General features: G+C 70.6%; 99 protein-coding genes, 2 tRNA genes and 3 pseudogenes. 58 read left to right on the top strand and 46 right to left on the bottom strand.

What is annotated here, in order from left to right; translation table 11 throughout:
• Positions 1–46 precede the first annotated feature (46 nt).
• Positions 47–544: a phosphoribosyltransferase gene (locus ACFVYR_RS24850; RefSeq protein WP_384252180.1), complete on the bottom strand. Its 498-nt coding sequence runs from the start codon at positions 542–544 to the stop codon at positions 47–49.
• A gap of 8 nt (positions 545–552) precedes the next feature.
• Positions 553–1,128: a dCTP deaminase gene (dcd, locus tag ACFVYR_RS24845; protein WP_125514051.1), complete on the bottom strand. Its 576-nt coding sequence runs from the start codon at positions 1,126–1,128 to the stop codon at positions 553–555.
• Positions 1,129–1,684: 556 nt separating this feature from the next.
• Here dcd and ACFVYR_RS24840 point away from each other — a divergent pair.
• The 3 genes and pseudogenes from ACFVYR_RS24840 (at position 1,685) to ACFVYR_RS24830 (ending at position 2,834) form a co-directional block, all read left to right on the top strand.
• Positions 1,685–1,758, top strand: a tRNA-Gly gene (locus ACFVYR_RS24840).
• Between the two features lie 137 nt (positions 1,759–1,895).
• Positions 1,896–2,243 (top strand): transcriptional regulator, encoded by a 348-nt coding sequence (locus tag ACFVYR_RS24835; protein WP_384252182.1) that lies wholly within the window; start codon positions 1,896–1,898, stop codon positions 2,241–2,243.
• Positions 2,240–2,834: pseudogene (locus tag ACFVYR_RS24830) on the top strand (hypothetical protein). The gene ACFVYR_RS24835 and the pseudogene ACFVYR_RS24830 overlap by 4 nt, the downstream one beginning before the upstream one ends.
• A 43-nt stretch (positions 2,835–2,877) precedes the next feature.
• Here the strand turns inward: ACFVYR_RS24830 and ACFVYR_RS24825 are convergent.
• Positions 2,878–3,573 carry a hypothetical protein gene (locus ACFVYR_RS24825; protein ID WP_384252185.1) on the bottom strand — a complete coding sequence of 232 codons (696 nt, stop codon included), beginning with the start codon at positions 3,571–3,573 and terminating at the stop codon, positions 2,878–2,880.
• A gap of 255 nt (positions 3,574–3,828) precedes the next feature.
• Between ACFVYR_RS24825 and ACFVYR_RS24820 the strand changes: the two genes are divergently transcribed.
• The 4 genes from ACFVYR_RS24820 to ACFVYR_RS24805 all read left to right on the top strand — a co-directional run bounded on the left by ACFVYR_RS24820 (position 3,829) and on the right by ACFVYR_RS24805 (position 8,881).
• Positions 3,829–4,929, top strand: coding sequence for a helix-turn-helix domain-containing protein (locus ACFVYR_RS24820; protein WP_384252188.1), 1,101 nt, complete (start codon positions 3,829–3,831; stop codon positions 4,927–4,929).
• 444 nt (positions 4,930–5,373) lie between these two features.
• Entirely contained in the window at positions 5,374–6,762 is a 1,389-nt protein-coding gene (gene phoA / locus ACFVYR_RS24815; protein WP_384252191.1) for an alkaline phosphatase, read from the top strand.
• Between the two features lie 231 nt (positions 6,763–6,993).
• Positions 6,994–7,860, top strand: coding sequence for an aminoglycoside adenylyltransferase domain-containing protein (locus ACFVYR_RS24810; RefSeq protein ID WP_384252193.1), 867 nt, complete (start codon positions 6,994–6,996; stop codon positions 7,858–7,860).
• 322 nt (positions 7,861–8,182) lie between these two features.
• Positions 8,183–8,881 carry a DUF4232 domain-containing protein gene (locus ACFVYR_RS24805; RefSeq protein ID WP_384252195.1) on the top strand — a complete coding sequence of 233 codons (699 nt, stop codon included), beginning with the start codon at positions 8,183–8,185 and terminating at the stop codon, positions 8,879–8,881.
• Positions 8,882–8,978: 97 nt separating this feature from the next.
• Here ACFVYR_RS24805 and ACFVYR_RS24800 read toward each other — a convergent pair whose 3' ends face one another.
• Positions 8,979–9,506 (bottom strand): DapH/DapD/GlmU-related protein, encoded by a 528-nt coding sequence (locus tag ACFVYR_RS24800; protein WP_384252560.1) that lies wholly within the window; start codon positions 9,504–9,506, stop codon positions 8,979–8,981.
• A gap of 115 nt (positions 9,507–9,621) precedes the next feature.
• Here ACFVYR_RS24800 and ACFVYR_RS24795 point away from each other — a divergent pair, with 115 nt between their 5' ends.
• Positions 9,622–10,551, top strand: coding sequence for a LysR family transcriptional regulator (locus ACFVYR_RS24795; RefSeq protein WP_384252197.1), 930 nt, complete (start codon positions 9,622–9,624; stop codon positions 10,549–10,551).
• A gap of 110 nt (positions 10,552–10,661) precedes the next feature.
• Here ACFVYR_RS24795 and ACFVYR_RS24790 read toward each other — a convergent pair whose 3' ends face one another.
• Complete coding sequence (locus ACFVYR_RS24790) at positions 10,662–10,856, bottom strand: hypothetical protein (RefSeq protein ID WP_384252200.1); 195 nt, start codon at positions 10,854–10,856, stop codon at positions 10,662–10,664.
• Between the two features lie 40 nt (positions 10,857–10,896).
• Positions 10,897–12,180 carry an MFS transporter gene (locus tag ACFVYR_RS24785; RefSeq protein WP_384252202.1) on the bottom strand — a complete coding sequence of 428 codons (1,284 nt, stop codon included), beginning with the start codon at positions 12,178–12,180 and terminating at the stop codon, positions 10,897–10,899.
• Positions 12,181–12,427: 247 nt separating this feature from the next.
• Between ACFVYR_RS24785 and ACFVYR_RS24780 the strand changes: the two genes are divergently transcribed.
• On the top strand, positions 12,428–16,030 hold the full coding sequence (locus ACFVYR_RS24780; protein ID WP_384252205.1) for a BTAD domain-containing putative transcriptional regulator: 3,603 nt from the start codon (positions 12,428–12,430) through the stop codon (positions 16,028–16,030).
• Between the two features lies 1 nt (position 16,031).
• Complete coding sequence (locus ACFVYR_RS24775; protein ID WP_384252207.1) at positions 16,032–16,397, top strand: PH domain-containing protein; 366 nt, start codon at positions 16,032–16,034, stop codon at positions 16,395–16,397.
• Between the two features lie 103 nt (positions 16,398–16,500).
• Here ACFVYR_RS24775 and ACFVYR_RS24770 read toward each other — a convergent pair whose 3' ends face one another.
• The 3 genes from ACFVYR_RS24770 to ACFVYR_RS24760 all read right to left on the bottom strand — a co-directional run bounded on the left by ACFVYR_RS24770 (position 16,501) and on the right by ACFVYR_RS24760 (position 19,058).
• Positions 16,501–17,292, bottom strand: coding sequence for an ABC transporter permease (locus tag ACFVYR_RS24770; RefSeq protein ID WP_384252210.1), 792 nt, complete (start codon positions 17,290–17,292; stop codon positions 16,501–16,503).
• Positions 17,289–18,257, bottom strand: a complete 969-nt coding sequence (locus ACFVYR_RS24765) for an ATP-binding cassette domain-containing protein (RefSeq protein WP_384252212.1) — start codon at positions 18,255–18,257, stop codon at positions 17,289–17,291. The genes ACFVYR_RS24770 and ACFVYR_RS24765 overlap by 4 nt, the downstream gene beginning before the upstream one ends.
• Before the next feature lie 132 nt (positions 18,258–18,389).
• On the bottom strand, positions 18,390–19,058 hold the full coding sequence (locus tag ACFVYR_RS24760) for a DUF4097 family beta strand repeat-containing protein (protein WP_384252215.1): 669 nt from the start codon (positions 19,056–19,058) through the stop codon (positions 18,390–18,392).
• Positions 19,059–19,314: 256 nt separating this feature from the next.
• Between ACFVYR_RS24760 and ACFVYR_RS24755 the strand changes: the two genes are divergently transcribed.
• From ACFVYR_RS24755 to ACFVYR_RS24740, 4 genes are all read left to right on the top strand, one after another.
• Positions 19,315–20,034: a helix-turn-helix domain-containing protein gene (locus ACFVYR_RS24755; protein ID WP_384252217.1), complete on the top strand. Its 720-nt coding sequence runs from the start codon at positions 19,315–19,317 to the stop codon at positions 20,032–20,034.
• 212 nt (positions 20,035–20,246) lie between these two features.
• Positions 20,247–21,443: an abortive phage infection protein gene (locus ACFVYR_RS24750; RefSeq protein ID WP_384252219.1), complete on the top strand. Its 1,197-nt coding sequence runs from the start codon at positions 20,247–20,249 to the stop codon at positions 21,441–21,443.
• 104 nt (positions 21,444–21,547) lie between these two features.
• Complete coding sequence (locus tag ACFVYR_RS24745) at positions 21,548–22,507, top strand: SGNH hydrolase domain-containing protein (RefSeq protein ID WP_384252221.1); 960 nt, start codon at positions 21,548–21,550, stop codon at positions 22,505–22,507.
• Between the two features lie 374 nt (positions 22,508–22,881).
• On the top strand, positions 22,882–23,349 hold the full coding sequence (locus tag ACFVYR_RS24740; protein ID WP_384252222.1) for a hypothetical protein: 468 nt from the start codon (positions 22,882–22,884) through the stop codon (positions 23,347–23,349).
• Between the two features lie 47 nt (positions 23,350–23,396).
• Here ACFVYR_RS24740 and ACFVYR_RS24735 read toward each other — a convergent pair whose 3' ends face one another.
• Complete coding sequence (locus tag ACFVYR_RS24735; RefSeq protein ID WP_384252223.1) at positions 23,397–24,305, bottom strand: LysR family transcriptional regulator; 909 nt, start codon at positions 24,303–24,305, stop codon at positions 23,397–23,399.
• A gap of 165 nt (positions 24,306–24,470) precedes the next feature.
• Here ACFVYR_RS24735 and ACFVYR_RS24730 point away from each other — a divergent pair, with 165 nt between their 5' ends.
• On the top strand, positions 24,471–25,841 hold the full coding sequence (locus ACFVYR_RS24730; protein WP_384252225.1) for an SGNH/GDSL hydrolase family protein: 1,371 nt from the start codon (positions 24,471–24,473) through the stop codon (positions 25,839–25,841).
• Between the two features lie 45 nt (positions 25,842–25,886).
• On the opposite strand, the gene ACFVYR_RS24725 is transcribed toward ACFVYR_RS24730, so the two are convergent.
• The gene (locus ACFVYR_RS24725) at positions 25,887–26,309 is read right to left on the bottom strand and encodes a hypothetical protein (protein ID WP_384252227.1); all 423 of its coding nucleotides are present in this window, start codon (positions 26,307–26,309) and stop codon (positions 25,887–25,889) included.
• Between the two features lie 113 nt (positions 26,310–26,422).
• The gene (locus ACFVYR_RS24720) at positions 26,423–26,866 is read right to left on the bottom strand and encodes an SH3 domain-containing protein (protein ID WP_384252229.1); all 444 of its coding nucleotides are present in this window, start codon (positions 26,864–26,866) and stop codon (positions 26,423–26,425) included.
• A 134-nt stretch (positions 26,867–27,000) separates the two neighbouring features.
• On the opposite strand from ACFVYR_RS24720, the gene ACFVYR_RS24715 reads away from it, so the two are divergent.
• Positions 27,001–27,918: a hypothetical protein gene (locus tag ACFVYR_RS24715; RefSeq protein WP_384252231.1), complete on the top strand. Its 918-nt coding sequence runs from the start codon at positions 27,001–27,003 to the stop codon at positions 27,916–27,918.
• Positions 27,919–27,932: 14 nt separating this feature from the next.
• Here ACFVYR_RS24715 and ACFVYR_RS24710 read toward each other — a convergent pair whose 3' ends face one another.
• Positions 27,933–28,349, bottom strand: a complete 417-nt coding sequence (locus ACFVYR_RS24710; protein WP_384252233.1) for a MarR family winged helix-turn-helix transcriptional regulator — start codon at positions 28,347–28,349, stop codon at positions 27,933–27,935.
• Positions 28,350–28,714: 365 nt separating this feature from the next.
• Between ACFVYR_RS24710 and ACFVYR_RS24705 the strand changes: the two genes are divergently transcribed.
• From ACFVYR_RS24705 to ACFVYR_RS24695, 3 genes are all read left to right on the top strand, one after another.
• Positions 28,715–29,083 (top strand): VOC family protein, encoded by a 369-nt coding sequence (locus tag ACFVYR_RS24705; RefSeq protein WP_384252234.1) that lies wholly within the window; start codon positions 28,715–28,717, stop codon positions 29,081–29,083.
• 126 nt (positions 29,084–29,209) lie between these two features.
• Entirely contained in the window at positions 29,210–30,241 is a 1,032-nt protein-coding gene (locus ACFVYR_RS24700) for an endonuclease/exonuclease/phosphatase family protein (RefSeq protein WP_384252237.1), read from the top strand.
• Between the two features lie 44 nt (positions 30,242–30,285).
• Positions 30,286–32,346, top strand: a complete 2,061-nt coding sequence (locus tag ACFVYR_RS24695; protein ID WP_384252239.1) for an FUSC family protein — start codon at positions 30,286–30,288, stop codon at positions 32,344–32,346.
• A gap of 153 nt (positions 32,347–32,499) precedes the next feature.
• Here ACFVYR_RS24695 and snpA read toward each other — a convergent pair whose 3' ends face one another.
• Positions 32,500–33,177 (bottom strand): snapalysin, encoded by a 678-nt coding sequence (gene snpA / locus ACFVYR_RS24690; protein WP_384252242.1) that lies wholly within the window; start codon positions 33,175–33,177, stop codon positions 32,500–32,502.
• Positions 33,178–33,397: 220 nt separating this feature from the next.
• Between snpA and ACFVYR_RS24685 the strand changes: the two genes are divergently transcribed.
• On the top strand, positions 33,398–34,372 hold the full coding sequence (locus ACFVYR_RS24685) for a LysR family transcriptional regulator (protein WP_384252244.1): 975 nt from the start codon (positions 33,398–33,400) through the stop codon (positions 34,370–34,372).
• A gap of 196 nt (positions 34,373–34,568) precedes the next feature.
• Positions 34,569–35,627, top strand: a complete 1,059-nt coding sequence (locus ACFVYR_RS24680; RefSeq protein WP_384252246.1) for a hypothetical protein — start codon at positions 34,569–34,571, stop codon at positions 35,625–35,627.
• Between the two features lie 63 nt (positions 35,628–35,690).
• Here the strand turns inward: ACFVYR_RS24680 and ACFVYR_RS24675 are convergent, their stop codons facing one another.
• Entirely contained in the window at positions 35,691–37,796 is a 2,106-nt protein-coding gene (locus ACFVYR_RS24675; RefSeq protein WP_384252248.1) for a PhoX family protein, read from the bottom strand.
• 563 nt (positions 37,797–38,359) lie between these two features.
• Between ACFVYR_RS24675 and ACFVYR_RS24670 the strand changes: the two genes are divergently transcribed.
• On the top strand, positions 38,360–39,679 hold the full coding sequence (locus ACFVYR_RS24670) for a VWA domain-containing protein (RefSeq protein ID WP_384252250.1): 1,320 nt from the start codon (positions 38,360–38,362) through the stop codon (positions 39,677–39,679).
• A 263-nt stretch (positions 39,680–39,942) separates the two neighbouring features.
• On the top strand, positions 39,943–41,571 hold the full coding sequence (gene metG, locus ACFVYR_RS24665) for a methionine--tRNA ligase (RefSeq protein WP_384252252.1): 1,629 nt from the start codon (positions 39,943–39,945) through the stop codon (positions 41,569–41,571).
• An 81-nt stretch (positions 41,572–41,652) separates the two neighbouring features.
• On the opposite strand, the gene ACFVYR_RS24660 is transcribed toward metG, so the two are convergent.
• Entirely contained in the window at positions 41,653–42,555 is a 903-nt protein-coding gene (locus ACFVYR_RS24660) for a hypothetical protein (RefSeq protein WP_384252256.1), read from the bottom strand.
• Positions 42,556–42,820: 265 nt separating this feature from the next.
• Between ACFVYR_RS24660 and ACFVYR_RS24655 the strand changes: the two genes are divergently transcribed.
• The 4 genes and pseudogenes from ACFVYR_RS24655 (at position 42,821) to ACFVYR_RS24640 (ending at position 44,454) form a co-directional block, all read left to right on the top strand.
• Positions 42,821–43,066 carry a Scr1 family TA system antitoxin-like transcriptional regulator gene (locus ACFVYR_RS24655; protein ID WP_384252258.1) on the top strand — a complete coding sequence of 82 codons (246 nt, stop codon included), beginning with the start codon at positions 42,821–42,823 and terminating at the stop codon, positions 43,064–43,066.
• An 8-nt stretch (positions 43,067–43,074) separates the two neighbouring features.
• Positions 43,075–43,263: a DUF397 domain-containing protein gene (locus ACFVYR_RS24650; RefSeq protein WP_384252261.1), complete on the top strand. Its 189-nt coding sequence runs from the start codon at positions 43,075–43,077 to the stop codon at positions 43,261–43,263.
• Between the two features lie 26 nt (positions 43,264–43,289).
• Positions 43,290–43,448, top strand: a pseudogene (locus tag ACFVYR_RS24645) (DUF397 domain-containing protein); the annotation flags it as partial.
• Positions 43,449–43,557: 109 nt separating this feature from the next.
• Positions 43,558–44,454 carry a hypothetical protein gene (locus tag ACFVYR_RS24640; RefSeq protein ID WP_384252263.1) on the top strand — a complete coding sequence of 299 codons (897 nt, stop codon included), beginning with the start codon at positions 43,558–43,560 and terminating at the stop codon, positions 44,452–44,454.
• Between the two features lie 39 nt (positions 44,455–44,493).
• Here the strand turns inward: ACFVYR_RS24640 and ACFVYR_RS24635 are convergent, their stop codons facing one another.
• Positions 44,494–45,093, bottom strand: a complete 600-nt coding sequence (locus ACFVYR_RS24635; protein WP_384252265.1) for a TetR/AcrR family transcriptional regulator — start codon at positions 45,091–45,093, stop codon at positions 44,494–44,496.
• A gap of 122 nt (positions 45,094–45,215) precedes the next feature.
• Between ACFVYR_RS24635 and ACFVYR_RS24630 the strand changes: the two genes are divergently transcribed.
• From ACFVYR_RS24630 to ACFVYR_RS24620, 3 genes are all read left to right on the top strand, one after another.
• Positions 45,216–46,127, top strand: coding sequence for an NAD(P)-dependent oxidoreductase (locus ACFVYR_RS24630; protein ID WP_384252268.1), 912 nt, complete (start codon positions 45,216–45,218; stop codon positions 46,125–46,127).
• A 172-nt stretch (positions 46,128–46,299) separates the two neighbouring features.
• The gene (locus ACFVYR_RS24625) at positions 46,300–47,001 is read left to right on the top strand and encodes a TetR/AcrR family transcriptional regulator (protein ID WP_384252270.1); all 702 of its coding nucleotides are present in this window, start codon (positions 46,300–46,302) and stop codon (positions 46,999–47,001) included.
• A gap of 92 nt (positions 47,002–47,093) precedes the next feature.
• The gene (locus ACFVYR_RS24620; RefSeq protein WP_384252272.1) at positions 47,094–47,273 is read left to right on the top strand and encodes a hypothetical protein; all 180 of its coding nucleotides are present in this window, start codon (positions 47,094–47,096) and stop codon (positions 47,271–47,273) included.
• A 148-nt stretch (positions 47,274–47,421) separates the two neighbouring features.
• On the opposite strand, the gene aspS is transcribed toward ACFVYR_RS24620, so the two are convergent.
• Entirely contained in the window at positions 47,422–49,200 is a 1,779-nt protein-coding gene (aspS, locus tag ACFVYR_RS24615) for an aspartate--tRNA ligase (protein ID WP_384252275.1), read from the bottom strand.
• Between the two features lie 163 nt (positions 49,201–49,363).
• On the opposite strand from aspS, the gene ACFVYR_RS24610 reads away from it, so the two are divergent.
• Positions 49,364–51,580: a SpoIIE family protein phosphatase gene (locus ACFVYR_RS24610; RefSeq protein ID WP_384252277.1), complete on the top strand. Its 2,217-nt coding sequence runs from the start codon at positions 49,364–49,366 to the stop codon at positions 51,578–51,580.
• A gap of 170 nt (positions 51,581–51,750) precedes the next feature.
• Here ACFVYR_RS24610 and ACFVYR_RS24605 read toward each other — a convergent pair whose 3' ends face one another.
• Entirely contained in the window at positions 51,751–52,800 is a 1,050-nt protein-coding gene (locus ACFVYR_RS24605; RefSeq protein WP_384252280.1) for an AI-2E family transporter, read from the bottom strand.
• 455 nt (positions 52,801–53,255) lie between these two features.
• Here ACFVYR_RS24605 and ACFVYR_RS24600 point away from each other — a divergent pair, with 455 nt between their 5' ends.
• The 3 genes and pseudogenes from ACFVYR_RS24600 (at position 53,256) to ACFVYR_RS24590 (ending at position 55,088) form a co-directional block, all read left to right on the top strand.
• Positions 53,256–53,921, top strand: a complete 666-nt coding sequence (locus tag ACFVYR_RS24600; protein WP_384252282.1) for a hypothetical protein — start codon at positions 53,256–53,258, stop codon at positions 53,919–53,921.
• Positions 53,922–54,090: 169 nt separating this feature from the next.
• Positions 54,091–54,256 (top strand): annotated as a pseudogene (locus ACFVYR_RS24595) (RHS repeat-associated core domain-containing protein); the annotation flags it as partial.
• Positions 54,257–54,593: 337 nt separating this feature from the next.
• Positions 54,594–55,088 (top strand): hypothetical protein, encoded by a 495-nt coding sequence (locus tag ACFVYR_RS24590; protein WP_384252285.1) that lies wholly within the window; start codon positions 54,594–54,596, stop codon positions 55,086–55,088.
• 82 nt (positions 55,089–55,170) lie between these two features.
• On the opposite strand, the gene ACFVYR_RS24585 is transcribed toward ACFVYR_RS24590, so the two are convergent.
• Together ACFVYR_RS24585 and ACFVYR_RS24580 are read right to left on the bottom strand one after the other, a co-directional pair.
• Positions 55,171–56,124, bottom strand: a complete 954-nt coding sequence (locus tag ACFVYR_RS24585; RefSeq protein ID WP_384252287.1) for a pirin family protein — start codon at positions 56,122–56,124, stop codon at positions 55,171–55,173.
• 255 nt (positions 56,125–56,379) lie between these two features.
• Positions 56,380–56,871, bottom strand: a complete 492-nt coding sequence (locus tag ACFVYR_RS24580) for an SseB family protein (protein WP_055563227.1) — start codon at positions 56,869–56,871, stop codon at positions 56,380–56,382.
• Positions 56,872–57,002: 131 nt separating this feature from the next.
• Here ACFVYR_RS24580 and ACFVYR_RS24575 point away from each other — a divergent pair, with 131 nt between their 5' ends.
• From ACFVYR_RS24575 to ACFVYR_RS24555, 5 genes are all read left to right on the top strand, one after another.
• Positions 57,003–58,829: an acyl-CoA dehydrogenase gene (locus ACFVYR_RS24575; protein WP_384252290.1), complete on the top strand. Its 1,827-nt coding sequence runs from the start codon at positions 57,003–57,005 to the stop codon at positions 58,827–58,829.
• Positions 58,830–58,970: 141 nt separating this feature from the next.
• Entirely contained in the window at positions 58,971–59,594 is a 624-nt protein-coding gene (locus ACFVYR_RS24570) for a Uma2 family endonuclease (RefSeq protein ID WP_384252292.1), read from the top strand.
• A 42-nt stretch (positions 59,595–59,636) separates the two neighbouring features.
• On the top strand, positions 59,637–60,935 hold the full coding sequence (locus ACFVYR_RS24565; RefSeq protein ID WP_384252294.1) for a M18 family aminopeptidase: 1,299 nt from the start codon (positions 59,637–59,639) through the stop codon (positions 60,933–60,935).
• 117 nt (positions 60,936–61,052) lie between these two features.
• Complete coding sequence (locus ACFVYR_RS24560; protein WP_384252296.1) at positions 61,053–61,280, top strand: DUF6458 family protein; 228 nt, start codon at positions 61,053–61,055, stop codon at positions 61,278–61,280.
• Between the two features lie 125 nt (positions 61,281–61,405).
• Positions 61,406–61,903 carry an LURP-one-related/scramblase family protein gene (locus tag ACFVYR_RS24555; RefSeq protein WP_384252298.1) on the top strand — a complete coding sequence of 166 codons (498 nt, stop codon included), beginning with the start codon at positions 61,406–61,408 and terminating at the stop codon, positions 61,901–61,903.
• 173 nt (positions 61,904–62,076) lie between these two features.
• Here the strand turns inward: ACFVYR_RS24555 and ACFVYR_RS24550 are convergent, their stop codons facing one another.
• Positions 62,077–62,883, bottom strand: coding sequence for a carbon-nitrogen family hydrolase (locus ACFVYR_RS24550; RefSeq protein WP_384252301.1), 807 nt, complete (start codon positions 62,881–62,883; stop codon positions 62,077–62,079).
• A gap of 134 nt (positions 62,884–63,017) precedes the next feature.
• On the opposite strand from ACFVYR_RS24550, the gene ACFVYR_RS24545 reads away from it, so the two are divergent.
• The gene (locus tag ACFVYR_RS24545; protein WP_384252304.1) at positions 63,018–63,842 is read left to right on the top strand and encodes a maleylpyruvate isomerase family mycothiol-dependent enzyme; all 825 of its coding nucleotides are present in this window, start codon (positions 63,018–63,020) and stop codon (positions 63,840–63,842) included.
• Positions 63,843–63,949: 107 nt separating this feature from the next.
• On the opposite strand, the gene ACFVYR_RS24540 is transcribed toward ACFVYR_RS24545, so the two are convergent.
• Together ACFVYR_RS24540 and ACFVYR_RS24535 are read right to left on the bottom strand one after the other, a co-directional pair.
• The gene (locus ACFVYR_RS24540; RefSeq protein ID WP_384252306.1) at positions 63,950–65,260 is read right to left on the bottom strand and encodes a nitrate/nitrite transporter; all 1,311 of its coding nucleotides are present in this window, start codon (positions 65,258–65,260) and stop codon (positions 63,950–63,952) included.
• Entirely contained in the window at positions 65,257–65,988 is a 732-nt protein-coding gene (locus ACFVYR_RS24535; protein ID WP_384252309.1) for a GntR family transcriptional regulator, read from the bottom strand. The genes ACFVYR_RS24540 and ACFVYR_RS24535 overlap by 4 nt, the downstream gene beginning before the upstream one ends.
• A 169-nt stretch (positions 65,989–66,157) precedes the next feature.
• Between ACFVYR_RS24535 and ACFVYR_RS24530 the strand changes: the two genes are divergently transcribed.
• A complete protein-coding gene (locus ACFVYR_RS24530) occupies positions 66,158–67,051 on the top strand; it encodes a D-alanyl-D-alanine carboxypeptidase family protein (protein ID WP_384252312.1) in 894 nt (297 codons plus the stop codon).
• 108 nt (positions 67,052–67,159) lie between these two features.
• Here the strand turns inward: ACFVYR_RS24530 and ACFVYR_RS24525 are convergent, their stop codons facing one another.
• Genes ACFVYR_RS24525 through pdhA (ACFVYR_RS24515) form a run of 3 tightly spaced genes read right to left on the bottom strand, consistent with a single transcriptional unit; the run spans position 67,160 to position 70,819 of the window.
• Positions 67,160–68,626 carry a dihydrolipoamide acetyltransferase family protein gene (locus ACFVYR_RS24525; RefSeq protein ID WP_384252562.1) on the bottom strand — a complete coding sequence of 489 codons (1,467 nt, stop codon included), beginning with the start codon at positions 68,624–68,626 and terminating at the stop codon, positions 67,160–67,162.
• A gap of 19 nt (positions 68,627–68,645) precedes the next feature.
• Entirely contained in the window at positions 68,646–69,626 is a 981-nt protein-coding gene (locus tag ACFVYR_RS24520) for an alpha-ketoacid dehydrogenase subunit beta (RefSeq protein WP_384252314.1), read from the bottom strand.
• A gap of 2 nt (positions 69,627–69,628) precedes the next feature.
• Entirely contained in the window at positions 69,629–70,819 is a 1,191-nt protein-coding gene (gene pdhA, locus ACFVYR_RS24515; protein ID WP_384252317.1) for a pyruvate dehydrogenase (acetyl-transferring) E1 component subunit alpha, read from the bottom strand.
• A 382-nt stretch (positions 70,820–71,201) separates the two neighbouring features.
• On the opposite strand from pdhA (ACFVYR_RS24515), the gene ACFVYR_RS24510 reads away from it, so the two are divergent.
• Together ACFVYR_RS24510 and ACFVYR_RS24505 are read left to right on the top strand one after the other, a co-directional pair.
• A complete protein-coding gene (locus tag ACFVYR_RS24510) occupies positions 71,202–71,861 on the top strand; it encodes a response regulator (RefSeq protein WP_384252320.1) in 660 nt (219 codons plus the stop codon).
• 74 nt (positions 71,862–71,935) lie between these two features.
• Positions 71,936–72,373, top strand: a complete 438-nt coding sequence (locus ACFVYR_RS24505; RefSeq protein WP_384252323.1) for a pyridoxamine 5'-phosphate oxidase family protein — start codon at positions 71,936–71,938, stop codon at positions 72,371–72,373.
• A gap of 111 nt (positions 72,374–72,484) precedes the next feature.
• Here the strand turns inward: ACFVYR_RS24505 and ACFVYR_RS24500 are convergent, their stop codons facing one another.
• Positions 72,485–74,059 carry a protein kinase gene (locus tag ACFVYR_RS24500; protein WP_384252326.1) on the bottom strand — a complete coding sequence of 525 codons (1,575 nt, stop codon included), beginning with the start codon at positions 74,057–74,059 and terminating at the stop codon, positions 72,485–72,487.
• A 308-nt stretch (positions 74,060–74,367) separates the two neighbouring features.
• Here ACFVYR_RS24500 and ACFVYR_RS24495 point away from each other — a divergent pair, with 308 nt between their 5' ends.
• Positions 74,368–76,035 (top strand): protein kinase, encoded by a 1,668-nt coding sequence (locus ACFVYR_RS24495; RefSeq protein WP_384252328.1) that lies wholly within the window; start codon positions 74,368–74,370, stop codon positions 76,033–76,035.
• 89 nt (positions 76,036–76,124) lie between these two features.
• Here ACFVYR_RS24495 and ACFVYR_RS24490 read toward each other — a convergent pair whose 3' ends face one another.
• The 9 genes from ACFVYR_RS24490 to pdhA (ACFVYR_RS24450) all read right to left on the bottom strand — a co-directional run bounded on the left by ACFVYR_RS24490 (position 76,125) and on the right by pdhA (ACFVYR_RS24450) (position 86,123).
• Positions 76,125–76,670, bottom strand: a complete 546-nt coding sequence (locus ACFVYR_RS24490) for a bacterial proteasome activator family protein (RefSeq protein ID WP_384252331.1) — start codon at positions 76,668–76,670, stop codon at positions 76,125–76,127.
• A 65-nt stretch (positions 76,671–76,735) separates the two neighbouring features.
• The gene (locus tag ACFVYR_RS24485) at positions 76,736–77,164 is read right to left on the bottom strand and encodes a hypothetical protein (RefSeq protein WP_384252332.1); all 429 of its coding nucleotides are present in this window, start codon (positions 77,162–77,164) and stop codon (positions 76,736–76,738) included.
• Between the two features lie 320 nt (positions 77,165–77,484).
• Positions 77,485–78,462, bottom strand: coding sequence for an NAD(P)H-quinone oxidoreductase (locus ACFVYR_RS24480; RefSeq protein WP_384252335.1), 978 nt, complete (start codon positions 78,460–78,462; stop codon positions 77,485–77,487).
• Between the two features lie 227 nt (positions 78,463–78,689).
• Positions 78,690–79,787: a potassium channel family protein gene (locus tag ACFVYR_RS24475; RefSeq protein WP_384252338.1), complete on the bottom strand. Its 1,098-nt coding sequence runs from the start codon at positions 79,785–79,787 to the stop codon at positions 78,690–78,692.
• Positions 79,784–81,352 (bottom strand): molybdopterin molybdotransferase MoeA, encoded by a 1,569-nt coding sequence (locus ACFVYR_RS24470; RefSeq protein WP_384252341.1) that lies wholly within the window; start codon positions 81,350–81,352, stop codon positions 79,784–79,786. The genes ACFVYR_RS24475 and ACFVYR_RS24470 overlap by 4 nt, the downstream gene beginning before the upstream one ends.
• A complete protein-coding gene (locus ACFVYR_RS24465) occupies positions 81,349–82,422 on the bottom strand; it encodes an NTP transferase domain-containing protein (protein WP_384252344.1) in 1,074 nt (357 codons plus the stop codon). The genes ACFVYR_RS24470 and ACFVYR_RS24465 overlap by 4 nt, the downstream gene beginning before the upstream one ends.
• A gap of 92 nt (positions 82,423–82,514) precedes the next feature.
• Positions 82,515–83,963 (bottom strand): dihydrolipoamide acetyltransferase family protein, encoded by a 1,449-nt coding sequence (locus ACFVYR_RS24460; protein WP_384252347.1) that lies wholly within the window; start codon positions 83,961–83,963, stop codon positions 82,515–82,517.
• Between the two features lies 1 nt (position 83,964).
• A complete protein-coding gene (locus ACFVYR_RS24455; protein ID WP_384252350.1) occupies positions 83,965–84,981 on the bottom strand; it encodes an alpha-ketoacid dehydrogenase subunit beta in 1,017 nt (338 codons plus the stop codon).
• Positions 84,978–86,123, bottom strand: coding sequence for a pyruvate dehydrogenase (acetyl-transferring) E1 component subunit alpha (gene pdhA / locus ACFVYR_RS24450; RefSeq protein ID WP_384252352.1), 1,146 nt, complete (start codon positions 86,121–86,123; stop codon positions 84,978–84,980). The genes ACFVYR_RS24455 and pdhA (ACFVYR_RS24450) overlap by 4 nt, the downstream gene beginning before the upstream one ends.
• A 188-nt stretch (positions 86,124–86,311) precedes the next feature.
• On the opposite strand from pdhA (ACFVYR_RS24450), the gene ACFVYR_RS24445 reads away from it, so the two are divergent.
• The gene (locus tag ACFVYR_RS24445; protein ID WP_384252355.1) at positions 86,312–86,896 is read left to right on the top strand and encodes an Lrp/AsnC family transcriptional regulator; all 585 of its coding nucleotides are present in this window, start codon (positions 86,312–86,314) and stop codon (positions 86,894–86,896) included.
• A gap of 36 nt (positions 86,897–86,932) precedes the next feature.
• On the opposite strand, the gene ACFVYR_RS24440 is transcribed toward ACFVYR_RS24445, so the two are convergent.
• Positions 86,933–87,526: a TetR/AcrR family transcriptional regulator gene (locus ACFVYR_RS24440; protein WP_384252358.1), complete on the bottom strand. Its 594-nt coding sequence runs from the start codon at positions 87,524–87,526 to the stop codon at positions 86,933–86,935.
• Entirely contained in the window at positions 87,523–89,034 is a 1,512-nt protein-coding gene (locus ACFVYR_RS24435; RefSeq protein WP_384252360.1) for a 3-hydroxyacyl-CoA dehydrogenase, read from the bottom strand. The genes ACFVYR_RS24440 and ACFVYR_RS24435 overlap by 4 nt, the downstream gene beginning before the upstream one ends.
• A 196-nt stretch (positions 89,035–89,230) precedes the next feature.
• On the opposite strand from ACFVYR_RS24435, the gene paaN reads away from it, so the two are divergent.
• On the top strand, positions 89,231–90,922 hold the full coding sequence (paaN, locus tag ACFVYR_RS24430; protein WP_384252362.1) for a phenylacetic acid degradation protein PaaN: 1,692 nt from the start codon (positions 89,231–89,233) through the stop codon (positions 90,920–90,922).
• Between the two features lie 78 nt (positions 90,923–91,000).
• Here paaN and ACFVYR_RS24425 read toward each other — a convergent pair whose 3' ends face one another.
• The 3 genes from ACFVYR_RS24425 to ACFVYR_RS24415 are packed head-to-tail and all read right to left on the bottom strand — an operon-like array spanning position 91,001 to position 93,848.
• Entirely contained in the window at positions 91,001–91,831 is an 831-nt protein-coding gene (locus ACFVYR_RS24425; protein ID WP_384252364.1) for a TrmH family RNA methyltransferase, read from the bottom strand.
• A complete protein-coding gene (locus tag ACFVYR_RS24420) occupies positions 91,828–93,075 on the bottom strand; it encodes an HTTM domain-containing protein (RefSeq protein ID WP_384252366.1) in 1,248 nt (415 codons plus the stop codon). Before ACFVYR_RS24420 ends, ACFVYR_RS24425 begins: the two co-directional genes overlap by 4 nt.
• Positions 93,072–93,848, bottom strand: a complete 777-nt coding sequence (locus ACFVYR_RS24415; RefSeq protein WP_384252368.1) for a DUF5819 family protein — start codon at positions 93,846–93,848, stop codon at positions 93,072–93,074. The genes ACFVYR_RS24420 and ACFVYR_RS24415 overlap by 4 nt, the downstream gene beginning before the upstream one ends.
• Positions 93,849–94,032: 184 nt before the next feature.
• On the opposite strand from ACFVYR_RS24415, the gene paaA reads away from it, so the two are divergent.
• The 6 genes from paaA (at position 94,033) to ACFVYR_RS24385 (ending at position 99,110) form a co-directional block, all read left to right on the top strand.
• Entirely contained in the window at positions 94,033–95,127 is a 1,095-nt protein-coding gene (gene paaA, locus ACFVYR_RS24410; RefSeq protein ID WP_384252371.1) for a 1,2-phenylacetyl-CoA epoxidase subunit PaaA, read from the top strand.
• Positions 95,124–95,414: a 1,2-phenylacetyl-CoA epoxidase subunit PaaB gene (gene paaB / locus ACFVYR_RS24405; RefSeq protein WP_384252373.1), complete on the top strand. Its 291-nt coding sequence runs from the start codon at positions 95,124–95,126 to the stop codon at positions 95,412–95,414. Before paaA ends, paaB begins: the two co-directional genes overlap by 4 nt.
• Positions 95,411–96,163, top strand: a complete 753-nt coding sequence (paaC, locus tag ACFVYR_RS24400; RefSeq protein WP_384252376.1) for a 1,2-phenylacetyl-CoA epoxidase subunit PaaC — start codon at positions 95,411–95,413, stop codon at positions 96,161–96,163. Before paaB ends, paaC begins: the two co-directional genes overlap by 4 nt.
• Entirely contained in the window at positions 96,157–96,657 is a 501-nt protein-coding gene (paaD, locus tag ACFVYR_RS24395) for a 1,2-phenylacetyl-CoA epoxidase subunit PaaD (RefSeq protein ID WP_384252378.1), read from the top strand. The genes paaC and paaD overlap by 7 nt, the downstream gene beginning before the upstream one ends.
• Entirely contained in the window at positions 96,657–97,742 is a 1,086-nt protein-coding gene (locus ACFVYR_RS24390; RefSeq protein WP_384252381.1) for a 2Fe-2S iron-sulfur cluster-binding protein, read from the top strand. The genes paaD and ACFVYR_RS24390 overlap by 1 nt, the downstream gene beginning before the upstream one ends.
• A gap of 234 nt (positions 97,743–97,976) precedes the next feature.
• Positions 97,977–99,110, top strand: coding sequence for an acyl-CoA dehydrogenase family protein (locus ACFVYR_RS24385; RefSeq protein WP_384252383.1), 1,134 nt, complete (start codon positions 97,977–97,979; stop codon positions 99,108–99,110).
• A 48-nt stretch (positions 99,111–99,158) separates the two neighbouring features.
• Here the strand turns inward: ACFVYR_RS24385 and ACFVYR_RS24380 are convergent, their stop codons facing one another.
• The 4 genes from ACFVYR_RS24380 to ACFVYR_RS24365 all read right to left on the bottom strand — a co-directional run bounded on the left by ACFVYR_RS24380 (position 99,159) and on the right by ACFVYR_RS24365 (position 102,595).
• Positions 99,159–99,488, bottom strand: coding sequence for a rhodanese-like domain-containing protein (locus tag ACFVYR_RS24380; RefSeq protein WP_384252565.1), 330 nt, complete (start codon positions 99,486–99,488; stop codon positions 99,159–99,161).
• 253 nt (positions 99,489–99,741) lie between these two features.
• A complete protein-coding gene (locus tag ACFVYR_RS24375; RefSeq protein WP_384252568.1) occupies positions 99,742–100,671 on the bottom strand; it encodes a hypothetical protein in 930 nt (309 codons plus the stop codon).
• A 111-nt stretch (positions 100,672–100,782) separates the two neighbouring features.
• Positions 100,783–102,279: a DUF2252 domain-containing protein gene (locus ACFVYR_RS24370; RefSeq protein WP_384252385.1), complete on the bottom strand. Its 1,497-nt coding sequence runs from the start codon at positions 102,277–102,279 to the stop codon at positions 100,783–100,785.
• Positions 102,280–102,508: 229 nt separating this feature from the next.
• Positions 102,509–102,595 (bottom strand) — tRNA-Leu (locus tag ACFVYR_RS24365).
• Positions 102,596–103,144: 549 nt separating this feature from the next.
• Between ACFVYR_RS24365 and ACFVYR_RS24360 the strand changes: the two genes are divergently transcribed.
• The 6 genes from ACFVYR_RS24360 to pknB all read left to right on the top strand — a co-directional run bounded on the left by ACFVYR_RS24360 (position 103,145) and on the right by pknB (position 111,416).
• On the top strand, positions 103,145–104,071 hold the full coding sequence (locus tag ACFVYR_RS24360; RefSeq protein WP_384252388.1) for an FhaA domain-containing protein: 927 nt from the start codon (positions 103,145–103,147) through the stop codon (positions 104,069–104,071).
• A gap of 10 nt (positions 104,072–104,081) precedes the next feature.
• A complete protein-coding gene (locus ACFVYR_RS24355; RefSeq protein ID WP_384252390.1) occupies positions 104,082–104,597 on the top strand; it encodes an FHA domain-containing protein in 516 nt (171 codons plus the stop codon).
• 131 nt (positions 104,598–104,728) lie between these two features.
• The gene (locus ACFVYR_RS24350; RefSeq protein ID WP_384252393.1) at positions 104,729–106,291 is read left to right on the top strand and encodes a Stp1/IreP family PP2C-type Ser/Thr phosphatase; all 1,563 of its coding nucleotides are present in this window, start codon (positions 104,729–104,731) and stop codon (positions 106,289–106,291) included.
• A 26-nt stretch (positions 106,292–106,317) separates the two neighbouring features.
• A complete protein-coding gene (locus tag ACFVYR_RS24345; RefSeq protein ID WP_384252395.1) occupies positions 106,318–107,748 on the top strand; it encodes an FtsW/RodA/SpoVE family cell cycle protein in 1,431 nt (476 codons plus the stop codon).
• Complete coding sequence (locus ACFVYR_RS24340) at positions 107,745–109,214, top strand: peptidoglycan D,D-transpeptidase FtsI family protein (protein ID WP_384252398.1); 1,470 nt, start codon at positions 107,745–107,747, stop codon at positions 109,212–109,214. The genes ACFVYR_RS24345 and ACFVYR_RS24340 overlap by 4 nt, the downstream gene beginning before the upstream one ends.
• Positions 109,215–109,382: 168 nt before the next feature.
• On the top strand, positions 109,383–111,416 hold the full coding sequence (gene pknB, locus ACFVYR_RS24335; RefSeq protein ID WP_384252400.1) for a Stk1 family PASTA domain-containing Ser/Thr kinase: 2,034 nt from the start codon (positions 109,383–109,385) through the stop codon (positions 111,414–111,416).
• The last annotated feature ends 112 nt before the right edge of the window (positions 111,417–111,528 follow it).

Here is a 111,528-nt window from a genome sequence, read left to right as displayed (position 1 = left end):
GGCGGACACTGTCCGCCGGGCCCCTCCTCGTAGTTCACGGTCCGGCTCAGGCGTCGAGAACCTGCCCCGCACGCTTCACGACGGGCGGCTCGACACTCCACGGGAAGTTGATCCACTCGTCGGTGCGCTTCCACACGTACTCGCACTTCACGAGGGAGTGCGACTTCTCGTAGATGACGGCGGAGCGCACCTCGGCGACGTGGTCGAGGCAGAAGTCGTGCACGAGCTTCAGCGTCTTGCCGGTGTCGGCGACGTCATCGGCGATGAGCACCTTCTTGTCGGTGAAGTCGATGGCGTTGGGCACGGGCGCGAGCATGACGGGCATTTCCAGCGTCGTCCCGACCCCCGTGTAGAACTCCACGTTCACGAGGTGGATGTTCTTGCAGTCGAGCGCGTACGCGAGCCCGCCCGCGACGAAGACGCCACCACGGGCGATGGAGATGATGACGTCGGGCTGGTACCCGTCGTCGGCGATGGTCTGCGCGAGCTCTCGCACCGCGCGGCCGAACTTCTCGTAGTCAAGGTTCTCGCGCACGTCACTCATGCTGGATGTCACACCTGGGTCCGATGGAAATTGAGGAAGGAACGGGAGGCGGTGGGCCCGCGCTGCCCCTGGTAACGGGACCCGTACCGCTCGGATCCATAGGGCTCCTCGGCAGGCGAGGTGAGCCGGAACAGACACAGCTGCCCGATCTTCATGCCCGGCCAGAGCTTGATCGGCAGCGTGGCGAGGTTCGACAGCTCAAGGGTGACGTGACCCGAGAAGCCGGGGTCGATGAACCCGGCGGTGGAGTGCGTGACCAGCCCGAGCCGCCCGAGGCTGGACTTGCCCTCGAGCCGGCTGGCCAGGTCGTCCGGCAGGCTGACGACCTCGTACGTCGACGCGAGCACGAACTCACCGGGGTGCAGGATGAACGGCTCGTCGCCCTCGGGCTCCACGAGCCGCGTCAGATCGGCCTGCTCGACGGAGGGGTCGATGTGGGGGTAGCGGTGATTCTCGAACACCCGGAAGTAGCGGTCCAGCCGCACATCGATGCTCGAGGGCTGCACCATGGATTCGTCGTACGGGTCGATCCGCACCCGTCCGGAGTCGATCTCGGCCCGGATGTCCTTGTCTGAGAGAAGCACGCACCGAGGATACGCAGAGCGCGCGGGCCCGCCCCAATCGGACGGACCCGCGCGCCCACTCCCGCCTTTTCCTTCTCCCGCTACTGCCGCTGCTGCCGCTACTGCCGCTACTGCCGCTACTGCCGCTGCAAGGTCACCGGCACGGCGTGCCGGAGCCGGGCACAGCGCGGGCAGCGGATGAGCCGGCCGGGACCGAGTCGGTCCGCCTGCTGCATCGGGAACGAAGCGGTGCTGAAGACGTGCCCTTCGGCACATCGGACGACGGTGCGCTCCATCAAGTCCTCGAGTCCCTTCCCCAGTCGTGGGTGAGCTCGTACGTACCCGTACTCACTCGTCTCTCGCTCGCCTCCGAGCCGACGACGAAAGCCCACATTACGGTATGAAAGGGACGCCACTCCAGGCGGCACGACCACGTCCCACGGTACGCCCCAACTCCCTCCCGCCGCACGGCACGTCCCCCTCCCGGACAGCGCTCGGACCCCGCGGCGAGAGCGCCCGGGGCCCGAGATGAGGTACAGTGTGCGACGGTACGACACCGCTTCTGGCGGCGTCTTTCGCGGGTGTAGTTTAGTGGTAGAACATCAGCTTCCCAAGCTGAGAGTGCGAGTTCGATTCTCGTCACCCGCTCCACAGTTGAGGCCCAGGTCAGCGACCTGGGCCTTTTTGTTGTCCTCGCTGATCGCTCGCCGCGTGTCAGATCCAGTCCGTCAGTCACTCAGCCCACGGATCACAGCGCCCGCCGAAGGCTCATCCTGGTTAATCGGTGTATGGCAACGCAGCCCGGTCCCTCTGCTCTCCGTCGCGCCAAGTTCGCCCGACGCGTGCCAGCCACGCTCGGCGAACTCGTCGGTCCTCGACACGGCACTGTGGCTCTGCCGTTGCATCTGGCCTGGTCGGGGCTGACCACGTTCGATCTCGATCAGCCCCGGCTACGGATGAGCTATTACCGCATCGTCCTGGCCGAGGGCCTGCACGACGACCTGGTCCGGTACCTCCATCACGACCTCCTCATCAGCTTGTGGCCCACACTCCGCATGCTCATCAGCCGCGATATCCGCGAGGTGTGGGAGAGCTCCTTCGACGAGCTCGCTCGCGTAGCGCAGGCCGCTGCATGAACCTCACAGAGCTGCACCGTCGTCTGCTTGCGGACGTCCTCGCCGTGGTCGGTGTCTACCCTCTGGCGCTCACCGGTGGTTACGCAGTTCAGGCGCACGGACTGGTCGACCGGCTCAGCCAGGACCTCGATGTCGCGACCGAGAATCCGACGCGCATGGAGGACATCGCTCATCGTCACGGATCCCGTCAGCCGTGAGGAGTGCGAGGTCGACGTTCTCAAGGAGACACTTTGGCGGCCGCCTGTGCACACCGAGCACGGGTTGGTGCTGTCTCTCGAAGACGTGATCGGCACCGAGGTCCGCGCACTGGTCGACCGTGGGCTGGCCAGGGACCTGATCGACGTACGGGCCGCGGCGGACCGCTGGAGCCATCCGGAGCTGGAGGAGCTCGGACGTCGCCACGCCCGCGACTCCTTCGACCTGTGCGAACTGCAGGCCCGGTTGGCCGGGGCCGAGTGGATCGACGACACGGAGTTCTCCGCTTACGGGCTCGACGAGCCGGCTGTCGACGAGCTGCGTCGGTGGGCACAAATGTGGGCCGACGACATCGGGGAACGGCTCCAGGAGCTGGAGGCTCCGCACGAGAATTGAGGACCAGCCCTCACAGTCGTTGTCAGCGATGAGCTCGCGATGCTCAGCCGCTGACCGTGCCGAGGAAGTGGTCCGCGTCGTCCGGTTCGGCCAGGCGGCCGAGTTGTAGCCAGGAGCCGTCGTGGAAGCGGAGGTCGAACGTGGCGAAGCCTCGGGGCTGGTTCGGTTCGGCTTCTATGCGGGCCTCGGGCAGGGGGAACTCCGCAACCGTGCGGAAGTCGTCCGCGCTGGTGGGGCAGAGACGGCGGCCCGGGGACGCTGCCACGCAGATGCGGTCCGGTGTCAGCAGGATCAGGCGTCGTGGGCTGGGTGAGTCGCTGTACCAGCGCAGCAGCAGGCGGCCCGCGGTGAGGTTCCAGTCGCCGTCGAAGAGGCCGTTCGTCGGGGTGGTGTTGTCCTCCGGGGCGCTCCCGGCCGTGCGGTCGGGGGTGGCGTGGCCGGTCCCGCCTCGGGGCCGCGGGCGGCGCGTGCGGCGGCCCCGCTCCCCGTTCTGCAGCGTCCGGTCGAACTTCTTGCCGAGCATGTCGATCAGGATGAACGGCACGACGACGAAGCAGAACACCACGGCGCCGACATACAGCAGCCAGTGGTGCCGGGACTTGAGGCGGCCCTTGCCCGCGGCGCGGTGCACTTCCTTGGGTGGGGCGGGAATCGGCTTCGCGAGCTCGCACCAGACCATGGCTGTCGGGTCCTCGCCCAGGATCTTCCGGGCCCGCCGCCGGACTTTGCGCTTCGCCATGCCGATGATCTTAGGCGGCGAGGGAACAAGCGTTCAGTTCGAGCCAATACTGTGCGTGCCGTTCTCACCGAGTGGGTGGTGGTGCGTCACCATCGGCCTGCACGACGTGCCTGGAACGACGGGCCCCGCTCCCCTCGGCCCGTGACCCCCCGTGTTCGCCGGGTCCGGGACGTTTCCGATAGTCATCGGGCTCCTCCGGCAACCGGGGCGGACTCGGCTAGCGTCGCGTCCTGCGTACGAGGAACAGGGGTCTGCATGATTCGAGCCAGCCTGTCCAGTGAGGCCGTGCCCCCGGAAGAGCGGTTCGACTGGTGGTACGGGCTGAAGTCCGCCTCACCGATCGCGACCACGTTGCACAGCGACCACACCGACGACTTCCCCGTCGCGGTCGACCATCTGGACCTGGGCGCGGCGACGCTGACCGCCATGGCGTACCCATCGGCCGAAGTACGCCGTACCGCCCGGCACATCCGCCGCGGCGACCCCGGCAGCCTCCAGGTATCCCTCACTCTGCAGGGGCTCAGCGGCTTCGAGCAGGCCGGCCGCAACGTACGGTTCGGTGCGGGAAGTCTTCTCCTGTACGACTCCTCGTCGCCCTTCGAAGGGTGGATGCGGCGAGTGGACGGCAGCGGCGCCCCGACCCGGAGCATCGTGGCCACACTGCCCCTGCACCTGCTGCCCTTCCCGCCCGACCGCCTCACCGCGCTCGTCGCCCGGCCGATGTCCGGCACCGAGGGGTTCGGGGCGCTGCTCGCCCACTTCATGCGTCAGGTCACGAACGACGTCGGGCAGTTCGGGGACACCAGTGCCACCGCGGACCGGCTCTCCCACACGCTCGTCGACCTCGTCGGACATCTGGCCGCCGAACACCTCGACCGGGAGCGCGAGTTGCCGGTGGAGAGTCGCAGACGCACGTTGCTGCTCCAGGTGCAGAGCCATGTCCGCCGGCATCTGCGCGACCCGGCGCTGAGTCCGGACAGCATCGCCGCCGCGCACCACATCTCCACCCGCTATCTGCACCGCCTCTTCCAGGAACAGGGCCTCACCGTCTCCTCCTGGGTCCGGCACTTGCGCCTGGAACGCTGCCGCCGGGCGCTGGCCAATCCGGAACTCGTCACCGTCCCCATCGGCGCGATCGCCGCCCGCTGGGGCTTCAGCCAGCCCGCCGTCTTCACCCGCGCCTTCCGCACCACGTACGGACTCACACCCAGCGAGGTGCGTGCGCGGGGCGTGCACGCGCGAGAGGTGCACGCTCGCGAAGTGAGCGCTCGTGAAGGGCGTGCCCACGCGATGGCGGGCCGCAGCGGTGCGCTGGCGGTCAACGGGAGTGCGCTGAGGGTCAACGACGCCGGGTGAGGCGGTCGCCATACTCGTATGCGGCGGCGCGTTCGGGGGCCGCCGCCAGTGTCCGCCACTGCGCCCATGGTCAACGGGGGAGGGCGTCGGGGCGCGCACGCCAGATGGGCGGTGTGCCGGGCCGTGGTCGGTTCGGCGCGCCGCCCGGTGGCGTAGTGGCCTGTTGGCCGCTCGGTCGGTGGCCTGCGGCCATGCGGCCTGCGGCCATGCGGCCTGTGGCCATGTGCCTGTTTCCGGTCGTCATGCCGTGCGGAGGACTGCCCTCCGCCCTCCGCCCTCTGCCCTCTGCCCTCTGCCCTTACCAGCGCACCCAGGCGGCGCCATCACCGCACGTCGTCCCCGTGCCGTCCCCGTGTCATCAAGAAGGCATCGGCAGGTCCCGTCCGGTTCATGTGGCGCTGGTGAGGTGGCTGCACCGTACAAGGACGTTTTGAGGAGTTCCGCATGGCCAGATCGCGTCTGTCCCGTCGTCGGCTGACAGCCGCCGCCGCTGTGGTCGCCGCCACCGCCGCGGCCGTGGCCGGCACCGCATCGGCCGGGGCCTCCGACACCAAGGACCAGGCCCGGCGGGCCATCCAGGGCGGCAAGGCCAAGAACGTCATCCTGCTCATCGGCGACGGCATGGGCGACTCCGAGATCACTCTCGCCCGGGACTACACGGTGGGCGCGGCCGGCCGGCTCAACATGGACAAGTTTCCGCTGACCGGCGCCTACACGACGTACTCCGTGCACAAGGACGGCTCCCCCGACTACGTCACCGACTCCGCGGCCAGCGGCTCCGGCTGGGCGACCGGTGTGAAGACCGTCAACGGGCGGATATCGAAGACGCCGGGCAGCGACAAGGCCGTGCCGACCATCCTGGAGCTCGCCCAGAAGAAGGGGTACGCGACCGGATCGGTGACCACCGCCGAGCTCACCGACGCCACCCCCGCCGTCCTCGCCTCGCACGCCACCGACCGCAGCTGCCAGGGTCCGGCGGACATGGCCAAGTGCCCGGCCGACACCATCGCCAAGGGCGGCCCGGGGTCCATCGCCGAGCAGAGCGTCAACCACAAGGTCGACGTCCTTCTCGGCGGCGGAAAGCAGCGCTTCGACCAGAAGGTCACCGACGGCAAGTACAAGGGCCTCACGGTGACGGAGCAGGCGAAGCGGCTCGGGTACCAAGTCGTCAGCAATGAGCGGGAGTTGAAGGCGGTCAAGTCCGTCAAGGGCGGCAAGCCGGTCCTCGGGCTCTTCGCACCCGGCAACGTACCCGTCGAGTGGACCGGCAAGGCCGCCGCCAAGGGCGGCACCGATCCGCAGCGCTGCACCACCTCCAACCCGGGCCGCCCGGCCGGCACGCCCGCCCTCGACGACCAGGCCGCCAAGGCCATCAAGCTGCTCGAGGCCAAGCAGCGGAGCGCGAAGGGCGGCAAGAGCAAGCAGGGCTTCTTCCTCCAGGTCGAGGGCGCCTCGATCGACAAGCAGGACCACGCCGCCGACCCGTGCGGTCAGATCGGTGAGACCGCGGCGTTCGACCGTGCCGTGAAGGTCGCCCGTGACTACGCCGCCAAGCACCCCGACACGCTGGTCGTCACCACCGCCGACCACGCGCACACCAGCCAGATCGTGCCGCTGGACGCGCAGCCGCCGGGCCTGTCCTCCACGCTGGTCACGGACGAGGGCCAGCAGCTGAAGGTCAACTACTCGACCAACACGCCGGGCGCCTCGCAGGAGCACACCGGTACGCAGGTGCGGATCGCGGCGCAGGGCCCGCAGGCCTACCGCGTACTCGGCGTCACCAACCAGACCGACCTGTTCACGACGGTGCGGGAGGCGCTGCGGCTGCGCTGAGTGTGCGCGGCGGGGGCCGGTGGGGTGGCGGAGGTCGACCGGTCGACGGGGTCCGTCCCGGTGGCGGGGCCCGTCCCGGTGGCGGGGCCCGTCCCAGTGGCGGGGTCCGTCCCAGTGGCGGGGTCCGTCCCGGTGGCGGGGTCCTTCGGGGGGGACGGAGTCCGTCGGGGGGGCGGAGCACCCAGCTGAACCACCACCGCGGCCCAGAACGCGGCACTAGCCTGACCGGCGATGGACACACTGATCTCTCCGCTTCTCGAACACCTGGACCGGGAGAGGCCCGGGGATCTTCTCGGGGTCTACCTCTACGGCTCCGCCAGTACCTCGGGGCTTCGGCCGGACAGCGACATCGACCTGCTCATGCTCACCCGCCGCTCCCTGAGCATGTCCGAACGCGCCGCGCTGGTCTCGTTGTTGTCCGGTATCTCCGGGTGGCGCGGTCACGCCGAACGCTTTCCCGACGCGGCGCACCGTCGGCCCATCGAGCTGACGAGCATCGTCGTCGACGAGATTCGGGGCGGGGTGCGGGACGAGACCCGGGACGGGATGCGGGCCCGGATCGACCTCTTGGGTGGGGGCGCGCCTCGTCGCGACTTTCAGTACGGCGAGTGGCTGCGCGCGGAGCTCGCCGAAGGGCGCCTTCCGCAGCCTGTGGACGACCCCGATGTCGTCGTCCTCCTGGCCACCGCTCGCTCGGGGCACCGGGTGCTCCGTGGCCCCGCCTTCGGTGACGTCGTCGCCGCCGTTCCGAGTGGGCTGCTCAGGGACGCCGTGCTCGCCGTCGTCCCGGCCGTCCTGGAAGAGACCGAAGGCGATGAACGCAACGCCCTCCTCACCTTGGCGCGCGTCCTCGTCACGCTCGACACCGGCCGGATCGTCTCCAAGGACGCCGCCGCAGAGGCGGTCGCGCGCACGCTCGCACCGGCCGACCGCCGGCTCCTGGAGCATGCCCGGGCCGGCTATCTCGGGACGGTCGCCGACGACTGGACCGGCCTCACCTCGCGGGTGACCGCGCTCGCCCACGTACTGGCGGACCGGGCCCGGCGTCACCATGACGGGGCCGGTCCACCCGTCGGCGGCGCAGACGCTGCGGAGTGACAGTCCGGGGTGGGTCGGGGCCAACGTACGGCGGGGCCCGGAGGGCGGCAGTGGGACGTCAGCGGCACGGCAGCGGGACGTGAGCGGGCGCGGGCAGAGTAGTGGATGTCAGCAGGTCAGGCGCTGGATGTCACAAGGCGCGGCGCTGGTTGTCACAGACCGGGCAACCGCCGCGCCACGTTTCTCGCGATCACTCACGTCATCACCGGCCGCTCGCGCCATCACCGGCCGCTCGCGTCATCACCGGCCATTCGCTTCATCGCTGACTCGCTCACGTCATCACCGACTCTCACTTCGCGTCATCACCTCCGGGGGAAGTTCCATGGGTACGTTCCGCAGCCGCCGCTCCACCGTCCTCGCCGTCACCGGCGCCGCCGTCTTCGCCCTGTCTCTCACCGCCTGTGGCGGGAGCGACTCCGACGCGAAGCCCGCCGCCACCTCCAAGTCCATCGGCTCGGCCCAGTCCGACGGCTCGGCCCAGTCCGACGGCTCGGCCGAGCCCAATACCTCCGGCGAGACCATCAGCTCGGGTCAGTCCGCGCAGGGCGGCTCCGACGCCACGAAGGCCTCCGCCTCCCGGGACAAGAAGACGGTCGCGATCGCGCCCGCCTGCACCACCAAGGACGTGGCCATCAGCGCCGCGCGCCAGGACGGGCCGCCGTACACCCACATCGTCCTGACCGCCAAGAACACCTCGGGACGCAGCTGCACGATGACCGGCTTCCCGGAGATCCAGTTCCTGGAGAGCCACAAGCAGAACGTGCCGGCCGTCGCCAAGAGCAAGCCCGCCGCGCCCGTGGTCCTGAAGGCCGGTGCGCCCGCGTACGCGCTGGTCAAGGTGTCGGACGGCGGGGTGGACGAGACCAACGAGCCCGTCTCGGCGTTCTCCGTGACGTTGCAGGGCGGCGGCGGTATGGCCGCGGTCCGGGCGCCGGGCAGCGGCGGCATCGCCGTCGACCCGGCGAAGGCGCTGACCGGCTACTGGACGTACCAGCTGCGCAACGGCGCCGACGACTTCTAGGCCACAGCCCTTCCGAACCAGGCCGCCAGAGGTGCTGCTCGGCCGGGCCGGCGGACCGGCGGACCGGCTGACCGGCTGACCGGCTGACCGGCCGAGCTCAGTCGATCGTCTTGATGACCCGGGCGGGCACTCCCGCGACCACCGTGCCGGCCGGAACATCACGAGTGACCACCGCGCCGGCAGCGACCACCGCACCGGCTCCGACGGTCACCCCCTGCGTGATCACGGCGGCCGTCCCGATCCAGACGTCGTCCTCGATGACGACCGGGGCGAAGGAGAGGTACTCGCGGCGCTCGGCCAGGGGCAGTGGATGACCTCCGGTGATGAGGCTGACCTTCGGGGCGATCATGACGCCGTTCCCGATACGGATGCCGCCCTTGTCCATGAAGGTGCACCCCTGGTTGACGAAGACGTTCTCCCCGAACGTCGTGTTCAGTCCGTGCTCGGTGAAGAACGGCGGGTAGATCACCACCGACTCCGGCAGCGGGGCACCGAACACAACAGAAAGTAGTTCCGCGCGGCCTTCGCTGTCGCTGAACGGAAGCACGTTCAGACGAGACGTCGCATCGGTCACCTCCGTGATCCGCTCCGCATGACGCGCGAACTCGGGCGTACGTACGTACATGACCTGCTCTGTGCGGGTAGACATGCGCTGATCCCACCACCGCGCAGAACACTCGATCAAACAACCCCGCACCACTACAGACACAACCAGTGGTTGTGAAAGTAGGGTGGGAAGCGTGGATGCCGAAGCACTGCGGACGTTCGTGGCCGTCGCCGAGACCGGCCAGTTCCAGGCCGCGGCCGACGAGCTGGGGATCAGCCAGCAGGCGGCCTCCAAGCGGATCGCCGCCCTGGAGAGGCACATCGAGGTCACGCTCCTGGTGCGGACGTCCCGAGGCTCCCGACTGAGCGTGGACGGGCAGGTCTTCCTGCCGCACGCCAAGAAGGTTCTGGCGGCCGTCGAGCAGGCCGAGCAGGCTGTGCGCCCCGGAAGCCGTCCCTTGCGCGTCGATGTCCTCAATCGACGCATCTCCCCGGCCCAGAGCGTCTACCGGTTCTACCGCTCCCACCCCGAGACGGGCCTGGACGCGGTCACGCTGAGCAAGGAGCACGCCGCCCAGGCCGCCCAGGCGGTGCTCGAAGGGACCGTCGACGCGTCCTTCCGTGCCCTGCCGGCGGACCAGGTGCCGGCCGGGATCAGCACCGAACGACTCCTGGACGTACCCCTGGAGCTCCTGGTCGGCCCCGGCCACCCGCTGGCTGACGCGCCCCGGGTCAGCCCCGCGGACCTGGCCGGTCACCGCATCTGGATCCCCGGGATCAGGCCGAGCACGGAGTGGGCAGCGTTCTACCGGGCACTGTCCGAGGCCTTCGGCCTGAGCGTCGACGCGCTCGGCCCCCACTTCGGTGACGAGGCCCTGATGGACGCTCTGGCCGACTCGGCCTCGCTGGCCACCCTCATCGGCAGCGGGGACCGGTACCTGTGGCCCCAGACCCACGACCTGCGACGCATCCCGCTGCACGACCCGACCCCGGTCTACCCGCACGTGCTGCTGTTCCGCAGCGGAGACCAGCACCCCGTGCTGACCGCGCTACGCGATCATCTGCGCGCCACGGCCCCGCGAACCCCGCACGACGTGTGGGCACCGGACTGGGTAGCCGGCTGACCGGACGAGCGGAGCAGGAGACCAGACAGCCACAGGCTCTCAGAGCCTGTCTTTGAACCCCCGCCTGCGCCCCGGCGCCCGGCACGCACGCTCGGCGCACGGACAGGCTCTCAGTCCGAGCCGCTGCCCGAACCGTTGCCGCGTCGTCGGTCCGACTTGGCCGCGGACGCGACCACTTCCGCGCAGACCATCGTCACCTTCGCGACCCCGTGGACCCAGCGCGGGCCGCCCCGCGCCGCCCAGACCACCGCGGCCAGGCCCACCGCCGCGACCGGCACCGCGATGCCGAGCAGCACGATCACCATCGCCTCTCCCCCTTCCTCCGCACAGGGAGAGGCGATTTCCTCAGGCCGGGTTCCGTGCCGGGAAGCCGTGCCTGCGGGCCGCGACCACGGTCAGCAGGACGGGGGCCAGGAGCAGCAGGATCGTCCACGGGAAGGACGAGGTGCCGACGAGGCCGAGCAGGACGCCGCCGAAGACGCCGCCACCCGCCATGGCGACGTTCCACAGGGTGACGAGCATGGCCTGAGCGGCATCCGCCGTGCCGCCCCCTGCATCGCCATTCGCGTCACCCGCGGCGCCCGCGGCCGTCTGCAGAAGTGTGGGGGCGCCGCCCCAGCCCAGGCCCCACAGCGCCACGGCGACGTACACGAGGGCCGGGGTGTCGGAGAAGGCAGCGAGGACGGCGGCGGCCACCCCGATCAGGAGCACGCTCGCGAGCGTCAGCGCGCGCAGCCCGCGGTGGATCAGTGCGCCGGTGATCCAGATGCTGACCAGGGACGCGGCGCCGAAGAGGAGGAGCACGAGGTCGGTCGAACCGCCCATGCCGAGCGCGTCGAGGAACGTGGCGATGTACGTGTACAGGACCGTGTGCGCGAGGACGAGGAGCAGGGTGACGAGCAGGACCGGTGCCACGCCGGGTACGCGCAGGGTCCGCAGCATCGGGGTCTTCGCGCCACCCGGTTCCTGCCCGGGGAGGTCGGGGACGAGGGCGGCGATCCAGCCGAGCAGGCCGACGGTGAGGCCGGTCATGACCAGGAACGCCACCTGCCAGCTGAGCACCTTGCCGAGGAACGTGCCTGCCGGTACCCCGAGCGACAGCGCGACCGGGATGCCGGCCATCGCGACGGCGATCGCCTTGCCCTGGAGGTGGACGGGCGCCAGGCGGCGTGCGTACCCGGCGAGCAGCGCCCAGGCGAGGCCCGCGGCGACACCGGCGACGAAGCGGGCGCCCATCGTGAGGGTGTAGTTCCCGGAGACCGCGGTGACGGTGTTGGCGGCGGCGAATCCCGCCATCGCCACGAGCAGCAGCCGCTTGCGCCGCCAGCCCGCGGTGGCCGCGGTCAGCGGTATCGCGGTGAGTGCGGTGCCGATCGCGTAGACGGTGACGGTCTGCCCGGTCGCCGACTCGCTGACCCCGAGGTCGGCGCTCATCGCGGGCAGCAGGCCCGCGGGCAACGTCTCGGTGAGGCTGGTGATGAAGACGGCAGTGGCCAGGGCGAGGAGGGCCGGGAGGGGGAGCCTTTGGGGCGGGGTGGGGATGAGAGTGGGGGTGGGGTGATTCGGCGGTCGGGTGGGGGTGAGGGTGGCTTTCGCCGGGCTCTTCGCGGGGGCTCCTGGGGTGCGCATGGGGTGGGGTCCTTTTCAGTACGGGGGTTTCAGTACGGGGGTTTCAGTACGGGGGTTTCAGTACGGGGGTGGGGGGCGGGTACGGGTACGGGAGGGGTACGGGTACGGGAGGGGTACGGGTACAGGTGGGTGTGCCGGGCCTCCGCTGCTGACGGGGACGACTCTGCTCGCGGGCGCTTCGGGATCGCTGACGGTCCGCTGACGGCCGTCGGACCCCGTGCGCGCGGCGGTGTGTACGGTGATCCGCATGCGGTTCGGGGTGCTGGGTCCACTGACGGTGTGGGACGGCGAGGGGGAGCCGGTCAGGGTTCCCGAGGCGAAGGTCAGGGCGCTCCTCGCCGACCTTCTCGTGCACGAGGGGCGGCCGGTCTCCGCCGACCGGCTCATCGACGACCTGTGGGGCGATGCCCCGCCCGGCAACCCCGCCAACGCCCTCCAGGCCAAGGTCTCCCAGCTGCGCCGCGCGCTCGGCCGCGACCGCGTGGTGCACCAGGCTCCCGGCTACCGGCTGCGCGTCGACACGGCCGCCGGTGACGAGATCGACGCCGACCGTTTCCGCTCCCTCGTCGACAGCGCGCGAGCCGAGGCCGACCCTCGCGCGCGGGCCGACATCCTCACCCGCGCCCTGGAGTTGTGGCGCGGGCCCGCCTACGCCGACCTCCGCGACGAGGAGTTCGTACGCGCGGCGGCCGACCGGCTGGCCGAGCAGCGGCTCGCCGTACTGGAAGAGCAGGCCGAGGCGCGCATCGCCGCAGGCGACCACACGTTGCTCATCGGGGAGATCGCGGATCTTGTCGCCCAGCACCCGTTGCGGGAACGGCTGCGGGCCGTGCAGATGCGCGCGCTGTACCTCGCGGGCCGCCAGAGCGAGGCGCTCGCCTCGTACGGGGCGCTGCGCGAGCGGCTGGCGGAGGAGTTGGGGGTGGACCCCGGGCCTGAGCTGGCCGCGTTGCACGGGGCGATCCTGCGACAGGACCCGGCGTTGACGCATGTCGGGGGCTCAGGGGCGCGGGGCGTGGGGATCGGAGTCTCAGGCCCCGGGGGCTCGGGGCCAGCCACCTCGGCACCCCCTGCTTCGCCCTCTCCTCCCCCTGCTCCCCCTGCTCCCTCTCCTCCCCCCACCCCCCGTACCAACCTGCCCGCCCAGCTCACCCCGCTCGTCGGGCGTGCGCACGCCGTGGCGGAGATCGGCGGGCTCCTCGCCTCCGCGCGCCTCGTCACGCTCACCGGACCCGGCGGTGTCGGCAAGACACGCCTTGCGGTGGAGGCGGCGGTACGGCAGGCGGATACGACGTCGGCCACCACAGCGGCGCCCGGCGTGACGGAGAGGGGCGGGACGCCCGACGGGGTCTGGCTCGTCGAACTCTCCGGTCAGCGCGGCGGAAGCGGCGTCGACGACCTCGCCCAGGCCGTCGCCACGGCCCTCGGTCTGCGCGACGAGACACCCTCCGGGACGCTCCTGGACCACGTCGCCCCGGCCACCACCCCCACCGAACGCCTCGCCGCGACGCTCCGCGACCGCCGCACACTCCTCGTCCTCGACAACTGCGAGCAGGTCGTCGAAGAGGCAGCCGAACTCACGGACGTACTCCTGCGTGCCGCGCCCGGCCTCCGCGTCCTGGCCACCAGTCAGGAGCCGCTCGGGCTCACCGGCGAGGCGGTGTTCCTGGTGGAGCCGCTTCCGGCGGCCGACGCGGTCGGCCTCTTCACCGCGCGCGCCGCCGCGGCGGCCCCCGGCTTCACGGTCGACGACCCCGCGGACGCGGCGGCCGTCGCGGAGATCTGCCGCCGCCTCGACGGCATTCCGCTCGCCCTGGAACTCGCCGCGACGCGGGTACGCGCCCTGGGCGTAAGGGAGTTGGCCGACCGGCTCGGCGACCGCTTCCGGTTGCTCACTTCGGGGCGGCGTGGCGCACCGGCACGGCAGCAGACGTTGCGGGCGATGATCGACTGGAGCTGGGAGCTGCTCAGCGTGCCCGAGCGCATCGTGCTGCGTCGCCTCGCCGTGCACCGCGACGGCTGCACGCTGGAGGCGGCGGAAGCGGTGTGCGCGGGGGAAGGGGTGACCCGGGACGAGGTCCTGGATTTGGTCACGCGCCTCGTCGACCGTTCGCTGGTCGTCATGGCACCTGGTCCCGCCGGGACGGCGCCGCGCTACCGCCTCCTGGAGTCCGTCGCCGCGTACGCCATGGAGCGGCTGCACGAGACGGAGGATCCGGCCGACGTCCGCGAACGGCATCTGTGCCACTACCTGGACCTCGCCGAACGGGCCGAGCCCCGGCTGCGCGACGGCGGCCAGTCCCGCTGGCTCGCCCGCCTGGACGCCGAGGCGGCGAACCTTCGCGGGGCGCTGGACGAAGCGGTACGCGGCCCGTTCCGGCCGGAGGCGGTCCGCCTGGCCACGGCACTGGCCTGGTGGTGGCTGCTCCGGGGCCGGCTGACGGAGGCACGCCGCGCGCTGACGACGACAGCGGGAGCGGTGTTCGGCGCGGCGTCCGGGGGTGCGGTGGGGCCCGGCGCCGGGTCCGACGACGTGGCGCCCGGCGCCGTGTCCGACGACGTGGCGCCCGGCGCCGTGTCCGACGTGACTCCCGGCGCCGCGCTCAGCGCCGAGAGCGCCGCCCCGTCCGGCACCACGCCTGACGCCACATCTGCCGCCACCCCGTCCGACACCACCCCCAGCGCCACGCCCAACACCGCCCCCGCCCCCTCCGAACTCCTCGCCCTCCGCGACGCCTTCGCCCTCCTGACCGGTGAGCGGCCCACCCCCATACCCGCCGGTGAAGCCACCACCCACCACCCCCGCACCCTCTGGCTCACCGCCTACGGGCTCTTCTGCGCAGGCGACCCCCGCGCCAGTGAGGAGGTCAACGCGCGAGCCCTCCACCGTGCCGCCGAGACCGGGGACCGGTGGAGCACCGCCGCCGCGCTCGCCCTGCGCGCGATGCTCGCCCTGATCCGGGGGGACCTCGGCGCGATCGGCGACGACGGGCCGCGCGCCGCCGCGCTCTTCGCGGAACTGGGCGACCGCTGGGGCGAGTTGCAGACCGTCGCGCCGCTCGCCGTGCTCGCCGAGATCAAGGGGGACTACGACGAGGCCGCGCGCCGCCAGGCGGAAGGCCTGGTCATCGCCCGTGAGCTCGGGCTTCGGGCGGAGGTCGCGGCACGGCTCTCCGGGCTCGGCCGCCTCGCCCTCCTCACCCGGGAGTGGGAGCGGGCACGCGAACTCCACGAGCAGGCAAGGACCTTGGCGGCCGAACAGGGCTACCGCTACGTCGAGATCCACGCGGAGATGGGCCTCGCCCTCGGAGCCCGCCGCTCCGGCGACCTGGCCGCGGCCGAGACGTATCTGCTCCACATCCGCGACCGCCACGCCGACGTGTCCTCACCGGCGGGCGACCACCTCCACCACGCCGAACTGGGCTTCATCGCCGAGCTCCGTGGTGACGGGCCCGGCGCCGAGGCCCACCATCTCCTGGGCCTCAAGGCCGCCCGCGCACTCGCCGAACCGCGCGCCCTCGCCCTCTCCCTGGAAGGTCTCGCGGGCGCGGCGGCCGTCTCCGGCAAGGCGGAACACGCCGCCCTGCTGCTCGGCGCGGCCGACGCGGCCCGGCAGGGCGCGGGGGCCCCACTGCCGCCCGCCGAACGCGGTGACGTCGACCGGATCACCGCCGTGGCCAAGGCGGCGCTGGGAGAGCCTGCCTTCGCCGAGGCGTTCACGCGGGGCGGCACGGATCCGACACCGGACGAGCCGGCCCACCTTCTCCCCCCGGATACAGTGGCAAGATTCCGCGCTTCACCACTCATCACGTCCGCGGAGCACGGGAACACATTCACAGGGGGGACCTGACATGGCACTGTTCGGCAACGCTCACACCGTCGACCCGGCCAAGGCGCAGAACGAGTACGCGCGCCTCCTCGGGCACGGCGAGCAGGTGCACGCCGCGTACACGCTGATACGCGACACCATGCTGTTCACCGACCGTCGGCTGATCATGATCGACAAGCAGGGCATCACCGGCAAGAAGGTCGAGTACCACTCGGTCCCGTACCGCAGCATCACGCACTTCGCGGTGGAGACGGCCGGGCACTTCGACCTCGACGCGGAGCTGAAGATCTGGATCTCCAGCAACCCGACGCCGATGCAGAAGACGTTCACCAAGGGCGTCGACATCTACGAGGTGCAGGCGATCCTGACGCAGTTCGTCGCCCGCTGAGCAGCGGCTGACGCCGAAGAGGGGCCGCTCACCGGGAGAACCCTCTCCCGGCCGGCGGCCCCTTGCTTCGTACCTCGTGCCCCGTGCCCCGCACCCGCACCCGCTACTTCGGGTCCTTGTTGAACTTCGACGTCGACCAGAAGTAGCCGAGCACCGCCAGGCCCACGCACCAGCCGACGGCGAGCCACCCGCTGTTGCCGATCTCCGTGCCGAGCAGCAGGCCCCGCAGGATCTCGATGGCCGGGGTGAACGGCTGGTACTCGGCGATCGGCTGGAACCAGCCCGGCATCGAGTCGACCGGGGTGAACGCGCTGGACAGGAGTGGGAGCAGGATCAGCGGCATCGCGTTGTTGCTGGCCGCTTCGACGCTGGGGCTGATCAGGCCCATGCCGACCGCGATCCAGGTGAGCGCCAGGGCGAAGAGCGCGATGAGGCCGAACGCCGCGAGCCACTCAAGGACCGTGGCGTCTGTGGACCGGAAGCCGATGGCCACACCGACCGCGCCCACCAGGACCACGCTCAGGACCGACTGCAGCACGCTGCCGATGACGTGCCCGACAAGCACCGACGGGCGGTGGATGGCCATCGTGCGGAAGCGGGCGATGATGCCCTCGTTCATGTCGTTGGAGACGGACACCGCGGTGCCGATCACGGTGCTGCCGATGGTCATGAGGAGCAGGCCGGGGACGACGTACGCGATGTAGTCGGAGCGGTCCGCCCCGCCGCCCGCGACACCCGTGCTCATCGCGTCGCCGAAGATGTAGACGAAGAGCAGCAACAGCATGATCGGGGTGAGCAGCAGGTTCAGGGTGAGCGACGGGTAGCGGCGGGCGTGCAGGAGGTTGCGGCGCAGCATCGTGGCCGAGTCGCGCAGGGCGAGGGAGAGGGTACTCATCGGACGTTCTCCTTGGGCTGGTCGGGGATGCCCGCGGTGGCCGGGCCTGTGAGGGCGAAGAACACGTCGTCCAGGTCGGGGGTATGCACGGTCAGTTCGTCCGCCTCGACGCCGGCCGTGTCCAGCCGGTCGAGGAGGGAGCGCAGCGCGCGCTGGCTTCCGTCGCTGGGGATCTGGAGGGTCAGCGCCTCGTCGTCCCCGGTGACCTCGCGTACCACGGAGGCAGCCGCCCGGTAGGCGGCCGGGTCGGTGAAGCGGAGCCGGACGTGCCCGCCGGGGATCAGCCGCTTCAGTTCCTCCGCGGTGCCCTGCGCCACGATCCTGCCGTCGTTGAGGACGGCGATCCGGTCGGCGAGTTCGTCGGCCTCGTCCAGGTACTGGGTGGTGAGGAAGACGGTCACACCGCCCGTGACCAGCTCCCGGATGATCTGCCACATGTTGTGCCGGGACCGTGGGTCGAGGCCGGTGGTCGGCTCGTCGAGGAAGATGATCCGCGGGTCGCCGACCAGGGTCATGGCGATGTCCAGGCGGCGCTTCATGCCGCCGGAGTAGGTCGAGGCCGGCTTCTTCGCCGCCTCCACCAGGTCGAAGCGCTCCAGGAGTTCGGCGGCGACCCGTCGCCCCTCGCTCTTGGGCAGGTGGTGCAGGTCCGCCATCAGGAGCATGTTCTCCTCACCGGTGATGAGGCCGTCGACGGCGGAGAACTGGCCGGTGACGCCGATCGCCGCGCGTACCGCCTGCGGGTCGGCGGCGAGGTCGTGGCCGCCGATGTGGATGCCGCCGGTGCCCGGGTCGGCGGAGATCAGGGTGGAGAGGATCTTCACGGCGGTGGTCTTGCCCGCGCCGTTCGGGCCGAGCAGGGAGAAGACCGTGCCTTCCGGGACGGCCAGGTCGACGCCGTCGAGCACGACCTTGTCGCCGTACGACTTGCGCAGCCCGTTCGCCGCGATGGCCAGGTTGGTCATGAGAGGTGCTCCTTCAGAGCTGCGGGGTGGGGGAGTTGACGGAGTTGACCGGGGGCCGTTCCGACACGGGGCCCGGTACAGGACCCGACGGGGGGCCCGATGCAGGGCCCGTCACAGGACCCGTCACAGGGCCTAGAGGCTGCGGGCCACGATGTCGCCGTACGAGGTGGTCGCGTGGATGGCGAGGGCCGCCCCGGCGCCTTCGCTGTTCTTGAGGGTGTTGCTGATCCGGCCGTAGCTGGTGCCCGCGTCCAGCGAGGCGGAGACTCCGCGGGCCGCGCCCACCGAGATGTCGCCGGCGTCGGTACGCAGCTCGACCGCGCCCCGCACGGCCTCGTCGATGCGGATGGTGCCCTTCTTGACGCTGATCTCCGCCGGCCCGCCCAGGCGGCCGACCGAGATGTCGCCGTCGAGGAGGGCGATCCGCGCGCTCGCGGTCTCGTCGAGCTTGACCGGGCCCTGCGCCGCCTCGAAGACGACGTCGCCGAGCCGTCCGACGCCCCGGAGTTCGCCCACGGCCGCCTTCGCCTCGACACGGGAGCCGGTGGGCAGCTGGACGGTCACCTCGACGGCACCGGAGGCGCCGAGCAGCTGGTTCTTCGCCTCGGCCTTGATCCGCAGGACGCCGTCGCCGTACTCGACCGCGGTCTGCTCGGCCGCCTTCACGTCGCGGCTCTTCGAGGCGTCCGCGGGCAGGACCTCGACCGTGGTGTCGGCCCGGTCGGCGGCGATGAAGCGGATGCGGCCCGCGGGGATGTCGATGGTGGCGGCGACCGGGGCGGGGGTGGCGAACTTCTGCATGATGTCTTCCTTCGGCTTGTCGTGCTCGTTTCTGATGACGTGAACGCTACGTTGCGTTCGCGGATCCAGCAATAGACTTGTTGCATTGCAGCGCGATTCCCGCAGGTCATAAAGCATATTTCGTTGCAACGGCTGGAAATCTAATGCAACAACATCCCTGAGCTTCGTTGCAATGGATGAGAAATGAACGCTATGCTGGGGTCAACGACGACCGCACGCGACGCCACATCAGGCAGTGCCACGTAGGGAGACCGCGGTGCCCGGAGGCAGGCTCACCCAGCAGGAACGCCAGCAGATCGCGCAGGGGCTGGCCGACGGCCTCGCCTACGCGGAGATCGCCAGACGGCTCGACCGCCCCACCTCGACGGTCACACGCGAGGTGATGCGCAACGGCGGCCCCACCGGCTACCGCGCCGACCTGGCCCACCGCGCCACCGAACGCCGCGCCCACCAGCGCAGGTCGGCCGCGCCGAGGGGGCGGCGGACGGCGGCCCCGCAGACCGGCGGGCGGGACCCCGAGGCCGTCCGCGAGTACGAGGAGACGTTCACGACGCTCCTCATGCAGGCCGGGCTGCCCAAGATGATGGCTCGGGTCCTGACCTGCCTGTACACCACCGACGCGGGCAGCCTCAGCGCGTCCGAACTCGTCCAGCACCTCGAGGTCAGCCCGGCGTCCGTCTCCAAGGCGGTCACCTTCCTGGAGGGCCAGGGCCTGATCCGGCGGGAGCGCGACGAACGCCGCCGGGAGCGCTATCTCGTCGACAACGACGTCTGGTACCAGTCGATGACCGCCGCCGCCCGGTCCCACGCCGACCTCGCCCGCACCGCGCGGCAGGGCGTCACCCTCCTCGGCCCCGAGAGCCCGGCCGCCGTCCGCCTCGAAAACATCGCCCGCTTCGTCGACTTCGTCGGCGAGAGCATGCTGCGCGCCGCGGAGCAGGCCCGCGAGGTCCTGTACACGAAGCCGACCGCTTGAGCGGCCCGGCCTGCTCGCCCACTCGACCGGCCCGCTCGCCCGCTCAATCGACCGGCTCGCCTACTTAAGTAGCGCCGCCGGTACGGAAGTTCGGGCCGACGTCGGCCCCCCGTGGACCAAAGACCGATGACCGTACCCCCGGCCCCTCACGATCCTTGACGGCGTGCGGCGGCGCCTGGGCCGTCGTCTGGACACTGGGTACGGGAGGCGCCATGCGGCACGAGGGCATCAGCAGGCAACGGTTTCTGGCGGGCGCGGGCGCGAGCGCCGTGGGAGCGGTGGCGGTGGGCGCCGGGCTGATCGGAGCGGGGCGGGCAGGGGCCGCACCGGCCACCGCCCCGGCCCCCGCCACCAACCCGGCCCCGGCCCCGGCCCCGGCCCCGGCCCCGGCGAAGGGACTCACCTACCGAGGTGTCGGCTACGAGGTCATCGACGGCGAGTCCCCCGCGACCGGCTGGAACGCCGCCCGGATGCGCCGCGACATGCGGGCGATCCGGCACGAGCTGCACGCGGACACCGTCTCCGTATTCGGCACCGGCGTCGAACGGCTCGCCGCGAGCGCGGACGACGCCGCCGGGCGCGGCCTGCGCGTCTGGCTGCAGCCCCGCCTCGCCGACGTACCGCACCACGAGATCCTCGACCACCTCGCGGAGACCGGACGGCACGCCGAGCGGATGCGCCGCCACGGCGCGGACGTCCACCTCAGCGTCGGCGCCGAGTTCGTGCTGTTCGTCCCCGGGATCGTGCCCGGCGCCAACACCTTGGAGCGCGTCGAGAACCTCCTCAAGGGCAACTTCGACCCCGAGAAGATGGTCCGGCGGCTGCACGCCTTCATCGAACGCGCCGCGAAGACCGGACGTTCCGTCTTCCACGGCCCCCTCACCTACGGCGCCGCGCAGGACGACGACGTCGACTGGTCCCTCTTCGACGTCGTCAGCGTCAACTACTACGCGTACCACCGAACTCGGGCCGCGTACGTCAAGGAGCTCACGCCCTACATGCGGTGGGGGAAGCCCGTGGCGATCACCGAGTGCGGCTCCTGCACGTACGTCGGGGCACCCCAGGACGGCGGCATGGGCTGGCACGACGCCGTCGACTACACCAAGAAGCCCCCGGAGATCATCGGCGGCCTCCGGCGCAGCGAGCGTACACAGGCCGCGTACCTGCTCGACGTCTTCGACGTCTTCGAGTCCATGAACCTGCACGCCGCGCTGGTCTACGACTTCGTCACCCCGGACGCCCCGCACCGCCCCGGCGATCCGCGCCACGACCTCGACATGGCGAGCTACAGCATCACCAAGACGCTCAAGGACCGGCCCGACGACCCGGACTCGGGCTGGCACTGGGAGCCGAAGGAGTCCTTCCACGCGCTGGCCCGCCACTTCCGACGGGCGTCGGCCCGCCGCTGAACCCGCCCGGCGCCCGCCCGACTTGGCGTCCCGATGCCTTCCGTCGTCCGCGCGGGTGTGCTTGCCTGGTGGCCATTTCGGCTGTCTGGGGCAGGAGTTGCCGCATGCGGAAGCGGACGCGGGAGCGGAATGTGTGGAGCGCCGGGTTACTGTCCGGGGTGCTGCTGCTCGGCGCGTGCGGGGACCCTGGCTCCGGGGACGCGGCGCCCGCCGACCTCCCGGACGCCCCCCGCAGCGCGGCGCCGCCCGACCCCGGCGCGTCACCCTCCTCCGCCCCGCCCTCCGCCACGACCCGGCGGCGCGTCGCCGGGAACGATCCGGCCGAGGCACCCAAGGTGCTCTACCTCGGCGACTCCCTCGCCATGGAGAACCAGACGGTCCTCGGCGCACACCTCCGCGACGCCCTCGGCGCCCGCTACCGCAGCGCCCCCTACTCCGGCACCACCCTCTGCGACTACCTCGAAGGCACCGGTGAGGACTCCCTCGTCCCGGACAAGGACAAGGCCGCCGCCCTCGTGAGGGCCCAGCGGCCGGACTACGTCGTGCTGCAGTTCTGGGGCAACGCGTGGGGCTACACGCCGTGCATGGACGGCATCACATACGACAAGCAGCGCGAGAAGTACTACGACCGGTACGCGGCCGACGCGCGGCGCCTCACCGCGCAGATCCACGGGGCGGGCGGGGCACGCGTCGTGTGGGTCCTGCAAGGGCCCGACCCCATCACGCCCGACCGGGTCCGGGGCGTCAACGACATCTACGAGGCGCAGGCCAAGGCCTCGGACGACATCGTCGCCGACGCGGGCCGTTCGGTCGCTCCCGCGTCCGGCCGCTATACGTGGGTCGACACGTTGCCCTGCACGGCGTACGAGAAGGCCCACTCGGCGGCGTACTGCCGCGCGGGCCGCGCGGCCCTGCACCGGGGCAGGGAGGACTACCTGCACTTCTGCCTGGCGCCCACCACGGCCAAGTCCCGCCCCTGCCCGGTGCGTTCGCCGGGTATCCGGAGGATGGCCTCGGCGATCGCCGGGAGGATCAGCGCGGATCACGCGACTCCGCTCGGCTGAGAGCCTGTCTTTGAACCCCGTCGTCCGCGCGAAGCGCGGGCGCAGCGGTGGATTGGGGCCTCCCCTGCTCGAGCGGAGCCGAGCGCTTGGGGAAGCGTGCGATCGGTGTGCGGAGTTCCAGGTCATGTGGCGGAGCCACCTGTCCTGGGGCTCCGTGCGCCGAGCGTGCGTGCCGGGCGCCGGGGCGCAGGCGGGGGTTCAAAGACAGGCTCTGAGATCCCGGGGCAGCCTGTGGGGAAGTGTGCGGGCCCACGCGGCCGGGACCGCTTCACCCGTTCGGCCCCGCCCCGCTCGCCGCCCCGTACGCGCCGCCGGACGCTGTGAACCAGCCTCCGGACAGGCTGGCAACCAGTCTCCAGAGAAGAGGGGTGGCCATGAGCAGCAGCGCGACCACGCCCGGCACGCCGGACCACGGCACACCCGGGCACGGGAAGCCGGACCACCACGGGACGAGGGCGCAGAGCCCGTGGGCGGCCGGCGGGACCATGTTCGCCGGTGTCCTGATGCTGGTGAACGGCATCCTCGGCATCTTCGAGGGCATCGCGGGCATCGCCAAGGACGACGTCTACGAGCGGATCGGGGACTACGTCTACAAGTTCAACCTCACCACGTGGGGCTGGATCCACCTGGTCCTCGGCATCCTCGTGGCCGTCGTCGGCTGGGGCATCCTCAAGGGTGCGAGCTGGGCGAAGGGGAGCGGCGTCGCCCTCGCGGCACTGGCGATCGTTGCGCAGTTCCTGTGGCTGCCGTACACGCCCGTCTGGGCCCTCATCTCGATCGCGCTCGGCGTCTTCGTCATCTGGGCGCTGTGCAACGACCGCTCCGACCTGGCCGGCCCCTAGGTCGTGCCCGCCGGCCCGTATGAGCGTAGGACCGCAGGGCCCGAGGGTCAGTACGCCGCCGGGCCGCCGTGCGACGCCACCGTGTCGGCGACGGCCCGGACGAACGCCTGAGAGCGCCCGTCGAGGCCCGCCGTGCGGTGGATCAGCGCCACTTCTGCGTCCGGGACGTCACGCAGAGGGACGAAGACGACGTCGGGCCGCACGTAGTACTTGCTCACGGACGCGACGACCGGCGAGATGCCCTGCCCCGTGACGACCAGCGTCATCAGCTCCTGGAAGGACGCGACGGCCGGGCCCCGCCGTATCTCGCGCCCCGAGGGCGTGCGCGGCGGCACGTGGAAGTCCCACCAGTACGCGGGCGCGCCGTTGACGACGCCGAAGAACGTCTCGCCCGCCAGCTCCTCCAGAGAGACGGAGGCCCGCCCGGCGAGCCGGTGGCCGAGCGGCACAGCGAGCATGCGGCGCTCGGTGATGACGACCGGGCCGACGGTCAGGTCCGGCTCCCGGACCGGCAGGCAGGTGAAGAGCAGGTCGATCTCGCCGTCGCGCAGTGGGCCCAGCGGATCCTGGTACCGGGTCTCCCGCATCCGCACCTCGACCCCGGGGCAGCGCTCCCTGAACGACGCCAGGACGGGGCCCGTCAGCGTGCCCGCGCCCGAGCCGAGGAAGCCGACGTTCAGCTCTCCCTCGACGCCGCGCGCCGCGTCCTTGGCGCGCGCGACGGCCGCCTCCATGCCCGCGTGGAGCGGCGCCAGATCCTCGTACAGCCGACGGCCGAGCGGGGACATCCGCACCACCCGGCTGGTGCGCTCGAAGAGTGGCGCGCCGATCCTGCGCTCCAGCCGCTTCACCGTCTGGCTGACCCGCGCCTGGGAGAGGACGAGACGCTCGGCGGTGCGGCCGAAATGCAGCTCCTCCGCCAGGGTCAGGAAGGTCTCCAGCTCCTGCCGTTCCACCACATACCCCCTGTGACCTGCATCGATAAGCGTGAGCGCGCCGATCGTTTCACGGATCGCCCTTGATGGCCGGTCGGGACCGGCGGATCTTGGAGGAGTCGGTCCGGCGGCCCGCCGGACCGGGCGTCCCCTCCCCGCCACCACCCCAACCCGCAGGAGCCTGTGATGATTTCGCGTGCCCGCACCTCCCTCGTCGCCACCGCGACCGCCACCGTCGCCGCCGCCACCGCGCTCGCCCTGACCACCGGGCTGACCGGCGCCGGTGCCCAGGCCGCCCCCGGCCGCCAGCGGGACGGAAAGGCGGCCGCCTCCGCCGCCGCCTGGACCGCTGCCTGGGCCGCCTCCCCGCAGCGCCCCAGCGCCGGCTTCAGGCCCAACTGGTCGGAGGCGGGCTTCACCGGCCATACCCTGCGCCAGGTCGTCCGCGTCTCCGAGGGCGGCGCGAGAGCGCGGATCCGGCTGTCGAACGCGTACGGCGCCTCGCCGCTGCGGATCGCGAGCGCGACGATCGCCCGTACGGCGAAGGGGGCGTCAGTGGAACGGAGCTCGGTCCGGCGGCTCACCTTCGGTGGGAAGTCGTCGTCCGTCACGATCCCCGCGTACGGGCCACTCTCCAGCGACGCGGTCGGGTTGGACCTCGATCCCTTCGAATCCGTGACCGTCACCCTCCACCTCGCGGGCACCACGGGGCCCGCCACCTTCCACGCCCAGTCCTTCGCGACCAGCTACCGCGCGGACGGGAACCACACCGCCGACGTGGATGGCCGGGCCTTCGACGAGTCGACCGAGTCCTGGTACTACCTCGCGGGCGTGGACGTCAGCGGCGGACAGCCCGCCCGGCACGACGGGCAGCGGCAGGGGCAGAGGCAACGGCAGGGGCAGGACCGGAAACCGCGGGGGCGCGAGGGCATCGCCCTCTTCGGCGACTCCATCACCGACGGCTTCGCCTCCTCCACCGACCGCAACCGCCGCTGGTCCGACGCCCTCGCCGAACGCCTCGCCAAGGCGGGCGACCGGCGTCCTGTCCTCAACGCGGGCATCGGCGGCAACCTCGTCCTCAACGACTCGGCCTGGTACGGCGAGCGCAGCGCCAACCGGTTCGCGCGGGACGCCCTCGACCTGCCCGGCGTCGGCACGGTCGTCGTCCTCGAAGGCGTCAACGACATCGGCTTCAGCGAGACCGACAGCCCCACGTACAAGCCGGCCCCGGTCGTCTCCGCCGCCGAACTCATCGACGGACACCGGAAGTTGATGGCGCAGGCCCGCGCCAAGGGCGTCCGCGTCGTCGGCGCCACGCTGCTCCCGCTCGGCGGCTCCGACCACTACGGCAAGCACGCGGCCGCCGTCAGCGACGCGTTCAACCGGTGGGTGCGGACGTCCGGCGAGTACGACGCGTACGTGGACTTCGACAAGGCACTCGCCGACCCGGAGGACCCGGAGCGGCTCGCGCCCGCGTACGACAGCGGCGACCACCTGCACCCGAACGACGCGGGCTACCGGGCGATGGCCCGCGCGGTCGAACTGGACGCCCTGTGAGCGGGGCGCCGCGGCGGCGGCACACCCGCTCACTCGCGCCCCGGATCACTCCGTCGTGTAGTACCGGTAGAAGACCATCACGAACACCCCTGCGCCCACCACCAGGCCCAGGACCACCGACCACAGCACGCTGGAGCCGGTCAGGCTGTGCAGGAACCCGATGGCGATCCCCGTGAACGCCATCCAGGACAGTGCGCGCAGTTCGCGGGGGAGCGCGGGCGCCATCCGGTGCAGGGTGAAGAAGACGACGGCGAAGATGACGCCGGTGACGACGCCGAGGACGACGTTGCCGGTGGTGATCGGGCCGCCGTCGCGGCGTATGCCGGAAGCCCAGATGCCGTAGACGACGCCCAGGAGCAGGGGAAGACCCGCCCAGAGGGCGCTCGTGCCGGAGCGGTGGGCGGAGTGGGTGGGGTGGGTGCCGGAGCCGGGCGCGGGTGCGGGGTAGACGGGTGCGGCGTGTGCCATGACGGGGTCCTTCCGTAGGGGACGCGGCGGCCTGAGGGGGCATACAGGGGCATGGGCGGGCGGCGGGTCGGCGCCCGTGGTCCCGGCGGACCCGTGGCCTCAGAGCCTGTGTCTCAGCGGTGGTCCTGGTTCCGGTGGTCCTGGTTCCGGTGGTCGCAGGGGTCCTGGTGGCAGTCCCGGTCGCGCCACTGCGGGCACGGGTCCTTGGACGACGCGCAGCCCGGCACGTGCCGGCCGCCGGTGTCGACGTACGCCGCGCTCACCCAGCCGCGGACGCCCTCCAGCCAGTACCAGTGCGGGTCGCCGTGGACCGTGGTACCGGAGACGGCGCACCGGACGCGGTCCTCGCTTCCGTACGGCAGCTTCGCGAGGATCTCGCCGTGGGTGCTCGGCTCGTCCCTGACCTTCAGGTCGGGGCCGGAGACGACGGTGCCCCAGATGACGTCGCCGTCGTGGTGCGCGGGGATGGCCGCGGTCCCAGCGGTGGCCGTGGCGGCGTTCCCCGCCGTCAGCAGCGCCACGGCGGTCGCCGCCCCCAGGCTCAGAGCGATTCGCATGATCGACCTCCTCGCCCCCTCATCCAGGAAACACCCGTTCGGCCGAGCCCTCCACCGGAGCCGTCCCCGGCCCGTTGATCCATATGCAGTCATCCCGCTCGCGCCCCGCCTGACCTGGGCCTTGCCTTGGAACCGTGCTGAAAAGCGTCCGCCTCGTCCCCCCTGGCTCCCGCGCCCGAGCCGCCCTGTCCGCCGTCCTCCTCGTCCTCGCCTGCCTCCTGACGCCGCTCGGCGCGCTCTCCGCCTGGGCGAAGTTCGAGATCGGCGACCGGGACAGCTACGTCGCCACGATGGCGCCGCTCGCCTCGGACCCGGCGGTGCGGTCGGCGGTCGCGGACGCGGTGACCGGCTCGGTGATGAAGGAGATCGACGTGGGCCCGCTGCAGGGCACGGTCGAGTCGTTCGTACGGGACGCGGTGCGGTCGTTCAGCGAGACGGCGGCGTTCAGGACGGCCTGGAACGCGGCGAACCGCGCGGCGCACGACGCGGTGCAGTCGGAGCTGAACAACGACACGAGCGGCGAGGTCACCATCGACCTCGCCCCCATCACCCAGCAGATCAAGCAGCAACTCCAGGACGACGGCGTGCCGTTCGCATCGAAGATCCCGGTGAACCACACCGAGGTGACGGTCCTTCAGTCCAAGGATCTGGGGTGGCTGTGGCGGAGCTTCCACGCGTTGCAGGTGGCCGGCGTCTGGCCCGCGGTGGCGGCGGCCGTCCTGGCCGTCACCGGCGTCCTGCTCGCCGCCCGGCGCCGCAGGGCCGTCGTGGCCACGGCACTCGGCATGGCCCTCGGCGCCGCGGCCCTCCTGATCGCCGTCGCGACCGGCCGCGCCCTCACCCTCGACGACCTCCCGTCCGACATCTCACGCGACGCGGCGGGCGCGGTCTACGACGCGCTGACGGAAACGCTGCGGTGGACGTCCTGGATCATCATCGCGGCGACCCTCGCGATCGCCGTCGGCGTGCGGCTCTCCTTCTTCCGCTCCTTCCGCTTCTTCCGCTCCTTCCGCTTCTTCCGCTTCTTCCGCTTCTTCCATTCGGAACGCTAGGGCGTCGGGAGCCGTCACGTGCCCAGCGCTCGGGCGATGTTGTCGAAGTCCTTCAGGAGTGCTCGCAGGCGGTCGTCGGGGATGGCCTCGATCATGCGGGCCTCGATGGCGTAGACGGCTGCCTGGGCCGCCCTGAGGCGGCGCCGGCCCTCGGGCGTGAGGGTGGTGGGGCGGGCGCGGCCGGTCTCCACGGTGTCGGGGCGGTCGATGAGGCCGTCGCGTTGCAGGCCGCGCAGGACCACGTTCATCGACTGGCGGGTGACGAAGGTGGCGCGGGCGAGGTCGGCGTTGGACAGGCCGGGGCGCACGGCGAGCACTTCGAGGCAGGAGTACTGCGGCACGGTCAGACCGTGCTCGCGCAGCGCCGCGTCCATGGCGCCGCGCAGGGCGGCGTGGGCCTTCTTGAGGCGGTACCCGACGTGGTCGAGCACATCCTTGGCGGGGTGGGGCGGTTCGTGGGGTGCTTCGTGCGGGGGCTCGTGGGGTGGCTGGTGCGGGGGCTCGTGAGGTGGCTGGTATGGGGGTTCCACTGGCGGGCTTGCCCTTCGTGTTCGTGCTCGTGCTCGTGCTCGTGCTCGTGCTCGTGCTCGTGCTCGTGCTCGTGCTCGTGCTCGTGTCCGTGCTCGTCCGTACATGTTCGTGCAGGTCGCACATGTTCAGCGCTCGACCCGGAGGCGTCGCACGCCATGCATGTTCGTGCTTTGACATCCCGGTGGACGTGTTCTAGCGTCCACCACAGCCAGTATGTCAGAGTCCTGACATTGTGCCTGGCATCACCGGAACGAGGAGAACTCCCATGTCCGTCAGCATCAGCGGCCCCGACTTCCTGGCCCTTCAGGTCCGTGACGTGGAAGCCGCGGCCACGTTCTGCGAGAAGCACCTCGGTCTTGTCCGCATCCCCGCGAGCCCGCCCGGCGCGGTCGTGTTCGACACCAAGCCCTGCCCCATCGCGGTCCGCGAGCCGCTGCCCGGCACCGACCTCGACGCCGGCCGGCCCGGCCTGGGCGTGGCCATGTGGTTCGCCACCTCCGACGCCCACGCCCTGCACCGGCAGCTCACCGAGGGCGGCGTCGAGGTCCTCACCCCCGTGGCCGACAGCCCGTTCGGCCCGATGTTCTCCTTCGTCGGCCCCGAGGGCTACGTCCTGACGGCGCACGGAGCCTGACCCGCGCGGTCGCACGGAGTCCTGAGCCCGCGGCCCGCGCAACCGCCCTCGGCCCCGCCCCGTCTTTGAGGGATGATTCGGCACAGCAGAACGCCGACGCAACACCCCGCGACGAGAGGCCGCCCCTTGGACAGCACGACGGTCACCCGCGACGCCGAGGACGAGGGTGAGGGTGAGGTCGGTGGCAGGGGAGGGCGGCGGCGCGTGGGGCGGGCCGCCGCGTGGGGGGCCGGGCTGCTGCTGGCCGCGGTCAGCGCCGTCCTCGGCTTCCGGATCGCCGACTCCGACGGGTTCACGCCCGTGCCGCAGGTGCTGGCCTTCCTGCCCTGGCTGCTCGTGCCCGCCGTCGCGGGGCTGCTCATGGCCGTGCTCGGGCGGTGGCGGACCGGCATGCTGTGGGGCGTCGTCGTACTCGGGCTGCTCGCCTGGTACATGGAGCCCTACGGGAACACGGACGCGCCGCGCGGGGACGCCGTGGCCGAGCTGCGCGTACTGACGTCGAACGCCGATCACGGCCGCGCCGCCGCAGGGTTGATCAGGGCCGTCCGTGAGGAACGGCCCGATCTGGTGTTCGCCGAGGAGTGCGACTACGCCTGCGCCGCCCTGCTCCGCAAGGAACTGCCGCACGCCGACTACCCCTACCGCGCGTCGGTCGACGCGTACGGCCCCGAGGGCTCGGTCATCCTCGCCAAGACCCCGCTGAAGAGCGCGGACGGCATCGGGGGCACCCTCGGCATGCCCAGCGCCGTCGCCGACGTGCAGGGCCACCCGGTGCGCATCCAGCTCGCCCACCCCATGCCGCCGCTGCCCCGCGGGGTCGGCCTGTGGCGCTCCGAGCTGCGGTCCATCCAGGAGTACGCCGCCGCCGGGGACGGGAAGTCCACCATCATCGCCGGGGACTTCAACGCCACCCAGGACCACGCCGCCTTCCGTTCGATCCTGGACGAGGGGATGCGCGACGCCGCCCGGCTCACCGGGTCCTCGCGCTCCCCGAGCTGGCCCACCGCCGTGCCCGCGCCGCTCGGCGCGCAGATCGACCACGTCCTCGCCACGCCGGACTTCGCCGCACGGGACGCCCGCTTCCTGGACATCGGCAAGACCGACCACCGGGCCCTCGCCATCACACTGATCCTGCACAAACCCGCAACGGAGCGTTGATCCCCGAGCCGGAGCAAGGCACGTAAAGCGCCGATAATGGGCGCATGCCCCGAGAGCCCCGTCCGGCCCGCTCCGCCCCACTGAGCCCGCTCACCCCACCCGACTGGCTGGTCAGGTCCCTCAAGCCGCAGTCCGCGCCCATCCCCTGGGCCGCCGTGGCCCGCGCCTCCGTCGCGATGGCGCTCCCCCTCGCCCTCGGCATCCTCGCGGACCGGCCCTCCTACGGAGCGCTCGCCTCCATGGGCGCCCTCTCCGGAGTCATCGGCGACACCGCGGACGCGTACCGGATGCGGATCTTCAACATCGCCGTGCCGCAGCTCTTCGGCGCCCTCGGCGTCACCCTCGGCACCCTCGTCTTCGGACACGGCTGGGTCGCGGTCGCCGCCGTCACCTTCGTCGCGCTGATCTCCGGGATGATGTCGACGATCGGCGCCGTCGCCTCCGTCGCTGGCCTGCTCCTGCTGCTCAACTCCGTGGTCGGCGCCGGGCTTCCGATGCCGGGGCAGTGGTGGCTCGCCCCGCTCCTGATGACCGGCGGCGGCCTCCTCGTCCTCGCGCTCGGCCTGCTCGCGTGGCCGCTGCGCTCCGGCGTCCCCGAACGCGCCGCCGTCGCCGCCACCTACCGTTCCGTCGCCGCGCTGCTCGACGCCGCGGGCACGGACGCGTACGGCGAGGCGCGGACCGCCGTGACGGCCTCGCTGAACCAGAGCTACGACCTCGTCCTCGCCCGACGCACCCGCGACCACGGCCGCAACCCCGACCTGGTCAGGCTCGTCGCCCAGCTGAACGCCGTCACACCCATCGTCGAAGCGGCCCCCGCCGCCGACCAGGCCGCCCGGCACGCCTGCGTACGGCTGCCGCCCGAAGTCCCCGACGCGGTCCGCGCGCTGGCGGACGCGGTGGAGCGGGGCGGGGACACGGTGGAGCGGGGCGGGGACACGGTGGAGCGGGGCGAGAACGCACACGCACACGCGCCCGCCCACGGGAGCGGCCCCGGCGCGCGGGCCGCCGCCCGCATCCCCGAACCCCAGGACCACGCCGCCCGCGCCCTGGACCACGCCGTACTGCACGCCGCGGAGACCCTCGCCGACCCCGACCCGCTCGGTGTCATCGAGACCGAGGACCGCCTCGGCCGCCCCGCCGCACTGCGCGTCCGCGCCCGCCGCGCCGCCCGCAACGTCATACTGTCCGGCGCCTCCTGGCGCTACGGCCTGCGCCTCGCGCTCTGCATCGGCATCGCCCAGGCCCTCGTCTCGCTCATCGACGTACCGAGGTCGTACTGGGTGGCGCTCACCATCACGTTCGTCCTCAAGCCGGACTTCGGCTCGGTCTTCTCGCGCGCGATCCTGCGCGCGCTCGGCACCGCGGCGGGCCTCGTCGTCGCCACCGCCGTCCTCAGCGAGGTGCCGCACGGCTGGTGGGACGTCCCGGTGATGATGCTGCTCGCGCCGCTCATCCCGGCGCTCACCACGCGCGGCTACGGCTACCAGACGGCGGCGATCACCCCCGTCATCCTGCTGCTCTCCGACATCCTCAACCACCAGGGCCTCGGCCTCGTCGTGCCGCGCCTCCTCGACAGCCTGATCGGCTGCGGCATCGCGCTCGTCGCCGGGTACCTGCTCTGGCCGGAGAGCTGGGGCACGCGGATCGGCGACCGGCTCGCCGACGCGGTCGCGGACACCGCGCGGTACGTGGAGTGCGCGTTCGGCGCCACGGGGGATCCCGCCGCCCGCGCCCGCATGCGCCGCGGCCTCTACCGCGACCTGTCCGTCATCCGCTCCGAGTTCCAGCGCGCCCTGACCGAACCACCGCCGACCGGCACACGCGCGGCGGCCTGGTGGCCCCTGGTCGTGGCCGTGGAACGCATCCTGGACGCCACGACGGCGGCAAGGGTCCGCATCCGCCACGGCGCCCCCGGGCCGACCCCGTCCGAAGTGGCCGAGGTAGCCCAGGAACTGAACGCCCTGGCAGGCCGCCTACGCACGTCGGTCCTCCTGCAGAAGGGCCACGTGAATTTCACCCACGACGACAAACACAGCGTCCTGGAACCGCTACGCCAGGAGGTAAGCGCAGCAAGAACGATCGCGTCCCCGAAGGCGCCGTAGAAGGGGCGCGGGGAACTCCGCAAGAAAAGGGGCGCGGGGAACTGCGCAAAAGGGAGCACGGGGAACTCCGCAAAGGGGCGCGGGGAACTGCGCGACCAGCCACAACCGGCCCGCAGTTCCCCGACAACCACTGAATCCCTTACGGCACCGCGCCTAGCGGCCCGCGGCGTTGACCTTGTGCAGCGCCTTGGCGAGCCCGTTCGCCCAGAGCTGCTCCACCTGCCCCCGCTCCGCGGCATCCGGCTGCGAGTTCGTGCAGGAAGGACCGGGCCCGCCCCCGGACATCAACTGGCTGCAAGGCCCGTCGTACGTGTCCGGCAGCCCCAGCACGTGCCCGGTCTCATGCGCCGTGACACGGGTCGAGTCGTACTCCTGGTTCTGCGCGTAGTCCAGGAAGATGTAGCCGCTGCCGTGCCCGTCCGTGCTCGCGTACGAGCCGCGCGGGTCGTTGCCCTCGCGGTACTCGAAGCTCGCGCCGGAACTGCCCTCCTGCAGCTTCACGTTGGAGACGGCGCTGTTCCATATGGACGTGGAGCCGGCTATCTGCTGGGCGAAGGTGGGCGCGCCGGACGCGTCGTAGACGACGGTCACGGACTTCGCGCCGGGGTTGGCCGCCCGCTTCTCGGCGACCGCCTTCACGACGGCCTCGAAGAACGCCTTGTTGGCCTTGGCCTCCGCGGCCGAGCCCTGGTACCGGCCGGCGTACGAGGAGGTGACGGCCGCGGACGAGGCGGCATCGTGCGTGGCGGTCGAGGCCGACGCCGAGGTCGCGCCGAGGCCGGTGACGGCGAGGCCGAGGACGGCCGCGACAGAGAGGTAACGCTTGTTCATGTGTGGGGGGCTCCCTACTCGTTCCACGACCGCGTGGGGCAGTCGATGAAAGGTGAACGGTTCGGTAGCTGCGAGTGTCGGGGAGCGTGGGGCGCGTGGGAATGATGGCAACTCGCGATAGCTCCGGGCTATCACCCGGACCCGGCCCGCCCAGAACGGCCGGTTCTCATGGGGTTTGAGCGTCTGGTGCGGCGGCCGTACCGGCTCTACGCTCACGGCCATGGAGCTCGACGTCAGGCACCTCCGCGCGCTGTGCGCCATCGCCGACACCGGCAGCCTGCACAAGGCGGCGCGCCAGCTCGGCATGAGCCAGCCGTCCTTGACGACCCAGCTGCGACGCATCGAGCACGCGCTCGGCGGCCAGCTCTTCTCCCGCGAGCGCACCGGCTGCCGCCCCACCCAGCTGGGCCGGGTCGTCCTCAGCCGCGCCCGCCCCCTCGTCACGGAGATGCGCGCCCTGGTCGCCGAGACGAGGGCCGCCGCCGCCCGCACCGCGGACGGGCCGCAACTGCGCATCGGCTCCACCGCGAGCCGCGCCATACCGGGCTGGCTGCGCAGGCTGCGCGCACGGCTGCCCGGGACGGAGATGTCGCTCCAGATGGACGTCTCCGCGAACGCGCTGCTCCGCATGGTGGCGACCGGCCAGCTGGACATCGCCTTCGTGCACGAGGTGGAGGGCTGCCCGCTGCGCATGCCCGAAGCGCTGCGAAGACGCGTCCTGCTCGACCGGGAGCCGCAGTTCGTCTCCCTCGCCGCCGACCACCCGGCGGCGGACCGCCCTGTCGTCCGCCTCTCCGACCTCGCGGACGACCGCTGGATGGTGGACCCCACGGTCGACGGCGAGTGGGACGGCCTGCGCCGAGTCCTGACCGCGGCCGGTCTCAACCCCCGTGTCCTGCACGGCGATTACCTCACCGCGGCCTCCCTCGTCGCCACCGGCGAGGTCGTCGCGCTCTGCCAGCCCACGTCGCGTGGCAGGCCCGACATGGCCGTACGCCCCTTGTACGGCGACCCCCTCGGCGTACGCCTCATGCTGGTGGCCCGCGAGGAGGACGAGCTCGACGCGGTGTACGGCGAGCTGGAGGCCGCCTATTGGGAGGCCGCGCGCCAGGCGACCGCCTACACGGAGTGGCTGCTGCGGACCGGCGACGCGCGGGGGAGCACCGGCGGGACGTTGGTCCCGGCCAGCCGGTGACGTTCGGCGCGCCCCTCGCTCACCCCCTCCCACCTGCCCTTTTGCCCGTTTTACGGCGCTGGGTCACACCCTGCGGCCACTTGTTACATTTCCTACGGATGACGCACACATGGCGCCCGTAACTTCATGTCTGTCGCCACCGCAAAGGGGCACGAAAACGGACAGCTCGTTCAGCAGCCACGAGGGAAGTCACACCATGCGCGCCACCCGCCGTACGTTCCGTACCGCCGCCATCGCCACCGGAGCCATCGCCGCGCTCGCCGTCCCGGCCACGGCCGCGTTCGCCGCGGACGCGCCGTCGACGCCACAGGACCGGCAGACCGCGCAGACCGCGCAGGACGACCGGACCGACAAGGACCAGAGCCGCGACCAGAGCCGGGACCAGAGCCGGGACCAGGACAAGACCGCCCCCGACGACGGGACGAAGCCGGACGAGACCGGCAAGGACAAGGGCACGGACCCGGACAAGGGCACCGACAAGGGCACCGACAAGGGCACGGACAAGGACAAGGACCCGGTCGTCGGCGGCTGGGAATCCAAGGGGACGAAGGACCTCGGCAAGGGCTGGACCGCCAAGGTCGACGTCAACGCCTCCGCCCGTACCGCCAAGGCGACGATCAGCAAGAACGGCGCCGCCAAGGGCTCCCTCACCGCGTACGACAAGTCGGCGACGACCAAGATCGACGGCAACACCTTCACCCTCACGCCCGGCGGCGCCGTCACCATGCAGGCCGGGCCGACCCCGCCGAAGCCGGAGCCCAAGCCGAAGCCGAAGCCGAAGCCGGACAACAAGCGAGTCTTCGTCCGTGAGTACAAGAACCTCGGCGGCAGCGGATTCGACGCCAAGGTCTACAAGGTCAGGAGCGGCTACGAGGCCGACATGATCGCCAAGGCCCCCGACAGCGGCAGCGAGACCGTCTGGGACACCCTGAAGCAGACCGGCGACAAGCCGGCGTACGGCCAGCACAACGGCGCGCACTTCGTCCTCAACCCCGACGGCACGATGAAGGGCTGGATGGAGGGCAAGACCGACAACAACAACAGCACGCACCACCACAAGAACAACGGCACCAAGCCGCAGCCCCGGTACGACTCGAACCACCAGGTCGTCCCGAAGGGCGGCGTGAAGGCCGGCGCCGACGGCGTCACGCCGACCGCCACCGACGCGCCCCTGATCGCCGCGGGCGGCGGCATGGCGGCCCTCGGCGCGGCAGGCCTCGGCTTCGCGATGTACCGCCGCAAGCAGAACGACTGACAGCCGTACGTGTAGGGGGCGCCCCGCAGCACCATGCGGGGCGCCCCCTACGGCTGCGTACGGTCAGACCCCGATGTCGCGGCCGTCCTCGCGCCACACCGCGACGACCGACGGACGGACGATCTTCCCGGGACCGTCGGGCCAGGCGCTCGCCGGCTTCTCCACCGACGCCCCGTCGACCTCGCCGGGGTGCTGCACGGAGACGAGCACCCGCCGGCCCTGGACGAGCGGTCCGCAGGTCTCCGCACCCGTCGGCATGGTCAGGAACTGCTTGAGCTCACCGCGCCGCTCCCCGCGCGTGGCGACGCCGAACAGGCCGTCGTGCGAACCGAGTTGGTTGCCGTCGGTGGAGATCCACAGATTCCCGTGCGGGTCGAAGGCGACGTTGTCTGGGCAGGAGATCGGCGAGACCCGGTCCTTGGGGAAGCCCGCGAAGTACGTCGCGGGGTCGTCCGGGTCGCCCGCGACGAGGAAGAGCGACCAGCCGAAGGTGGTGGCGTCCGCGCGGCCCCGGCGCTCGGTCAGCTCCAGGATCTGCCCGTGCTTGTTGAGGTTGCGCGGGTTGGCCTCGTCGACACCGGCCTTGCCCGCCTTGCCCCGGTCGGAGTTGTTCGTCAGGGCGACGTAGACCTTGCCGGTGTGCGGCGACGGCTCGATGTCCTCGGGCCGGTCCATCTTCGTGGCGCCGACCTTGTCACCGGCAAGACGCGTGAAGACGTACACCTCCTCGGCGCTCATGCCCTCGACGTGGCTGACGGCCTTGCCGCCGGGCCCGGCGGTGGCGAGCGGAATCCACGTGCCGCTCCCGTCGAACTCGCCGTCGGCGGGGAGCGTGCCCTTGCCGTCGATCTCTCCGGCCGGGGAGTCACCGGTCAGCCTGGCGACGTAGAGGGTGCCCTCGTCGAGCAGGCTCAGGTTGTGCTCGTGGGCGGCGCGCGACGTGCCCTTGGCGACGCGCTTGCTGCTCACGAACTTGTAGAAGTAGTCGAACTTCTCGTCGTCACCCATGTAGACGACCGGGCGGCCGTCGTGCGTGAGGCGCGGCTGCGCGGCCTCGTGCTTGAAGCGGCCGAGCGCGGTGCGCTTGCGCGGGATCGAGTCCGGGTCGTACGGGTCGAGTTCGACGACCCAGCCGAAGCGGTTGGCCTCGTTGGGCTCCTGCGCCAGGTCGAAACGGCGGTCGAACCGCTCCCACTTCCGCTCGGAGGCGGCGCCGGTGACGCCGTACCGCTTGAGGCGCGCGGCGGTCGTCGGGTCGGTGACCTTCGCGGCGTTGGCGAAGTACTGGTTGAAGTTCTCCTCGCCGTGCAGGGTCGTGCCCCAGGGGGTGGTGCCGCCCGAGCAGTTGTTGAGGGTGCCGAGGACGGTGGTGCCGCGGGGGTCGGCCTCGGTGCGCAGGAGCTCGCTGCCTGCGGCGGGCCCGGAGAGGCGGAACCGGCTGGTGGCGGTGAGCCGCCGGTTGAGGTGGTGGCGGGGGACCGCGCGCAGCTTCCCGCTCCGCCTCTCCCCCTCGACCACGACGACCGACAGGCCGTGGGCGGCCCACGCGATCTCGACCTGCTCGCGGGTCGGGTTCTCGGGGTCGTACCCCTCGAACATCAGGATCTCGTCGGTGTACTCGTGGTTGGCGACGAGAAGCTGACGCCCGTGGTCGTGCTGGTGCTGGTGTCCCAGTGGGAGCAGGCTCAGGAAGTCGTTGTTGTACCCGAACTGTCCGGCCTGGGCCTTGGCCGTCTGCTTCTGCGCGTCGAAGGCGGGCGCGCCGCGCAGGATGGGCTCACCCCAGCGGATGACGAGGTTCTGCTCGTACCCGGCGGGGATCGTGACGGTGTCGGCGGTGTTGGGGGCGACAGGCGTGAACCTGAGCCCGCGCGCCCCCTTGCTGCCGTGTCCACCGGTACGTTCCGTGGGTACGGCGGCGACGGCCTCCGGGGCGCCCGGACCGGCTATGACGGCACCGCCCGCGGCGGCGGCGACCGTCACGACGGCGGCGGCACGCATCATCGAACGGCGGCTGAGCGCACCGGCGATGACGTCGCCGACGTACGCGTTCTCGCTGGTGTTGGGCACCTCGCCGAAGCACGCGTCACCGCAACGGAACCGGCAGGTCAGGGCGGAACGGCCACCGCTCCCCTGATGCGAGCTGATGATCGGCAGCAGTGTGCGCACGGGTCCTCCGTCGTTGTGGCATGCCTCGGTACGTGGCTCTGTACGTGGCTTGATTCCGCCGTGAGGCTAGGCGCGGGTTCCGGCAGGGCGGCGGCCTACGGGTGAACGGAGGGTGAATCCGTGACGCCTGGGGCGGAGTTGCCGCGGGGCCGGAGCCGGGCAGGCGACGGAACTGGAAGGCGGGCCGGGCGCGTGTTCCGGGGCGAAGCCCTGGCGGCGGTCCGGGCGGGTGGTTCGCGCGGGTGACGGAGGGCGCGACCCTGCCCAAGATCACGTACGGCGGCGGCTAACCTTACGTGTCCGCCCTGGCCAGGGATTATCGGAATCAACTCACGCGAAGGGTTGCGCACATGGGCATTCTGAACCGCCTGCGGAACGCGTTCGGACGATCACGCAAGGAGAGCGTTCCGGAGGCTCGGGAGCCTGAGCGTGCGACTGCGCCGGAGCGGGAGGGGTCGACGCTCCCGGACTCGACCTCCCCGAACTCGACGTCCCCGGACTCTGTGCCCTCGGGTTCGACGCCGCCGGGATCGACGTCTCCGGAATCGACGTCTCCGGAATCGGTGACGCTCCCCTCCCCCTCGTCCGAGCCGACCCCGGACCCCCCGCGCAAGGCCTCCGTCCCCTCCCCGAGCCAGGAGCCGACACCTTCGGCCCTGGACGACCTGGTGGCAGCGGCCTTCGACAACGTCACGGTCCCGTCCCCGTCCCCGGAACGGAACCCGTCCCCGGAACGGGAAGCGGAGGCGGAAACCGAGCCCATGCCCGAGCCGAAGCCCGAGGTAACGGCCGAGGCCGACGCCCCCACCACTCCCGAGCCGAAGGCTGACGCCGCTCCCGCTCCCGCTCCCGCTGTGGGCAAACGTCCCGCCGGGCGGGACGGGTGGGCACAGCCCCCGGTGCCGGGCAACGATGAAGACGGCACCCGTGAGCCCGAGCCGAAGGCTGAGCAGACCCCTGAGGCCGACCCCGAGCCGCAGGCTGAGGTCCCCGCCGAGGCCGGCCCCGAGCCGAAGGCTGACGTAAGCGAGACCGAGGCCCCCACCAGCCCCGAGCCGAAGGCTGAGGCACCCGCCAAGGCCGACGCCCGCACCGCGCCCGAGCCGCAGGCTGAGGTGACCCCCGAGGCCGGCCCCGAGCCGAAGGCTGACGTAAGCGAGACCAAGGCCCCCACCAGCCCCGAGCCGAAGGCCCCCGCGGCAAAGCCCGCCACCCCCGCCACCCGCATCCGCACAACCGCCCCCACCCTCGCCCCCGCCTACAAGGCCGCCGCCGCCACCCTCAAGAAGCGCGGCCTCACAGGAACCCGAGCCCAGGTCTACCTGGTCCTAGACCGCTCAGGATCCATGCGCCCGTACTACAAGGACGGCTCCGCCCAGAGCCTCGGCGAGCAGGTCCTCGCCCTCGCCGCGCACACGGACCCCGACGCCACCGTCCACGTCGTCTTCTTCTCGACCGACATCGACGCCACCGGCCCCCTCACCCTCTCCGAGTACGAGGGCCGCATCGACGAGCTGCACGCGGCAGCAGGACGCCTCGGCCGTACCAGCTACCACCGCGCGATCGAAGAGGTCGTGGCGCAGCACGAGAAGTCGGACCACGCGGGCGAACCCGCCCTGGTGATCTTCCAGACGGACGGCGCCCCGGACGCGAAGGGACCGGCGACCCAGGCCCTGAAGGAGGCCGCCGCGCACCCCCTCTTCTTCCAGTTCGTCGCGTTCGGCGAGCACGAGAACAAGGCCTTCGACTACCTCCGCAAGCTGAAGGCGGACAACGCGGCCTTCTTCCACGCGGGCCCGGCCCCGCGCGAGCTCACGGACAAGGAGCTGTACGAGGGCATCCTGTCGGCCTACCCCGAGTGGCTGTCCCGCCGCACACCCTGACCGTCACCGTCGGCCAGGGCGTCAACTCCCCTCCCCCCAAGGTGTTGCCACACACCGGCACACCAGGGGGGCCGCCGGGAGAACACCCTCAGGACCACCCAACGCGTCACCCTCACCCTGAAACCGCGCGGCCGGAGCGTCGGGGACGTAGCCATCGGCGACTGGGAGGAGTGACCGGGGGCCAGGGCGGGGCCGGGGCAGGTCCACGCCGGGGGCCGTAACCGATGTGAGTCGATCTTCTTCCGGCCGTTAGGATTTCGACCATGGCGGCCACTGGATCCGAGAAGCAGGGAGCGGGCGAGAACGCGAAGGCGTTCTACGTCTCGACCCCCATCTACTACGTTAACGACGCTCCTCACCTGGGCCACGCCTACACGACCGTTGCAGGGGACGTGCTCACGCGCTGGCACCGTCAGCGCGGCGAGAAGGTGTGGTACCTCACCGGCACGGACGAGCACGGTCAGAAGATCATGCGCACGGCCGAGGCGAACGACGTCACGCCCCAGGAGTGGTGCGACAAGCTCGTCACCGAGGCCTGGAAGCCCCTCTGGGAGCACCTGAACATCGCGAACGACGATTTCATCCGTACGACGGAGAAGCGTCACACCGACCGCGTGCAGGAGTTCGTCCAGGATCTCTACGACAAGGGCGAGATCTACAAGGGCGGCTACGAGGGCCCGTACTGCGTGGGCTGCGAGGAGTACAAGCTCCCCGGCGACCTGATCGAGGGCGAGGGCGAGTTCTCCGGACAGAAGCTCTGCCCCATCCACAAGAAGCCGGTGGAACTCCTCAAGGAGGAGAACTACTTCTTCAAGCTCAGCGAGTACGGCGACAGGCTGCTGGCCCTGTACGAGGAGAACCCGGGCTTCATCCAGCCGGAGTCGGCGCGCAACGAGGTGGTGAACTTCGTACGCCAGGGCCTCCAGGACCTGTCCATCTCCCGGTCGACGTTCGACTGGGGTGTGAAGGTCCCCTGGGACGACAAGCACGTCATCTACGTCTGGGTCGACGCGCTCCTGAACTACGCGACGGCGGTCGGCTACGGCGCGAACGAGGAGAAGTTCACCTCGACCTTCCCCGCGAACGTGCACCTTGTCGGCAAGGACATCCTCCGCTTCCACGCGGTGATCTGGCCCGCGATGCTGCTCGCGCAGGGCCTGCCGGTGCCCGGCAGGATCGCGGCCAACGGCTGGCTGATGGTCGGCGGCGAGAAGATGTCGAAGTCGAACCTGACGGGCATCAAGCCGCAGGACCTGACCTCGCACTTCGGTGTGGACGCGTACCGCTGGTACTTCCTGCGGGCGATCGCGTTCGGCAGTGACGGCTCGTTCTCGTGGGAGGACTTCACGGCCCGCTACACGAGCGAGCTGGCGAACGACTACGGCAACCTCGCGTCCCGTGTCGCGGCGATGGTCGGCAAGTACTTCGGCGGCGAGCTGCCCGAGGCGACGGCGTCCGGCGACGCCGAGCAGGCGGTCAAGGACGGCCTCGCCAAGGCCGTCGCGACCGCCGACCGCGCGATCGGCGAGGAGCTGGACTTCCAGGGCGGCATCCTGGCGATCTTCGACTTCGTGAAGCAGGTCAACGGCTACATCACGGAGCAGGAGCCGTGGAAGGTCGCGAAGGACGACAGCCCGGAGGGCAAGGCCCGCCTGGCGACGATCCTCTACACGGCGGCCGAGTCGCTGCGTGCCGTCGCGGTCCTCCTCAACCCGATCATGCCGGACACCTCCCAGAAGCTCTGGGACTCCCTCGGCGCGGAACCCCTCCTGGGCGCCCTCGCCGACCAGGAGCTCGGCGCGGCCGGCACGTGGGGCACGCTCCCCGCGGGCGCGACGGTGACGAAGGGCGCGGTGCTGTTCCCGCGCCTGGAGGAGAAGCCTGCCGCGTAACGGTCCGTGACGTCTCGCGGAAAAGTCCCGCCACGGCCCCGCTGAACCGGGGGTAGTGGCGGGACTTTCCCTTGTCCGGAGTCAGGCGCCGTCGTCCTCGAACAGCTCGGCGGCTTCGGTCACCTCGTAGGACCGGTCGAGCCACACCGCGAGACGATTCAGGTCGCCACAGGCCCGCACCCGCTCCCGGTCGGCCTCGGAAAGCTCGATGCCACGCCAGTCAAGCGTGCGCAGGATGACCCGCCCCCGCTCCTCGGCCCGCGCCTCGTCGCGGCCTTCATCACGACCTTCTTCCCGCACCTTCTCGGCGACCTCGTGCCGGAAGAAGTAGTTGGTCGTCGTCATCAGGTCCCTCCAGATTTTCCGTGCCTGGGGGTCGACCAGGCCTGACTCGGTGAGCTGGGCGAACACCGCCGCGCTGTCGGGGTCCATGGTTTCCAGACCGGCGGCCAGTGCTACCAGTATGGCGGCGCTGTCCGGCCCCTTTCCATGCGTAATCGCCGAAAACACCGCGAGCGGGACGTCTCTCACGACCTCCTTCTCATCCGCGATCACTGGCACGCTGTCCGGACCCAGGACGAGGGGGCGCAGAGTCAGTGTGGGCCAACCCGGCAGTCCGAACTGGATGGGCTTGGCGGCCCAGCGGGCCGTCGACGAACACTGCGTCAGGACGATCAGCACCGGTTCACAGCGGTACTTCTCGTAGAGGTACGAGAGGTAGTACGCCCAGCTGCCGCGCTTCGCCTCGTCCTTCTTGCCCTGCGACTCGATGACAAACAGATAGTTGCCGTCGTCGGTGTCCACCCGTAGCAGAGTGTCGCACCGTCGCTCGATGGGTTCGATCTCGGTGAGGTCTGCGTTGAGAATCGCGATGTCCCGGGGCTCCGGGAACGGGATGTGGAGCAGGCGCTGAAAGGAACGGATCAGCAGAGCCGTGTCCTTCTGGAAGATCCGGTGCAGTGCCTCGTGTGACGAGCTGACCATCGGTTCTCCTTTCTGTTCGGCATGATCAACGAGCTATGCCGCATTTAGTTCGCACCAGACGTGCTTGCCGGGTTCCGGGGCCCCCGGGTACCAGCCCCAGCCGTCGGCACAGGCCCGCACGAGGTCGAGCCCGCGCCCCCGCTCGGCCCCCGCGTCGGCGATGCGTGGAGGCGGCGCGGGTGGCGTCGGATCCGCGTCCCACGCCCCGATCCGCAGCACCCCGTCGCCACACCGGACGCGGAGGGCGGCGGGCCCCTTGGTGAGTGTGACCATTCGGGTCATCCCGTTCGATCTGGACGGGTTCGCCGGGTCTAGCAGCGCGATGGTGTACGCAGGGGGCCCGGTTTCCCGGCTGGATACCGTCGTACGGGATGCTCCGCACGGCACCGGCTTCCTGGACTCCCAAGCCCAACTCGACCGCTTCCGCACACTTTTCCGTAGGGTGGAGGAGCTGGCGCTCGATCCCGAGCGGTCAAGGGATTTCATCCACAAGTTGGTGAAGGAACTGTGAGGCCCGCCATGACCACCTCCCTGCATTGGCAGAAGTCCACCTTCTCGGGAGGCGGTGACGGCAACGCTTGCGTCGAACTGGCGAGCACCGGCAACCACATCCGCCTCCGCGAAAGTGACGAGCCTGGCGTCGAACTGGCAACTGCTCCCGCATCCTTGGCCCGCCTCCTGCGTGCCATCAAGCAGGGCGAACGATGAGCGCCACCGTCTAGCAGAAGTCGTCCTTCTCCGGTGGAGGCGACGGCAACACATGCGTGGAACTGGCCACCAGCGGCGGCCCCATACGTCTCCGCGAAAGCGACGCACCCACCACCGAACTCACCACCACTTCTGCCACCCTGTCGAACCTCATACGCACCCTCAAGGCCATCGGCGAGGGGTGAACCCCACCGACCAGGGCCCGGGACTGCGCGAACGTTTCATCCGCACTCGAAAGAGTGATCACCCTCGTGAGTCCGCACTTCCAGCCGCCGGGGCGCCTACGTTCCTCACATGGTCACATCGCAACACGAGGCCTCGCACAGGATCTTCCAGGACCGCCCCGAGCTCCTGCCGCCGGTATTCCGGCTCCTGGGCGTCGCGCTCCCCGAGAATCCGACCGTCGAGGTGATCACGCCGGACGTCACCGAGACCCGGCCCATCGAGCGCCGCGTCGACACCCTGCTCCGGATCAGCGCGCCGAACGGCCGCGCGTTCCTACTGGTCGTGGAGGCTCAGCGCCGCCGGGACCCGGAGAAGGCGCTGAGCTGGGGGTACTACCTGTCGTACCTCTACTCGAAGTACCACATCCCCGCCCTGCTCCTGGTCGTCTGCCAGGACAAGGCCACGTCGACCTGGGCACTGGGCCCCTTCCGGATCGGAGTGGAGGGCTGGACCGCCCTGAGCGTGCATCCCCTGGTCCTCGGCCCCGACAACGTACCGCTGATCATCGACCCCGAAGAGGCCGCCCAGGACCTGCCCTTCGCCGCTTTGTCCGCGTTTACGCATGCGCGTAGCCCGGAGCACAAGGCCATACTGGAGGCGCTGGTCACCGCCCTGGGATCGACCGGCGACCGAAAGACGTTCGACCACTACTGGCAATTGCTGGACGTAGGCCTGGGCGACACCACGGCCCGAGCCGCCTGGAAGGACTTGGTGAAGATGGCTGCGGATATCTACTTCCCCGGACAGGGCACCCTCGCCGAGGAAAAGTACCTTGAGGGTCAGACCGAGGCGATCCTCCGCTTCCTGGAGGCCCGTGGCGTCCCCATCTCCCACACCGCCCGCGAACGCATCGCAGCCTGCACCGACCTCCCCACCGTCGACCGCTGGCTCACCCGCGCCGTCACAGCAACCACCGCAGACGACCTGTTCAGCGACACGGAGCACCCTCAGGAGCAGGGCGAGTAAGCCCGGACGGACGACCACGTACGGGGCCGGGCCGGGGCCTCACGCCCCGTACGTACCCACCAGCCGGGCCAACTGCCGGCCCGCCGCCCGCAACGGCTCCTCGCTGCGGGCGACCTGTGCCGTCACCTCCGCGCCCTCCAGCGCGCTGATCACCGTCGTCGCCACCTCCCGCGCATCGGCCGGGCCGAAGCCCGACGCGAGCAGCTTCTCCTCGACGATGCCCTCCCAGCCGCGCAGCGCCCGCGCGCACACCCGCTGGATCTCGGAATCCGTGCCCAGCGTCTCCAGCGCGGCGGCCGTGACGGGGCACCCGTCGGTCCAGCCCGACTCCCGCAGCGCGACGGCGAGTTCAGCCGCGCAGCCCTCGATCGCCGCCCCCGGGTCCGTCTCCCGCGCCAGCGCGTCCCGCAGCAGCGCCGCGAACTCCTCGTCGCTGTACTTGATCGCGGCCACCGCCACGGCCTCCTTCCCGCCAGGGAAGAAGTGGTAGACGGAGCCGAGCGTGGCCTCCGCCTCCTTGGCGATCTGCTTGATGCCGGTGCCCACATACCCCTGGCGCTGGATGAGGCGTGCGGAGACGGCGACGATCCGGTCGCGGGTGCCGAGCACCGCGCCGGGCTCTGAGGTCTTCTGGGCCATGCCTCCCACTCTACCCAGCCAGTAGCTAGAGCGTTCGTTCTAGCGGCATGCTACGTTCGTGCCACGCGCTAAATAGAGCGATCGTTTTAGTGACCTGGCGACCCAACCCACTGGAGTTCCGCATGCCTTCCGCACCGCAGCCCGCAGCCGCACCCACCCCGGCCCCCACCTCCGTCACCGTCATCGGCCTCGGCCCCATGGGCCAGGCCATGGCCGCCGCCTACCTCGACCGCGGCTACGACGTCACCCTCTGGAACCGCACCCCGTCCCGCGCGGACGCCCTCGTGGAGCGCGGCGCGCACCTCGCCGGGAGCGTCGAGAAGGCCCTGCTCGCCAATGAGCTGGTCGTTCTCAGCCTCACCGACTTCGACGCGATGTACGCGATCCTGGAGCCCGCCAGGACCGCCGTCGCGGGCCGCACCCTCGTGAACCTCAGCTCGGACACCCCGGAGAAGGCACGGGCCGGCGCCCGCTGGGTGACCGACCTCGGCGGGACGCACCTGACCGGCGGCGTCCTCTGCCCGCCGCCCCTCATCGGCACCCCGGACACCTCGACGTTCTACAGCGGCCCGCGCGAGGCGTACGACACGCACCGCGCCGCCCTCGAAGTGATCACGGGGAAGTCCGACTACCGGGGCGAGGACCAGGGGCTCGCCGCGCTCATGTACCAGCTGAACATGACGATCTTCTGGCCCGCGATGATCGCGTTCTGGCAGACCGCCGCCATGGCCGGAGCGCACGGCCTCACGGCCCGGGAGATCGCGCCGTACGTCACGGAGAACTTCGCCGGCATGGGCCACTTCGTCGACTTCTACGCGTCCCGCATCGACGCGGACAACCACGCGGGCGACGTCGACCGCACCGCGATGGGCCTGGCCAGCATGGAGCACGTCGTCCACACCGCGTCCGACGCCGGGGTGGACACGGCGTTCCCGCTGGCGGTCCACGACGTCTTCCGAAGGCTGGTGGAGGCGGGCCACGGCGCGGACAGCTTCTCGCGGGCCGTGGAGCTCATGAGGGGTCCCTCCGCCTGAGAACAGCCGGCCTTTGCGGGCCGCGTTCCAGGTCTGACCCCGCGCTCTCCTTGCGAACGCTGTACGCAGCAGGAAACCTTGTGCGCAAGCCGCGTACGTCGTGCGCTACCGTAGGAATCGCCCTGATGGACCGCACGGACCGCGGACCGCACCGACCGCCCGAGGAGCCCGCATGCCCGCCGCCGAGAAGCCGATCGCCTCCGTGTGGACCCGGCCCCGCAAACAGCGCGAACAGCTCAGCCGGGAGCAGATCGTGGCCGAGGCCGTCCGCCTGCTGGACTCGGACGGGCTCGAAGCGCTCAGCATGCGCAAGCTCGGCACCCGGCTCGACGCCGGCGCCACCTCGCTCTACCGGCACGTCGCCAACAAGGACGAGCTGATCGAGCTGGTCGTCGACGAGGTCTACGGCGAGTTGGCCGTCCCCACCGCGGAGGGCGCCGCCGACTGGCGCGATGCCGCCGTGCGCAGCGCGTACAGCCTGCGAGCGATGATTCTGCGCCACCCCTGGGTCGCCTCCGTGCTCGGTCAGGTCGGCCTCATCCACCTCGGGCCCAACGTGACGAAGATGTCGGAGCGCATGGCCGCCGTGTACCGGGCGGCCGGATTCCCCGCGGACGAAACCGAACTGGCCCTGAGCGCCGTCATCTCCTACGTCATCGGAATGGCCACCAGCGAGGCCGCGTACCTCTCGCTGATCGCCCGAAGCGGCAGGTCCGAACGGGAGTTCGCGGAGAGTCTGCGGGGCGGGGAGGAGGCCGGGAAGCGCGGGGCGCACGCCGGTGACCCGGCGCGGGAGCGCGAGGAGACCTTCGACTACGGGCTCCAGCGCGTACTGGACGGTCTGCAAACCCGGCTCGGCGAGACTGCCCACTGAGACGGTTGCCACACATCACGGTGAGCTAAGTCATGCGGAGAGACGGCTTGAATTGACGCCGCCTTCACACCCGCCTACGTAAGCTTCACGACATGGCCACGACTCCCTCCCCCGACCGGCGACGCACCGCCGACGAGGTCAATGAGGAAATCCGTGCGCTATGGCTGCGCGCGGGTGGACGCCTCCGCCCCGACGAACGCCTCGTGTACGAGGAGTTGGTCACCGAGTGGGCAGAGGCAGAAGCGAACTCCTCCCCCACACAGTCGGTATAGCCCTAAGGGCCCCAGGGGCGCGGGGAACTGCGCTGCACGCTCAGCCACAACGCACGAACACCAGACGACGAACCAGAAAAGGCCCCGGAACCAAAGGTTCCGGGGCCTTTCACGCGACGTCACCCCGCCGCCGGGGAAACCGCTACCGCTACTGCGCCGCGGGCTTCGGCGCCGCAGGCTTGCGCACCGAGATGTTCAACTCCCGCAGCCGCGCCTCGTCAAGCACCGTCGGCGCGCCCATCATCAGGTCCTGCGCGTTGCCGTTCAGCGGGAACGCGATCGTCTCGCGGATGTTCGGCTCGTCGGCGAGGAGCATCACGATGCGGTCGACACCGGGGGCGATGCCACCGTGCGGCGGAGCGCCGAGGCGGAACGCGCGCAGCATGCCCGCGAACTCCTGCTCGACCGTCTCCGCGTCGTAGCCCGCGATCTCGAAGGCCTTCAGCATGACCTCGGGCTCGTGGTTGCGGATGGCGCCGGAGGACAGCTCGATGCCGTTGCAGACGATGTCGTACTGCCAGGCGAGGATGTCCAGCGGGTCCTTCTCCTCCAGGTCCTTCATGCCGCCCTGCGGCATCGAGAAGGGGTTGTGGGAGAAGTCGACGCGGCCCGTCTCCTCGTCCTTCTCGTACATCGGGAAGTCGACGATCCAGCAGAACCGGAAGACGCCTTCCTCGAAGTGGCCCGCACGCTTCGCGGCCTCGACGCGCACCGCGCTCATGATCTTCGAGACCTCGTCGAACTCGCCCGCGCCGAAGAACACCGCGTGGCCGGGGGCCAGCGACAGCCGCTTCGTCAGCTCCTCGACGTTCGTCTCCGTCAGGAACTTCGCGATCGGGCCCGTCAGCGAACCGTCCTCGGCGACGCGCACCCAGGCCAGGCCCTTCGCGCCCTGCTCGACCGCGTAGCCACCGAGGCCGTCGAAGAACTTGCGGGACTGCGACGCCGTGTCCGGCACCGGAAGCGCGCGCACATGCTTGCCGGCGAAGGCCTTGAACTCCGAGCCCTCGAAGATGTCCGTGATGTCGTGCAGTTCGAGCTTCGCGCGCAGGTCCGGCTTGTCGTTGCCGTACTTCAGCATCGACTCGCGGAACGGGATGCGCGGGAAGGGGGAGGTCACCTCGCGGCCACCGCCGAACTCCGTGAACAGCTCCGTCATCAGCTTCTCGATGGGCTGGAAGACGTCTTCCTGCTCCACGAAGCTCATCTCGACGTCGAGCTGGTAGAACTCGCCCGGCGAGCGGTCCGCGCGCGCGTCCTCGTCGCGGAAGCACGGCGCGATCTGGAAGTACCGGTCGAAGCCCGAGATCATGAGCAGCTGCTTGAACTGCTGCGGAGCCTGCGGAAGGGCGTAGAACTTGCCCGGGTTCAGGCGGGAGGGGACGACGAAGTCGCGGGCGCCCTCGGGGGAGGTCGCCGTGAGGATCGGCGTCGCCATCTCGTTGAAGCCGAGGGCCACCATCTTCGAGCGGATCGAAGCGATCACGGCGCTGCGCAGCATGATGTTGCGGTGCATGCGCTCGCGGCGCAGGTCGAGGAAGCGGTACTCCAGGCGCCGCTCCTCGTTCACCCCGTCCTCGGCGTTGATCGTGAAGGGCAGCGGGCCCGCCTCGCCGAGCACCTCCACCTCGGCGGCCTCGATCTCGACCTCGCCGGTGGGCAGCTCCGGGTTCACGTTCTCCGCGCCGCGCGAGACGACCTTGCCGTCGACGCGGACGACCGTCTCCTTGGACAGCTTGTCCAGGACCTCGGCGGCCTTGGTGCCCGGGCGGGCCACCAGCTGCGTGATGCCGTAGTGATCGCGGAGATCGATGAAGAGAATGCCGCCCAGGTCTCGGCGATTGTGCAGCCAGCCGCTCAGCCGGACGTCGGTGCCGACGTCAGAGGCGCGGAGCTCGCCGCAGGTGTGGGACCTGTACCGATGCATCGTCGTTCATCCAGTCTTCGCGAATAGGGGAGAGAGCAGACCTCACAAGGCTACCGTCCGGGCGAAGATCGGTTTCCGGATATCCGCGGCGGTGCCCCTTGCGGGGGCCGGGGCCGACGGTGCTCAGTGGCGGCGGCCCCCTACATCTTCCTAAAGTGGGTCAATGCGCACCGACGATCCCCTGCCGCAAGTGGGGGACGACTCCGTGGGGGACGACTCCCTGCCACCCGTACGGGACGTCCTGACGGCCATCGCGACCGGACTGTGGCGCTGGGACAACGCCTCCGGGACCGTCACGGTCGACGCCGAGGCGGCCCGGCTGCTCGGCCTGCCCGCGCGCGCCCAGACCCTGACGGAGGGCGGCGTGCGGTCCCGCTTCCACCCCGTCGACTGGAACGAGATCTACGGGACCGTCCAGCTCGCCGTCGCCGAGGGCACCCTCGCCGAGGCCCGGCTGCGGATCATGGACGAGACGGGGCGGCGCGTCCTGCGCACCGTACGCAGCCGCTCCAAGCCCGTGCTGCACGACGCGACAGAGGCGTACGAACTGGTCGGCACTCTGCAAGAGGTGACCGAGCCCGCGCCGGGCACCGCCGCCCGCACCCCGGTCACCGGCGACTGGCGCCGCTCCCGCGAGGCGTTCCTGCTCGACGCGGGGCGCGCGCTCGCCGAGGCACGCTCCACGGAGGAGGTGCTCAGGGTCGCCGCGGGGCTCTCCATGCCGGGTTTCTCGCCGGACGGGCTCGCGGTCTTCGGGGTGGCGGGCGAACGGCTGACGATCATCGGGCACCACGGCCACCAGCCCGGTGACGACGGCCCCTTCTCCGCGATGCCGCTGGACACGGACTACCCGGCCGCGGAAGTGGTGCGCACCGGCCGTGCCGTCTACCTCTCCACCCCGGAGGACTACCGCAGGCGCTACCCCGCCGCCTGGCCCCTGGCCAGCCGCTTCGAACGGCAGTCGTGGGCGTTCCTGCCGCTGACCGTCGCGGGCCGCACGATGGGTGCGTGGATGGCGGCCTTCACGTACCCCGTCTCGTTCACGCCCGACGAGCGGTCCGTCCTGACGACGGTCGCGCGGATGCTGGCGCAGGCCCTCTCGCGGGCCGGGGTCGCGGAGTCCGAGCGGGAGCTGACGGAGGGCCTGCAGCGCTCGATGCTGCCGATGCTCGGCCCGCAGATCCCCGGGCTGTGCGTGGCCGCCCGCTATGTGCCGACCGGCGGCGGACTGCAGGTCGGCGGCGACTGGTACGACATGATTCCGCTGCCCAGCGGCCGCATCGCCTTCGTCATCGGCGACGTGCAGGGCCACGACGTGCGGGCGGCGGGGCTGATGGGGCAGCTGCGGATCGCCCTGCGCGCATACGCCTCCGAGGGGCACCGCCCGGACGCCGTGCTCTCGCGCGCCACCCGCTTCCTGTCGGGGATCACGGAGTCCATCACCTACGGGTCAAGCGACACGGGCACCCAGGGGCCCGGCTCCACCGGCGCCCCGCAGGCCATGGAGTACGACCCGCGCTTCGCGACCTGCCTGTACGTGGAGGCCGACCCGGCGACCGGCGTCCTGGAGATCGCCCGCGCGGGCCACCCCGAGCCCGCGATACGCATGAGTGACGGAACGGTTCTGCAGCGCCCCACCGCGGGCGGTCTGCCGCTCGGCATCGACCCGGACGCGGACTACCCCACGACCCGTCTCGTCCTCGAAGCCGGCGAGACCATGCTGATCTGCACCGACGGCCTCATCGAGACCGGCGGCCACGACCTGGACAGCGGCTGGTCACGGCTCAGGACGGTCCTGGAGGAGTTCCCCGGCCAGGGCGAGCCCGACGCCCTGGAACGGCTCGCCGACTCCCTCGTACAGGCCGTGCACGGCCTGTCCTCGCACCACACGACGGGACCGCTCGCGGACCGCCGCGAGGACGACATAGCGGTACTCCTGCTGAGCCGCGCGAGCCGCCCCGAGCAGCGCACGGACGCCCGCCGCACCGTCCTGACCGTCGCCCAGGCCGAACCGGAGCGGGTCGCCGGGGCCCGGCGTCACCTGCGGGAACTGCTGCACGACTGGGCGGACGACGACCAGGTCGACTCGGCGGTCCTGATGGTCTCCGAGATGCTCACCAACGTCCTCGTGCACACGGACGGCGACGCCCTGATGGTCGCCGAGGTCACCGGCGAGCCGGGCATGCGGCGCCTGCGGGCGGAGGTCGCGGACGGCAGCGACGACCTGCCGCACAAGCGCCGCCCCGGCGAACTGGCCTCGTCCGGCCGCGGCCTCGTCCTGATGGAGCTGCTGGCCGGGGCGTGGGGCGTGGACCCGCGAGGCGACGGGAAGAGCATTTGGTTCGAGCTGTACGAGGGCGCCGGCGGTGGGGCGGAGTAGGGGGTGCGTCTCTGGCTGGGTGCGGGCCCGCTGTGGCTGAGCACGCAGTTCCGCGCCCCTGGGACGACCTCCGGGGCGCCCCGCAAGGGGCGGTTCAAGGGCGCGGGGAACCGCGCGACCAGCCCAGAACCGGCCCGCTGAGCCCGCGGACAGAGTCGAACGTCCATCCCCTACACCCGATCCCCACCCCCAGGCGGGAGCCGAAGCCGCAGCTCCGAAACGACCCCGAACGCCGCCGCCGTCAGCGGCACCGCGAGCAGCATGCCGAGGATCCCCGCCACCGACGCACCCGCCGTGATCGCCAGCATCACCACCGCGGGATGCATCTGCACGGTCCGGCTCTGGATCATCGGCTGGAGGAGGTGGCCCTCGATGACCTGGACGGCCAGGACGACGCCGAGCGTCCACAGCGCGATGGCGAAACCCCGGTCGGCGAGGGCGACCAGGACGGCGACCGCGCCGGACAGGAACGCGCCCAGGTACGGGATGTAGGCGCCGACGAAGACCAGCGCGCCGAGCCCCCAGGCACCCGGCACACCGAGGATCAGCAGCCCGACGGTGATGCACAGCGCGTCGATGAACGCGATGATCGTCGTGCCGCGCATGAAGCCCTCGATGGCCTCGAAGGCGCGGCGCGCCATGGACTCGACGGTGTCGGCGCTGTCGCCGGGGGAGAGCGAGCGCAGGCCGCGCATCGCCTGCTGCGAGTCGCGCAGGAAGAAGAAGACGAGCAGCAGGGCGAGGACGGCCATGGCCATCATCTCGCCGACGGTGCTGATGCCACTGATCACCCCGGACGCGGCGGTCCCGCCGAACTTGCCGAAGAGCTCCTTGGCGTTGGACGCCATGTCGTCGAGCGAGGTCCCGGCCGCCCCGAAGTACTTCGACAGGTCGGTCGCGGCCTGCTTGAGGGAGGCGATGATCTGGTCGCCGCTGTCGATCAGCGCCTTGACCACGATGTACGCCGCACCGCCGACGACGGCGACGACGGCCGCGCAGGTCAGCCCGGCCGCGAGGGACCGCTGCACCCTCATCCTGAGCAGCCGCCGGTAGAGCGGACCGAGGAGCGCGGTCCCGAGCAGCGCGAGCAGGACGGGCGTCACGGCCGTCTTGAAGGTGACGCAGAGCCAGATCCCCACGGCGGCCACACCGGTGACGAGGAGCACGACGACACACCAGGCGGCGACGCGCCGCGCGGGCTCGGGCAGGAGGCTACTCACCCCTCCCACCCGAACACGACCTCACCGGCGCCGCACATTATGTACGGCTACGTGTACGGCCACATGCCGTGTGGGCAGGCGTCGTAGACGGTGTCTTCCATCGGGATCAGAGCCCCGGCAGACGTCGGAGCGGACTCATGCTGGCCCTGGTGCTTGCGAACCTGCACGATGGTGCGTGCTTCAAGCCACTCATTCGAGTGCGTGGTCACCACAACGCGCGACATCTGCCTCAGCGCCACCTCGGCATAGGCACCCATCCCCTATGCGCCCATATCAGCTGACTCGCTTGGCAGTCTCGCTGACGTCACGATCGACAAGACGGACATTCCGCACGATCTCCTGGAGGCCATGCCCCGATGTGCCTCAGCCAAAGCCAGACCCACCCCCATCGTCACCAGGTGACCACGGATAGCGTTGCTTCGCTCGGGTAAACCCTCACCTCACCGGAGACAACTGTGAACCGCTCGACCCGGCTCGTGGCGGCCGCGCTCACGGCTTCTGCCGTCCTGCTGTTGACCGCCTGCGGCGGCAGCTCGGACGACGAGAAGGACAACAAGAAGATCGCCGGGGCTGACACCGACAGCGCGAAGTCGGCGTCACCGCCATCGTCCGGGGCAGCGGACGGGGTGGACCGCCCGAAGATCAAGCTTCCGTCCGACATGAAGAACGTCTTCGAGGGCCGCCAGACCGGAGACGCGGTGAAGGACGCGGTCCTCGCGGACAACGAGCGGCGCGTCAGCGCCGTGGACGCGGCTCTCGCGAGCGGGGATCTGAAGCACTCCGCGGTCGCCTTCTACGCCACGGACCAGGCGCTGGTCGGGCTCTACAAGTACACGAAGAACAACATCGACAAGAGCATCAGCTGGACGGGCACCGCGCGCTATTTCAAGCGGCAGGTAACGGTCTTCGACAAGAAGTCGGCAGCAGTGACGTACTGCGTCGACGAGAGCAAGACCAACCTGAAGAACCGCAAGACGAACAAGGTCATCAAGAGTGACACCCAGCCCAACGATCCGGAGAACTACGTCTTCTACAACACCGGCCTGAAGAAGAACAAGGACGGTGTCTGGCAGACCTGGAGCCTGAGCGAGGACCGGGGGTCGCAGAAGTGCCGGCCGTGACGCGGGGCAGAGCGGTAGCGGCGTTGACGGCCACAGCGTGCTTGCTTGGCGCACCCGCGGCTCTCGCCGCAGGCCGGGGCGACGCCGGCTCCCAGGAGTCGGTGACATCGGGCGAGTCGTTCGGGCAGGAGTTGCTCTCCCGAGTCGCCTTCAGCGCGCGAGGCGCTCCTTCGAAAGCCCGGAAACCGCCCTCCACTACAACTACTTCCGCCACTACGACCCCGAAACGGCCCGCTACCTCACCCAGGACCCGCTCGGCCTCGACCCAGCGCCCAACCCGGACACCTACGTCAGCAACCCTCACACCTGGTCCGATCCGCTCGGCCTCGCCCCGTACAACATCCACGCATCCGTCGCGTATCAGGACTGGGGAACCAAGGGCGCGCACATCCACATCAAAAACATGGAAGTGCGCATCTTCCCGAACGACAAGGGCGGGATCGGCGCCGAGGGAATCAGGCTGAAGCACGGCACCGCCAGCAACGCGCAAGTACAGAAGGTTCTCGATGAGATCCACTCGAACCCGGCCCTCAGGAACGACATCATCGAGAAAGCCACATCCGCCCGAAACTCCATGAACAAGGGAGAATTCGGGATGAACAAGAACCGTGCTGCGGAACTGCACTTCATCATCAAGAACCTGCAGAAGCTGAACAAGCCGAAGGCCGATTGATGCCAGACATCGACTTCTACGTGACCGCGACCTCACGGAACGAGGTACTGGGCATCCCTCTCGGCGCCCCTCCGGAAGTCTGGGAGCAGGGCCTCGGGGACGACTACCTCGACGACGCCCAGAAGTCTCACATGCGGCGCGACTACGGGCTCATCGAGGTCGCCTTCATCAAACGCGACGGCCTCTGGAAGTCCGTATCCGCCTCGCTGCAGATCCACCGCCTGGCCCACGGCCTTGAGGGTATGGTCCCGCCACCACTCACTCGCTCCTACGGGGAGTTCTCGGAGCAGGTGGTATTCGGCCAGTTCCGGACAGCGCTGCAAGCTCAAGGAGGGACCCTCGAAGAAGTGGCTGACCCCTCCATGGGCGGATTCAACCACTTCCGAGAGGCCACAGCCCGCTCCTCGGTGTACGTCGTCGAGGAACCGCCTCATGGCGGACTGGAGCCCGGAACCCTCTGGTCGATCGTCTTGTTCGCCTCCACCCGAGCCTGACCCAAGTGCGCCTCATGAGCATGCCTGCTGACCTGCGCGGCACCGTGGAGGCAGGTGCTCCTTCACCACGGTGCCGCATGCATCAGGACTCGTCGGCAGGGACTGTCCCGAGTCGCCCGGCCTTGAAGTCGTCGAAAGCCTGGGCCAGTTCGACGTGGCTGTTCATCACGAACGGCCCGTAATGAGCCATCGGCTCCCGGATCGGCTGTCCGCCGAGCAGCACGACCTCCAGGTCGGGGGCGTGCGCGTCCTGGCGTTCGTCCGCGCGGACGGTCAGTGAGGACCCGGCGCCGAAGACCGCCGTCTGCCCCATGTGGACGGGGCGGCGCTCGGCGCCTACGGTGCCGCGCCCGGCGAGGACGTACGCGAGTCCGTTGAAGTCCTCGCGCCAGGGCAGCGTGACCTCGGCGCCGGGGCGCACGGTCGCGTGGATCATCGTGATCGGCGTGTGCGTGATGCCGGGGCCCTCGTGCCCGTCGAGCTCACCGGCGATGACGCGGAGCAGCGCGCCACCGTCGGGGGTGGAGAGCAGCTGGACCTGACCGCCGCGGATGTCCTGGTAGCGGGGGTCCATCATCTTGTCCTTGGCGGGCAGGTTCACCCACAGCTGGAGGCCGTGGAAGAGGCCGCCGGACATGACGAGCGACTCGGGCGGCGCCTCGATGTGCAGCAGGCCGGAGCCCGCCGTCATCCACTGGGTGTCGCCGTTGCGGATGGTGCCGCCGCCACCGTTGGAGTCCTGGTGGACGAAGGTGCCGTCGATCAGGTACGTGACCGTCTCGAAACCGCGGTGGGGGTGCCACGGGGTGCCCTTCGGCTCGCCCGCCTCGTACTCCACCTCGCCCATCTGGTCCATCATGATGAACGGGTCGAGGTACTTGTAGTTGATCCCCGCGAACGCCCGGCGCACCGGGAATCCCTCGCCCTCGAAGCCGCTCGGCGCGGTGGTCACGGCGAGCACGGGGCGCGCCGTCGCGTCGGCGGACGCCGCCACTCGGGGCAGGGTCAACGGGTTCTCGACAGTCACTGCAGGCATGGTCGGTACCTCCTCGTACACTCACTTTAGTTGAACGTAGAACTTTCTGCCACTCACAACGAACGGCGCCCGGAGGCAATTCCCTCCGGGCGCCGAGAAGGCCAGAAACGATCTACGAGCCCCCAAGGGGCACGAGGAACGGCACGAGCAACCAGTACGCGCCCGCAGAACAAGGGGCGCGGGGAACGGGGCGACCAGCCACGACCCACCCGCAGCCGAAAGCCGACCGACCCCCGCCCAAGGCCCAGGGGCCGGCTACCCGTACATGCGACGCATGGCGAAATCCACCATCTGCTCCACGGCCTTCGCATCGAAGACCATCCGGTGCTCCCCCTCCATGTCGAGGACGAACCCGTACCCCGTGGGCAGCAGGTCGATGACCTCCGCGCCGGTGATCACGAAGTACTTGGAGTCCTTGCCCGCGTACCGGCGCAGCTCCTTGAGGGAGGTGAACATCGGGATCACGGGCTGCTGGGTGTTGTGCAGCGCGAGGAAGCCGGGGTTGTCGCCGCGCGGGCAGTACACCTTCGACGTGGCGAAGGCCTGCTGGAAGTCCTCGGCGGACATCGACCCCGTCGTGAAGGCGCGCACCGCGTCCGCGAGGGACGGCGGCGAGGGCTCGGGGTAGAGCGGAGGCTGCTGGCCGTAGCCACCGCCGGGCATGCCCTGCATCTGCTGCGGCGGCGGCTGCGCGCCCGGCGGGGCGTACTGCTGCTGGGCGCCGGGGTTCTGGTCGTAGCCGTACATGAGGCGAAGCCTACTGAGTCACAGATGGGCGGTTAGGGGTTGCATCTTATTACCGACGGGTAGCATCATCGTAGCTACTTGCTGGTATTCACCTTGGGTACTTTCCCTCTCCTGCTTACGGAGCCTTCGCCATGGGCCACTACAAGTCGAATCTCCGCGACATCGAGTTCAACCTCTTCGAGGTGCTCGGCCGCGACAAGCTGTACGGCACCGGCCCGTTCGCGGAGATGGACGTCGACACCGCCAAGAGCATCCTCGACGAACTCCGCCGCCTCTCCGAGAACGAGCTGGCCGAGTCCTTCACGGACGCCGACCGCAACCCGCCCGTCTTCGACCCGGAGACCAACACCGCCCCCGTCCCCGCGTCCTTCAAGAAGAGCTACCAGGCCTTCATGGACTCCGAGTACTGGCGGCTCGGTCTGCCCGAGGAGATCGGCGGCACCACCGCGCCGCGCTCCCTGATCTGGGGCTACGCGGAGCTGCTGCTCGGCGCCAACCCCGCCGTGTGGATGTACTCGTCGGGTCCCGCGTTCGCCGGCATCCTCTTCGAAGAGGGCAACGAGGCGCAGAAGAAGGTCGCCGAGATCGCCGTCGAGAAGCAGTGGGGCTCGACGATGGTCCTGACCGAGCCGGACGCCGGATCGGACGTGGGCGCGGGCCGCACGAAGGCCGTGCAGCAGGAGGACGGCTCCTGGCACATCGAGGGCGTGAAGCGCTTCATCACGTCCGGCGAGCACGACATGTCGGAGAACATCCTCCACTACGTCCTCGCCCGCCCCGAGGGCAACGGCCCCGGCACCAAGGGCCTCTCCCTCTTCCTCGTACCGAAGTACGAGTTCGACTGGGAGACCGGCGAGCTGGGCGAGCGCAACGGCGTGTACGCGACGAACGTCGAGCACAAGATGGGCCTCAAGGCCTCGAACACCTGCGAGATGACGTTCGGCGACCGGCACCCCGCCAAGGGCTGGCTGATCGGCGACAAGCACGACGGCATCCGCCAGATGTTCCGCATCATCGAGTTCGCCCGCATGATGGTCGGCACGAAGGCGATCGCGACGCTCTCCACGGGCTACCTCAACGCCCTGGAGTACGCCAAGGAGCGCGTGCAGGGCCCGGACCTGGCCCAGTTCATGGACAAGACCGCGCCGAAGGTGACGATCACCCACCACCCGGACGTGCGCCGCGCCCTGATGACGCAGAAGGCGTACGCGGAGGGCATGCGCGCCCTCGTCCTGCACACCGCGGCCGTCCAGGACGACATCCAGGTCAAGGAGGCGGCGGGCGAGGACGCGTCGCAGCTCCACGCCCTCAACGACCTGCTCCTGCCCATCGTGAAGGGCTACGGCTCGGAGAAGTCCTACGAACAGCTGGCGCAGTCGCTCCAGACGTTCGGCGGCTCGGGGTACCTCCAGGAGTACCCGGTCGAGCAGTACATCCGGGACGCCAAGATCGACACCCTCTACGAGGGCACGACGGCGATCCAGGGCCAGGACTACTTCTTCCGGAAGATCGTCCGCAACCAGGGCGCCGCGCTGAACGGCCTCGCCGAGGAGATCAAGAAGTTCCTCGCCGTCGGCACGGGCGGCGAGGCGCTCGCCGGCGCCCGCGAGGAGCTGGCCAAGGCCGCGGTCGATCTTGAGGGCATCGTCGGCGTCATGCTGACGGACCTCGCGGCCACCGAGCAGGACGTGAAGTCCATCTACAAGGTGGGCCTGAACACGACCCGCCTCCTGATGGCCTCGGGCGACGTCGTCGTCGGCTACCTGCTGCTGCGCGGTGCCGCGGTCGCCGCGGAGAAGCTGGAGACGGCCTCCGCCAAGGACAAGCCCTTCTACGAGGGCAAGATCGCCGCCGCCAAGTTCTTCGCCACGAACGTCCTGCCGGGCGTCGCGAAGGAGCGGAAGCTCGCCGAGGGCGTGGAGCTGGACCTGATGGAGCTGGACGAGGCGGCGTTCTAGGCCTACCTGGTTCGACCTGGTTCGACCTGGTTCGACCAGATTCCTCTCGCCCGCCAGCGCGATGCCGCCACCTGATTCTTTCGGGTGGCGGCGTTGTCGTATGGGCTGGGTACGCTGAGTCAACGGCCGAGAATCCCGTCCATGGGAGGAACCATGACCGCCGAGCCCCGCACCGAAGCGCTGCACGCACTCCAGCCCGATGGCTCGGCATGGCCGATGCCGCCTCAGGACGGCTACACGACGGACGAATTCTTCAGCCTCGACCTCCCGCCACACACAGAACTGATCGACGGGAGCCTGGTTTTCGTGAGTCCGCAGCGCAAGTTCCATACGCTGGCGATCGACCTCTTGGTGCACGGGGTGCGGGCCGCCATCCCCGAGCACCTTCGCGTCCGCCGCGAAATGGCCGTGGTCCTTGGCCGCAGGCAGGTACCCGCGCCCGACCTCGTGGTCGTCACCGCGGAAGCCGATGCCGACGACTGCATGACTCGGTACCAGGCCGCGGACGTCCTCCTCGCCGTAGAAGTCATCTCTCCCGACTCCGAAGAGCGCGACCAGGACACCAAGCCCCGCAAGTACGCCGCAGCGGGCATCCGGCATTACTGGCTGGTCCGGATGGACGAGAACAAGCGGCCCGCCGTCTACACCTACGAACTGGACCCGCACACCGGTGTCTACGCGCCCACGGGCGTCCATCACGACCGGCTGAAGCTCGCCGTACCGTTCACGATCGACATCGACCTCACCGAGTACCACCGTCTCTGAGCCCCCCGCCACCCGCACGGCGGCGCCATTAGGCTGACAGCCATGCGCACACCCTCCGGCCCCTTCGACCGTGGCCACACCGAAGACCTCATGTCCTTCCTCGCGGCAAGCCCCACGCCGTACCACGCCGTGGCGAGCGCCGCGGAGCGTCTGGAGAAGGCCGGTTTCCGGCAGCTGGAGGAGACCGACGCCTGGGACGGCACGACCGGCGGCAAGTACGTGCTGCGGGGCGGCGCCATCATCGCCTGGTACGTGCCGGAGAACGCCTCCGCGCACACCCCGTTCCGCATCGTCGGCGCCCACACCGACTCCCCCAACCTGCGCGTGAAGCCGCAGCCCGACGCGGGCGCCCACGGCTGGCGCCAGGTCGCCGTCGAGATCTACGGCGGCCCGCTGCTCAACTCCTGGCTCGACCGCGACCTCGGCCTCGCCGGACGCCTCTCGCTGCGCGACGGCACCACACGGCTCGTGAACATCGACCGACCGCTGCTGCGCGTGCCCCAACTGGCCATCCACATGGACCGTTCCGTGCACACCGACGGGCTCAAGCTCGACAAGCAGAAGCACATGCAGCCCGTCTGGGGGCTCGGCGACGACGTCCACGAGGGCGACCTGATCCGCTTCCTGGAGGAGGAGACCGGCCTCGGCGAGGGCGACGTCACCGGCTGGGACCTCATGACGTACTCCGTCGAACCGCCCGCCTACCTCGGCCGCGACCGCGAACTCGTCGCGGGCCCCCGCATGGACAACCTCCTCTCCGTGCACTCCGCCACGGCCGCCCTCGCGTCCGTCGCCGCCCAGGAGGACCTCCCGTACATTCCCGTACTCGCCGCCTTCGACCACGAGGAGAACGGCTCGCAGTCCGACACCGGCGCCGACGGCCCGCTGCTCGGCGGCGTCCTTGAGCGGTCCGTGTTCGCGCGCGGGGGCTCGTACGAGGACAAGGCCCGCGCCTTCGCCGGGACCGTCTGCCTCTCCTCCGACACCGGCCACGCCGTGCACCCCAACTACGCCGAGCGGCACGACCCGACGCACCACCCGCGCGCCAACGGCGGCCCCATCCTCAAGGTCAACGTCAACAACCGCTACGCCACGGACGGTTCGGGCCGCGCGGTGTTCGCCGCCGCGTGCGAGAAGGCGGGCGTGCCGTTCCAGTCGTTCGTCTCCAACAACGCGATGCCGTGCGGCACGACGATCGGCCCGATCACCGCGGCCCGGCACGGCATCAAGACCGTCGACATCGGCGTCGCGATCCTGTCCATGCACAGCGTGCGCGAGCTGTGCGGCGCGGACGACCCGTACCTGCTCGCCAACGCGCTGGTGGCGTTCCTGGAGGGCTGAGAGGACTGAGGGGCCGTGCCGGGGTGAGCGGAGGCTCGGCCGCCGAATGTCTGTGTGGCTGCGAAGGACCCGGGTACCCGGTGACTTCGTAGCCACTACAGCAGGGAGGCGGTCCTCATGGGCCTGGGCGGATGCATCATTCTGATCGCCGCGGGTGCCATCCTCACGTTCGCGACCGACTGGAAGATGGAGGGGGTCAACCTCACCGTCGCCGGAGTCATCATGATGCTCGTGGGACTCATCGGCGTCGCCGTCTTCACCAGCATCGCGCGCCGCAGGCGGGCCGTGGTGCCGCCGGTCGCCCCGACCGCGGTCGACCCCGACCCGCAGCGCCGCGGGTACTGACGCCGTCCGGCGCGTGATGTTCAGCGCGCGAGGGCGGGCGCGTGAGAGCGGGCGCGTGAGCGTCCGGCGCGTGAGGGCGGGCGCGTGATGTCCGGTCTGCGGCGCTTCGGGGTAGTCATGACGGCATGAGACTTCTCGTACGCGACCGCGTCTTCGGCATCGGCGACGACTACTGGATCGAGGACGACCGGGGCCGCAAGGTCTTCCTCGTCGACGGCAAGGCGATGCGCCTGCGCGACACCTTCGAGCTGAAGGACATGCAGGGCAGGGTCGTCATCGACATCCACGCCAAGATGCTCGCCCTCCGGGACACGATGGTCATCGGACGGGCGGGCGAGACGCTCGCCACGGTGAAGCGCAAGCGCCTGTCACTGCTGCGCAACCACTACCGCGTCGACCTGGTCGACGGCACCGAACTGGACGTCAGCGGCAAGATCCTCGACCGTGAGTTCGCCATCGAGTACGACGGCGAACTCCTCGCCGACATCTCCCGCCGCTGGTTCCGCCTCCGCGACACCTACGGCCTCCAGGTAGTACGCGAGGACGCCGACCCCGCGCTGCTGCTCGCCGTAACCGTCTGCGTGATCCGCCTGGCGGAGAAGGAGCGGGGGGACGAGGACTGAGGAGGGGTTGGCGGGGCCGATGAGGGCTGCGGCGAAGCCGCACTCAAGGGACGCGGGGAACTGCGCGACCGGCCACGACGCGCCCGCGCCGGAAGAGAACACGACCGGCCACGACGCCCCCGCGCCGGAAAAGAGCACGGGCCCGGCACCAAACGGCCTAGGCACCGCGCGCCTCAGCGCCGCACCGCCCCCCGCCCCAGCACCCGGTCCTTCAGCGCCGGAAACTGCTCCCGCGTCTCCGCGACCCGCGAAGGATCGACGTCAACCGTAAGGACCTCCTCGCCCTCACCCGCCTCCGCAAGCACCGCCCCCCACGGATCAACGACAACGCTGTGCCCAGCCTGCGGCACGCCCCCGTGCGTCCCACCCGTCCCGCACGCCAGCACGTACACCTGGTCCTCGACAGCCCGCGCCCGCGCAAGCAGCGACCAGTGCTCCCGCCGCCGCGCCGGCCACCCCGCGGGCACCACGAACATCTCGGCGCCCGCGTCGACGAGCCCCCGGAAGAGCTCGGGGAAGCGCAGGTCGTAGCAGGTGGCGAGGCCGAGCGTGGTGTGGGGCGTGCGGACGGTCGTCAGCTCGGAGCCTGCCGCCATCAGCACGGCCTCACCCTTGTCGAAGCCGAAGCGGTGGATCTTCCGGTACGAGGCGGCGAGCTCACCGTCGGGCGAGAAGACGAGCGAGGTGTTGAACAGAGACCCGTCGGACACGGCCCGCTCCGGAATCGACCCCGCGTGCAGCCACACCCCCGCGTCACGCGCCGCCCGTGCCATCGCCTCGTACGTCGGCCCTTCCAGCGGCTCCGCCTCGCTCGCGAACGAGTCGTACGCGAAGGCGCCCGTCGTCCACAGCTCGGGAAGAACGACCAGATCCGATCCCTCCCCGACACTCACTTCCCGTACCAGCGAAGCGACGCGCCGCCTACGGGAATTGACCGGTTCGTCCTCGTCTACGGCGATCTGGATGAGGGAGGCGCGCACACTACCACCGTCCTGGCATTCGAGCCGTTGACACGGCCTACGATCGTCACACGAAAGCACTGCCGGGGTGCCTGCGGGCAGCGTAACTTAACGTCTCAGACACCCACCGCCCGCGTACAACCGCAAGGGGTCCCGTGAGTCTCCATCCCAGCCTGCAAACCTACGCCGATGCCTGGACGCATTCCGTGGAAGCGATATCCGAGCTGGTGTCGCCGCTCGCCGAGGGGGAGTGGAACCGGGCCACCCCCTGCCCGGGCTGGTCGGTGCGCGACATCGTCTCCCACGTCATAGGTCTTGAGTGCGAGATGCTGGGCGACCCGCGACCGATCCACACCCTGCCCCGCGACCTGTACCACGTACAGACGGAGGGCCAGCGGTACATGGAGGTGCAGGTCGACGTGCGGCGCCACCACACCGCGCCGGAGATGACCTCCGAGCTGGAGTACACGATCATCCGCCGGTCGCGGCAGCTGCGGAACGAGTCGCGGGACCCCTCGACGAAGATCCGCGGCCCGCTGGGCACCGAACACACGCTCGAACTGGCCACGCGGCTGCGGGCGTTCGACGTGTGGGTCCACGAACAGGACCTGCGTACGACGCTGCACGCGCCCGGGAACCTCGACTCCCCGGGGGCGTACGTCGCCCGGGACATGCTCCTCGTCGGGCTCGCGAAGGTCGTCGCGGACAAGGCGGGCGCGCCCCCGAACTCGGCGGTCGTCTTCGACGTGAGCGGCCCCGTCGAGTTCCTGCGCACGGTCCGCGTGGACGCCGAGGGCAAGGGCACCGTGGACAACGCACCCTCGCTGGGCCCGCTCGCCACCCTCGCCCTCGACTGGGAGACGTACTTCAGGCTCGCGTGCGGCCGTGCGACGTACGCGTCCGTCGCGGACCGCATCAAGATGGAGGGCGACCACGAACTGGCGGAGGCGATCCTGCGAAACTTCGCGGTGACGCCGTAGCCGAGCCGGGCCGACTTCAAGCCCGTCCGGCGATTGAGGACCGGGGGCCCGGGGGCAGAGCCTCCGAACCAACCTCAGCCCCGCCCCCCGCCCAGCCAGGCGCAGCCTCACGCAGGGACATGCACAGCCTCCACCCGGCTGGCGACGAACCGCTCCCGCTCCCTGCGCACCGCCCGCGACTTGAGCCGCAGAATCTGCCAGACCCCGAGCGCCTCCAGGACGAACACCGCGGAGAACGCCACGCGGTAGTTCTGACCGGTCGCGTCGAGCAGCACACCGATCGCGAGCAGCGTCGTCATGGAGGCGACGAAGCCGCCCATGTTGGTGATGCCCGACGCCGTGCCCTGCCGCTCCGGCGGATTGGCGGGCCGCGCGAAGTCGAAGCCGATCATGGAGGCGGGCCCGCAGGCGCCGAGCACCACGCAGAGGACGACCAGCAGCCACATCGGGGCGTGGTTCCCGGGATGGGCGAGCGTGGCCGCCCAGGCCGTGGCCGTCGCCCCGATGGTGCCGAGCGCCAGCGGGAGCCGGGCCGCGTGGTGCCGGGCCACGATCTGCCCGTAGACGAGGCCGATGACCATGTTGGACAGGACGACGAGCGTGAGCAGCTCACCGGCGCTCGCGCGCGACAGGCCCTGCGCCTCGACGAGGAACGGCAGGCCCCACAGGAGCAGGAAGACCATCGCGGGGAACTGCGTGGTGAAGTGCACCCACAGCCCGAGCCGGGTGCCGGGCTCCTGCCAGGACAGGGTGATCTGCCGCCGCACGTGGGCCGCTCCGCTGTGCGTGGCCGGCTGCGGCTCGTGCCCCTCGGGGTGGTCCTTGAGGAACAGCGTCATCAGGACGAGGACGACGACACCGCAGAGCGCGCTGCCCGCGAAGGCCTGGGTCCAGCCGAGGGAGTGCAGCAGCCGGGCCAGGACGAGGGTCGAGACGAGGTTGCCCGCCATGCCGATGAGCCCGGCGAGCTGGGCGACCATCGGGCCGCGCCGCGCCGGGAACCAGCGGGTGCCGAGCCGCAGGACGCTGATGAAGGTCATCGCGTCACCGCAGCCGAGCAGGGCGCGCGAGACGAGCGCCGTCTCGTACGAGGGGGAGAAGGCGAAGCCGAGCTGTCCGACCGTGAAGAGGACGACCCCGATCGTCAGCACCTTCTTGGTGCCGAGCCGGTCGACCATCAGGCCGACGGGTATCTGCATGCCCGCGTAGACGAGCAGTTGGAGTATGGAGAAGGTCGAAAGGGCGGACGCGTTGACGTGGAAGCGGTCCGCGGCGTCGAGTCCGGCGACGCCGAGGGACGTCCGGAAGACGACGGCGACGAAGTAGACGGCGACCCCGACCGACCAGACCAGCACGGCCTTGCGACCGCCAGGGGGATCACCGGGCAGCGCGACGGGGGCGGAACCCGCGGAACTCATCGGACGTCACCCCGGGCCAGGTTCTGGAACCAGCCGACGTGCCGGGTGACCACGGCGACCGCCGCTTCCGCGTCGCCGCGGCGCAGCGCGTCGAGGATCTCCTCGTGCTCGGCGAGGGTCTTCGCGATCCGGTCGGGGTGGGAGTGCAGCACGGCGACGCCCATCCGCAGCTGCCGGTCCCGCAGCTGGTCGTAGAGGCGCGCGAGGATCTCGTTCCCGCCGCTGCGCACGATCTCCGCGTGGAAGCACCGGTCGGTGACCGCGGCCGCCGCGAGGTCACCGGCGCCCGCCTGCTGCCGCTGCCGGTCAAGGAGCTCCTCAAGGCGGCCGATCAGGCCGGACGGCGCAGGCACCGCCTTGCGCACCGAGTGCGTCTCGACGAGCAGCCGCGTCTCGACGACGTCCGCGATCTCCTGCGCGGAGACGGGGAGCACGAGTGCGCCCTTCTTCGGGTAGAGCCGCAGCAACCCCTCCACCTCCAGCTTCAGGAGCGCCTCGCGCACCGGGGTGCGGGACACCCCCACGGCCTCGGCGAGCTCGCCCTCGGTGAGGAGCGTGCCGCCCTCGTAGCGGCGCTCCAGGACGGCCTGCTTCACGTGGGCGTAGACGCGTTCCGCGGCGGGCGGACGCTTGGCGGCGGGGAGCGGAGCGGCCGGAGCGACGGAAGGAGCGACAGGCGAGTCAGGCGAGGCAGGAGTGATGGGAGAGGCGGGAGCGGTGGCTGGCATGCGCACAGCATAGATACAACAGGTATACGACGGAATCCCCCGTCCGTATGCCGGGCACCTCTACGGAATTAATGGGCTTTACGGCACATCCATCGGCCCCCCTCACTCGTCTACTGAGTGGGCGGCATCCTCATGCAGCCGCAATCCAGGGGCATTTGGAGTATCCAACTTGAATACCGGCATTAAGGGCGTACGTCGCACATCGGCCGTTCTCGTCACCGCGAGCGCGATGCTGGCCGGCGGCGCCCTCACCACTACGGCCCACGCGGCCGCACCGCCGAAGCCGTCGATCGTCGCCAAGGGCGGCTTCGCGATGAACAACAGCACGGGGAAGAGCCTCTTCACCAAGGCCGCCGACACCCGGCGTTCCACCGGCTCGACGACGAAAATAATGACGGCGCGCGTCGTGCTCGGCCAGCGGAACCTGAACCTGGATTCCAAGGTGACGGTCCAGAAGGCCTACAGCGACTACATCGTCAGGAACGGCGCCTCGTCGGCGCGGCTCATCGTCGGCGACAAGGTCACCGTCCGTCAGCTCCTCTACGGTCTGATGCTGCCGTCCGGCTGTGACGCCGCGTACGCGCTCGCGGACAAGTTCGGCAAGGGTTCGTCCCGGGCCGCCCGCGTGAAGAACTTCATCGGCCAGATGAACACGACGGCCAAGAACCTGAACCTGAAGAACACCCACTTCGACTCGTTCGACGGCATCGGGAACGGCAGCAACTACTCGACGCCGCGCGACCTGACGAAACTCGCGAGCAACGCGCTGAAGTACTCGCAGTTCCGCTCGGTCGTGAAGACGAAGTCGACGAAGCAGAAGGTCACGACGAAGAACGGCGGCTACCGCTACATGTCGTGGTCCAACACGAACAACCTTCTCAGCTCCTACCGCGGCGCCATCGGCGTGAAGACGGGCTCCGGCCCCGAGGCGAAGTACTGCCTGGTCTTCGCGGCGACCCGCAACGGCAAGACGGTCGTCGGGACGGTCCTCACCTCGACGTCCGTGAACAACCGCACCGCGGACGCGAAGAAGCTGCTCGACTACGGCTTCAAGGTCGCCTGACGCCCAGCGGTTCTCCGCAGTCGCACGGGAAGGGGCCCGCCGCACTTTCGCGGCGGGCCCCTTCTTCATGCGCTGCGGGTACTGCTACGCCATGCGCTGCGGGTACTGCTACGCCCAGGTCAGCAACCGCTTCGGCCGCTCCAGGATCGCCGCCACATCGGCGAGCACCTTGGAGCCCAGCTCCCCGTCCACCAGGCGGTGGTCGAAGGACAGCGCGAGCGTCGTCACCTGGCGCGGCTTGACCTTGCCCTTGTGGACCCACGGCTGGAGCTTGATCGCGCCGACCGCGAGGATCGCGGACTCGCCGGGGTTGATGATCGGCGTGCCCGTGTCGACACCGAAGACGCCGACGTTCGTGATCGTGACCGTGCCGCCCTGCATGTCCCCGGGCGACGTCTTGCCCGACCTGGCCGTGGAGACCAACGCGCCGAGGGACTCGGCGAGTTCGGGCAGGGTCTTGGCGTGCGCGTCCTTGATGTTCGGCACGATCAGACCGCGCGGGGTGGCCGCGGCGATGCCCAGGTTCACATAGTGCTTCTGGACGATCTCCTGATTCGCCTCGTCCCAGGCGGCGTTGATGCCGGGGTTCCGCTTGATCGCCACGAGCAGGGCCTTGGAGATGAGCAGCAGCGGATTGACCCGCAGCCCCTCGAACGCCTTGTCCTGCTTGAGCTCCTCGACCAGCTTCATCGTCCGCGTCACGTCGATCGTCACGAACTCCGTGACGTGCGGCGCCGTGAACGCCGATTCGACCATCGCCTGCGCGGTGACCTTGCGGACGCCCTTGACCGGGATACGGGTCTCGCGGGCATCCGTGCCCACCGCGGAAGCGGAGGCGGAGGCAGCGCCGGCCGTCGCCCCGGCCTCCGGGGCGGGCGCCCGCGTCACCTGCGGAGCGGGCGCGGAGACGGGCACCGAGGCGGGCTCGGCGGCCGGAGCCACCGCCGCGTGCACGTCCTCGCGGGTGATGATCCCGTCGGGCCCGGACGGGACGACCGCGGTCAGGTCGACGCCGAGGTCCTTGGCGAGCTTGCGGACGGGCGGCTTGGCCAGCGGGCGGGCGCCGTTCCCGTTCACCCGCACCTCCTGCGGGGCCACCGGCTCGGGGGCCGCGACAGGGGCGCCACCGGAGGCGGTGCCGGAGTCCGTGCCGGAGTCGGTGCCGGTGGTTTTGCGGGCCCGCCGCTTCGTCGAGGCCTCGGACACCCCGTAACCCACGAGCACCGGCTGACGTCCGGCGGGCTCGGCCTCGGCGGCAGCCGCGGGCTCGACCGTCCCGCCCTGAGCCGTCACCGGTTCGGGCGCCGCCACAGGCCCCGCCCCGCCCGACACGTCGACCGCGATGATCACCTGGCCGACGTCGACCGTGGTGCCCTCGGGGAAGCGCAGCTCCCGTACGACACCGTTGAACGGGATGGGGAGCTCGACCGCGGCCTTGGCCGTCTCGACCTCGCACACGACCTGGCCGTCGGTGACCTCGTCACCGGGCTGTACGTACCACTTGAGGATCTCGGCCTCGGTGAGTCCCTCGCCCACGTCGGGCATCTTGAACTCGGCAAGAGCGGTGTCAGTCATCGTCGTCACGCCCTTTCCCTCAGTACGCCAGCGAGCGGTCGACGGTGTCGAGCACTCGGTCGAGGCCCGGCAGGTACTCCTCTTCCAGGCGCGCCGGCGGGTACGGCGCGTGATAGCCGCCGACCCGCAGCACGGGCGCCTCCAGGTGGTAGAAGCACCGCTCGGTGATGCGGGCCGCGATCTCCGCGCCCGTGCCCAGGAAGACCGGCGCCTCGTGGACGACGACGAGCCTGCGCGTCTTCTCCACCGAGGCCTGCACCGAGTCGAAGTCGATCGGCGACATCGAGCGCAGGTCGAGGACCTCCAGGGACTTGCCCTCCTCCTCGGCCGCCGCGGCCGCCTCCAGGCAGACCTTCACCATCGGGCCGTACGCGACGAGGGTGAGGTCGCTGCCCTCGCGGGCGACGACGGCCTTGTGCAGGGGGCCGGGGATCGCGTCCTTGTCGACCTCGCCCTTGTCCCAGTACCGCCGCTTCGGCTCGAAGAAGATCACCGGGTCGTCGCTCTGGATGGCCTGCTGCATCATCCAGTAGGCGTCCGCCGAGTTGGAGGGCGAGACCACCTTCAATCCCGGGACGTGCGCGAACAGCGTCTCGGGGGACTCGCTGTGGTGCTCGACGGCGCCGATGCCGCCGCCGTACGGAATGCGGATGACGACCGGCATCTTGACCTTGCCGAGCGCGCGGGCGTGCATCTTCGCGAGCTGCGTGACGATCTGGTCGTACGCGGGGAAGACGAAGCCGTCGAACTGGATCTCCACCACCGGGCGGTAGCCCCGCAGGGCGAGGCCGATGGCCGTGCCGACGATGCCGGACTCGGCGAGCGGGGTGTCGATGATCCGCTCTTCGCCGAAGTCCTTCTGGAGCCCGTCCGTCACGCGGAAGACGCCGCCGAGCTTGCCGACGTCCTCGCCCATGATGAGGACCTTGGGGTCGTTCTCCAGCGCCGTGCGCAGCGATTCGTTGATCGCCTTGGCGATGGGAAGCTTCTGGACAGCCATGGTTACTTGCCCTCCCCGCCCGCGGGCGCGTCCGCGAACGACGCCTGGTAGGCGGCGAACTGGGCGCGCTCCTCGTCCACGAGCGCGTGCCCGTCCGCGTAGACATTCTCGAAGATCGCCATCAGATCCGGATCCGGCATCGCCCGCACCACCTCTCGCACTCGCTTGCCCAACGCTTCGCTCTCGTCGTCGAGTTCCGCGAAAAATCCCTCATCCGCGTGACCTTCGGACTCCAGGTAGGCCCGCAGCCGCAGAATCGGGTCCTTGGCCTCCCAGGCCTCCCGCTCCTCGTCCCTGCGGTACTTGGTCGGGTCGTCGGAGGTGGTGTGCGCGCCCATGCGGTAGGTGAACGCCTCGATCAGCGCCGGGCCCTCGCCCGTACGGGCCCGCTCCAGGGCCCACTTCGTGACGGCGAGCACGGCGAGCACGTCGTTGCCGTCGACCCGCACACCGGGGAAGCCGAAGCCCTGCGCGCGCTGGTAGAGCGGCACCCGGGTCTGCTTCTCGGTGGGCTCGGAGATCGCCCACTGGTTGTTCTGGCAGAAGAACACGACCGGGGAGTTGTAGACCGCGGAGAACGTGAACGCCTCGGCCACGTCGCCCTGGCTGGAGGCGCCGTCCCCGAAGTACGCGATCACGGCCGAGTCGGCACCGTCCTTGGCGACGCCCATGGCGTAGCCGGTGGCGTGCAGCGTCTGCGAGCCGATGACGATCGTGTAGAGGTGGAAGTTGTTGCTGTTCGGGTCCCAGCCGCCGTTGTTCACGCCGCGGAACATGCCGAGCAGGTTGGTCGGGTCCACGCCGCGGCACCAGGCCACGCCGTGCTCGCGGTACGTGGGGAACACGTAGTCGTCGTCCCGGGTGGCCCGGCCCGAGCCGATCTGGGCGGCCTCCTGGCCGAGCAGCGAGGCCCACAGGCCCAGCTCGCCCTGGCGCTGCAGGGCGGTGGCCTCGGCGTCGAATCGCCGGGTGAGGACCATGTCGCGGTACAGGCCGCGCAGCTCCTCGGCGGTGATGTCGGCGACGTACGAGTCGTACACCGCGTTCTCGACCCGCTGGCCCTCGGGGGTCAGCAGCTGTACGAGCTCGGGCTCCGTGCTCTTCTGCGGCGCGGCCTTCTTGGCGCTCGCGCGCTTGCCGCCGCCCGTACTGCTACGGCGCGGTTTGCGCGCGGCGGTGCTCTCCACGGTCACGTGTGCTCCTCCGTCGGTCCGGCTCCCAGGGTTACCGGGTTGGCCAGTGCGGCTCGCCTGGTCCGTGCCCGCGCACGGGGTGGGTGCGACTCAGCCGGGAAACAGGCGTGACAGGTGCCCCGGCAAGCGCCCTGCACAAAGCACGTTACCCAGTGCTTCCCATTTCTGTGAAACCCCATCTGACCTGCGAATTTGCTTGGATTACCAAGTATCTGACTGCTTGGATTTCCGAGTAAACCGAGAAAATCGGGAACACTTCCTGGTCACAGCACTGATCACAGCCTGGCAGGGGGCCGGAACACCGGCACGTTATCCCGGGTACCCCGGCGACGGGAAGGGTTCCGCCCGGGCACGGAAAGAGATCGTGTGTGAGACTGGGCCCGTGCGCGAAGACGGAAAAATTACGGTATTTCTCCTCGACGATCATGAAGTGGTCCGGCGGGGGGTCCATGAGCTGCTGTCCGTGGAGGCCGACATCGAGGTCGTCGGCGAGGCAGGAACCGCGGCGGACGCCCTGGTCAGGATCCCCGCGACCCGGCCGGACGTGGCCGTGCTCGACGTACGCCTGCCGGACGGCAGCGGCGTCGAGGTGTGCCGCGAGATCCGCTCGCAGAACGAGGACATCAAGTGCCTGATGCTCACCTCGTTCGCCGACGACGAGGCCCTCTTCGACGCGATCATGGCCGGTGCCTCCGGTTATGTCCTCAAGGCCATCCGCGGCAATGAGCTGCTCACCGCCGTGCGGGACGTCGCCGCGGGCAAGTCCCTGCTCGACCCCGTCGCCACGGCCCGCGTCCTGGAGCGGCTGCGCGACGGCAACACCGCCAAGGGTGACGACCGCCTGGCCGGCCTCACCGAGCAGGAGCGGAAGATCCTCGACCTGATCGGCGAGGGCCTGACCAACCGCGTGATCGGCGAGCGGCTGCACCTCGCCGAGAAGACGATCAAGAACTACGTCTCCAGCCTGCTGTCCAAGCTGGGCATGGAGCGGCGCTCGCAGGCGGCGGCGTACGTGGCCCGCATGCAGGCGGAGAGGCACTGAGGGACTTACGTCCCTGGTTGATGGGGGCGGGATCCCCTTTTCGGACACCCCGCCGATGAACCAGGGTGGGTGGTATGCCCACCGACGACCAGCTCGCCTTCGAACTGCTCAGCCGCACCGACTACGGCCGGGTGGCGACCAGCATGCGCGCGCTGCCCTTCCTCGCGGCGTCCCGGCACATCGTCGTGGACGGCGCGATCCTGCTGCGCATGCACAAGGGGTACGGCTACCACCAGGCGTGCGTCGGCAGCGTCGTCGCGTACGGCGCGGACAACCTCAATGTCACGAGCGTGCGCGACGTCCGGTGGACCGTCCAGTGCGTCGGCCTCTGCGAGGCGGTGGAGCCGAGCACCGCGGAGCTCGCGCTCTTCGGGCCAGGCCCCCGCTTCGTGGACGGCGACCTGTTCGACCCGGTCTACCTGCGCATTCAGCCGCAGTTCAGCACGGTGCACACCCTGCGGGCGGGCGAGGACCGGACCGGCCACGACCTTCTGCTGCAGTACATGCACTAACCGCTGAGGATGCGGTATTGCGGTATCCGGTATGCGGTATACAGAAGCGAAGACAGAAAGGCCCCCGCCGCAGCGGGGGCCTTTCTCATGCACGCCTCAGAGCTTCACGCCTCAGAGCCCGTTCTCACCGTCACCGGCACCGCCGTCACCCGCGCCGCCGTTGCCCTCGCCCGGGTCCGTCGGGTCGCTCGTGGGGTCCGGCGGGTCCTGGGTGGGCGTGGTCGGGTCGGTGGTGGGATCCGTGGTCGGGTCCGTGGTCGGCGTCGTCGGGTCGTTCGTCGGCCGGGTCGGGTTGTTCGTCGGGTAGTTCGGCTTGGACGTCTGGTTCTGCGGCGGGTCGTAGTCCGTCGCGCCGCCGGTGTCCGTACCCGGGTCCGTCTCGTCGTCCGTCGTCTCGTCGTCCGTGCTCTTGGTCGGTTCCTTGGACTGCGAGTGCTTCGGCGTGGGCGACTTCGTCGGGTCCTTGTGGTCCTTCTTGTCGGCCGCGCTCAGTGCGAACGCGACACCCACCGCGATGGCGATGATCGCGAGCACGGCGATGATCCACATCCGGCCGCGGCCGGACTTGCCGCCCTGGGGCCCGCCGTCGAAGCCTCCGTCGTCGCCCCCGTGCTGACGCAGCATGGGGCTCGGGATCTGCGCGGTCCCCGAGTCCGGGTGCGCCATCGCGGTCGTGCCGGCGACGCCCAGGGCCGAGGTGCCGCCACCCTCGTGCAGCGCGACGGGACCGGTGTTCCAGGTGCCCGTGTGGCTGCCCTGCTCGTGCAGCATCTGCAGCCCGTACTGGACGAGGCCGCGCATCTCCTCCGCCGTCTGGAACCGGTCGTCCGGGTCCTTGGCGAGGGAACGCATGACGAGCCCGTCCAGTTCCGGCGGGGCCGCGTCCGACACCTCGGAGGGCGGCACCGCCTGGTCCTGGACGTGCTGGTAGACGACGGAGAGCGGCGTCTCACCGGTGAACGGGGGCCGCAGCGCGAGCAGTTCGTAGAGCAGACAGCCGGTCGCGTACAGGTCGGAGCGATGGTCGACGGCCTTGCCGAGCGCCTGCTCGGGCGAGAGGTACTGGGGCGTGCCCATGACCATGCCGGTCTGCGTCATCGTCGACTGCGCGCCGTGCAGGGCGCGCGCGATGCCGAAGTCCATCACCTTCACCGCGCCGGTGTTGGTGATGATCACGTTCGCGGGCTTGATGTCGCGGTGCACGATGCCGTGCTGGTGCGAATAGGCCAGGGCCTCGAGTACGCCCGAGACGATGATCAGGGCCTGCTCCGGACCCGGCGCCTCCGCGTTGAGCAGCAGATCGCGGATCGTCCGGCCCTCGACGATCTCCATGACGATGTACGGGACCACGCTCGGCCCGACGACGTCTTCACCGGAGTCGTACACCGCGACCACAGCATGGTGGTTGAGGCCCGCGACGGACTGCGCCTCGCGCGTGAAACGGGCCTTGGAGACCGGGTCCTCCGCGAGGTCGGACCGGAGCAGCTTGACGGCGACGGTGCGGCCGAGACGTACGTCCTCGGCTGCGAACACCTCGGCCATGCCGCCCCGGCCGAGTCTGTGGGTCAGCCGGTAGCGGCCGTCGCCGACCAGCCCGCCGTTACCCCACAATTCGGGCGCGTCTGACATACCGCCGCCAGTCGCCTCGGGGTCGGACGGGCCCTGAGCGCGCTGCGTCTGTGCCATCAGTCCTCGCCGTCGTTTCTGGTCGTGGTACTTGGTGCTGAGTACGTCGCGGTACGGGGTACTCCGACGGGCCACGCTACAGCCTTCGGGCCACCCGCCGGTTCGAGGTGGACCGCACATCAAAGCCTTCACCGGGTGCCACGCGCAAACTTGTAACGCTTCCGAGACGCTTCTTGCGCGTACGGTCACGGAACGGGCACCGAGCTTGACGCGTCATCGTCCTCGGGCAGACTTGGCCTGGAATAAGCGGTAAATCGATCACCAGCCGCGGAGCCGTCCGGCAACCGCGCCGATGGGGGACGCACGAGATGAGCAGCCAGGACGGCGCACAAGGGCGGTATGCGGGGCGTTCGCTGGCCGGTGGCCGCTATCAACTGCGTGATCTGCTCGGCGAGGGCGGCATGGCGTCGGTGCACCTCGCCTATGACACCGTGCTCGACCGCCAGGTCGCCATCAAGACACTGCACACCGAGCTCGGCCGCGAACAGTCCTTCCGCGAACGCTTCCGCCGCGAGGCCCAGTCGGTGGCGAAGCTCACGCACACGAACATCGTGTCGGTCTTCGACACCGGCGAGGACACACTGTCCGACGGCGACTCCGCCGCGGGCGACGGCGCTCCGATGCCGTACATCGTCATGGAGTACGTCGAGGGCAAGCCGCTCGGCTCCGTGCTCGACGCGTCCGTCGCCCAGTTCGGCGCGATGCCGACCGACCAGGCGCTGAAGATCACCGCCGATGTGCTCGCGGCCCTGGAGATCAGCCACGAGATGGGCCTGGTCCACCGCGACATCAAGCCGGGCAACGTCATGATGACCAAGCGCAACGTCGTCAAGGTCATGGACTTCGGCATCGCCCGCGCCATGCAGTCCGGCGTCACCTCCATGACCCAGACCGGCATGGTCGTCGGCACCCCGCAGTACCTCTCCCCGGAGCAGGCCCTCGGCCGCGGTGTCGACGCGCGCTCGGACCTCTACTCCGTCGGCATCATGCTCTTCCAGCTGGTCACCGGGCGCCTGCCCTTCGAGGCGGACTCGCCGCTCGCCATCGCGTACGCGCACGTCCAGGAGGAGCCGGTCGCTCCCTCCTCGATCAACCGCTCCCTGCCGCCCGCGGTGGACGCGATCGTCGCCCGCGCGCTCAAGAAGAACCCGAACGAGCGTTTCCCGACCGCCGACGCCATGCGTGACGAATGCCTGCGCGTCGCCCAGTCCCTCCAGGCCGCGGCCCCCAGCATCGTGCCGGGCGCGCAGACCTCGAGCGGCGCGGGCGTGGGCTCGGCGGTCTTCCCGCCGGTCGACACGTCGCTGCCGCAGAGCGGCCAGGTGCAGACCCCGTACCAGCCGGGTCCGTACGGCCCGTCCACCCCGGCCCCTGCCCCCACTCCCGGCTACGGCTACCCGCAGCAGAGCGGCTACCAGACGCCGCCGCCCGTCAACGCGTACGCGCCGCAGCAGGGCGCGCAGACCCCGCCGCCGTACAACCTCTCGCCGCAGCCGGCGACGTCCGCCTCGGTCGGGGCGGGCGGCACCGACGGCGGCAAGCGTCGGAACATGCCGGTGATCGTCGGCTCGATCGTCGTCGCCCTGCTCGCCATCGGCGGCCTGATCACCGCCCTGTCGCTCAACAGCGACGACGGCGACGGCGGCAAGGAGGCCGGCGGCGACAAGTCGAAGCAGCCGGTCGCCGGGCACAAGGGGCCCGACCGCAACATGACGATGGAGACCGACGAGTGCACCGACCCTGAAGAGGGTTACAACGACGAGAACAAGATCAAGGTCCCTGACTTCACCTTCAAGGACTGGCGCTCGGTCCTGTCCTGCCTCCAGGCGGCCGGCTGGAGCTACGACAAGCGCAAGATCAACGAGAACGCGTACGGCGAGGACACCGTGATGCGGCAGAACCCGAAGGAAGGCACGGAGGTCGACCCGAAGACGCTGGATCTTCAGTTCGACATCTCCACGGGCAACCCTTCCTAGCGGGAGCGGTCCTCTTCCTGCTGCTACGCCGAGGGGCTCGGTACGCGCGATGCGTACCGAGCCCCTCGGCATAGCCGTATCCGCCCCTCCTAGAGGTAGGGACCTCCGGAGCGTCCTGCGATGCCGCCGGTCTCGTCGTCATCGTCGCCGCCGCCCACGCCGGGCGGCAGCGCCCGCCGCATCGACTCCAGCTGGGCCCGCGCCGCCATCTGCTGCGCGAACAGCGTCGTCTGGATCCCGTGGAAGAGCCCTTCGAGCCAGCCAACCAACTGGGCCTGCGCGATGCGCAGTTCCGCGTCGCTGGGCGTCGACTCGTCCGTGAAGGGAAGGGAGAGCCGCTCCAGCTCCTCGACGAGCTCGGGGGCGAGGCCGTCCTCGAGCTCCTTGACGGAGCTGGCGTGGATCTCCTTGAGGCGCACCCGGCTCGCCTCGTCGAGAGGAGCCGCCCGCACCTCCTCGAGCAGCTGCTTGATCATGCTGCCGATGCGCATGACCTTGGCCGGCTGTTCGACCATCTCCGTCACCGGAACCTCGCGGGATTCGTCGTCTCCGCCGCCACCGAGAGCCATTCCGTCCTGGCCCACGACCAGGACATGGGGGCTCTCCGGCGACCGTTCGTTCCTCGGCATCTCCATGCCGCCATTCTCGCGCACCGGTACATCACACGTCGGTAGTGCCCCCATTCCCGGCTGATCCACCCTCAGCCCCGGCGCAACCGCCAACCGAGGAAGCCGAGACCGAGGCCGATGAGGAGCAGGCCGCCGCCGAGGGGCAGGACGTGCAGGTTGGGCAGGACGGGGCCGGCGGGCGGGCGCTCCGGGGGAACGGCCTGGGTGTCCTGATGCCGCTCGACCGAGACCGGCTCCGGTTGCCGAGGAGGCGGGGCGAAGGGCAACGGCGACAGGTCGGGAACGCCCGGCCGCGCCTGCCCCGGCCGCTCACGCCCCTCCCCGGCACGGCTCCCCGCACGAGAGGTCTCGTCGACGGTGGTCACGGTCCGCCCGGGTGGCCGTCCGTCGGCCGCGTACGCCACGAGCCCGGACCCGACCGTACCGAGTACGGCGAGCAGCACCCCCACGACCAGGACCAGGGCCAGAACCAGGCGCCGCCCCACCCACAACCCATCCATCGCGCCGACCCTCCCGCCACCGGGTAACAAGATCAAACCCGCTCACACACCATGCTCAATCGTCACACAGCGCCACAACCCCGGCATCCGGAACCGCCACGAGGCCCCAGGGGCACGAGAAACTGCGCGCCAAGCCCCCGCCGAACCGGCACCCAAAAACGAGCCCCCAGCCACCCCAGGGGCGCGGGGAACTGCGCAACAAGCCCCCACCAGCCCCGCACCCAAAATCGAAACACCCACCCACAAACAAGGGGCGCGGGGAACTGCGCAAAAGCACAGCCACCCGCACCCCACCCCCGCTACCCCAGCCCGCGCCCCCGCTACCGGGTCAAAACCACCTTCCCAATATGCCCACTCTCCTCAAGCACCCGATGCGCCACCCCCGCATCCCGCATCCCCACAGTCCGATCCACAATCGGCCGCACATGCCCCCCACCGATCAACGGCCACACATGCTCCCGGACAGCCGCGACGATCGCCGCCTTCTCCGCCCCCGGCCGCCCCCGCAGCGACGTAGCCGTGACAGCCGCCCGCTTGTTGAGCAGCGCGCCGATGTTCAGCTCACCCTTCGCCCCGCCCTGCATACCGATGATCGCGAGCCGCCCGTTGACCGCGAGGGCCCGCACGTTCCGGTCCAGGTACTTCGCCCCCATGTTGTCGAGGATGACGTCCGCACCGGCCCCGTCCGTGGCCCGCTCGATCTCCTCGACGAAGTCCTGCTCGCGGTAGTTGATGAGGATGTCCGCCCCCAGCTCACGGCAGAACGCCAGCTTCTCCTCGCTGCCCGCCGTGACGGCGACCTTCGCGCCGACCGCCTTGGCCAGCTGGATCGCCATGGTGCCGATGCCGCTCGACCCACCGTGCGCCAGCAGCGTCTCGCCGGGCCGCAGGTGGGAAATCATGAAGACGTTGGACCACACGGTCGAGGTCACCTCGGGCAGCGCGGCCGCCGTGACGAGGTCGACGCCGTCGGGCACGGGCAGCAGCTGACCGGCCGGCACGACGACCTGCTCCGCGTAACCGCCACCGGAGAGCAGCGCGCACACCTCGTCCCCGACCGCCCAGCCGGAGACGCCGGGGCCGAGTGCGGAGATCCGTCCGGCGCACTCCAGGCCGGGGTAGGCGGAGGCACCGGGCGGCGGGTTGTAGAAGCCCTGCCGTTGCAGCAGGTCGGCGCGGTTCACGGCGCTGGCCACCACATCGACGAGCACCTCGCCCTCGCCGGGCACGGGATCGGGGACCTCGGCCCATACGAGCGCTTCAGGGCCGCCGGGTTCGGGGATCGTGATCGCATACATGCTGGCGAGGCTACTCGCGTCACGGGATTCGCACCGGTTACCACCCACCCGATACGCCGCACCGCCCCCGCCCGACACCACGGGCCCCCGGCCCAACCGCGCACAGCCCGCTCCCCGCTCCCCGCTCCCCGAACCCCGTACCGCGCTCGCCGCTCCCCGCTGCTCACCCGCACCGGGGACCCACCTCAGTTGGGCCGCCTCAGCCGGGCCGCCTCAGCTGGGCCGCCTCAGCTGGGCCGCAACGGCTTCACATCGGGTGCGACAGCCGTCCCCGGCGAGGCCCGGACGATCGTGATCAGCCGGTCCGTCAACTGCAGCTTCCCGACCGCCGGATCGTCGTACCCGAGCACCCGATGCCCGCGTACGACACTCACGACCAGGTCGTCCGTCTCCCGTACCCCGAGCCCCACCTCGGCCTTTATCACCGGCCGTTCGACGAGATCGAGCCCGCTGCCCTGTTGGATCAGGTCCTCCATCACCATGCCCGCACTCGGGCTGAGCACGGAGAGACCGAGCAGACGGCCCGCCGCGCTGGCGCTGGTGATGACCGCGTCGGCGCCGGACTGGCGGAGCAACGGCGCGTTCTCCTCCTCGCGCACCGCCGCCACGATCTTCGCCCCACGGTTCAACTGCCGTGCGGTGAGGGCGACAAGGACCGCCGTGTCGTCTCGTTGCGTCGCGATGATGATCTGCCGCGCCCGCTGCACCTCGGCGCGGAGCAGCACATCGCTGCGCGTCGCGTCGCCGATGACGCCCGCGAAACCCTCGGCCGTGGCGGCGTCGATGACTTTCGCGCTCGGATCGACGACGACGATCTGCTCCGGCTTCAGACCGGTGGCGCAGACGGTCTGGATCGCGGAACGGCCCTTGGTGCCGAATCCGACGACGACGGTGTGTTCACGCAAGTTGGACCTCCAGCGGGACAGACGCCACTCCTCGCGCGTCCGTTCCGTGAGCACTTCGAGAGTGGTGCCGACCAGAATGATCAGGAAGAGCACGCGCAGCGGCGTGACCATGAGGATGTTGGTGAGCCGGGCGCTGTCGCTGTACGGGACGATGTCGCCGTAGCCGGTGGTGGAGAGCGTGACCGTCGCGTAGTAGGCGGAGTCGAGGAAGTCGACGCGGCTGTCCGAGTTGTCGTGGTAGCCGCTGCGGTCGATCCAGACGATGAACGTCGTCAGGGCGAGGACCAGCAACGCCATCGCCAGACGGCGGGTGACCTGGCGCAACGGACGTTCGACCTTACGCCGGGGCAGCGCGATCCGGTGCGTTGTGTGCTGCTCTTCGGGGTGACGCGCGATCGCGTCATGCCCGGGAAGTTTCACGTGAAACGCTCCTCGCCGTCAGCGCCCTCAGCGCCGTCCGCCCCGGCTCCGCCGACCGGGCCCGGACCACCGTACGGGCCCGCCCCCGTCCCCACGTCCGGCACCGCCCACGGCAGGTCGAGGATCTCCACTTCCTGCCCCTCCCGCGCCCCGCCCGGCGGCACGACCGCGAGCCCGTCGGCCGCCGCGATGCCGCGCAGCATCGCCGGGCCATTGAAGCGCAACGGCACGGCCCGGTCGGCGCGCAGGGTGACGGGGACGAGGCGGGTGTCGTGCGGGTGGCCCTGTACTGCGTCGCGCAGGGGAGCGGTGTACGTGGAGGGCCCGCCGCAGCCGGACGCGCGCCCGGAGAGCGTACGCAGCAGGGGTTCGGCCAGCGTCAGGAGACCGGAGACGGCGGCGAGCGGATTGCCGGGCAGGCCGACGAGGTGCTGTCCGGGGCGGATGCGGGCCAGCAGCATGGGGTGGCCGGGGCGCACGGCGACGCCGTCCACGAGCAGTTCGGCGCCGATCAGCGCGAGGGTGGGGTGGACGTGGTCGACGGGACCGGACGCGGTGCCGCCCGTCGTGACGATCAGGTCGGCGGTGGACGTGGTGACGGCCTCGCGGAGGGCCTCGGCGTCGTCCCCGAGGCGCCGGACGGCGGTCACGTCGGCGCCCAGCGCGTGCAGCCAGGGCGGCAGCATCGGGCCGAGCGCGTCCCGGATGAGGCCTTCGCCGGGGAGCCCCTCGGCCAGCAACTCGTCGCCCAGGACGAGGACTTCGGCGCGGGGCCTGCGGACCACCGGCAACGTGTCGTACCCGGCGGCCGCGGCCAGCCCGAGCACGGCGGGGGTCACCAGGGATCCTGCGGGCAGGAGGTGGTCGCCGGAGCGGCACTCCTGGCCGCGCGGGCGGATGTCCTGGCCGGTGACCACCTCGCGCCACGCGTGCAGCCTGCCCTTGTCGTCGATGGCACCGTGCTCGCTGCGCAGCACGGCGGTGGCGTCCTGAGGGATGCGCGCGCCGGTCGCGATGCGCACCGCCTCCCCGTCGCGGAGCGCGTCCGGGCGGCCGTGTCCTGCGAGGACCTTGTCGGCGCGTACGTCCCAGGGGCCGGGTCCCGCGACGGCCCAGCCGTCCATCGCCGAGGTGTCGAAGGACGGCAGATCGGTGAGGGCGGTGAGCGGCGCGGCGAGGATCAGGCCGAGGGCCCGGTCGAGGGGGGCCGGGGCGGGCTCGGCCTTCGGCGGCGGAGCGGCCCGCTCCGCTCGGGCGCGGGCGGCGGGCCAGGGCGTGATGTCCCGGTGCTTGCCGTCCGCCGGCTCGGCGCCGGTGGCTGCGGGGCCGACTGCGGCGGGGCCCTGGGAGGCGGGCTTGGGGGCGGACGACGACGCGGACGGCGAGGTGGCCGAGGACGCGGCTGAGGGTGAGGACCCGGGTGAGGACGCGGGCGTGGCGGCGGGCCGGGCGGCCGGGTCGGTCACCGGTGCCGGCCGGGGCACGGCCTCACGGCTGTCACGGTCTCCGTTCACCAGAGCGATCGCCTCGTCGAGCTCGGCGTCCGACGCGGGTTGCCCGGTCATCCGGCGTCCGGCCGTGAGCCGGGCACGGCACCGGGCTTCTCGCCCCGCGCAAGCCCGTGTCCGGGCGCGGCGTCCGACTTCTCCGACCTCTCACCCTGTGCGAGGCCCTGCTCCGACGCGGCACCCGGCTCCTCACTTCGCCCCGGATCCGGCTCAGGCGCCGCCACCGGCACCTCGTCCTGTTGATCCTCGTCCGCCCACCGGGCGGCAAGTGCCGCCGCCTTGCGTGTCGCCTCGGCCACCGCCCCGGTGCCGTCGGCCGTTCCGCCCCGCGCGTCGGCCTGCGCGGCGGCCTGCGCCGCCGCGTATCCGACGAGGAACGTGGTCAGCGGTGCGGCGGGCCTGGCCACGCCGTGCGCGGCGTCGCGGGCGAGGTCGAGGAGGGCGCCGGTGTCGACATCGAGGTCGATGCCCAGCTCGTCCTTGACTGCGGAGATCCATTCATCCAACACGTTGCCATGCTCCCTGATACGGGCTCGGGCGGTGGCGATGTCGTCCCAGGTGTCGCAGTCGAATGCCGCGACGGGGTCGGCGACCCTCGCGAGGTCGAGCCGCGCGGTGAGCACCCGCAACGGCATCCCGGCGAGCCCGCCGGCGGCGAGCGCGGCGATCTCCCGGCACAGCGCGTCCCGCCGGTAGGCAGCGACGAGCGGCTGGTCCCGGCCGCCGGGATCGGTGAGGACCGCCCCGTCCACGCCGCTCCCGCGCAGGGCGGCGAGCAGGCGGCGTACGGTCTGCCCGCCCAGGAACGGCAGGTCGGCCGAGAGCACCACCACCCGCTCCGCGGCCGTGTGGCGGAGCCCCGCGTCGAGCGCGGCCAGCGGCCCACCGCCCGCGGGCTCCTCGCGCGCCCACACCACGGGGGACGCGGTCGGCCTCGGCTCGGCCACCACGACAGTGGTCCCCGCGCCGGAGCAGGCCGCGAGGACCCGGTCGAGCAGCGTCCGGCCGCCGACCCGCACCCCCGGCTTGTCCGCGCCGCCGAGCCGCCGAGCGCCGCCGCCGGCGAGTACGACGGCGTCGTACGGCGGCGCGGCGGGCTCGCGCGAGCCGCCCTCGTTCGTGGTCACCCACTGAGTATGGGCGTACCAAGGATCATTGCCACCCCTGTACGGGGCCTTACCGGCAAGGGACGTGCGTCACTCGCGTACGCCCCTGCTCCTCACACCGACCGCAGCAGCACCGCCGGCTGTTCGACGCAGTCCGCCACGTAGCGCAGGAAGCCGCCCGCGGTACCGCCGTCGCACACCCGGTGGTCGAAGGTGAGCGACAACTGCACCACGTGTCGCACCGCCAATTCCCCCTGGTGCACCCACGGCTTGGGGATGATGCGGCCCACGCCGAGCATGGCCGCCTCGGGGTGGTTGATGATCGGCGTGGAACCGTCGACTCCGAACACCCCGTAGTTGTTGAGGGTGAAGGTCCCGCCGGTGAGTTCCCCCGGCGTGAGCGTCCCCGCCCGCGCCGACTCCGTGAGCCGGATCAGCTCCGCGTTGATCGAGTCGGTCGTACGGGTCTGGGCCTGCCGCACCACCGGAACGACCAGGCCCCGGTCGGTCTGCGCGGCGAAGCCGAGGTGGATGTCGGAGAACTGCCGCACCTCGCGCGCTTCCATGTCCACGGAGGAGTTGAGCATCGGGAAGCGGGTCAGCGCGGCCACGCTGATGCGGGCGAGCAACGCGAGCAGCGACACCTTGGGGGCGCCGGTGCCGTCCCGCTCCGTGGTCGCGGCGTTCATGGCCTTGCGGGCCGCGAGGAGCTCGGTCGCGTCGGCATCGACCCAGCAGGTGGCTTCCGGTATCTCGCGCCGGCTGCGGGCCATCTTGTCCGCGACCAGGCCCCGGATGCCGGTCAGCGCGTGCCGGGACTCGGCACCGGCGCTCCGTGACTCCTGCCCCGCCGCCACCTGGTGACGCGCCTCGGCCCGCCCCGCCTGAGCCCCCGCTCCGGCGCCCGCCTCGGCCGGCGTGCCGCCCGCCCGGCTCGCGCTGAGGGCCGCGTCGACGTCCGCGCGCGTGATGAGCCCGTCCGGTCCTGAGCCCGCGAGGGCGCGCAGATCCACGCCGTTCTCGCGGGCCAGCCTGCGTACGAGAGGGGAGATGACCGGTATGGGGCCGTCCCCGCGTGCGGGGGACGCGACCGGTTCCTGTGCCGCGGGCAGCGGCGCGGTCTCCTGCGGCACAGGGCGCGCGGGCCGCACCCTTCGGCGGCGTGCCGGGGCCGCCGCCGTGCCGTACCCCACGAGGACGTTCCCGGAGGACTCCTCCGCGGCCGTCTGCAGGGCCCGCTCCGCGGGCTCCTCGGGGGCCCTCGACCCGATGGGGCCCACCTCGGCGCCCGCCCCTTCCGGGGCACTCACGGCGACCGTCAACAGCGGCGCCCCCACCGGCAGTTCCGTGCCCTCCTCGCCGAAGCGTGCCGTCACCACGCCCCCGTAGGGACACGGCACCTCGACCATCGCCTTGGCCGTCTCGACCTCGACGACCGGCTGGTCCACTGCCACGACGTCGCCGACCTCGACGAGCCAGCGGACGACCTCCGCCTCCGTCAGCCCTTCCCCGAGGTCCGGCAGCTTGAATTCCAGGCTGTTCACATCAAAAGCAGGGGCCATCTCAGCTCTCCGCCTCCCACTGCAGCCGCGCGACCGCGTCCAGGATCCGGTCGACGCCCGGAAGGTGGTGCTTCTCCAGCATCGGCGGCGGATACGGGATGTCGAAGCCCGCGACCCTCAGCACCGGCGCCTCCAGGTGGTGGAAGCACCGCTCGGTGACCCGCGCGGCGATCTCGCCGCCCGGCCCGCCGAAGCCGCCCGACTCGTGCACGACGACCGCCCGGCCCGTCCGCCGCACGGAGGCGGCGACCGTCTCGTCGTCGAAGGGCACCAGCGAGCGCAGATCGACCACTTCGAGGTCCCATCCCTCGGCCCGCGCGGCCTCGGCGGCCTCCAGGCAGACGGGCACGGACGGGCCGTACGTGATGAGCGTGGCGCTGCGTCCGGGGCGCCTGACCACAGCGCGGCCTATCGGCTCGACGCTCTGCGGGGCGTCCGGATTCCAGTCGGCCTTCGACCAGTACAGGCGCTTCGGCTCCAGGAAGACGACCGGGTCGTCGGAGGCGATGGAGGCGCGCAGCAGCCCGTAGGCGTCGGCGACCGTGGCGGGCGTGACGACATGGAGCCCCGGCGTCGCCATGTAGTACGCCTCGGAGGAGTCGCTGTGGTGCTCGACGCCGCCGATGCCGCCGCCGTAGGGCACGCGGACGGTGATGGGCAGCGGCATCGCGCCCCGGGTGCGGTTCCGCATCCGGGCGACGTGCGAGATCAGCTGCTCGAAGGCGGGGTAGGCGAATGCGTCGAACTGCATCTCGACGACGGGCCGCAGACCGTACATCGCCATGCCGACCGCCGACCCGAGGATGCCCGCCTCGGCCAGGGGGGTGTCCGTGCAGCGGTCCTCGCCGAATTCGGCGGCGAGCCCGTCGGTGATCCGGAAGACCCCGCCGAGCGCCCCGACGTCCTCTCCCAGGACGTGCACGGCAGGGTCCTCGGCCATGGAGTCCCGCAGCGCGCGGCCGAGCGCCTGCGCCATGGTGGCCGGTTTGGTGACCGGTTTCGCCGCGACCGTGGTCATCGCGTCTCCTCCCCGGCCTCTTCGCCGGCCGCTTCCAGCTCGGCACGCAACTGGTCCGCCTGCTCCCGCAGTTGCGTGGTCTGCTCGGCGTACACGTGCGTGAAGAGATCCATGGGGTCGAGCACGGGGTCCTGGTTCATGCGCTCGCGCAGGTCGGCCGCCATGGCCTCCGCGTCGTCGGCCGCTTGTCGCTTCGTCGCGTCGTCCAGGAGTCCGCGCTCCGTCAGCTCCCGCTCCAGGAGCAGGATCGGGTCGTGGTCGCGCCAGGCGTCGACATCGGTGTCCCGGCGGTAGCGCGTGGCGTCGTCGGCGTTCGTATGGGCTTCCATGCGGTACGTGACGGCCTCGACGAGCGTCGGTCCGCCGCCCTCCCGCGCGCGGGAGACCGCTTCGCCCAGCACCTCGTGCATCGCCACCGCGTCGTTGCCGTCCACCAGGCGCCCCGGCATGCCGTACCCCACGGCCTTGTGGGCCAGGGACGGGGCGGCGGTCTGCTTGGCGAGCGGCACGGAGATGGCGAAGCCGTTGTTCTGTACGAGGAAGACCACCGGGGCCTGCCACACCGCCGCGAAGTTCAGCGCCTCGTGGAAGTCGCCCTCGCTGGTGCCGCCGTCGCCGACCATGGCGAGCGCGACGACGTCGTCGCCCTTGAGCCGGGCGGCGTGCGCGAGGCCCACGGCGTGCGGCAGCTGGGTCGCGAGGGGGGTGCTCAGGGGCGCTATGCGGTGCTCGCGCGGGTCGTACCCGGTGTGCCAGTCGCCGCGCAGCAGGGTCAGCGCGCTCATGGGGTCGAGTCCGCGGGCGACCACGGCGAGGGTGTCGCGGTAGCTGGGGAAGAGCCAGTCCCGCTCCCGCAGGGCGAGCGCGGCGGCGATCTCGCACGCCTCCTGCCCGGTGCTCGACGGGTAGACCGCCAGCCTGCCCTGCTTCGTCAGAGCCGTCGCCTGCGTGTTGTAGCGGCGACCGCGCACCAGCTCCGCGTACAGACGGCGCAGCAGACCCGGGTCGGCCTTCTCCGCGGCCGCGGTGCCGAGGACGCGGTACGGCTCCGCGTCGGGAAGCAGCGGCGCGGGGTCGGTCCTGGGCTGCCAAGTGGGGGGCGGGGTGGGCCGGTAGGCGCCCCGCCGCTCCATGACCGTCATGACGGCACCTCCTGTGGGAAGCGGTCTCCACATGGGAGTGGGAAGAGGCACGCCGATGTGAGGCGCCTCACCTACCGATTGTTCGGTCGTCGGCACATTTTGGCTACAGGCACCTTCAGGCTGTGGACAAACGGTTCTCCACAGCCTGGGATGGATGCAGTACGTCCATGGTAGGGAGGCGGGGGGACATGGCTTCTGAACGAATGGCCGAGGGGCAGGACGGCGACCGCACCGGGCCCGGCGAACCGGAGGACGACGTTCCCGAGCCCCGCTTTGCGGAGCCCCGCTCTCCGGAAGTCCGCGCTCCGGACTCCCGTCCCCCGGAACCCCGGCCCCTGGACGCCATCGACCACGACATCCTGCAGATCCTGCATACGGACGGTCGCGCGTCGATACGTTCCGTGGCCGAGCGCGTCCACGTGTCGCGCGCCAACGCCTACGCCCGCATCAACCGCCTCATCGACGACGGCGTCATCCGGGGCTTCGGGGCGCGGATCAACCACGAGCGCGCCGGGCAGGGCGCGTCCGCGTACATCACGCTCAAGATCGTGCAGAACACCTGGCGTACGGTCCGCGAGCATCTGCGCGCACTGCCCGGTGCGACCCACATCGCGCTGGTCAGCGGTGACTTCGACGTACTGCTCCTGGTGCACACGCCGGACAACCGCGCCCTGCGGGAGCTGGTGCTGACCCGGCTGCAGTCCATCCCCGAAGTCCTCAGTACGCGTACGTTGCTGGTCTTCGAGGAGGACGACATGGAGCCGGAGGGCTGACCCCGCAGGAGCCCGGAAGCGGGCGCCGGGCAGGCCTCAGCGGTCGGTGCGCAGCCCGGCGAAGGCCAGCTGCACGACCGCGTCAGCGATCTGCTCACCGTTGGCGGCGCCCCGGCTCTCCGGCCGGTACCACTCCACGATGGAGTTGATCATCCCGAAGAGGAGGCGGGTGGCCAGCCGCAGATCGCCGTCGGAGCGCAGGTCGCCGTCGGCGGCGGCCTGCTTGAGCAGTTCGGCCACCTGCTGGTCGAACTCCCTGCGCCGCTCCATGGCCCACCGTTCGGTGTCCGTGTTGCCGCGCACCCGCAGCAGCAGCGTCACGTAGGGCAGCTCGGCGACCAGCACCTCCACCGTGCGGCGCGTCACATACTCGAGGCGCGCCACCGCACTGCCCACGCGCGCGTGCTCCTCGGTGAGGATCGCGAAGAGGCCGTCGAGCGCCCGGCTCACCGCGCGGCGCAGCAGTTCCTCCTTGCCCGCCACGTGGTGGTAGATCGAGGACTTGGAGATGCCGGCCGCCTTGGAGAGGTGCTCCATGGACGTGCCGTCGTAGCCGCGCTCGTTGAAGACCCGGACGGCCACGCTGAGCAGCGTCTCCGGGGTGTACGTGTCCCGGCGGGCGGTGGTCATGAGTACTCCTCTCGCACGGCCTGGCGCCGCAGTGCCTGGGAGGGCGCGTAACGCCCGGTGGGGTACTCGTCGTGCAGGGCGTCGAGTGCTTCGGCCACCCGGTACGCGGTCAGCCGACGGCCCCATTCGAGCGGTCCGACGGGGTAGTTGACGCCGAGCCGCATGGCGGTGTCGATGTCATCCGCGGCGGCGACCTCGCGCCCCACGGCGTCGAGGGCGAAGTCGACGAGCATCCAGACGGTGCGGGCCACGATCATCCCGGGAGTGTGCCCGATGACGCTGACCTTCTTGCCGAGCGCCTGGAAGAGGCCGACCGCCTCCTTCAGCGCCTGTTCACTCACCCTGCTCGACGGGGCGAGCGCGATCCTGGTCGCAGCGCGGTAGTCCAGGGCGAGGTCGAAGTGGATGGTGGGCTCCGCCGCGGCGTCGGCGGCCGTGCCGTCGGCCAGGGCGAGCCGGGCGCCGCTGGGCAGCTCGATGAAACCGGGGCAGTCGGGGATCCCTTCGCCGCGGCCGACCCGAATACCGGCCTCGCCCATCAAGTCGGACAGCGCGCCGGCCGGGAAGAGGTCGCCGTGGACGGCGACGGACGCCGGGGCCTTCTCGGCCGGCGCGGTGTGCGGCTGCGCGCGCCGGGCGTCCTCCCCGTACGCGTACCAGCCCTGCCCCGACTTCCGGCCGAGGCGGCACGACTCGACGAGGCGGCGCTGGGCCAGCGAGGGCGTGAACTTGGGGTCCTGGAAGAAGGATTCCCAGACGGAGCGCGTGACGGCCTCGTTCACGTCCTGGCCGATGAGGTCGGTGAGCTCGAAGGGGCCCATCTTGAAGCCGCCGCACTCGCGCAGCACGGCGTCGATCGTGGCGGGGTCTGCGACCCGCTCCTCGTACAGGCGCAGGGCCTCGGCGTAGAAGGGGCGTGCGATGCGGTTCACGATGAAGCCGGGGGTGTCCGCGCAGCGCACCGGCGTCTTGCCCCAGGCTTTCGCGGTGTCGTACGCGCGCGTGGCCGCGTCCTGGTCCGTCGCGAAGCCGCTGACCACCTCGACGAGGGGGAGCAGGGGCGCCGGGTTGAAGAAGTGCAGGCCGACGAAGCGGCCCGGGTGGCGCAGCGGGCCCGCGACGGCGGTCACGGAGAGGGACGAGGTGTTGGTGGCGAGCAGACAGTCCTCGGGGACGATCTCTTCGAGCTCCTGGAACAGCCGCTGCTTGACGTCCAGTTGTTCCAGGACCGCCTCTATGACGAGGCCGCAGTCCGCGAGCTCCGCGAGGCTTTCGGCCGGAAGGAGCCGGGCGCCGGCCGCGGCACGGTCCTCGGCGGCGAGGCGGCCCTTCGTGACGAGCCGGTCCAAGCGGGCACCGATCGCCTCGGCCGCCGCCTGCGCGCGGTCGGGCACGGCGTCGTACAGCCGCACGGGGTGGCCCGCGACCAGGGCGACCTGGGCGATGCCCTGCCCCATGGTTCCGGTACCGACCACGGCAACGGCGCTGCTGAGCTCGAGTGCTGTCATGCTCGCGATCCTCCCGTACGGCCCGGCGGCCGCGGGGTTCGGGGGTGGCCGCGAAGAAGTTGTCCACAGGTTCGGCGGACCCCCTTGTCCCGACCGATCGTTCGGTTACTCTAGCTCTGTCAGAGCGTTCCTGCCCCCCGTCCCCGCCCAGCTCGCTGGCTCGATGAAGAGCCCACGAGGAGGAGTTGGTCCCGTCATGGCCGCCGAACTCACCGCGCACCAGTTGATCGCCAAGCACCGGCCCACCCTCGACCAGGCGCTGGAGACCATCCGCTCGCGCGCGTACTGGTCCCCCCACCCCGAACACCCCAAGGCGTACGGCGAGGACGGCAGCCTGAGCCTGCCCGAGGGCAAGGCCGCCTTCGACGCCCTCCAGGGCACCCGCTTCGACCTCGACCAGCCCGGCACGGACGACTGGGTCGGCGGCGAAGTCTCGCCGTATGGACCCGAGTTGGGGATCACCTATCCCCACCCGGACATCGACACCCTGCTCCCCGCGATGCGCGCCGGCATGCGCGCGTGGCGTGACGCGGGCCCGGAAGTGCGCGCGGCGGTGTGTCTGGAGATCCTGGCGCGGATCAGCGCCCGCACGCACGAGTTCGCGCACGCGGTCATGCACACCAGCGGCCAGGCGTTCATGATGGCCTTCCAGGCGGGCGGCCCGCACGCCCAGGACCGCGGCATGGAAGCGGTCGCGTACGCGTTCGCCGAGCAGACCCGCACCCCCGACACCGCCGAGTGGAGCAAGCCCCAGGGCAAGCGCGACCCGCTCGCGCTGAACAAGCGCTTCACGCCCGTCGCGCGCGGCATCTCACTCCTGATCGGCTGCAACACCTTCCCGACGTGGAACGGCTATCCGGGCCTGTTCGCCTCGCTCGCGACCGGCAACCCCGTCGTGGTCAAGCCCCACCCGCGCGCTGTCCTGCCGCTGGCGCTGACGGTCCGGATCGCCCGCGAGGTCCTCACCGACGCGGGCTTCGACCCGAACCTCGTGTGCCTGGCCGCCGAGCGGCCCGGAGAGGGCATCGCCAAGACCGTCGCCCTGCGCCCCGAGATCAAGATCATCGACTACACCGGATCGACGTCGTTCGGCGACTGGCTGGAGGCCAACGCCCGTCAGGCGCAGGTCTACACGGAGAAGGCCGGGGTCAACACCGTCGTCGTCGAGTCGACGGACAACTACAAGGGAATGCTGGCCAACCTCGCCTTCTCCCTGTCGCTGTACAGCGGCCAGATGTGCACCACCCCGCAGAACCTCCTGATCCCGCGCGACGGCATCCAGACGGACGCGGGCGCCAAGTCGTACGACGAGGTGGTGTCCGACCTCGCGGCCTCGGTCAACGGCCTGCTCGGCGACGACGCCCGGGCGAACGGCGTCCTCGGCGCCCTGGTCAACCCGGACGTCAAGGCCCGCCTGGAAGCGGCGGCCGGCCTCGGTGAAGTCGCGCTCCCCTCGCGGGAGATCACCAACCCCGACTTCCCGGACGCCGTGGTCCGCACCCCGGTGATCGTCAAGCTGGACGGCGCCAAGCCGGACGCCGAGGCTGCCTATCTCAGCGAGTGCTTCGGCCCGGTCTCCTTCGCGGTCGCCGTCGATTCGGCGGCGGACGCCGTGGAGCTGCTGCGCCGCACGGTGCGCGACAAGGGAGCGATGACCGTCGGGGCGTACACGACGTCGCAGGAGCTCTCCGCCGCCGTGGAGGAGACCTGCCTCGAAGAGTGCGCCCAGCTGTCCCTGAACCTCACGGGCGGTGTCTATGTGAACCAGACGGCGGCGTTCTCGGACTTCCACGGCTCCGGTGGGAACCCCGCGGCGAACGCCGCCCTGTGCGACGGCGCTTTCGTCGCCAACCGCTTCCGCGTGGTGGAGATCCGCAAGGACGCGTGACGGCGAAAGGCTCCGGGCCCCCGTACGGGTTCCGGGGCCATGCGGGCTCCGGCACCGTGCGGACGGCCGCCGGAGATGTCAGCTCGGCATCTCCGGCGGCCGTCCCGCCGAAGCCGACCAGTGGAACAGCGTCATGCCGACGCTCGTCGCGAGGTTGTAGCTGGAGACCTGGGGACGCATCGGCAGGGACACCAGGTGGTCCGCGCGGTGCCGCAGCTCCGCGGAGAGACCGCTGCGCTCGGACCCGAAGGCCAGCACGGCGTCGTCGGGCAGCTTCAGGCCCCTGATGTCCTCGCCCTCCGCGTCGAGTGCGAACACCGGGCCCGGCGGCAGACCGGCCACGTCCACGCGCTCCACGGCCGTCGCGAAGTGCAGACCCGCGCCACCCCGTACGACCGTGGGATGCCAGGGGTCGAGGGTCCCGGTGGTGACGACCCCGGTCGCCCCGAACCCCGCGGCGAGCCGGATCACGGCCCCGGCGTTGCCGAGGTTGCGGGGATCGTCGAGCACGACGACCGGCGCCGATCTGGGCAGTTGCGCCAGAGCTTCGAGATTGGCCGTACGGGAGGGACGTACCGCGAGCGCCGCCACGGCCGTGGGGTGCAGCCTCGGCACAAGGGCGCGCAGCCGCTCGGCCGGAATCTCCACCAGGAGCGCACCGAGCGCTTCCGTCACGTCCGGCGCGAGCTCGTCCGCGAGGGCCAGGGCGGCTGACCGGTCACCGGTCAGCGCGACCGGCACCCGCGCGCCGAAGCGCAGCGCGTGCTTGAGCGCGTGGAAGCCGTCGAGCAGGACGGAGGTCTCTGCGAGTCCGCGCCAGGCGCGTACGGCGCCCTCGGGGTCCACCCCGTCAGCCCCGTCCGCCCCAGCCGTCCCGTCGGCCCTGTCCGCCCCGTCCGCCCTGGTCATGGAGTAAAGCCTACGTGCGCGGTCTCGGTGGGCTCCTCGTCCTGCTTGCCGCCCAGGGCACGCTGCTCCGGCACACCACCGTCGCCGTCACCGGTGACGTGCCGCGGGCGGGAGAGCGGAAGACGGGATACCGCCCCTTCACGCGCGCGTGCCGCCCAGCCGCCCAGTCGGCGAAGGAACGACGTCGGCAGGAACACCGCGTCGGCCGCGATCATCGCGAGCGAGAAGAACGGCAGCCCAAGGACGACCGCGATCACCGCGTGCTCAGCGATCATGGCCGCGAGCAGAACGTTCTTGACCCTGCGGTTGAAGAGCGTGAACGGGAAGGCCACCTGCACGGCGACCGTTCCGTACGTCACCAGGAGCACCATGACGCCGTGGGACGACAGCAGGTCGGAGAGCGCGGGCCAGGGGGAGAAGTAGTCGAGTTTCAGCGGGTAGTAGACGGCTGTGCCGTCCTGCCAGCGGCTCCCCTGGATCTTGTACCAGCCCGCTGTCGAATAGATCAGACAGGCCTCGAACATGATCACAACGAGGCCCGCGTTGTGGGCGAGATTGCCCACGACGTCGAGCAGCTTGCGCAGCTCACCGCGCGGGGCGCGCCACCCCACGGCCCACCACAGGCCGTGCACCAGCAGGAGCCCCCAGAAGAAGAGCAGCCACCCACCGTGGATCTCCCCCATGAACGTCACCGCGGACAGGCCGAGCCCGCACACCCACCACAGGGCGGGCCCCGCCCGGTCGGCCGGTTCGACGCCCTCCCCGCGCGCGCGTGCCGCTCGCCGCGCGTCCAGCGACCACACCTGGCCGCAGCGGGTGAAGACCAGGTAGGTCGCCATCAGGTGGATGACGTTGTCGCCGCCGTCCCCCATGAAGATGCTGCGGTTCTGCAGCGAAAGGACGCCGATCATGAAGAGCACGGACATCGCGCGGGTGTGCCAGCCGAGCAGCAGCAGGACGGCACTGACCATGGCGAGCGCGTAGACGACCTCGAACCAGAGCTGCCCGTCCGACCACATCAAGGCGGTGAAGGCGCCGTTGCTCGCGGTGAGTTGCTGCGCCATCTCCCAGTTCCATGGGCCGTCGGGCCCGTACAACTCCTGGCGATGGGGGAGTTCGCGCAGCAGGAAGAAGAGCCAGGTGACGGAGAAGCCGATGCGGATCACCGCGGCCTGGTACGGGCCGAGGGCGTATCCGGTGACCTTGTTGATGCCCTGCGCCAGCGGGCGTTCGAACCGGCTCACCGGGCGGTCCTCCGCATGTGTGCGGCCCTCTCGTGCCTGTCCGGCTCGTCACTGAGCGGCAGATCACCGGGCTTCACCGGCCACCAGGGGAGCAGCCGGTACGAGGGCTTGGTGGAGATCTTCTCCTCACTCCACTTCGGCGGCCGCACGTTCGTGATCTTCGAGCGCACCTGAACACTCGCGATCTCGTCACCCTTGCCGCCCGGTGCCTCCCGGTCGAGCCGCATGTACGCGATCCGGCGGACGTAGCGCTCGGAGAGCTGTCCGCGCAGACCGACGGGACGATTCTTCGCGTCGTGTGAACCCACGTAGAAGTCCCAGGCCCTGCGGAGTTCGTTCTGTTGCGTATGGCTGGGCAGCAGGCTGCCGTCGATACCGGCGCCGTCCTGCGCGGACAGGTCGTACCAGTCCGTGGTCCGCACGCCCCCGTCGGCCGTACGGAGTTCCGCGCGGGCCTGCACCGCGACGTTCTGCTGGAGCGGGTTGGGCGCGAAGAGCTTCCAGTTCTGCTCGAACTCCGGATAGATCCACTCGTCGACCACGTCACCGTGCTGCTTGGTCACCGTGTTCGCGGGCGCGACATGGAGGAAGAGCATCCCTATGTGGACGCAGGCGGCCACGGCGACCACCACCAGGGCGCACGCCGCCGCGATCTGGTAGCCGAGCTTGAGCCCGGCGATACCGACCCGGGCTTGCGGCTCGGCGGCCACGTCGGGCTCGGGCGCCGCGTCGGGCTCGGGTCCACCACCCGAGCCCTTGTCGTACCCGTCCATCGCGCCCCGTTCCCCGATCGCCCACCGAACCCTGCCGCCGGAACGGTACTCAGGCCTGCCCGCCACGCACAGCGTCCGTGAAGTTATCCACAGGGTTGACACCTTATGGCGGAGGGCCGCACCATTGAATTCAACGAACCGAACGATCGGTCGGGCGGTTCGCATCAGGTCAAGGGGGACCGAGATGGCGACAGCAGCCGCACACCGGGCGGCGACGACGGAGCCGGACGAGGCTGCCGCGCGCACGGCGGAGCAGCAGGCCGCGTTCGACGCGGCGGTCGCCGCCGACGAGCGCATCGAGCCGCGCGACTGGATGCCGGACGCCTATCGCGCGTCCCTGGTCCGCCAGATCGCCCAGCACGCGCACTCCGAGATCATCGGCATGCAGCCGGAGGCCAACTGGATCACCCGCGCCCCGTCCCTGCGGCGCAAGGCGATCCTCATGGCCAAGGTGCAGGACGAGGCCGGTCACGGCCTGTATCTCTACAGCGCGGCCGAGACCCTCGGCACCAGCCGCGACGAGCTGCTCGACAAGCTGCACTCCGGCCGCCAGAAGTACTCATCGATCTTCAACTACCCGACGCTGACCTGGGCGGACGTCGGCGCGATCGGCTGGCTCGTGGACGGCGCGGCCATCACCAACCAGGTCCCCCTGTGCCGTTGTTCGTACGGCCCGTATGCACGCGCGATGGTCCGCGTCTGCAAGGAGGAGTCCTTCCACCAGCGCCAGGGGTACGAGTCGCTGCTCGCCCTCAGCCGCGGCACCCAGGCCCAGCACGACATGGCACAGGACGCGGTCGACCGCTGGTGGTGGCCCTCCCTGATGATGTTCGGCCCGCCCGACGACGAGTCCTCGCACTCCGAGCAGTCGATGACATGGAAGATCAAGCGCCACTCGAACGACGAGTTGCGCCAGCGCTTCGTGGACATCTGTGTCCCCCAGGCCGAGTCGCTCGGGCTGACGCTCCCCGACCCGGACCTGGTGTGGAACGAATCCCGGGGGCACTACGACTTCGGCGCGATCGACTGGACCGAGTTCTGGGACGTCCTCAAGGGCAACGGCCCGTGCAACGACCAGCGCATCACCCAGCGCCGACGCGCCCATGAGGAGGGCGCCTGGGTCAGGGAGGCCGCAGCCGCGTATGCCGGGAAACAGACGGCCGGGAAAAGGACGGCCGGCGAGCAGGGGGCCGATGCGCGGACAGCCGGGCCCGCGCGGCAGACGGACGCGACCGGCACGCACGGCGAGGCCGCACAGCACGGAGAGGCGACAGCATGAGCAGCTCGACCGACTGGCCGCTGTGGGAGGTGTTCGTCCGCTCCCGCCGCGGGCTCTCCCACACCCACGCGGGCAGCCTGCACGCCCCGGACGCGCAGATGGCCCTGCGCAACGCCCGCGATCTGTACACGCGCAGGAGTGAGGGCGTCTCCATCTGGGTCGTGCCGTCCGCCGAAGTCACCGCCTCCTCACCGGACGAGAAGGACTCCTTCTTCGAGCCGGCCGGCGACAAGCCCTACCGCCACCCCACGTTCTACGAGATCCCGGAAGGGGTGAAGCACCTGTGACCGCCCCGGCCCCCCGCACGGCGAGCGCCCCGGACCTCCCCGCCTCGGCACTCCCCGCCCTGGCCCTCGGCGACGACGCCCTGGTGCTCTCCCACCGCCTGGGAGAGTGGGCGGGACACGCCCCCGTCCTCGAAGAGGAAGTGGCGCTGGCGAACATTGCCCTCGACCTGCTCGGCCAGGCCCGCATCCTGCTCTCCCTGGCAGGCGACGAGGACGAGTTGGCGTACCTCCGCGAGGAGCGGGCCTTCCGCAACCTCCAGCTGGTCGAGCAGCCGAACGGCGACTTCGCCCACACCATCGCCCGCCAGCTCTACTTCTCCACCTACCAGACCTTGCTGTACGGCCAGTTGGCCGCGGGAGACGGCGAGTTCGCCCCCTTGGCCGCGAAGGCCGTCAAGGAGGTCGCCTACCACCAGGACCACGCCGAGCAGTGGACCCTGCGGCTCGGTGACGGCACGGACGAGAGCCACGAGCGGATGCGGCGCGGCCTCGCCGCGCTGTGGCGGTACACCGGCGAGATGTTCCAGCCGGTGGCAGGTCTTGCCGTCGACTGGCAGCGGTTGCGCAAGGCCTGGACCGCGTCGGTGACGGCGGTCATCGAGCAGGCGACGCTGACCGTGCCCGAGGGACCGCAGACCGGGGCGTGGACGGCCGGAGCCGGCCGTCAGGGCTTGCACACCGAGCCGTTCGGCCGGATGCTCGCCGAAATGCAGCACCTGCACCGCAGCCACCCGGGGGCGTCATGGTGAAGACCGCGCCCACCGCGCTGGAGGCGGAGCTCCTGGCCCTCGCGGGCTCGGTGCCCGACCCCGAGCTGCCCGTGCTCACCCTGGCCGAGCTCGGCGTGGTGCGCGGCGTGCGGGTCCTCGCCCCCGGCAGGGTCGACGTCGAGCTGACCCCCACGTACACGGGTTGCCCGGCGATAGAGGCCATGACCGCCGACATCGAGCAGGCCCTGCACGAGCACGGCATGGCCGAGGTCTCCGTGCGCACGGTCCTCTCCCCCGCCTGGTCGACGGACGACATCAGCGCCGAGGGCCGCCGCAAGCTGGCCGAGTTCGGCATAGCGCCTCCGCGCTCCCACGCGGCGGACGGCCCGGTCCCCCTGAGCCTGTCGATCCGCTGCCCGCACTGCGGCTCGACCGACACGGAACTGCTCAGCCGGTTCTCCTCCACGGCCTGCAAGGCGCTGCGCCGCTGCGCCTCCTGCCGTGAACCCTTCGACCACTTCAAGGAGTTGTGATGGCCCGCTTCCACCCGCTCCGGGTAGCGGCGGTCGACCGGCTGACCGACGACTCCGTGACGCTGACGTTCGACGTACCGCCCCCGCTGCGCGAGGAGTTCCGCTTCGCCCCGGGCCAGCACCTCGCCATCCGCCGCCTCGCCGACGGCACCGAGATCCGGCGTACGTACTCGATCTGCTCCCCGGCCCCGTCCCCCGACGCCCCGGACGAGCCCCGCACCCTGCGGGTCGGGGTGCGCCTCGTCGAGGACGGCGCCTTCTCCACGTACGCCTTCAAGGAAGTCGCCGCCGGTGACGAGCTGGAGGTGATGACGCCGGCCGGCCGCTTCACGCTGGACCCGGCGCCCGGCCACTATGCGGCGATCGTCGGCGGCAGCGGCATCACACCGGTGCTCTCCATCGTCACGACCCTCCTGGAGCGCGAGCCGAAGGCGCACTTCTGCCTCATACGCAGCGACCGCACGGCCGCCTCGACGATGTTCCTGGAAGAGGTCGCCGACCTCAAGGACCGCTGGCCCGGCCGGTTCCAGCTGGTCACCGTGCTCTCCCGGGAGGAGCAACAGTCCGGCCTCGATTCCGGACGGCTCGACGAGGAGCGGCTCATCCGGCTCCTGCCCGCGCTGCTGCCCGTGGCGGAGATCGAGGGCTGGTTCCTCTGCGGTCCGTACGGTCTGGTGCAGGGCGCGGAGCAGACGTTGCGCGGTCTGGGCGTGCCCCGCCGCCGCGTCCACGAGGAGATCTTCCACGTGGACGACGGCCTCTCCACCGCGTCCTCGTCCCCTGCGGCCGCCATGGCCGCCGCGCCCGCTCACAGCACGGTGACGGCCACGCTCGACGGGCGCTCCGGCACCTGGCCCGTCCTGGAGGGCGAGACGCTCCTCGAAACGGTGCTGCGCAATCGTGCCGACGCGCCCTACGCCTGCAAGGGCGGGGTATGCGGGACCTGCCGTGCCTTCCGTGTCTCGGGTGAGGTGCGGATGGACCGCAACTTCGCGCTGGAGCCGGAGGAGACGGAGGCCGGGTATGTGCTGGCATGCCAGTCCCGGCCGGCCACGGACACCGTGGAGCTGGACTTCGACCGCTGAGCCCGCCCTCCCCGGCCGGAACCCCGCCTTGACCCACTCCTCCCGCCCTGTTCCCTTCCCATAGAACCTGTTCTATCTTGACGCCCCGTCAGGTGCGAGCGGGCGGAATGGACGGAACAAGCAGAGCAGGCAGAGCAGACAGAACAGGCAGAACAGGCAGAACAGGCAGAACAGGCAGAACAGGCAGAACAGGCGACGGAAGCGTCGGTCGGCCGGTGCGCGGGAGGACAGGCAGTGGACTTCACCTTCACCGAGGAACAGCAGGCCGTGGTCGAGACGGCGAAGGCGCTCTTCGCCGACGTCGCGCCGGACGGGGTACCGAGCCCCGCCCGCACGCCCGGCGCCGTCGCCGAGGACTTCGACCGCGCCCTGTGGTCCCGGCTCGCCGACGCCGACCTGCTCGGCATCCTCATCGGCTCCGAGCACGGCGGCGTAGGTCTGGGCCCCATCGCGCTCTGCCTGGTCCTGCGGGAGGCGGCGAAGGTCCTGGCGCGCGTGCCACTGCTGGAGAGCAGCGCCGCCACGGCCGCCGTACAGGCCGACGGCGGGGACGAGTTGCGGCGCAGGATCCTCCCGGCGGCCACCCGGGGTGACCTGGTCCTGACGGTCGCCGCCAACGGCCTCAGCGGGCACGACCCGGCCGAACTGGCCGTGACCGCACAGCGCGACGGCGACAGCTGGGTCCTGGACGGCCTGCAGACGGGCGTGCCCTGGGCGCACAACGCCGATCTCGTCGTCGTGCCCGCGCGCGAGTCCGAAGGACGCACCGTCCTCGCGTTCGTGCCCCGCGACCACGAGAACCTCGCCCTCGCCGAACAGTTCTCCACCACCGGCGAACGCCTCGGCGAACTCCGCCTGGAAGCGGTACGCGTCGCCGCGACCGACGTCATCGAGGCCGACGGAGCCTGGGACCGGTTGCGGGATCTGCTCACCACCGGGACCTGCGCGCTCGCCCTCGGCCTCGGCGAGAGCGTTCTGCGCATGACGAGCGAATACACCGGCAAACGCGAGCAGTTCGGCCACCCGGTGGCCACCTTCCAGGCCGTGGCCGTGCAGGCCGCCGACCGCTACATCGACCTGCGCGCGATGGAGGTCACCCTCTGGCAGGCCGCCTGGCGCATCACCACCGGAGCGGACAGCGCCCTGCCCATGTCGGGAGACGTGGCCGTCGCCAAGATCTGGGCTTCGGACGGCGTACGAAGGGTCGTGCAGACGGCCCAGCACCTGCACGGCGGCTTCGGAGCGGACACCGACTACCCCCTGCACCGCTATCACGCCTGGGCCAAGCAGCTGGAGCTGTCCCTCGGCCCGGCCGCGGCCCACGAGGAGGCGCTGGGCGACCTACTGGCCGCCCACGCCCTCGGCTGAGCCGCCACAGCTCACCGCTGAGCCGCCACAGCTCACCGCTGAGCCGCCTCAGATCACCGTGCCCGGCTGGCCCTTGTCGTCGACGACGGGTCGTCCCGCGGACGCCCAGGCCTCCATGCCGCCCGCGACGTTCGCCGCGTCGATGCCCTGCTGCGCGAGGTACATGGTGACCTGCGCGGAGCGACCACCGGACCGGCAGATCACATTGACCGTGCCGTCCTGCGGCGCGGCCTCGGTCAACTCGCCGTACCGGGCGACGAACTCACTCATCGGAATGTGCAGCGCGCCCGCGGCGTGGCCGGCCTGCCATTCGTCGTCCTCCCGGACGTCAAGGAGAAAATCGCCGCTCGAAAGGTCGTCGACACCGACCGTGGGCACATGAGATCCGAAAGCCATGCCCCCGACGCTACCCGACCACCACCGGGTGCCGGGCAGTACTAGGGACCTAGGGTCTGTCTTTCGGATCAGGCCGGACTTGGGTGGCCTTGCCTTGGGTGGGGCTTGAGCGGGGTCTGGTGCGTGCAGCTGCAAGGCGGAGGAGGGCGGCAACGCGGAGCGTTGGCAACCGACGACAACGCCGCAGATGTGCGTGCCAGGCCCCGCGACCCCGGACAGATCCGAAAGACAGGCCCTAGGCGGTCAGCCTCTCCAGCTCCGCCTCGCGCTCCGACACCTGGGCGAGCAGTTGCTCGGCGATCTCGTCGAGCAGGGTGTCCGGGTCGTCGGGGGCGAGCCGCAGCATCCCGCCGATCGCGCTCTCCTCCAGCTCCTTGGCGAGGACCGAGAGGAGCTCCTTGCGCTGGGCGAGCCATTCCAGCCGCGCGTACAGCTCCTCGCTGCGGGTGAGACGCTGCTCCTCGGGCACGGGTCCCGCGGCCCACTCCTCGGACAGCTCCCGCAGCAGGGCCTCGTCCCCGCGGGCGTAGGCGGCGTTCACGCGCGTGATGAACTCCTCGCGCCGCTGCCGTTCGCCCTCCTCCTGCGCCAGGTCGGGGTGGGCCTTGCGGACCAGCTCGCGGTAGAGCTTGCGGGCCTCCTCGCCGGGGCGCACCCGCTGCGGCGGCCGCACGGACTGATCGGTGAGCATCGCGGCGGCCTCGGGGTAGATCCCGTCGCTGTCCATCCAGCCGTGGAACAGCTCGTCGACGCCCGGCATCGGCATCACCCGGGCCCGCGCCTCCTCGGCCCTGTGCCGGTCCTCCGGGTCGCCGGTACGGGCCGCGGTGGCCTCGGCGATCAGGGCGTCCAGCTCGTCGAGACGGGCGTACATCGGACCGAGCTTCTGGTGGTGCAGACGGGAGAAGTTCTCCACCTCCACACGGAAGGTCTCCAGCGCGATCTCGTACTCGATCAACGCCTGCTCGGCGGCGCGCACAGCCCTTTCGAGCCGCTCCTCGGGGCGTTCCTCGGAACGCTCTCCGGACTGCGCCGCAGACCGCTCGGCCCGTTCCCTGAGCCGCGTCTTCAGCTGCTCCTTGAGCCGCCCTTCTGACCCCGGCTGCTGCGCCCCCTCTTCAGGAGTCACAGGAGTCTCAGGCTGCGTCGGCTCGGCTTCCGGCATCGTCACCCGTCCAGCCTAGGCCACCGGGGAGCCGGCCCCGGAAGCCCGCGCCGAGCCCCGGCCACCACCGCCCTGGCCGCCACCACCCCGGCCCCGGCGCTCCGGCTGCCCTCACACCCCCGACTCCGCCGCCACCCGCCCCTCCTTGACCGCACTCACCAGCAGCGCGTGATCCGCCTCGGTACGGTCCGCGTACACCGTGGCGAACCGGGCCATCGCCTCGTCCAGCTCGTCGTTCTTGCCGCAGTACCCCGCTATGAGGCGCGGATCGGCGCTGTGCGCGTGCGCGCGGGCCAGCAGGGCGCCGGTCATGCGGCCGTAGTCGTCCAGCTGGTCGGCGGCCAGCGCCGCCGGGTCCACGCTGCCCTTGCGGTTCCTGAACTGCCGTACCTGGAAAGGCAGCCCCTCGACCGTCGTCCACCCGAGCAGGAAGTCACTGACGACCTGCATCCGCTTCTGGCCGAGCACCACCCTGTGCCCTTCGTGCACGCTCTCCTGCGCCTTGAATCCGGCCACCGGCAGATGCGGCAGCAGCGCGGAGGAGCGCGCCTCCTTCACCTGGAGCACCAGCGGCTCGCCCCGGTGGTCGAGCAGCAGCACCACATACGACCGGAGTCCGACGCTGCCCGTGCCGACGACACGGAACGCCACGTCCTGGATCGCGTACCGCGCGAGCAGCGGGAGCCGGTCCTCGGTCAGCGTGCCCAGATACTCCTCCAGCGCGCCGGCCACCGAGGCGGCCTCGGCGTCGGGCACCCGGCGGAGCACGGGCGGGGCGTCGACGAAGCGCCGCCCGGCAGAACCGTCACCGCCCTCGACCGCCTCGGTCGACTTCGCCGCGAAACGGGCGCTCGTGTTCTTCCGCGCCTTCTCGGAGACCTTCTCCAGGGTGCCGAGAAGGTCACGCGCGTCCGTGTGCGAGACCAGTTCCTCGTCCGCGATGGCGTTCCACGCGTCGAGGACCGGAAGCTTGGCGAGCAGCCGCATGGTGCGGCGGTAGACCCCGGCGGCGTCCCGCGCGGCCGCCTCGCAGACGTCGTCGGCCGCACCCGCCTCGCGCCCCGCGAGCACCAGGGACGCGGCCAGGCGCTTGAGGTCCCACTCCCACGGGCCGTGCACCGTCTCGTCGAAGTCGTTCAGATCGATGACGAGGCCGCCGCGCGCGTCCCCGTACAGCCCGAAGTTGGCCGCGTGCGCGTCACCGCAGATCTGCGCGCCGATGCCGGACAGCGGGGTGCGCGCGAGGTCGTACGCCATGAGTCCCGCGGAGCCCCGCAGGAACGCGAAGGGCGAGGCGGCCATCCTGCCGACGCGGATCGGCGTGAGCTCAGGGAGCCTGCTGCGGTTGGACTCCCGCACGGCGGCCACGGGATCGGGACGCCCGCCGTCCACCGTGAACTCCGCGTGCGAGGCGCGGGGCACCCGACGCCGCAGCGCCTTGCCCTCCGCCTTGGGCGACCCCTGCGCGGGCCACTCGGCGAACCCCGCCACGCGCGGCACCCGCTCACCCTGCCGCCCCGCCCCGCGCCGCTTGCCCCGCTGGTCCTGTCGTCCGCGCTGTCCGGGAATCGTCCCGGCGAGCTCCGCCATGCCCATCGCCCCCGTCATCCATCGGCCCCACCCGAATCCGGTTCGACGGTACCGCCGCGCGCCGACCGCCGTCAGAGCCTGTGGATAACTTCGGTGACATACATCACGGCCGCACGGAGCCGCCCCGGGAGCACGAGGCGTGCGGGGGAAAGCGCACAACGTGCGGGGGAAAGCACACAAACGGAAAAGCGCACAAAAAGAAGCGGCCCCCTTCCGGACTTTCGTCCGGAGGAGGACCGCTTCCTCATGGTGCGCGAGGGGGGAGTTGAACCCCCACGCCCTTTCGGGCACTGGAACCTGAATCCAGCGCGTCTGCCTATTCCGCCACCCGCGCATGGGTGTTGTCTTTGGGTCTCTTCACTGTGTGGTGCGAGCGCCTGCCGACATCCAGAAGATTAGCACGCTGCAGAGGGTGGATTCACATCCGTTTGGCGGGGCACCTGGCCAGACAGCCCGCCGCTCACCGCTCCGCCTCGCCCGGCCCGGCATCCGGACCAAACCCGTCCCGCCAGGCACTTGAGCCCCACATGCCCCAGCACACCCCTCCTACAGGCACCCGTCCCGACCCCGCTGCGCCCCCGGCCCGCCCGAACCCGGCGAGGTCCACAGCCAGGTGCGGGACACTGGCTTTGGGCCCCCTCTACGATCCCTTGTAAAAGGTGGCTCGAGCAGAGGCCCCGAGCAGCTGCCCTTACGGGGCTCCGGGGTCACTGATCAGGGCTTCCTCAGGGGCCCTGGGAGGATCCACTGGACCCTGGCGCGGGCATGTCTTGTGAGAGGCGACACTCGTCGACCGGGTGGACAGGGGGAACCAGCCGTTTTCCCGGCGCGTGGATACGATCAGTAAGCAGTACCAGGATGACTACGACGGAGGAGGTGCCCCATGGGAGTCCTGAAGAAGTTCGAGCAGCGTCTCGAAGGTCTGGTCAACGGCACCTTCGCCAAGGTGTTCAAGTCCGAGGTCCAGCCCGTCGAGATCGCCGGCGCCCTCCAGCGCGAGTGCGACAACAACGCGACGATCTGGAACCGCGAGCGGACCGTCGTCCCGAACGACTTCATCGTGGAGCTCAGCGCCCCCGACTTCGATCGGCTGAGCCCGTACTCGGGCCAGCTCGGCGACGAGCTCTCCGGCATGGTGCGTGACTACGCGAAGCAGCAGCGCTACAGCTTCATGGGTCCCATCAAGGTCCACCTGGAGAAGGCCGAGGACCTCGACACCGGCCTGTACCGCGTGCGCAGCCGCACCCTCGCCTCCAGCTCCTCCCAGGCGCCCGAGCGCGCCCCCGCGGGCCCCGGCGGGCCGACGGCTCCCGGCCGCGGTGCGGGCGGCGCCGGTGCGGGCGGCGTCGGTGCGGGCGGCGGCTATGGCTATCCGCAGCCGTCCTCCGGAGCTCCTGGCTCCGGCGGCGCTCCCGGCGGCGCACCTCCCATGCCCGCCGCGCCGCCGCCCGGCGCGGGCCGACCCGGCGGGCACTCCCCGGCACCGGCCAGGCCTCCGGGCTCCGGTGCAGGACCACTTCCGGGCGCCCAGGTGCGGCGCTGGATCGAGATCAACGGCAATCGCCATCAGATCTCCCGCCCGACGCTGGTGCTGGGCCGCAGCACCGACGCCGATGTGCGGATCGACGATCCCGGCGTATCCCGCCGGCACTGTGAGATCCGGACCGGAACGCCCTCGACGATCCAGGATCTCGGGTCTACCAACGGCATCGTGGTAGACGGGCAGCACACCACCCGCGCTACGCTCCGCGACGGCTCGCGGATCGTCGTGGGCCAAACCACCATCGTTTACCGGCAAGCCGAAGGGTGAAGCGGGGGCAATGTCAGAGCTGACCCTGACGGTCATGCGGCTAGGTTTCCTAGCTGTTCTGTGGCTGTTCGTGATCGTGGCCGTCCAGGTCATCCGCAGCGACCTGTTCGGAACGCGTGTCACACAGCGCGGTTCGCGCCGCGAGCGGCCCCAACAGGCCGCCCGCCAGCAGCAGGCCGCCACACCCCCGCCGCAGCGGCAGCAGGCCGGCGGTGGGCGCCAGCGGCGCGGCGCCCCCAGCAAGCTCGTCGTCTCCGAGGGCATCCTCGCCGGGACGACCGTCGCGCTGCAGGGCCAGACCATCTCCCTGGGCCGTGCGCACGATTCCACGATCGTGCTGGACGACGACTACGCCTCCAGCAGGCATGCCAGGATCTACCCGGACCGTGACGGCCAGTGGATCGTCGAGGATCTCGGGTCCACCAACGGCACGTATCTCGACCGGACCCGACTCACCACCCCGACGCCCGTTCCGCTGGGCGCGCCGATCCGCATCGGCAAGACCGTCATCGAGCTGCGGAAGTAGTACTACGTCATGACAGAGCGCGAGCGGAGCGAGCGAGCCGAAACGGCTGTCCAGGCACTGGACGCCGGCGCGCTCCCGACCGGAGGGTGGGCACCGTGCGGATGTACCCGGAGCCGACGGGCGAGGTGCGCATGAGTCTGTCTTTGCGCTTCGCCGCCGGATCGCACAAAGGCATGATCCGGGAGGGGAACGAGGACTCCGGTTACGCCGGCCCCCGTCTCCTCGCCATCGCCGACGGCATGGGTGGCCAGGCCGCGGGTGAGGTGGCGAGCTCCGAGGTCATCTCGACGCTCGTCACGCTCGACGACGACGTCCCCGGCTCGGACATCCTGACGTCACTGGGCACCGCCGTGCAGCGGGCCAACGACCAGCTGCGCCTGATGGTCGAGGAGGACCCCCAGCTCGAGGGCATGGGGACGACCCTGACCGCCCTCCTGTGGACGGGCCAGCGCCTCGGCCTCGTACACGTCGGCGACTCACGCGCGTACCTCCTGCGGGACGGCGTCCTCACCCAGATCACCCAGGACCACACCTGGGTGCAGCGCCTCGTCGACGAGGGCCGCATCACCGAGGAAGAGGCCACCACCCACCCGCAGAGGTCCCTCCTCATGCGCGCGCTGGGCAGCGGCGACCACGTCGAGCCGGATCTGTCGATCCGCGAAGTGCGCGCGGGCGACCGGTACTTGATCTGCTCGGACGGTCTTTCCGGCGTCGTCTCCCACCAGACGATGGAAGACACCCTCGCCAGCTACCAGGGCCCCCAGGAGACCGTGCAGGAGCTGATCCAGCTCGCGCTGCGCGGCGGCGGCCCCGACAACATCACCGTGATCGTCGCCGACGTCCTGGACATCGACAGCGGCGACACCCTCGCGGGCCAGCTGTCCGACACCCCCGTGGTGGTCGGCGCGGTCGCCGAGAACCAGCTCCAGGCGCAGGACGACGGCGCCATGCAGACGCCTGCGGGCCGCGCGTCGGGCCTCGGCCGCCCGGTGCCGACACAGACCTCCCACGGGCAGGGTGGCGGTTTCGGCCCGCCCGGCAGCGGCGACACCACTGGATACGTCCCCGAGGGCGGTTTCGGGGCCTACGACGACGAGGACTTCGTCAAGCCCGGCGGCGGCCGCAAGTGGCTCAAGAGATCCCTCTACGGGGCGCTCGCGCTCGCCGTCATCGCCGGTGGCCTCTACGGCGGCTACCGCTGGACCCAGACCCAGTACTACGTCGGCACCAAGGACGCGCACATCGCGCTCTACCGCGGCATCGACCAGGACCTGGCCTGGGTCAGCCTCTCGAAGGTCGAGAAGGACCACCCCGAGATCGAACTCAAGTACCTGCCGCCCTACCAGCGCAAGCAGGTCGAGGCCACCATCCCCGGCAACGACCTGGACGAGGCGCGCGGCAAGATCGACGAGCTGGGCGTGCAGGCTTCCGCCTGCAAGAAGGAAGCCGAGCGCCGCGAGGTCGAGCGCCAGAACAACGCCAGGACGGGCGAGGGCGAAGCGGGCGGCGCCTCCGGGCAGCGCAAGACACCGCCGGGCCCGGACTCCACGACGTCCCCGCCCGTCGACAACGACAAGAACGACAAGAACAGCACCACCGACAAGAACAAGTCCAAGACCGCACCGACTCCCACACCCGGCCCCAGCCTCTCCGAGGATGAGCAGAAGCTGGTCCCGCTGTGCGGTAAGCAGTAAGCAGCCGTTGGGGGCCTCTGCACGCCATGAGCAGTACTACACACACGTCGACGATCGGCGCGATCGGAGCGCCGAGTCGGCGCAACACCGAGCTCGCGCTGCTCGCGTTCGCGGTCGTCATCCCGTTGTTCGCCTACATGAACGTGGGCCTGGCGCTCGACGGCAAACTGCCGTCCGGCATGCTCGGCTACGGCGCGGGCCTCGGCCTGCTCGCAGGCGTCGGCCACATCGTCGTACGCAAGTTCGCGGCGTACGCCGACCCGCTGCTGCTGCCGCTGGCCACGCTGCTCAACGGCCTCGGCCTGGTGGTGATCTGGCGGCTCGATCAGTCGGAGCGGTTGCAGCAGCTGCCCAACTTCAGCCCCGCGGCGCCGAACCAGCTCATGTACTCCGCGATCGGCATCGCCCTGTTCGTCGGCGTACTGCTGCTGCTCAAGGACCACCGCGTCCTGCAGCGCTACACGTACATCTCCATGGTGGCGTCTCTGATCCTGCTGCTCCTGCCGCTCGTGCCGGGCCTCGGTCTCAACATCTACGGCGCGAAGATCTGGATCCACGTCGGCGGATTCTCGATCCAGCCGGGTGAGTTCGCGAAGATCGTCATCGCGATCTTCTTCGCCGGCTACCTGATGGTGAAGCGCGATGCCCTGGCCCTGGCCAGCCGCCGCTTCATGGGTCTCTACCTCCCGCGTGGACGTGACCTCGGGCCGATCATCGTCGTCTGGGCGATGTCGATCCTGATCCTCGTCTTCGAGACCGACCTGGGTACGTCGCTGCTGTTCTTCGGCATGTTCGTCGTCATGCTGTACGTCGCCACGGAGCGCACCAGCTGGATCGTGTTCGGTCTCCTGATGTCCGCGGTCGGTGCCGTCGCCGTGGCGAGCTTCGAACCGCACATCCAGACGCGTGTGCAGGCATGGCTCAACCCGTTGCGCGAGTACAAGCTCAGCCAGGCCGGTGTCCAGGACGGTGTCATCCACTCCGAGCAGGCCATGCAGGCCCTGTGGGCCTTCGGCTCCGGCGGCACCCTCGGCTCCGGTCTCGGCCAGGGCCACTCGGACCTGATCAAGTTCGCCGCCAACTCCGACTTCATCCTCGCCACCTTCGGTGAGGAGCTGGGTCTCGCCGGCATCATGGCGATCCTGCTGATCTACGGCCTGATCGTCGAGCGCGGCGTCCGCACGGCACTCGCCGCCCGCGACCCGTTCGGCAAGCTCCTCGCGATCGGCCTCTCCGGCGCCTTCGCCATCCAGGTCTTCGTCGTCGCAGGCGGCGTCATGGGCCTGATCCCGCTGACCGGTATGACGATGCCGTTCCTGGCGTACGGCGGTTCCTCCGTCATCGCCAACTGGGCCCTGATCGGCATCCTGATCAGGATCAGTGACACCGCGCGCCGTCCCGCCCCGGCCCCCGCCCCGAACCCCGACGCCGAGATGACCCAGGTGGTCCGACCGTGAACAAGCCCCTGCGCCGGATCGCGATCTTCTGCGGGCTGCTCATCCTCGCCCTGCTCGCCCGTGACAACTGGCTCCAGTACGTCAAGGCCGACAGCCTCGCCAAGCACGAGAAGAACCGCCGCGTCACCATCGAGCGCTACTCGCAGCCGCGCGGCGACATCATCGTCGACGGCAAGCCCATCACCGGCTCGAAGGCCACCACCACCCCGGGCAGCGACCTCAAGTACAAGCGCACCTGGAAGGACGGGCCCATGTGGGCACCCGTCACCGGGTACTCCTCGCAGCGCATGGGCGCCACCCAGCTGGAGTACATCGAAGACGGCATCCTCACCGGCAACGACGACCGGCTCTTCTTCCGCCGCACCCTCGACATGCTGACCGGCGAGAAGAAGGAGGGCGGCAATGTCGTCACGACCCTCAACTCCGCCGCGCAGAAGGCCGCGTACGAGGGCCTGAAGAGCAAGGGCAAGGGCGCCGTCGCCGCGATCGACCCGTCCACGGGCGCGATCCTGGCGCTGGCCTCCACGCCGTCGTACGACCCCGGTGACTTCGCGGGCAACACGAACGACGAAGCCGAGGAGTACGTCCGCCTGGAGAAGGACAAGGACAAGCCGATGGTCAACCGCGCGCTGCGCGAGACCTACCCGCCCGGCTCCACCTTCAAGGTGGTCACGGCGGCGGCCGCCCTGGAGCACAACCTCTACAACGGCATTGACAGCAAGACGGACTCGCCGGACCCCTGGACGATGCCGAACACCACCCAGCCGCTGCCGAACGAGGGCAACATCCCCTGCAAGAACGCCACGCTGCGTGAGGCGCTGCGCTGGTCCTGCAATACCGTCTTCGGCAAGATCGGCTCCGATCTCGGCAAGGACAAGATGCTGGAGACGGCGAAGAAGTTCGGGTTCAACGAGCAGCAGTTCGTGCCCGTCCGCTCCAACGCCTCCAACTTCCCCGAGGACATGGACAAGCCGCAGACCGCGCTGTCCTCCATCGGTCAGTTCGAGACCGCGGCGACGCCGCTGCAGATGGCCATGGTCGCCTCCGCGATCGCCAACGACGGCAAGCTCATGGAGCCGTACATGGTCAGCGACCTGCAGGCGCGCAACCTCGACGTCATCGAGAAGCACTCGCCCAAGGAGATGAGCGAGCCGCTCTCGAAGGAGAACGCGCAGAAGCTCCAGGCAATGATGGAGACGGTGGTCGAGAAGGGCACCGGAACCATGGCCAAGATCCCCGGCGTCACCGTCGGAGGCAAGACGGGTACGGCCCAGCACGGCGTCGCGAACAGCAAGAACCCGTATGCCTGGTTCATCTCGTACGCCAAGACGGACTCCGGTTCGCCGGTCGCCGTCGCCGTCGTCGTCGAGGACTCCAAGGCGAGCCGTCAGGACATCTCCGGTGGTGGTCTGGCCGCTCCCATCGCCAAGTCCGTGATGAAGGCAGTCATCGACAGCAAGAAGTGACCCCCGTCACGACAACTCGACATCGGTGCACGTTGCGGTACCGGTCCGGTATCGGCTGACAGTCGTGTCCGGGTCACCTAAGTGGAGCCGGGTACGGTATGCCCGGACAGCACACCGCCGGACCGCACACCGGTGCGGTCGGGACCGACGGAGAGGGCTGGATTAGCTATGGAAGAGCCGCGTCGCCTCGGCGGCCGGTACGAGCTGGGCCAGGTGCTCGGCCGTGGTGGGATGGCGGAGGTCTACCTCGCGCACGACACCCGCCTCGGTCGCACCGTGGCGGTGAAGACGCTGCGGGTCGACCTGGCCCGCGACCCGTCGTTCCAGGCCCGGTTCCGCCGTGAGGCCCAGTCTGCCGCCTCGCTCAACCACCCGGCGATCGTCGCGGTCTACGACACCGGCGAGGACTACGTCGACGGGGTCTCCATCCCGTACATCGTGATGGAGTACGTCGACGGCTCCACCCTGCGTGAGCTGCTCCACTCCGGCCGCAAGCTGCTGCCCGAGCGAGCCATGGAGATGACGATCGGCATCCTCCAGGCCCTGGAGTACTCCCACCGCAACGGCATCGTGCACCGTGACATCAAGCCCGCGAACGTCATGCTGACGCGCAACGGCCAGGTCAAGGTCATGGACTTCGGCATCGCCCGTGCCATGGGTGACTCCGGCATGACGATGACGCAGACCGCCGCGGTCATCGGCACGGCTCAGTACCTCTCGCCCGAGCAGGCCAAGGGCGAGCAGGTCGACGCCCGTTCCGACCTGTACTCCACCGGCTGCCTGCTCTACGAGCTGCTCACCGTCCGGCCGCCGTTCGTCGGTGACTCCCCGGTCGCGGTGGCCTATCAGCACGTACGTGAGGAGCCGCAGGCCCCGAGCGTCTTCGACGGAGAGATCACTCCGGAGATGGACGCCATCGTCCTGAAGGCCCTCACCAAGGACCCGGACTACCGCTACCAGTCGGCCGACGAGATGCGCGCCGACATCGAGGCCTGCCTCGACGGCCAGCCGGTCGCGGCCACCGCAGCCATGGGCGCGGTGGGCTACGGCCACCCGGACGACCAGCAGACCGCGATGCTGCACGCGCAGAACGGCGGCGGCCAGACGTCGATGATGCCGCCGGTCAACCCGGACGACGGGGGCTACGGCTACGACGAGGGCCGCGGACGGCGCCAGAAGAAGAGCAACGTCTCGACGTGGCTCCTCGTCCTCGCGGGCGTCCTGGTCCTGGTGGGGGCGATCCTCATCGGGAAGTGGGCGTTCAGCGGGAACGGCGACGACAACGTCACCAAGGCGCCGGACTTCGTGGGCGAGACGTACAAGGAAGCCCAGGAGTCGGCGGAGAACGTCGGCCTCAAGCTGGAGACGGGCGAGCGCAAGCCGTGCGCCAAGTACCCGAAGGGCCAGATCTGCGACCAGGACCCCGGGGCCGGCACGGAGGTCAAGAAGGGCGACACCATCACGGTGACGGTGTCGACCGGCGCGCCCAAGGTCGCGGTGCCGAACGTGATCTCGATGAGCGTCGATGACGCCACGAAGAAGCTCAAGGGCGACAAGTACCAGTTCGACGTCTCCACCAAGCCCCAGGAGTCCACCGAGGAGCCGGGCACGGTCCTCGAGCAGGACCCGACCTCGGGTAGCGAGGTCCAGAAGGGCAGCAAGATCACGCTTGTCGTGGCGAAGGAGAAGAAGCAGGTCAGCGTCCCGGAGGTGACCGGCCTCGACTACGCGGCCGCCGAGAAGCAGCTCAAGGACAACGGCTTCGCGGTCTCCCGTGAGGACGTCGCGAGCGAGGACGTCGACGAGGGCAAGGTCATCAAGACCACGCCGGCGGCCGGTACCGCCGCCGACCCCGGCTCCACGGTCACCGTCCAGGTCGCCAAGGCGGCCGAGGAAGCCACCGTTCCGCCCCTCACCGGCCAGAAGCTGAAGGACGCCCGCAAGGCCATCGAGGACGCGGGCCTGACGGTCGGAACCATCGTGGGGCCGCAGGACGACGACGCGCTCGTGCTCGTGTCCCAGCCCAACGTCGGCCAGAAGGTCGCCCCCGGCTCGGCGGTCAACCTGACCACCGCGGGCGGCGGCGGTGGCGGCAACGGCAACGGCAACAACGGTGGTGGCGGGGACGGCGACGATGACGACGGTCTCGTCGGCGGCTGGTCCCGTCACGGCCGCGGGCACTGGCCGGGCTTCGACGACTGACCCGTCGCAGGCCACGAGCCATGGGAGAGCCCCCCGTTCCGCAGATCGGTCACCACGGCCGCGTCGGATACCGGACAGCCCCGGTGTGGGTGGTCACCGGGGTCGCAGGCGT

The organism is Streptomyces sp. NPDC058284 (assembly GCF_042881135.1).
In the GTDB taxonomy this organism is placed as follows: domain Bacteria; phylum Actinomycetota; class Actinomycetes; order Streptomycetales; family Streptomycetaceae; genus Streptomyces.
The sequence above is the reverse complement of the archived record's forward strand: the minus strand, read 5'-3'. Positions and strand labels throughout refer to the sequence as shown.

Coding starts and splice junctions, on each gene's coding strand:
- ACFVYR_RS24495 (WP_384252328.1), top strand. CDS start 74,368: ATGAGCAGCCAGGACGGCGCACAAGGGCGGTATGCGGGGCGTTCGCTG.
- ACFVYR_RS24705 (WP_384252234.1), top strand. CDS start 28,715: ATGTCCGTCAGCATCAGCGGCCCCGACTTCCTGGCCCTTCAGGTCCGT.
- ACFVYR_RS24525 (WP_384252562.1), bottom strand. CDS start 68,626: ATGACTGACACCGCTCTTGCCGAGTTCAAGATGCCCGACGTGGGCGAG.
- ACFVYR_RS24760 (WP_384252215.1), bottom strand. CDS start 19,058: ATGCAGAAGTTCGCCACCCCCGCCCCGGTCGCCGCCACCATCGACATC.
- ACFVYR_RS24650 (WP_384252261.1), top strand. CDS start 43,075: ATGACCACCTCCCTGCATTGGCAGAAGTCCACCTTCTCGGGAGGCGGT.
- ACFVYR_RS24355 (WP_384252390.1), top strand. CDS start 104,082: ATGTCAGAGCTGACCCTGACGGTCATGCGGCTAGGTTTCCTAGCTGTT.
- ACFVYR_RS24360 (WP_384252388.1), top strand. CDS start 103,145: ATGGGAGTCCTGAAGAAGTTCGAGCAGCGTCTCGAAGGTCTGGTCAAC.
- ACFVYR_RS24575 (WP_384252290.1), top strand. CDS start 57,003: ATGGGCCACTACAAGTCGAATCTCCGCGACATCGAGTTCAACCTCTTC.
- ACFVYR_RS24555 (WP_384252298.1), top strand. CDS start 61,406: ATGAGACTTCTCGTACGCGACCGCGTCTTCGGCATCGGCGACGACTAC.
- ACFVYR_RS24750 (WP_384252219.1), top strand. CDS start 20,247: ATGCGGCACGAGGGCATCAGCAGGCAACGGTTTCTGGCGGGCGCGGGC.
- ACFVYR_RS24805 (WP_384252195.1), top strand. CDS start 8,183: ATGGGTACGTTCCGCAGCCGCCGCTCCACCGTCCTCGCCGTCACCGGC.
- ACFVYR_RS24825 (WP_384252185.1), bottom strand. CDS start 3,573: ATGGCGAAGCGCAAAGTCCGGCGGCGGGCCCGGAAGATCCTGGGCGAG.
- pknB (WP_384252400.1), top strand. CDS start 109,383: ATGGAAGAGCCGCGTCGCCTCGGCGGCCGGTACGAGCTGGGCCAGGTG.
- ACFVYR_RS24570 (WP_384252292.1), top strand. CDS start 58,971: ATGGGAGGAACCATGACCGCCGAGCCCCGCACCGAAGCGCTGCACGCA.
- snpA (WP_384252242.1), bottom strand. CDS start 33,177: ATGAACAAGCGTTACCTCTCTGTCGCGGCCGTCCTCGGCCTCGCCGTC.
- ACFVYR_RS24565 (WP_384252294.1), top strand. CDS start 59,637: ATGCGCACACCCTCCGGCCCCTTCGACCGTGGCCACACCGAAGACCTC.
- ACFVYR_RS24470 (WP_384252341.1), bottom strand. CDS start 81,352: ATGACCGGGCAACCCGCGTCGGACGCCGAGCTCGACGAGGCGATCGCT.
- ACFVYR_RS24415 (WP_384252368.1), bottom strand. CDS start 93,848: ATGGACGGGTACGACAAGGGCTCGGGTGGTGGACCCGAGCCCGACGCG.
- ACFVYR_RS24630 (WP_384252268.1), top strand. CDS start 45,216: ATGCCTTCCGCACCGCAGCCCGCAGCCGCACCCACCCCGGCCCCCACC.
- ACFVYR_RS24585 (WP_384252287.1), bottom strand. CDS start 56,124: ATGCCTGCAGTGACTGTCGAGAACCCGTTGACCCTGCCCCGAGTGGCG.
- ACFVYR_RS24455 (WP_384252350.1), bottom strand. CDS start 84,981: ATGACCACGGTCGCGGCGAAACCGGTCACCAAACCGGCCACCATGGCG.
- ACFVYR_RS24490 (WP_384252331.1), bottom strand. CDS start 76,670: ATGGAGATGCCGAGGAACGAACGGTCGCCGGAGAGCCCCCATGTCCTG.
- ACFVYR_RS24785 (WP_384252202.1), bottom strand. CDS start 12,180: ATGCGCACCCCAGGAGCCCCCGCGAAGAGCCCGGCGAAAGCCACCCTC.
- ACFVYR_RS24620 (WP_384252272.1), top strand. CDS start 47,094: ATGGCCACGACTCCCTCCCCCGACCGGCGACGCACCGCCGACGAGGTC.
- ACFVYR_RS24810 (WP_384252193.1), top strand. CDS start 6,994: ATGGACACACTGATCTCTCCGCTTCTCGAACACCTGGACCGGGAGAGG.
- aspS (WP_384252275.1), bottom strand. CDS start 49,200: ATGCATCGGTACAGGTCCCACACCTGCGGCGAGCTCCGCGCCTCTGAC.
- ACFVYR_RS24835 (WP_384252182.1), top strand. CDS start 1,896: ATGGCAACGCAGCCCGGTCCCTCTGCTCTCCGTCGCGCCAAGTTCGCC.
- ACFVYR_RS24375 (WP_384252568.1), bottom strand. CDS start 100,671: ATGCCGGAAGCCGAGCCGACGCAGCCTGAGACTCCTGTGACTCCTGAA.
- ACFVYR_RS24625 (WP_384252270.1), top strand. CDS start 46,300: ATGCCCGCCGCCGAGAAGCCGATCGCCTCCGTGTGGACCCGGCCCCGC.
- ACFVYR_RS24660 (WP_384252256.1), bottom strand. CDS start 42,555: ATGGTCAGCTCGTCACACGAGGCACTGCACCGGATCTTCCAGAAGGAC.
- ACFVYR_RS24685 (WP_384252244.1), top strand. CDS start 33,398: ATGGAGCTCGACGTCAGGCACCTCCGCGCGCTGTGCGCCATCGCCGAC.
- phoA (WP_384252191.1), top strand. CDS start 5,374: ATGGCCAGATCGCGTCTGTCCCGTCGTCGGCTGACAGCCGCCGCCGCT.
- ACFVYR_RS24445 (WP_384252355.1), top strand. CDS start 86,312: ATGGCTTCTGAACGAATGGCCGAGGGGCAGGACGGCGACCGCACCGGG.
- ACFVYR_RS24640 (WP_384252263.1), top strand. CDS start 43,558: ATGGTCACATCGCAACACGAGGCCTCGCACAGGATCTTCCAGGACCGC.
- ACFVYR_RS24440 (WP_384252358.1), bottom strand. CDS start 87,526: ATGACCACCGCCCGCCGGGACACGTACACCCCGGAGACGCTGCTCAGC.
- ACFVYR_RS24635 (WP_384252265.1), bottom strand. CDS start 45,093: ATGGCCCAGAAGACCTCAGAGCCCGGCGCGGTGCTCGGCACCCGCGAC.
- paaD (WP_384252378.1), top strand. CDS start 96,157: ATGGTGAAGACCGCGCCCACCGCGCTGGAGGCGGAGCTCCTGGCCCTC.
- ACFVYR_RS24350 (WP_384252393.1), top strand. CDS start 104,729: ATGAGTCTGTCTTTGCGCTTCGCCGCCGGATCGCACAAAGGCATGATC.
- ACFVYR_RS24485 (WP_384252332.1), bottom strand. CDS start 77,164: ATGGATGGGTTGTGGGTGGGGCGGCGCCTGGTTCTGGCCCTGGTCCTG.
- ACFVYR_RS24780 (WP_384252205.1), top strand. CDS start 12,428: ATGCGGTTCGGGGTGCTGGGTCCACTGACGGTGTGGGACGGCGAGGGG.
- ACFVYR_RS24425 (WP_384252364.1), bottom strand. CDS start 91,831: ATGACCAGGGCGGACGGGGCGGACAGGGCCGACGGGACGGCTGGGGCG.
- ACFVYR_RS24610 (WP_384252277.1), top strand. CDS start 49,364: ATGCGCACCGACGATCCCCTGCCGCAAGTGGGGGACGACTCCGTGGGG.
- pdhA (WP_384252352.1), bottom strand. CDS start 86,123: ATGACGGTCATGGAGCGGCGGGGCGCCTACCGGCCCACCCCGCCCCCC.
- ACFVYR_RS24590 (WP_384252285.1), top strand. CDS start 54,594: ATGCCAGACATCGACTTCTACGTGACCGCGACCTCACGGAACGAGGTA.
- ACFVYR_RS24730 (WP_384252225.1), top strand. CDS start 24,471: ATGATTTCGCGTGCCCGCACCTCCCTCGTCGCCACCGCGACCGCCACC.
- ACFVYR_RS24505 (WP_384252323.1), top strand. CDS start 71,936: ATGCCCACCGACGACCAGCTCGCCTTCGAACTGCTCAGCCGCACCGAC.
- ACFVYR_RS24765 (WP_384252212.1), bottom strand. CDS start 18,257: ATGACCAACCTGGCCATCGCGGCGAACGGGCTGCGCAAGTCGTACGGC.
- paaB (WP_384252373.1), top strand. CDS start 95,124: ATGAGCAGCTCGACCGACTGGCCGCTGTGGGAGGTGTTCGTCCGCTCC.
- ACFVYR_RS24500 (WP_384252326.1), bottom strand. CDS start 74,059: ATGGCACAGACGCAGCGCGCTCAGGGCCCGTCCGACCCCGAGGCGACT.
- ACFVYR_RS24540 (WP_384252306.1), bottom strand. CDS start 65,260: ATGAGTTCCGCGGGTTCCGCCCCCGTCGCGCTGCCCGGTGATCCCCCT.
- ACFVYR_RS24775 (WP_384252207.1), top strand. CDS start 16,032: ATGGCACTGTTCGGCAACGCTCACACCGTCGACCCGGCCAAGGCGCAG.
- metG (WP_384252252.1), top strand. CDS start 39,943: ATGGCGGCCACTGGATCCGAGAAGCAGGGAGCGGGCGAGAACGCGAAG.
- paaN (WP_384252362.1), top strand. CDS start 89,231: ATGGCCGCCGAACTCACCGCGCACCAGTTGATCGCCAAGCACCGGCCC.
- ACFVYR_RS24720 (WP_384252229.1), bottom strand. CDS start 26,866: ATGCGAATCGCTCTGAGCCTGGGGGCGGCGACCGCCGTGGCGCTGCTG.
- paaA (WP_384252371.1), top strand. CDS start 94,033: ATGGCGACAGCAGCCGCACACCGGGCGGCGACGACGGAGCCGGACGAG.
- ACFVYR_RS24680 (WP_384252246.1), top strand. CDS start 34,569: ATGCGCGCCACCCGCCGTACGTTCCGTACCGCCGCCATCGCCACCGGA.
- ACFVYR_RS24770 (WP_384252210.1), bottom strand. CDS start 17,292: ATGAGTACCCTCTCCCTCGCCCTGCGCGACTCGGCCACGATGCTGCGC.
- ACFVYR_RS24370 (WP_384252385.1), bottom strand. CDS start 102,279: ATGACGGGGGCGATGGGCATGGCGGAGCTCGCCGGGACGATTCCCGGA.
- ACFVYR_RS24390 (WP_384252381.1), top strand. CDS start 96,657: ATGGCCCGCTTCCACCCGCTCCGGGTAGCGGCGGTCGACCGGCTGACC.
- ACFVYR_RS24460 (WP_384252347.1), bottom strand. CDS start 83,963: ATGGCCCCTGCTTTTGATGTGAACAGCCTGGAATTCAAGCTGCCGGAC.
- ACFVYR_RS24695 (WP_384252239.1), top strand. CDS start 30,286: ATGCCCCGAGAGCCCCGTCCGGCCCGCTCCGCCCCACTGAGCCCGCTC.
- ACFVYR_RS24800 (WP_384252560.1), bottom strand. CDS start 9,506: ATGTACGTACGTACGCCCGAGTTCGCGCGTCATGCGGAGCGGATCACG.
- ACFVYR_RS24535 (WP_384252309.1), bottom strand. CDS start 65,988: ATGCCAGCCACCGCTCCCGCCTCTCCCATCACTCCTGCCTCGCCTGAC.
- ACFVYR_RS24820 (WP_384252188.1), top strand. CDS start 3,829: ATGATTCGAGCCAGCCTGTCCAGTGAGGCCGTGCCCCCGGAAGAGCGG.
- ACFVYR_RS24580 (WP_055563227.1), bottom strand. CDS start 56,871: ATGTACGGCTACGACCAGAACCCCGGCGCCCAGCAGCAGTACGCCCCG.
- ACFVYR_RS24745 (WP_384252221.1), top strand. CDS start 21,548: ATGCGGAAGCGGACGCGGGAGCGGAATGTGTGGAGCGCCGGGTTACTG.
- ACFVYR_RS24520 (WP_384252314.1), bottom strand. CDS start 69,626: ATGGCTGTCCAGAAGCTTCCCATCGCCAAGGCGATCAACGAATCGCTG.
- ACFVYR_RS24740 (WP_384252222.1), top strand. CDS start 22,882: ATGAGCAGCAGCGCGACCACGCCCGGCACGCCGGACCACGGCACACCC.
- ACFVYR_RS24435 (WP_384252360.1), bottom strand. CDS start 89,034: ATGACAGCACTCGAGCTCAGCAGCGCCGTTGCCGTGGTCGGTACCGGA.
- ACFVYR_RS24345 (WP_384252395.1), top strand. CDS start 106,318: ATGAGCAGTACTACACACACGTCGACGATCGGCGCGATCGGAGCGCCG.
- ACFVYR_RS24480 (WP_384252335.1), bottom strand. CDS start 78,462: ATGTATGCGATCACGATCCCCGAACCCGGCGGCCCTGAAGCGCTCGTA.
- ACFVYR_RS24850 (WP_384252180.1), bottom strand. CDS start 544: ATGAGTGACGTGCGCGAGAACCTTGACTACGAGAAGTTCGGCCGCGCG.
- ACFVYR_RS24560 (WP_384252296.1), top strand. CDS start 61,053: ATGGGCCTGGGCGGATGCATCATTCTGATCGCCGCGGGTGCCATCCTC.
- ACFVYR_RS24725 (WP_384252227.1), bottom strand. CDS start 26,309: ATGGCACACGCCGCACCCGTCTACCCCGCACCCGCGCCCGGCTCCGGC.
- ACFVYR_RS24790 (WP_384252200.1), bottom strand. CDS start 10,856: ATGGTGATCGTGCTGCTCGGCATCGCGGTGCCGGTCGCGGCGGTGGGC.